This is a genomic window from Polaribacter sp. IC073 (assembly GCF_007997075.1).
Lineage (GTDB): Bacteria > Bacteroidota > Bacteroidia > Flavobacteriales > Flavobacteriaceae > Polaribacter.
In genome coordinates this window covers 1-115343 of the sequence record NZ_VORS01000003.1, presented here as the reverse complement: position 1 = coordinate 115343, position 115343 = coordinate 1, and the positions used below count along the sequence as shown (strand labels likewise).

General features: G+C 31.3%; 110 protein-coding genes, 6 tRNA genes and 1 pseudogene (1 of these 117 running past the window's edge). 56 read left to right on the top strand and 61 right to left on the bottom strand.

Features of this window, described 5'->3' with window-relative positions; translation table 11 throughout:
- From ES045_RS05750 to ES045_RS05715, 8 genes are all read right to left on the bottom strand, one after another.
- Nucleotides 1-127 carry the beginning of a WbqC family protein gene (locus ES045_RS05750; RefSeq protein WP_147113784.1) on the bottom strand. It extends 479 nt beyond the left edge of the window, so only the first 127 of its 606 coding nucleotides appear in the window; it begins with the start codon at nucleotides 125-127; its stop codon lies off the left edge, out of view.
- A gap of 2 nt (nucleotides 128-129) precedes the next feature.
- A complete protein-coding gene (gene lepB, locus ES045_RS05745; protein ID WP_147113782.1) occupies nucleotides 130-1833 on the bottom strand; it encodes a signal peptidase I in 1704 nt (567 codons plus the stop codon).
- Nucleotides 1834-1966: 133 nt separating this feature from the next.
- A complete protein-coding gene (gene dapB / locus ES045_RS05740; RefSeq protein ID WP_147113779.1) occupies nucleotides 1967-2668 on the bottom strand; it encodes a 4-hydroxy-tetrahydrodipicolinate reductase in 702 nt (233 codons plus the stop codon).
- Between the two features lies 1 nt (nucleotide 2669).
- Entirely contained in the window at nucleotides 2670-3251 is a 582-nt protein-coding gene (locus tag ES045_RS05735; RefSeq protein ID WP_147113776.1) for a DUF5683 domain-containing protein, read from the bottom strand.
- Nucleotides 3252-4136 (bottom strand): ParB/RepB/Spo0J family partition protein, encoded by an 885-nt coding sequence (locus tag ES045_RS05730; protein WP_147113774.1) that lies wholly within the window; start codon nucleotides 4134-4136, stop codon nucleotides 3252-3254.
- 1 nt (nucleotide 4137) lies between these two features.
- A complete protein-coding gene (locus ES045_RS05725) occupies nucleotides 4138-4902 on the bottom strand; it encodes a ParA family protein (protein WP_147113771.1) in 765 nt (254 codons plus the stop codon).
- Nucleotides 4903-5095: 193 nt separating this feature from the next.
- Nucleotides 5096-6556, bottom strand: coding sequence for an aminoacyl-histidine dipeptidase (locus tag ES045_RS05720; protein ID WP_147113767.1), 1461 nt, complete (start codon nucleotides 6554-6556; stop codon nucleotides 5096-5098).
- Between the two features lie 105 nt (nucleotides 6557-6661).
- Entirely contained in the window at nucleotides 6662-7294 is a 633-nt protein-coding gene (locus ES045_RS05715; protein WP_147113764.1) for an NAD(P)H-dependent oxidoreductase, read from the bottom strand.
- A gap of 112 nt (nucleotides 7295-7406) precedes the next feature.
- Between ES045_RS05715 and ES045_RS05710 the strand changes: the two genes are divergently transcribed.
- Nucleotides 7407-8678, top strand: coding sequence for a DUF2851 family protein (locus tag ES045_RS05710; protein ID WP_147113761.1), 1272 nt, complete (start codon nucleotides 7407-7409; stop codon nucleotides 8676-8678).
- A gap of 305 nt (nucleotides 8679-8983) precedes the next feature.
- Here ES045_RS05710 and ES045_RS05705 read toward each other — a convergent pair whose 3' ends face one another.
- The 8 genes and pseudogenes from ES045_RS05705 to ES045_RS05680 all read right to left on the bottom strand — a co-directional run bounded on the left by ES045_RS05705 (nucleotide 8984) and on the right by ES045_RS05680 (nucleotide 17391).
- Nucleotides 8984-11422 (bottom strand): zinc-dependent metalloprotease, encoded by a 2439-nt coding sequence (locus tag ES045_RS05705; RefSeq protein WP_147113758.1) that lies wholly within the window; start codon nucleotides 11420-11422, stop codon nucleotides 8984-8986.
- Nucleotides 11423-11553: 131 nt separating this feature from the next.
- A complete protein-coding gene (locus ES045_RS05700) occupies nucleotides 11554-14007 on the bottom strand; it encodes a thiamine pyrophosphate-dependent enzyme (RefSeq protein WP_147113755.1) in 2454 nt (817 codons plus the stop codon).
- Between the two features lie 325 nt (nucleotides 14008-14332).
- Nucleotides 14333-15013, bottom strand: coding sequence for a helix-turn-helix transcriptional regulator (locus tag ES045_RS05695; RefSeq protein WP_147113752.1), 681 nt, complete (start codon nucleotides 15011-15013; stop codon nucleotides 14333-14335).
- Nucleotides 15014-15094: 81 nt separating this feature from the next.
- Nucleotides 15095-15358: pseudogene (locus ES045_RS16835) on the bottom strand (hypothetical protein); the annotation flags it as partial.
- 432 nt (nucleotides 15359-15790) lie between these two features.
- On the bottom strand, nucleotides 15791-15979 hold the full coding sequence (locus ES045_RS05690) for a hypothetical protein (RefSeq protein ID WP_147113749.1): 189 nt from the start codon (nucleotides 15977-15979) through the stop codon (nucleotides 15791-15793).
- A gap of 343 nt (nucleotides 15980-16322) precedes the next feature.
- On the bottom strand, nucleotides 16323-16478 hold the full coding sequence (locus tag ES045_RS16345) for a hypothetical protein (protein ID WP_189663038.1): 156 nt from the start codon (nucleotides 16476-16478) through the stop codon (nucleotides 16323-16325).
- Complete coding sequence (locus ES045_RS05685; protein WP_147113746.1) at nucleotides 16475-17239, bottom strand: hypothetical protein; 765 nt, start codon at nucleotides 17237-17239, stop codon at nucleotides 16475-16477. The genes ES045_RS16345 and ES045_RS05685 overlap by 4 nt, the downstream gene beginning before the upstream one ends.
- Entirely contained in the window at nucleotides 17212-17391 is a 180-nt protein-coding gene (locus ES045_RS05680; protein ID WP_147113744.1) for a hypothetical protein, read from the bottom strand. Before ES045_RS05680 ends, ES045_RS05685 begins: the two co-directional genes overlap by 28 nt.
- A 4-nt stretch (nucleotides 17392-17395) precedes the next feature.
- Between ES045_RS05680 and ES045_RS05675 the strand changes: the two genes are divergently transcribed.
- A complete protein-coding gene (locus tag ES045_RS05675) occupies nucleotides 17396-17605 on the top strand; it encodes a hypothetical protein (protein WP_147113741.1) in 210 nt (69 codons plus the stop codon).
- 357 nt (nucleotides 17606-17962) lie between these two features.
- On the opposite strand, the gene ES045_RS16340 is transcribed toward ES045_RS05675, so the two are convergent.
- The 6 genes from ES045_RS16340 to uvrA all read right to left on the bottom strand — a co-directional run bounded on the left by ES045_RS16340 (nucleotide 17963) and on the right by uvrA (nucleotide 25409).
- A complete protein-coding gene (locus ES045_RS16340; RefSeq protein WP_189663037.1) occupies nucleotides 17963-18130 on the bottom strand; it encodes a hypothetical protein in 168 nt (55 codons plus the stop codon).
- Between the two features lie 254 nt (nucleotides 18131-18384).
- Nucleotides 18385-18525 (bottom strand): hypothetical protein, encoded by a 141-nt coding sequence (locus tag ES045_RS16335; protein WP_189663036.1) that lies wholly within the window; start codon nucleotides 18523-18525, stop codon nucleotides 18385-18387.
- 41 nt (nucleotides 18526-18566) lie between these two features.
- Nucleotides 18567-18878 carry a hypothetical protein gene (locus ES045_RS05670; protein WP_147113737.1) on the bottom strand — a complete coding sequence of 104 codons (312 nt, stop codon included), beginning with the start codon at nucleotides 18876-18878 and terminating at the stop codon, nucleotides 18567-18569.
- Nucleotides 18879-18997: 119 nt separating this feature from the next.
- Nucleotides 18998-21718, bottom strand: coding sequence for an aminopeptidase (locus tag ES045_RS05665; RefSeq protein ID WP_223267190.1), 2721 nt, complete (start codon nucleotides 21716-21718; stop codon nucleotides 18998-19000).
- A 107-nt stretch (nucleotides 21719-21825) separates the two neighbouring features.
- Entirely contained in the window at nucleotides 21826-22533 is a 708-nt protein-coding gene (locus ES045_RS05660; RefSeq protein WP_147113731.1) for a TIGR00730 family Rossman fold protein, read from the bottom strand.
- 53 nt (nucleotides 22534-22586) lie between these two features.
- Complete coding sequence (gene uvrA, locus ES045_RS05655; RefSeq protein WP_147113729.1) at nucleotides 22587-25409, bottom strand: excinuclease ABC subunit UvrA; 2823 nt, start codon at nucleotides 25407-25409, stop codon at nucleotides 22587-22589.
- A gap of 170 nt (nucleotides 25410-25579) precedes the next feature.
- Between uvrA and ES045_RS05650 the strand changes: the two genes are divergently transcribed.
- The 25 genes from ES045_RS05650 (at nucleotide 25580) to ES045_RS05530 (ending at nucleotide 48689) form a co-directional block, all read left to right on the top strand.
- Entirely contained in the window at nucleotides 25580-25801 is a 222-nt protein-coding gene (locus ES045_RS05650) for a PspC domain-containing protein (protein ID WP_147113726.1), read from the top strand.
- 3 nt (nucleotides 25802-25804) lie between these two features.
- Complete coding sequence (locus tag ES045_RS05645; RefSeq protein WP_147113723.1) at nucleotides 25805-26800, top strand: potassium channel family protein; 996 nt, start codon at nucleotides 25805-25807, stop codon at nucleotides 26798-26800.
- Nucleotide 26801: 1 nt separating this feature from the next.
- On the top strand, nucleotides 26802-27701 hold the full coding sequence (locus tag ES045_RS05640) for an SDR family oxidoreductase (protein ID WP_147113720.1): 900 nt from the start codon (nucleotides 26802-26804) through the stop codon (nucleotides 27699-27701).
- A gap of 118 nt (nucleotides 27702-27819) precedes the next feature.
- Nucleotides 27820-29430: an alanine/glycine:cation symporter family protein gene (locus ES045_RS05635; RefSeq protein WP_147113717.1), complete on the top strand. Its 1611-nt coding sequence runs from the start codon at nucleotides 27820-27822 to the stop codon at nucleotides 29428-29430.
- 143 nt (nucleotides 29431-29573) lie between these two features.
- Complete coding sequence (locus tag ES045_RS05630; RefSeq protein ID WP_147113714.1) at nucleotides 29574-31169, top strand: alanine/glycine:cation symporter family protein; 1596 nt, start codon at nucleotides 29574-29576, stop codon at nucleotides 31167-31169.
- A 9-nt stretch (nucleotides 31170-31178) separates the two neighbouring features.
- Nucleotides 31179-32072 carry a helix-hairpin-helix domain-containing protein gene (locus ES045_RS05625; RefSeq protein WP_147113711.1) on the top strand — a complete coding sequence of 298 codons (894 nt, stop codon included), beginning with the start codon at nucleotides 31179-31181 and terminating at the stop codon, nucleotides 32070-32072.
- Nucleotides 32073-32093: 21 nt separating this feature from the next.
- Nucleotides 32094-33260 carry an acyl-CoA dehydrogenase family protein gene (locus ES045_RS05620; RefSeq protein WP_147113709.1) on the top strand — a complete coding sequence of 389 codons (1167 nt, stop codon included), beginning with the start codon at nucleotides 32094-32096 and terminating at the stop codon, nucleotides 33258-33260.
- A 310-nt stretch (nucleotides 33261-33570) separates the two neighbouring features.
- On the top strand, nucleotides 33571-33768 hold the full coding sequence (rpsU, locus tag ES045_RS05615) for a 30S ribosomal protein S21 (protein WP_036822200.1): 198 nt from the start codon (nucleotides 33571-33573) through the stop codon (nucleotides 33766-33768).
- Between the two features lie 99 nt (nucleotides 33769-33867).
- Entirely contained in the window at nucleotides 33868-34779 is a 912-nt protein-coding gene (locus ES045_RS05610; RefSeq protein WP_147113707.1) for a tyrosine-type recombinase/integrase, read from the top strand.
- Nucleotides 34776-35084 (top strand): ribosome hibernation-promoting factor, HPF/YfiA family, encoded by a 309-nt coding sequence (hpf, locus tag ES045_RS05605; protein WP_147113703.1) that lies wholly within the window; start codon nucleotides 34776-34778, stop codon nucleotides 35082-35084. The genes ES045_RS05610 and hpf overlap by 4 nt, the downstream gene beginning before the upstream one ends.
- Nucleotides 35085-35190: 106 nt before the next feature.
- Nucleotides 35191-35264 (top strand) — tRNA-Thr (locus ES045_RS05600).
- Between the two features lie 55 nt (nucleotides 35265-35319).
- Nucleotides 35320-35401, top strand: a tRNA-Tyr gene (locus ES045_RS05595).
- Nucleotides 35402-35417: 16 nt separating this feature from the next.
- Nucleotides 35418-35490, top strand: a tRNA-Gly gene (locus ES045_RS05590).
- A gap of 15 nt (nucleotides 35491-35505) precedes the next feature.
- Nucleotides 35506-35578, top strand: a tRNA-Thr gene (locus ES045_RS05585).
- 59 nt (nucleotides 35579-35637) lie between these two features.
- Nucleotides 35638-36825 (top strand): elongation factor Tu, encoded by a 1188-nt coding sequence (tuf, locus tag ES045_RS05580; protein ID WP_147113698.1) that lies wholly within the window; start codon nucleotides 35638-35640, stop codon nucleotides 36823-36825.
- Between the two features lie 79 nt (nucleotides 36826-36904).
- A tRNA-Trp gene (locus ES045_RS05575) sits at nucleotides 36905-36976 on the top strand.
- Between the two features lie 18 nt (nucleotides 36977-36994).
- The gene (gene secE, locus ES045_RS05570) at nucleotides 36995-37192 is read left to right on the top strand and encodes a preprotein translocase subunit SecE (RefSeq protein WP_147113693.1); all 198 of its coding nucleotides are present in this window, start codon (nucleotides 36995-36997) and stop codon (nucleotides 37190-37192) included.
- A gap of 2 nt (nucleotides 37193-37194) precedes the next feature.
- Nucleotides 37195-37746, top strand: a complete 552-nt coding sequence (gene nusG / locus ES045_RS05565) for a transcription termination/antitermination protein NusG (RefSeq protein WP_147113688.1) — start codon at nucleotides 37195-37197, stop codon at nucleotides 37744-37746.
- 78 nt (nucleotides 37747-37824) lie between these two features.
- Nucleotides 37825-38262 carry a 50S ribosomal protein L11 gene (rplK, locus tag ES045_RS05560; protein WP_147113682.1) on the top strand — a complete coding sequence of 146 codons (438 nt, stop codon included), beginning with the start codon at nucleotides 37825-37827 and terminating at the stop codon, nucleotides 38260-38262.
- A 20-nt stretch (nucleotides 38263-38282) separates the two neighbouring features.
- The gene (rplA, locus tag ES045_RS05555; protein WP_147113679.1) at nucleotides 38283-38972 is read left to right on the top strand and encodes a 50S ribosomal protein L1; all 690 of its coding nucleotides are present in this window, start codon (nucleotides 38283-38285) and stop codon (nucleotides 38970-38972) included.
- A gap of 19 nt (nucleotides 38973-38991) precedes the next feature.
- Nucleotides 38992-39510, top strand: a complete 519-nt coding sequence (gene rplJ, locus ES045_RS05550) for a 50S ribosomal protein L10 (RefSeq protein WP_147113673.1) — start codon at nucleotides 38992-38994, stop codon at nucleotides 39508-39510.
- A gap of 49 nt (nucleotides 39511-39559) precedes the next feature.
- Nucleotides 39560-39934 carry a 50S ribosomal protein L7/L12 gene (gene rplL, locus ES045_RS05545; protein WP_147113667.1) on the top strand — a complete coding sequence of 125 codons (375 nt, stop codon included), beginning with the start codon at nucleotides 39560-39562 and terminating at the stop codon, nucleotides 39932-39934.
- 143 nt (nucleotides 39935-40077) lie between these two features.
- Nucleotides 40078-43887 carry a DNA-directed RNA polymerase subunit beta gene (rpoB, locus tag ES045_RS05540; protein ID WP_147113664.1) on the top strand — a complete coding sequence of 1270 codons (3810 nt, stop codon included), beginning with the start codon at nucleotides 40078-40080 and terminating at the stop codon, nucleotides 43885-43887.
- A gap of 79 nt (nucleotides 43888-43966) precedes the next feature.
- Nucleotides 43967-48241, top strand: a complete 4275-nt coding sequence (gene rpoC, locus ES045_RS05535) for a DNA-directed RNA polymerase subunit beta' (protein ID WP_147113661.1) — start codon at nucleotides 43967-43969, stop codon at nucleotides 48239-48241.
- A 136-nt stretch (nucleotides 48242-48377) separates the two neighbouring features.
- Complete coding sequence (locus ES045_RS05530; protein WP_147113658.1) at nucleotides 48378-48689, top strand: DUF3467 domain-containing protein; 312 nt, start codon at nucleotides 48378-48380, stop codon at nucleotides 48687-48689.
- Between the two features lie 34 nt (nucleotides 48690-48723).
- On the opposite strand, the gene aroC is transcribed toward ES045_RS05530, so the two are convergent.
- Nucleotides 48724-49788 carry a chorismate synthase gene (aroC, locus tag ES045_RS05525; protein ID WP_147113655.1) on the bottom strand — a complete coding sequence of 355 codons (1065 nt, stop codon included), beginning with the start codon at nucleotides 49786-49788 and terminating at the stop codon, nucleotides 48724-48726.
- A gap of 242 nt (nucleotides 49789-50030) precedes the next feature.
- On the opposite strand from aroC, the gene ES045_RS05520 reads away from it, so the two are divergent.
- From ES045_RS05520 to ES045_RS05490, 7 genes are all read left to right on the top strand, one after another.
- Nucleotides 50031-50115 (top strand) — tRNA-Ser (locus ES045_RS05520).
- A gap of 226 nt (nucleotides 50116-50341) precedes the next feature.
- Nucleotides 50342-50749: a hypothetical protein gene (locus ES045_RS05515; RefSeq protein ID WP_147113652.1), complete on the top strand. Its 408-nt coding sequence runs from the start codon at nucleotides 50342-50344 to the stop codon at nucleotides 50747-50749.
- A 1-nt stretch (nucleotide 50750) separates the two neighbouring features.
- Nucleotides 50751-51410 (top strand): hypothetical protein, encoded by a 660-nt coding sequence (locus tag ES045_RS05510; RefSeq protein WP_147113649.1) that lies wholly within the window; start codon nucleotides 50751-50753, stop codon nucleotides 51408-51410.
- A gap of 103 nt (nucleotides 51411-51513) precedes the next feature.
- Nucleotides 51514-51858, top strand: coding sequence for a hypothetical protein (locus ES045_RS05505; RefSeq protein ID WP_147113646.1), 345 nt, complete (start codon nucleotides 51514-51516; stop codon nucleotides 51856-51858).
- A gap of 4 nt (nucleotides 51859-51862) precedes the next feature.
- Nucleotides 51863-52264 carry a hypothetical protein gene (locus ES045_RS05500; RefSeq protein ID WP_147113642.1) on the top strand — a complete coding sequence of 134 codons (402 nt, stop codon included), beginning with the start codon at nucleotides 51863-51865 and terminating at the stop codon, nucleotides 52262-52264.
- Between the two features lie 3 nt (nucleotides 52265-52267).
- The gene (locus ES045_RS05495; protein ID WP_147113639.1) at nucleotides 52268-52699 is read left to right on the top strand and encodes a hypothetical protein; all 432 of its coding nucleotides are present in this window, start codon (nucleotides 52268-52270) and stop codon (nucleotides 52697-52699) included.
- A gap of 278 nt (nucleotides 52700-52977) precedes the next feature.
- Nucleotides 52978-53499 (top strand): hypothetical protein, encoded by a 522-nt coding sequence (locus tag ES045_RS05490; RefSeq protein WP_147113636.1) that lies wholly within the window; start codon nucleotides 52978-52980, stop codon nucleotides 53497-53499.
- Between the two features lie 800 nt (nucleotides 53500-54299).
- On the opposite strand, the gene ES045_RS05485 is transcribed toward ES045_RS05490, so the two are convergent.
- Both ES045_RS05485 and ES045_RS05480 read right to left on the bottom strand, forming a co-directional pair.
- On the bottom strand, nucleotides 54300-54905 hold the full coding sequence (locus tag ES045_RS05485) for a M15 family metallopeptidase (RefSeq protein ID WP_147113633.1): 606 nt from the start codon (nucleotides 54903-54905) through the stop codon (nucleotides 54300-54302).
- Between the two features lie 1252 nt (nucleotides 54906-56157).
- A complete protein-coding gene (locus ES045_RS05480) occupies nucleotides 56158-56961 on the bottom strand; it encodes a hypothetical protein (protein ID WP_147113630.1) in 804 nt (267 codons plus the stop codon).
- Between the two features lie 1338 nt (nucleotides 56962-58299).
- Here ES045_RS05480 and ES045_RS05475 point away from each other — a divergent pair.
- The 11 genes from ES045_RS05475 (at nucleotide 58300) to ES045_RS05425 (ending at nucleotide 68814) form a co-directional block, all read left to right on the top strand.
- Entirely contained in the window at nucleotides 58300-58824 is a 525-nt protein-coding gene (locus tag ES045_RS05475; protein WP_147113627.1) for an antirestriction protein ArdA, read from the top strand.
- Between the two features lie 44 nt (nucleotides 58825-58868).
- Nucleotides 58869-59471 (top strand): recombinase family protein, encoded by a 603-nt coding sequence (locus tag ES045_RS05470; RefSeq protein ID WP_147113625.1) that lies wholly within the window; start codon nucleotides 58869-58871, stop codon nucleotides 59469-59471.
- Between the two features lie 140 nt (nucleotides 59472-59611).
- Nucleotides 59612-61237 (top strand): type I restriction-modification system subunit M, encoded by a 1626-nt coding sequence (locus ES045_RS05465; RefSeq protein WP_147113622.1) that lies wholly within the window; start codon nucleotides 59612-59614, stop codon nucleotides 61235-61237.
- Between the two features lies 1 nt (nucleotide 61238).
- Nucleotides 61239-62480 (top strand): restriction endonuclease subunit S, encoded by a 1242-nt coding sequence (locus ES045_RS05460; RefSeq protein WP_147113619.1) that lies wholly within the window; start codon nucleotides 61239-61241, stop codon nucleotides 62478-62480.
- Between the two features lie 10 nt (nucleotides 62481-62490).
- Complete coding sequence (locus ES045_RS05455) at nucleotides 62491-63159, top strand: DUF3800 domain-containing protein (RefSeq protein WP_147113616.1); 669 nt, start codon at nucleotides 62491-62493, stop codon at nucleotides 63157-63159.
- A gap of 4 nt (nucleotides 63160-63163) precedes the next feature.
- A complete protein-coding gene (locus tag ES045_RS05450; protein ID WP_147113613.1) occupies nucleotides 63164-63670 on the top strand; it encodes a hypothetical protein in 507 nt (168 codons plus the stop codon).
- A gap of 173 nt (nucleotides 63671-63843) precedes the next feature.
- Nucleotides 63844-66696: a type I restriction endonuclease subunit R gene (locus tag ES045_RS05445; RefSeq protein WP_147113610.1), complete on the top strand. Its 2853-nt coding sequence runs from the start codon at nucleotides 63844-63846 to the stop codon at nucleotides 66694-66696.
- 16 nt (nucleotides 66697-66712) lie between these two features.
- Nucleotides 66713-67237 (top strand): hypothetical protein, encoded by a 525-nt coding sequence (locus ES045_RS05440; protein ID WP_147113607.1) that lies wholly within the window; start codon nucleotides 66713-66715, stop codon nucleotides 67235-67237.
- 358 nt (nucleotides 67238-67595) lie between these two features.
- On the top strand, nucleotides 67596-67847 hold the full coding sequence (locus tag ES045_RS05435; protein WP_147113604.1) for a hypothetical protein: 252 nt from the start codon (nucleotides 67596-67598) through the stop codon (nucleotides 67845-67847).
- Nucleotide 67848: 1 nt separating this feature from the next.
- Entirely contained in the window at nucleotides 67849-68241 is a 393-nt protein-coding gene (locus tag ES045_RS05430) for a hypothetical protein (protein WP_147113602.1), read from the top strand.
- Nucleotides 68242-68397: 156 nt separating this feature from the next.
- Nucleotides 68398-68814: a hypothetical protein gene (locus ES045_RS05425; RefSeq protein WP_147113599.1), complete on the top strand. Its 417-nt coding sequence runs from the start codon at nucleotides 68398-68400 to the stop codon at nucleotides 68812-68814.
- A gap of 44 nt (nucleotides 68815-68858) precedes the next feature.
- Here ES045_RS05425 and ES045_RS05420 read toward each other — a convergent pair whose 3' ends face one another.
- The 7 genes from ES045_RS05420 to ES045_RS05390 all read right to left on the bottom strand — a co-directional run bounded on the left by ES045_RS05420 (nucleotide 68859) and on the right by ES045_RS05390 (nucleotide 76935).
- Nucleotides 68859-70397: a hypothetical protein gene (locus ES045_RS05420; protein ID WP_147113596.1), complete on the bottom strand. Its 1539-nt coding sequence runs from the start codon at nucleotides 70395-70397 to the stop codon at nucleotides 68859-68861.
- A gap of 133 nt (nucleotides 70398-70530) precedes the next feature.
- Nucleotides 70531-70815, bottom strand: a complete 285-nt coding sequence (locus ES045_RS05415; RefSeq protein WP_147113593.1) for a helix-turn-helix domain-containing protein — start codon at nucleotides 70813-70815, stop codon at nucleotides 70531-70533.
- 143 nt (nucleotides 70816-70958) lie between these two features.
- Nucleotides 70959-71852 carry a hypothetical protein gene (locus tag ES045_RS05410; RefSeq protein WP_147113591.1) on the bottom strand — a complete coding sequence of 298 codons (894 nt, stop codon included), beginning with the start codon at nucleotides 71850-71852 and terminating at the stop codon, nucleotides 70959-70961.
- Nucleotides 71853-71881: 29 nt separating this feature from the next.
- Nucleotides 71882-73144, bottom strand: a complete 1263-nt coding sequence (locus ES045_RS05405) for a tyrosine-type recombinase/integrase (protein ID WP_147113589.1) — start codon at nucleotides 73142-73144, stop codon at nucleotides 71882-71884.
- A 980-nt stretch (nucleotides 73145-74124) separates the two neighbouring features.
- Nucleotides 74125-74976, bottom strand: a complete 852-nt coding sequence (locus ES045_RS05400) for a universal stress protein (RefSeq protein ID WP_147113586.1) — start codon at nucleotides 74974-74976, stop codon at nucleotides 74125-74127.
- Between the two features lie 253 nt (nucleotides 74977-75229).
- Entirely contained in the window at nucleotides 75230-76072 is an 843-nt protein-coding gene (locus tag ES045_RS05395) for a universal stress protein (protein ID WP_147113583.1), read from the bottom strand.
- Between the two features lie 17 nt (nucleotides 76073-76089).
- Nucleotides 76090-76935: a universal stress protein gene (locus tag ES045_RS05390; RefSeq protein WP_147113581.1), complete on the bottom strand. Its 846-nt coding sequence runs from the start codon at nucleotides 76933-76935 to the stop codon at nucleotides 76090-76092.
- A 271-nt stretch (nucleotides 76936-77206) separates the two neighbouring features.
- On the opposite strand from ES045_RS05390, the gene ES045_RS05385 reads away from it, so the two are divergent.
- From ES045_RS05385 to ES045_RS05375, 3 genes are all read left to right on the top strand, one after another.
- Complete coding sequence (locus ES045_RS05385; RefSeq protein WP_147113578.1) at nucleotides 77207-77656, top strand: pyridoxamine 5'-phosphate oxidase family protein; 450 nt, start codon at nucleotides 77207-77209, stop codon at nucleotides 77654-77656.
- Nucleotides 77657-77852: 196 nt separating this feature from the next.
- Nucleotides 77853-78455 carry a WG repeat-containing protein gene (locus tag ES045_RS05380; RefSeq protein ID WP_147113575.1) on the top strand — a complete coding sequence of 201 codons (603 nt, stop codon included), beginning with the start codon at nucleotides 77853-77855 and terminating at the stop codon, nucleotides 78453-78455.
- 9 nt (nucleotides 78456-78464) lie between these two features.
- Nucleotides 78465-79220, top strand: a complete 756-nt coding sequence (locus ES045_RS05375; protein WP_147113572.1) for a patatin-like phospholipase family protein — start codon at nucleotides 78465-78467, stop codon at nucleotides 79218-79220.
- A 530-nt stretch (nucleotides 79221-79750) separates the two neighbouring features.
- Here ES045_RS05375 and ES045_RS05370 read toward each other — a convergent pair.
- From ES045_RS05370 to ES045_RS05360, 3 genes are read right to left on the bottom strand one after another with little or no spacing between them, the layout of a single operon-like run.
- Nucleotides 79751-80749 (bottom strand): MlaD family protein, encoded by a 999-nt coding sequence (locus tag ES045_RS05370; protein WP_147113569.1) that lies wholly within the window; start codon nucleotides 80747-80749, stop codon nucleotides 79751-79753.
- A gap of 5 nt (nucleotides 80750-80754) precedes the next feature.
- Nucleotides 80755-81510: an ABC transporter ATP-binding protein gene (locus ES045_RS05365; RefSeq protein ID WP_147113566.1), complete on the bottom strand. Its 756-nt coding sequence runs from the start codon at nucleotides 81508-81510 to the stop codon at nucleotides 80755-80757.
- Nucleotides 81507-82289, bottom strand: coding sequence for an MlaE family ABC transporter permease (locus ES045_RS05360; RefSeq protein ID WP_147113563.1), 783 nt, complete (start codon nucleotides 82287-82289; stop codon nucleotides 81507-81509). Before ES045_RS05360 ends, ES045_RS05365 begins: the two co-directional genes overlap by 4 nt.
- Nucleotides 82290-82492: 203 nt before the next feature.
- Here ES045_RS05360 and ES045_RS05355 point away from each other — a divergent pair, with 203 nt between their 5' ends.
- From ES045_RS05355 to ES045_RS05345, 3 genes are all read left to right on the top strand, one after another.
- Nucleotides 82493-83209: a VIT family protein gene (locus tag ES045_RS05355; RefSeq protein ID WP_147113560.1), complete on the top strand. Its 717-nt coding sequence runs from the start codon at nucleotides 82493-82495 to the stop codon at nucleotides 83207-83209.
- Nucleotides 83210-83220: 11 nt separating this feature from the next.
- The gene (locus ES045_RS05350; protein ID WP_147113557.1) at nucleotides 83221-84549 is read left to right on the top strand and encodes a dicarboxylate/amino acid:cation symporter; all 1329 of its coding nucleotides are present in this window, start codon (nucleotides 83221-83223) and stop codon (nucleotides 84547-84549) included.
- Nucleotides 84550-84614: 65 nt separating this feature from the next.
- A complete protein-coding gene (locus tag ES045_RS05345; RefSeq protein WP_147113554.1) occupies nucleotides 84615-85001 on the top strand; it encodes a hypothetical protein in 387 nt (128 codons plus the stop codon).
- Between the two features lie 168 nt (nucleotides 85002-85169).
- On the opposite strand, the gene trhA is transcribed toward ES045_RS05345, so the two are convergent.
- The 24 genes from trhA to ES045_RS05225 form a co-directional block, all read right to left on the bottom strand.
- Entirely contained in the window at nucleotides 85170-85823 is a 654-nt protein-coding gene (trhA, locus tag ES045_RS05340) for a PAQR family membrane homeostasis protein TrhA (RefSeq protein ID WP_147113551.1), read from the bottom strand.
- A 137-nt stretch (nucleotides 85824-85960) separates the two neighbouring features.
- Nucleotides 85961-88474 carry a cation-translocating P-type ATPase gene (locus ES045_RS05335; protein ID WP_147113549.1) on the bottom strand — a complete coding sequence of 838 codons (2514 nt, stop codon included), beginning with the start codon at nucleotides 88472-88474 and terminating at the stop codon, nucleotides 85961-85963.
- Between the two features lie 8 nt (nucleotides 88475-88482).
- Nucleotides 88483-89346, bottom strand: a complete 864-nt coding sequence (locus tag ES045_RS05330) for an NAD(P)H-hydrate dehydratase (protein ID WP_147113546.1) — start codon at nucleotides 89344-89346, stop codon at nucleotides 88483-88485.
- A 141-nt stretch (nucleotides 89347-89487) separates the two neighbouring features.
- Nucleotides 89488-90174 carry an ABC transporter ATP-binding protein gene (locus ES045_RS05325; RefSeq protein WP_147113543.1) on the bottom strand — a complete coding sequence of 229 codons (687 nt, stop codon included), beginning with the start codon at nucleotides 90172-90174 and terminating at the stop codon, nucleotides 89488-89490.
- 2 nt (nucleotides 90175-90176) lie between these two features.
- Nucleotides 90177-91436, bottom strand: coding sequence for an ABC transporter permease (locus tag ES045_RS05320; protein WP_147113540.1), 1260 nt, complete (start codon nucleotides 91434-91436; stop codon nucleotides 90177-90179).
- Complete coding sequence (locus ES045_RS05315) at nucleotides 91436-92509, bottom strand: efflux RND transporter periplasmic adaptor subunit (RefSeq protein WP_147113537.1); 1074 nt, start codon at nucleotides 92507-92509, stop codon at nucleotides 91436-91438. The genes ES045_RS05320 and ES045_RS05315 overlap by 1 nt, the downstream gene beginning before the upstream one ends.
- Before the next feature lie 59 nt (nucleotides 92510-92568).
- Nucleotides 92569-92949, bottom strand: a complete 381-nt coding sequence (locus ES045_RS05310; RefSeq protein ID WP_147113534.1) for a hypothetical protein — start codon at nucleotides 92947-92949, stop codon at nucleotides 92569-92571.
- 376 nt (nucleotides 92950-93325) lie between these two features.
- A complete protein-coding gene (locus ES045_RS05305) occupies nucleotides 93326-94279 on the bottom strand; it encodes an ROK family protein (RefSeq protein ID WP_147113532.1) in 954 nt (317 codons plus the stop codon).
- Between the two features lie 372 nt (nucleotides 94280-94651).
- Nucleotides 94652-95542: a F0F1 ATP synthase subunit gamma gene (locus tag ES045_RS05300; RefSeq protein WP_147113529.1), complete on the bottom strand. Its 891-nt coding sequence runs from the start codon at nucleotides 95540-95542 to the stop codon at nucleotides 94652-94654.
- An 11-nt stretch (nucleotides 95543-95553) separates the two neighbouring features.
- A complete protein-coding gene (locus ES045_RS05295; protein WP_147113526.1) occupies nucleotides 95554-97092 on the bottom strand; it encodes an alternate F1F0 ATPase, F1 subunit alpha in 1539 nt (512 codons plus the stop codon).
- Nucleotides 97079-97876 (bottom strand): F0F1 ATP synthase subunit B, encoded by a 798-nt coding sequence (locus ES045_RS05290; RefSeq protein WP_147113523.1) that lies wholly within the window; start codon nucleotides 97874-97876, stop codon nucleotides 97079-97081. The genes ES045_RS05295 and ES045_RS05290 overlap by 14 nt, the downstream gene beginning before the upstream one ends.
- A 6-nt stretch (nucleotides 97877-97882) precedes the next feature.
- Entirely contained in the window at nucleotides 97883-98152 is a 270-nt protein-coding gene (locus tag ES045_RS05285; RefSeq protein ID WP_147113521.1) for a F0F1 ATP synthase subunit C, read from the bottom strand.
- 11 nt (nucleotides 98153-98163) lie between these two features.
- Nucleotides 98164-98865 carry a F0F1 ATP synthase subunit A gene (locus tag ES045_RS05280; protein WP_147113518.1) on the bottom strand — a complete coding sequence of 234 codons (702 nt, stop codon included), beginning with the start codon at nucleotides 98863-98865 and terminating at the stop codon, nucleotides 98164-98166.
- Entirely contained in the window at nucleotides 98855-99169 is a 315-nt protein-coding gene (locus ES045_RS05275) for an ATP synthase subunit I (protein WP_147113515.1), read from the bottom strand. The genes ES045_RS05280 and ES045_RS05275 overlap by 11 nt, the downstream gene beginning before the upstream one ends.
- Nucleotides 99162-99482 (bottom strand): AtpZ/AtpI family protein, encoded by a 321-nt coding sequence (locus ES045_RS05270; RefSeq protein ID WP_147113512.1) that lies wholly within the window; start codon nucleotides 99480-99482, stop codon nucleotides 99162-99164. The genes ES045_RS05275 and ES045_RS05270 overlap by 8 nt, the downstream gene beginning before the upstream one ends.
- A 4-nt stretch (nucleotides 99483-99486) precedes the next feature.
- A complete protein-coding gene (locus ES045_RS05265; protein ID WP_147113509.1) occupies nucleotides 99487-99876 on the bottom strand; it encodes a F0F1 ATP synthase subunit epsilon in 390 nt (129 codons plus the stop codon).
- A 13-nt stretch (nucleotides 99877-99889) separates the two neighbouring features.
- Nucleotides 99890-101335 carry a F0F1 ATP synthase subunit beta gene (gene atpD / locus ES045_RS05260; RefSeq protein WP_223267189.1) on the bottom strand — a complete coding sequence of 482 codons (1446 nt, stop codon included), beginning with the start codon at nucleotides 101333-101335 and terminating at the stop codon, nucleotides 99890-99892.
- Between the two features lie 448 nt (nucleotides 101336-101783).
- A complete protein-coding gene (locus ES045_RS05255; protein WP_147113503.1) occupies nucleotides 101784-102098 on the bottom strand; it encodes an HPF/RaiA family ribosome-associated protein in 315 nt (104 codons plus the stop codon).
- Between the two features lie 91 nt (nucleotides 102099-102189).
- A complete protein-coding gene (locus ES045_RS05250) occupies nucleotides 102190-102396 on the bottom strand; it encodes a hypothetical protein (RefSeq protein ID WP_147113500.1) in 207 nt (68 codons plus the stop codon).
- Nucleotides 102393-102860 carry an OsmC family protein gene (locus tag ES045_RS05245; RefSeq protein WP_147113497.1) on the bottom strand — a complete coding sequence of 156 codons (468 nt, stop codon included), beginning with the start codon at nucleotides 102858-102860 and terminating at the stop codon, nucleotides 102393-102395. Before ES045_RS05245 ends, ES045_RS05250 begins: the two co-directional genes overlap by 4 nt.
- Before the next feature lie 113 nt (nucleotides 102861-102973).
- Nucleotides 102974-103189 carry an SHOCT domain-containing protein gene (locus ES045_RS05240; protein WP_317131299.1) on the bottom strand — a complete coding sequence of 72 codons (216 nt, stop codon included), beginning with the start codon at nucleotides 103187-103189 and terminating at the stop codon, nucleotides 102974-102976.
- 39 nt (nucleotides 103190-103228) lie between these two features.
- Nucleotides 103229-103432 (bottom strand): DUF2892 domain-containing protein, encoded by a 204-nt coding sequence (locus tag ES045_RS05235; protein WP_147113494.1) that lies wholly within the window; start codon nucleotides 103430-103432, stop codon nucleotides 103229-103231.
- Nucleotides 103433-103453: 21 nt separating this feature from the next.
- Nucleotides 103454-104170: a peroxiredoxin gene (locus ES045_RS05230; protein ID WP_147113492.1), complete on the bottom strand. Its 717-nt coding sequence runs from the start codon at nucleotides 104168-104170 to the stop codon at nucleotides 103454-103456.
- 71 nt (nucleotides 104171-104241) lie between these two features.
- Complete coding sequence (locus tag ES045_RS05225) at nucleotides 104242-105345, bottom strand: zinc-dependent alcohol dehydrogenase family protein (RefSeq protein WP_223267188.1); 1104 nt, start codon at nucleotides 105343-105345, stop codon at nucleotides 104242-104244.
- A 183-nt stretch (nucleotides 105346-105528) separates the two neighbouring features.
- On the opposite strand from ES045_RS05225, the gene ES045_RS05220 reads away from it, so the two are divergent.
- From ES045_RS05220 to ES045_RS05205, 4 genes are all read left to right on the top strand, one after another.
- Nucleotides 105529-107169 (top strand): PAS domain-containing sensor histidine kinase, encoded by a 1641-nt coding sequence (locus ES045_RS05220; protein ID WP_147113489.1) that lies wholly within the window; start codon nucleotides 105529-105531, stop codon nucleotides 107167-107169.
- Between the two features lie 4 nt (nucleotides 107170-107173).
- The gene (locus tag ES045_RS05215; protein ID WP_147113486.1) at nucleotides 107174-108244 is read left to right on the top strand and encodes a response regulator; all 1071 of its coding nucleotides are present in this window, start codon (nucleotides 107174-107176) and stop codon (nucleotides 108242-108244) included.
- 87 nt (nucleotides 108245-108331) lie between these two features.
- Complete coding sequence (locus ES045_RS05210; RefSeq protein WP_147113483.1) at nucleotides 108332-108808, top strand: hypothetical protein; 477 nt, start codon at nucleotides 108332-108334, stop codon at nucleotides 108806-108808.
- A 79-nt stretch (nucleotides 108809-108887) separates the two neighbouring features.
- Nucleotides 108888-110648 (top strand): APC family permease, encoded by a 1761-nt coding sequence (locus ES045_RS05205; protein ID WP_147113480.1) that lies wholly within the window; start codon nucleotides 108888-108890, stop codon nucleotides 110646-110648.
- Nucleotides 110649-110981: 333 nt separating this feature from the next.
- Here the strand turns inward: ES045_RS05205 and hflC are convergent, their stop codons facing one another.
- Nucleotides 110982-111917: a protease modulator HflC gene (gene hflC / locus ES045_RS05200; RefSeq protein WP_147113477.1), complete on the bottom strand. Its 936-nt coding sequence runs from the start codon at nucleotides 111915-111917 to the stop codon at nucleotides 110982-110984.
- A complete protein-coding gene (hflK, locus tag ES045_RS05195; protein WP_147113472.1) occupies nucleotides 111907-112893 on the bottom strand; it encodes an FtsH protease activity modulator HflK in 987 nt (328 codons plus the stop codon). The genes hflC and hflK overlap by 11 nt, the downstream gene beginning before the upstream one ends.
- A 397-nt stretch (nucleotides 112894-113290) precedes the next feature.
- Here hflK and ES045_RS05190 point away from each other — a divergent pair, with 397 nt between their 5' ends.
- Nucleotides 113291-114061, top strand: a complete 771-nt coding sequence (locus tag ES045_RS05190; RefSeq protein ID WP_147113469.1) for an RNA polymerase sigma factor — start codon at nucleotides 113291-113293, stop codon at nucleotides 114059-114061.
- The last annotated feature ends 1282 nt before the right edge of the window (nucleotides 114062-115343 follow it).

Here is a 115343-nt window from a genome sequence, read left to right as displayed (position 1 = left end):
TATAACATCTATTTCTAAAGCTCTGTTTCTGAAAATTATCATCCATTTCAAAACGCACTTCTTCAGAATTTATAATTTCTGAATACTGTGAAATAGGAGAAAAATAAGTAGGTATAAATAACGCCATTGTTATTTTTTAGTAGCCTTTTTCTTTCCTTTAAAAACGCTATAACCAATATATAATGCAATTAAACCAAACACTAAATATCTATAAGATACAGGTGCTCCGTCGCCACCAACTGTGCTAAAGATTCTGTTCCAACGAATCGATTTCAATTTCTCGCCAAAACTTGCAGCATTTGCATCCCAACTCCACCAAATGAGTACAGGTTTTCCTAAAACATGATCAAAAGGAACATATCCCCAATAACGCGCATCTAAAGAATTATGCCTGTTATCTCCCATCAACCAATAATAATCTTGCTTAAAAGTATAAGAATCTGCTTTTTCTCCGTTGATAAAAATAGCATCCCCAACAATGGCCAAATCATTATTTTCATAATTTTTAATAATTTGCTTGTAGTAAGGTAAAGTTGCTGCATCTAACTTTACAGTTGCTCCTGCTTTAGGAATATAAATTGGGCCAAAATTATCTTGACTCCATTGATTGCTTTCAATATGCGGAAAAATTGAATTGTCTGCACCAAAATTTAATTTCTTTACAGAAACGGTTTGAGGCTGTTTTTTTAAGAGAATCGCTTCATCTTCTGTTAAATTAATATTTATTTTATTGGAAACAGATTCCATTTTTAAACGTCTAGCAAACTCAGGATTTATACCTCCAGCAACTTCTGTATATAAAGAATCTGAACTAATTTTAGATAAGTTTCCATTTTGTTTTATTGCTTCTTGTACTTTAGAATTATTCCAATATTCAGATAAAATTCTATAGACACCGGTTCTTTCTTTTTTGATTAAAAATTCAGGAAAAGTATTGCTATCTATGGTCGATTTTGCTTCATAGGTATAATAAAACTGAATTTTAGCTCTGTCTGGAAGTTCGTTTTTCTTTCCGTTTATGTAAACGTAACCATCTCTCAATTCTAAAGAATCTCCAGCAATACCTACAGAACGTTTTACATAATTCGTTTTTTTATCTACGGGTTTATATGTGAATTTACCAGAAGTATCTCCCCACATAGTTGCTAGGGTGTCTGCTGGCCAATTAAAACAAACAATGTCATTGTTTTTTATATTTTGTAAACCAGGTAATCTTGTATACGGTAATTGAGGTTTTTTTAAGTAAGAAGGCGATTTTGTAAGCGGAATAGAATCGTGCACCATAGGTAACGCAATTACTGTAGAGGGTACTCTAGCACCATAATGAAACTTACTTACAAACAAATAATCTCCTACTAATAAAGATTTCTCTAAAGACGAAGTTGGTATTGTAAACGGTTGCATAAAATAGGTGTGCACCAAAGTTGCAGCAATAATAGCAAAAGTGATAGAACTTACCCATTCGCCAAATTCAGAACGAGGTTTTAAACTTCTTTCTGCATTGTATTCTGCATCGGTTGTATAGTTAATGTAAAAAATATACAAACCTAAAGTAAGAATTACTAAAAGTGAATCTAATTTTTTGTAAAAGCCAAAAGTTCTAATAGTTTCAATCCAAATTACCGGAAACATTAATAAGTTTACAACCGGAATGAATAATAAAATTACCCACCATTTTGGTCTATTTATAATCTGCATTAAGATAATACCATTATAAATAGGAATTGCAGCTTCCCATGCTTTTCTACCTGCTTTTACATATAATTTCCAAGTTCCTAAAAAATGTAGTACTTGAATTACTAGAAAAAAGATAAACCATTCAGTAAAATTCATAATTTTTATTTTGATGTCTGGTCGAGTGCAGTCGAGACCTTGTATTTTGTAATTGAGACTAAAACTCTCGATTGCACTCGAGAAGATAAATTATAACTTAGTTTGTAGTCTTTTTATTAATTTGTTACCGTTTTTAACTGATGTTTAACACATCTTTCATATTGAAAACGCCTGTTTTACCAAGAATCCATTCGGCTGCAACAACAGCGCCTAAAGCAAATCCTTTTCTACTATGAGCAGTGTGTTTAATTTCTATTGAATCAACTTCAGAATCATACCAAACCGTATGCGTTCCTGGTACTTCAGGAATTCTTTTAGCAACAATTGGTATATTTCCTTCGGATGCATCTTCCCCTAATTCCCAGTTTTTTTTAGAAGAATTTTTTATAATTCCATTTGCTAAAGTAATTGCTGTACCACTTGGTGCATCTAGTTTTTTAGTATGATGAATTTCTTCCATAGAAATGTTGTAATCTTCTAAGGTGTTCATCATTTTAGCCAGTTGCTTGTTCAATTCAAAAAAGATATTTACACCCAAACTAAAATTAGAAGCATAAATAAAAGCCCCTTTTTCTTTTTCACAAAGTGCAATAGCATCTTGGTGTTTGTCTAACCATCCAGTAGTACCAGAAATTACAGGAACCTTATTCTTAATACAGTTAGAAATATTTTTATATGCGGATGTTGGCACACTAAAATCGATAGCAACATCTGCTAAAGTAATGTCAATAATAGTATCAACATCTTTTTTTATGACAATTTCATGACCTCTAGAAATTGCAATTTTCTCAATTTCTTTCCCCATTCTTCCGTAACCTAATAATGCAATTTTCATTTTAAAAAGTATATTTTAGTGTAAAACCAACTTTGGGAGCGTCAAAAATTAGTGGATCTTGAACAAAAGTAGGTCTGAGAGACAGATTATCATCTGTATTAAACTGTAATAAATGTGCATTTACACTTGCTTCTACAATTTGCAAAACGTACAAAATTACACCCCACATGATAGACAAATCTCTGTTTTCTCTTAATTGTTCTTGTGCTCTTTCTAGGGTTTCTAAAGAGACAGAAACAACGCCCAAGTCATCTGTAAACTCATCCTGAAAACCTGTTTTTCTTAATTTATAAGCTGTTCTGTAACGTTTGTATTCGCTATTATTTGTTAAATAGAAATACGTTGGTGCCGCTAATGCGCCCCAAACAATTGGCGCTTTCCAATATTTTCCATTATAAATTTGTCCCATTCCAGGGAAAATTGCAGAATAAAAGGCAGCTTTAGAAGGTGCTAATGGTTTGTAAATACCTTCTTGCACAAATAATTTTTCTTTCTTTTTTACTTTTATAGAATCTTTCTGACTAAAAAGGTTCAAAGAGAAAAATAAGATCGAAAACAGGAATATGATTTTTTTTGAAATCACTTATTTTAATAAATTTTTTATGCGGTTAAAATCTTCTTCAGAATGAAAAGGAATTGAAATTTTCCCTTTTCCATTTGTACTTACAGAAACGTCTACTTTGTGACCAAAGTATGCACTCATATCTTTTAAACTGTTTTTAACAAACGGCGGTACTGTTTTTTTCTTTGGTTTGGCAATGGTACCTGTTTTTAAGCTCTTTACTAAATCTTCCGTTTGTCTTACAGACAATTTATCACGCAATATTTTTTCATAAATAGCCAATTGATCTTCTGTATTATCTACATTAATCATTGCACGACCATGTCCCATAGAAATAAAACCATCTCTCATTCCTGTTTGTAAAATAGGATCTAATTTTAACAAACGTAAATAATTGGTTACTGTAGATCTTTTTTTACCAACTCTTGTACTTAATTCTTCTTGTGTTAATTTAATTTCATCAATTAAACGTTGGTAAGAAAGTGCAACTTCTATGGGGTCTAAATTTTTACGCTGAATGTTTTCTACCAAGGCCATTTCTAGCATTTCTTGGTCATTCGCTAATCTAATATATGCGGGTATGGTTTCTTTTCCTATTAATTTTGAAGCTCTAAATCTACGTTCTCCAGAAACTAATTGGAATTTATTTCCTTCTAACTTACGAACTGTAATTGGTTGAATTACACCTAGTTCTTTAATAGAACTAGCGAGTTCTCTTAAGGCTTCTTCGTCAAAATATGTTCTTGGTTGAAATGGGTTTTCTTCAATTACGCCTAATTCTAGGTCTATAATGTTACCTACTAATTTATCTGCATTTTTATCGGTTGCAGAATTAATATTGGGAGCATCTTGTAATAAAGCAGATAATCCTCTACCTAAAGCTTGTTTTTTTGTTGCTTTTGCCATTTTACGAATTCTTTTTTAATAATTCTTGGGCTAAATTTAAGTAATTTACGGCACCTTTACTAGTTGCATCGTACGCAATAATGCTTTCACCATAACTTGGTGCTTCTCCTAAACGTGTATTTCTTCTAATAATGGTATCAAAAACCATCGAAGAGAAATGTTTTCTAACTTCATCTACCACTTGATTAGAAAGACGTAAACGAGAATCGAACATTGTTAATAAAAGGCCTTCGATATCTAAATCTGCATTGTGAATCTTTTGAATACTTTTTATCGTATTTAATAATTTTCCTAAACCTTCTAATGCAAAATATTCACATTGAATAGGAATAATTACAGAATCTGCAGCAACTAAAGAATTTAAAGTGATTAAACCTAAAGAGGGCGCACAATCTATTATAATATAGTCATACTCTTCTTTAATTTCTTTCAATGCTTTTTTAAGCATGTATTCTCTGTCTTCTTTATCTACCAATTCTATTTCAATAGCGACTAGATCGATATGTGCAGGAATAATATCAACATTGGGCGAAGCTGTTTTTATAATTGCATCTTTTGCAGAAAGAGAATGTTCTAAAACGTGGTAGGTTCCACCTTCTACAGCATCAACATCTATTCCTAAGCCAGAAGAGGCATTTGCCTGTGGGTCTGCATCTATTAACAATACTTTCTTTTCTAAAACACCTAAAGAGGCTGCTAGATTTATGCTTGTAGTCGTTTTACCAACGCCACCTTTTTGATTTGCTATTGCAATGATTTTGCCCATGAAAATTTGTTGATTTTTCTAAATGTAAAATTACATTTTTTTATGATTTTTAGAAGCTAAAGATGTTAACAAAAGAATAAAGTTTTAAAAAGCTAACTGTTAGTTTTTTAGGTGATTTATTTGTTTGGTTTTTCACAAAATACGGCATAAAAAAACCGAAGAAAATCTTCGGTTTTAAGCTTTTATAAATTGATTATTTTTTTGGAATATTCTTTAGAATTTCTATTAAAAATTTCCAGAATTTCTGTGTAGATATAATTCCTGCACGTTCGTCTGGTGAATGTGCTCCTCTAATAGTTGGGCCAAATGAAACCATGTCCATTTCTGTGTAATTTTGTCCTAGAATACCACACTCTAAACCTGCATGACAAGCAGCAACTTGCGCTTTCTCACCATGTAAGTTTTCATATAAGTTAGCAACTACATCTAAAATTTCTGAATTTACATTTGGTTGCCAACCAGGATACTCACCAGACAACTCAACGTCAAAACCAGACAATTCGAAAGCTGCTTTTAATGAATTTGCTAAATCTATTTTATTTGTTTCAGAAGAAGAACGCGTTAAACAACCAATTTTAATTGCGCCATCTTTAACAATGATTCTGGCAATATTATTAGAGGTTTCTACTAAGTCTTCAATATCCGGACTCATTCTATACACACCATTTAATGCAGCGTAAACAGATTTTACAAGACCTTCTTGTACGCCTAATTCCATCACTTTTTCTGGAAGTGAAGTTTCGGTAAGCACAATATTTAAATTACTTTCTAATGTAGATAATTCTTCTTTTATTGTATTGATAAGTAGATTTGTCTCAAACAAAAAAGCTTCTTTAGAAACGGCATCTATAGAGACTAAAGCAACACTTTCTCTTGGAATTGCGTTACGCAAGCTACCACCATTAATTTCAGAAACTCTTAAACCAAAATTTGTAAATCCATCAAATAACAAACGATTCATTATTTTATTGGCATTTCCTAAACCTTTTATAATGTCCATTCCAGAATGTCCACCATTTAAACCTTGTACAGAGATAGAATATCCCAGAGAGTTTTCAGAAACAGGTTCTTCTTTGTAGTTTCTTCTTGCTGTTACATCAACACCACCAGCACAACCCATGCCAATTTCATCATCTTCTTCTGTATCTAAATTAAGAAGAATTTCGCCTTTTAAAACGCCAGCTTCTAAACCCATTGCACCCGTCATACCTGTTTCTTCATCAATAGTAAACAACGCTTCTAAACTTGGGTGCTCAATTTCTGTAGAAGCTAAAACAGCCATAATTGCCGCAACTCCTAAACCATTATCCGCACCTAGAGTAGTGCCATCTGCAGTTACCCAATCTCCATCAATTAACATTTTAATCCCTTCTGTATCAAAGTCGAAATCTGTGTCTGCGTTTTTCTGATGAACCATGTCTAAATGACTTTGCAGAACTACTGTTTTTCTGTCTTCTAAGCCTTTTGTAGCTTGCTTTTTGATAATAACATTACCAACGTTGTCTACAAAAGTTTCTAAATTTAGGTTTTTACCAAAGTTGACCATAAACTCAATAACCCGTTCTTCTTTTTTTGAAGGACGAGGAACTGCATTTAAATCTGCAAACATATTCCAAACTTCTTTCGGTGCTAAATTTCTTATTGCTGAACTCATTTTCTGATTTTTTTATAGCAGTAAACTGCTGTTTTTAATTAGAATCCAAACAAGGCTTTTAAACCATGTTTAGGTTACGGTTTTTATTACAAATAGGTGGTAAAGTTACTGTATTTCGATAATAGTATCTGTTAGATTTTCCCTAACTTTTGGTAAATCTTTCATATAATCATCTGCGGCTCTAAAACCTACTGGCATTACTAATACCGATTTTAAATTGTGCTTTTTCAAATCTAAAATTTCATCATATTTTTCTGAGGTGAAACCTTTCATAGGGCAAGAATCTATTTCTTGTGAAGCACAAACCGTAAGTAAATTACCAAGTGCGATATATGCTTGGTTTTCATTCGAAATTAATAATTCTTCTTGTGTTTTTTGTGCTATTTCCGCAGTTAAAAATTTTTTAAACGGAGTCATTATTTCGTCTGGTGTATTTCTAATCCTCTTCACTAAGTTGAAATAATTTTCTACTTCTTTAATACTGTAATAGTCTTTAACACAGATAACTAATAGGTGAGAAGCTTGCAGTACTTGGGGTTGGCGACCAGAAAAGGCAACCAATTTTTCTTGAATTTCTTTGTTTTTAACAATAACTAATTTTAGAGGTTGCAAGCCATAATAAGTTGCCGTTAAATTAAAAGCTTCTTTTAGAATTTGAATTTGTGCTTCTGAAAGTTCTTTATTTGTATCGAATTTTTTAACAGCATAGCGCCATTTTAAACTATCTATAATATTCATTTATGCTTTTTTAAAGTGCAAAAATAAGGGAATATTATTATTTTATGGTGTGTTGTTAATTATATAAACTGATAGAAGTATCAATTTTTTTGTATTTTTAAGAGAAAAAAGTATGAATGAGGATTTTCTACAATACGTATGGAAATATAAAATGTTTTCTAAAATTGATTTTAAAACGACTAATAATGAGCGTTTAACTATTATAAAACCGGGTTTGCATAATAAAAATGCGGGTCCAGATTTTTTAAATGCGCACTTAAAAATAGAAAATCAAACTTGGATAGGGAATGTAGAAATTCATTTAAAAGCATCTGATTGGTATGTACATCATCACGAAATTGATGTGAATTATGATGCCGTAATTTTACATGTTGTTTGGGAAAATGATGCAGACATTTTTATGAAAAACAACAAACCAATCCCCACGTTCGTTTTAAAAGACTTAATTAATGAAGGTGTTTTAAATAATTATAGAAAATTATTTTTCACACCTACAAGTTGGATTCCTTGCGACACTGCTATTGCTACAATAGATAGCTTTACGTTAGCGAATTGGAAAGAACGGTTATTTTTTGAACGATTAGAAAGAAAATCCGAAGAAATAAACGGATTGCTACAACAAGAAAACAATAATTTTGAAGCTGTTTTATTTCAATTATTAGCGAAGAATTTCGGATTAAAAATAAATGGAGACGTTTTTTTAAGATTGGCACAATCGGTCCCTTTTTCTATTCTTCAAAAAATGAGTTTCAATGAAAATCAGTTTGCTGCATTACTATTCGGACAAGCAGGTTTCTTAAGCGGTGACGTTCAAGACGAATATTACCAACAATTAAAAATAGAATATACTTATTTAAAACATAAATATAAGTTGAATTCGCTACCAAATTCGCAGTTTTCATTTTTTAGAATGCGACCTAATAATTTTCCTACAATTAGAATTGCGCAATTGGTTTCTTTGTTTCAAAAGCATCAAAATTTATTTTCTAAATTGATTGAAATAAATAATTTAAAAGAATTTTATGAGCTGTTTTCTATTGAAATGAATCTGTTTTGGAAAACACATTATAATTTTGAATCACTATCAAAAACAGCACCCAAAAAACTTAGCAATTCGTTTGTAGATTTATTGATCATCAATACTATAATTCCGTTGCAGTTTTTATATCAAAAAAGTAGGGGAGAAGTTGATGAAGAATCATTCTTAGAAATTCTAAAAGAGATGAAGCCAGAAAAAAATAATATCATTTCTAAGTTTTCTGAAATTAAAATTAAAGCAAAAAGTGCTTTCGATTCGCAAGCTTTGTTAGAGCTTAAAAACAACTATTGCGCACCAAAACGTTGTTTAGAATGCGCAATAGGGGTTCAGCTTTTAAAAAGATAAATGACAAATAAAAAAGGGTTTTAAAATATTTTAGTCCTTAACTAATTATAACTTGTCTATTAATTTTGAAATATTAAGGATAAAATAAAACCGTCTGTTTCTAATGAAGATAACACTTGTTAGTTTGAGCTTCTCGAAGACTCTTTATTTAAACTTCGACAAACTCAGTTAGACATTGGTATTTTAATGTGATATTCTTCTAGATTCTTATCAACTGTAATAACATGAAATGTATAATTTCTAAATCACCTAAAAAGTGCATTTCAAAATAAAAACAAAGATTATTATTATTATTATTATTATTATTATTTCGGATCTAAAATAGCATCAATCATTACAATTGCATCTTTATAATGGTACTTTGTAATTTTATTTACAGCTCTTTTACTTGCTGAATTCAACTGGTATTTTAGCGTTGTTAATTCTCCACGAACAATAGAAGAAATATCTGTATTTTTTACAGAAGCATCGTTCATTAAGCTATTTAGGTTGCTAATAAATGATTTTTGCAGGTTTCTTCTGTAAATAGCTACGTTTTTAGTACTGCTTGTTTCAGAGAAAATACCGCTTCTTAAATCACTTATCATGTCAACTGCAGCATAATTGTTTTCTTGAATTACTTCTGCGTCCATCATTCTTTTAAGTGTTTTCGAGTTTAACAATGTTCTTAAAAATCTATTTTGATAACGAGACATTGTTTCTATATAGCCAGCTTCATCAATTTTATTTAAAATGTTTTGATCTAGCAACCAATCTTGTGTTTCAAAAACATTTTTCTGTAGCCAGTTTAATGATTCTTTTTGTTTCGATTTTGTAACCGGAACATAAATGTTGCCTGATTGAGATGGTTTTTTATTGAACTCATAAACACCACCAATATTACCTGCAACATGACCTACATAACGGTTCCAAACGCTTAATAATTCACCATATAATTCACTTAAATCTTCATAATCATTGGTTTGATTAGAAGTCCAATTTGGTAAATTTTTAGCGACAATTTTTAAATTTTTAATGCCGTAGCTACTCGCTTTTACTTGGTCATTTCCAATTCCTTCAGTTTGTGCAGAAGGATCAAAGCGTTCACCACCAAATCTATAAATAGGGTTGTCTGCTTTCTCTTCAATCCACTTATCCAACGTTTTTACTTCGGCTTCTGGTGTGTCTATATTCGGAATTTTACGATATCCCCAATTGATTGAATAATGATCGTAAGGCCCTAATTGTCTAATAAAACGAATGTTTTTATCTCCAGGTTGTGCTACATAATTATACCTCGCATAATCCATAATGGTTGCTGCAATTCCGTTTTTCTGTGTAAAATCTCCAGAACGCAAAGAATCTGTTGGATAGGCAAAACTTGCTGCCATATTATGAGGCAAACCTAAAGCGTGTCCAACTTCGTGTGCAATGACCATGCGCATCATGTCACCAATTTCTTCATCAGAGGTCTTTAAAGTTCTTGCAGAAGGGTTTGCTGCGCCAGTTTCTAGTAAATACCTGTTTCTATATGAACGTAAATGATTGTGATACCAAATAATATCGCTTTCTAAAATCTCACCAGATCTAGGGTCTGAAACACTAGGTCCAACGGCATTTCTTGTGGTGCTTGCTACATATCTAATTGAAGAATACCGAACATCTTCCATACTAAATTCTGGATCTTCTTCTTTTGTAGGTGGCATTTTAGCCATAATTGCATTTTTAAAACCAGCCGTTTCAAAAACTTTTTGCCAATCATCCACACCTTGTTTGATGTATTTTCTTAATTTTATAGGCGTTGCAGGGTCTAAATAATAAACAATTGGTTTTTTTGGTTCTACCAATTCACCACGATTATAGGCGGCTTCATCTTTTGGTTCTAGCCTCCAGCGTTTAATATACCTCTTGCTGTCTGCTTTTAAAGCTTCTGAATTGTAATCTACATTTCCTAAAGAAAAATAACCAACACGTTTGTCGTAAACTCTAGACATCATTGGTTTTTCTGGTAATAAAATCATAGATTGATTGATGCGCATTGTAATGGTATTTGTGCTTAAATTGCTTGGTGGTTCATCTGCATCAAACGTAAAATCTTGCACAACTTCGATGTTTTTTGGATAGCTTTTTATACTGCGGATAAAACTTCTGTCGGTATCTAATTTTCTTACTTTGTATGTTTTTCTAAAATAAGCAGGCAAACCAGTAATTGCTTTTACGTCTGTAGAAAAGAATTTAGTAACATCAACCAAAATGGCTGTAGCGTCTTCGTTTTCTGATTTTACATCGAATGCATAAATAATAGGTTCTAAGTTATTTGCTTTTACAGACTTGTAGATTGGTAAAGAATCGTTTGCAATTGCATTGTAAGATTTTACTTTTAAAAATATTTTGTTTTTATACTGTTCCCAAACAATAACTTGTGTGTTAATTTTAGAGCCGGCATTTACATAACCACCACCTAAATCTGCTGGAATTTCCTTAATTCTGGTTACTAATAACATTTCCTTACCTAAGAACGATTTCGGAATTTCATACAGAAACGTGTCTTTGTTTTCATGTACTTTAAATAATCCTTCTGCCGTTTTGGTGTCTTTTTTTACAAAATCTGTGTATACTGGAGTTTTAGCTTTTGTTTCAGGCTCTTTTGTAGCGTTTTTTTCGGTCTTCTTATTTTTTCTTTTTTTAATTCTTCCGCTCTGACTGTTAGCGTCTAAAGGAAAAAGGAAAACAATTAATAATGAAAATAATAATAGTTTTTTCATGAGTTGGTTTGTTGATAGTTTCAGCTACTAAATTATCAAAAACCATTGGAGAGAGTTCTTATAGTTATGTTAAAAAAAAAAGCTCAAAAATCCAATGTTTTTGAGCTTTCGGTATTTATTTAAAATAAGTTTTAGTATAAACTTTTAAATTTATTTGGATTTGATTCATGCATAATATCATATATTTTCTCGAAAATATCTTCTGCAGATGGTTTAGAAAAATAATCGCCATCTGTACCATAAGCAGTTCTGTGTGCTTTTGCAGTAAGTGTTGCTGGTTTGCTATCTAAAAATTGATACCCATTTTGTTTTTCTAAAATTTCTTGTAAAAGATATGCAGAAGCTCCTCCAGGTACATCTTCATCAATAACTAATAATTTATTTGTTTTTGCTAAACTTTTTACACAATCGCTGTTTAAGTCAAAAGGCAATAAACTTTGTGCATCAATAATTTCTATATCAATACCAACTTGTAGTAATTCTTTCGCAGTTTCTTCAACAATTCTTAAAGTAGAACCATAAGAAATAATGGTAATATCTGTACCTTCTTTAACCGTTTCTACAAAACCAATTGGTGTTTTAAATTCGGCTAAATTTGTTGGCAATTCTTCTTTTAAACGATACCCGTTTAAGCATTCGATAACTAAAGCTGGTTCATCACCATCTAATAAAGTATTGTAAAAACCTGCAGCTTTGGTCATGTTTCTTGGTACTAAAACGTGCATTCCACGAACATTGTTAATAATTCCTCCCATGGGAGAACCTGCATGCCAAATGCCTTCTAATCTGTGCCCACGAGTTCTAATAATTAAAGGAGCTTTTTGTTTCCCAAAACTTCTGTAATGAAGTGTTGCTAAATCATCACTCATAATTTGAAGTGCGTACAGTAGGTAATCTAAATATTGAATTTCTGCAATTGGTCTTAAGCCACGCATTGCCAAACCAATTCCTTGTCCGATAATGGTAGCTTCTCTAATTCCTGTATCCGAAACTCTAATATCTCCATATTTTTCTTGAAGACCTTCTAAACCTTGATTTACATCTCCAATTAAACCTGCGTCTTCTCCAAAAATAACTACTTCTGGATGCTTTTTTAAGATGGCATCAAAATTATCTCTCATAATAACCCTTGCATCTACCAAGTTTTGCTTTTCAGTATATACAGGTTTTTTCTCTATGATATTTAATGCACTAAAATTGCTTTCACTTAATAAAAAAGACGAATATTTATTCGCAGAATCTTTTATCGTTGCCTTTATGAAGTTTTGTAGTGCTGTTTTTTCTGCAAATTCTTCTTCTTTTAAGTGACGAAGTGATTTTCTGGCAGCAATTAAAATATCTTTTCTAATCGGTTCATTTATTTTATCTAAATCGTTTTTATATTTAGTAATGAATGCACCATTGTTACTTTTTTTAGCAACGCTCTCTAATAGTTTGCTAGCAACTACTGCTTCTTCAAATAATTCGTTGTTATAAGCGTTCCAAGCATTTCTTTTTGCAGTGGTAACTAATTTTTTAGCTTCTTTTTCTAAAATGATTATTTCTTCTTCAGAATCTACAAAGCGCAAAGTTTTGCCAGATTCAGTTTCTAGTTCGAAGTCTAAAATCCATTTTCGCATTTTTGTAATACAATCGGTATCTTTTTCCCACTGAAGTCTGTCTTTGTCTTTATATCTTTCATGAGAGCCAGAAGTAGAGTGTCCTTGAGGTTGTGTTAATTCTTTTACGTGAATTAAAACAGGAACATGTTCTTCTCTAGCTATTTTAGAAGCTTTGTTATAAGTGTCTACTAACTGTACATAATCCCAACCATTTACTACAAAAATCTCATAACCATTGGTGTCGTCTTCTCTTTGAAAACCTTTTAAAATTTCAGAAATACTTTCTTTTGTAGTTTGATGTTTTGCGTGAACTGAAATTCCGTACTCATCATCCCAAACACTCATTACCATTGGTACTTGTAAAACACCTGCCGCATTTATGGTTTCAAAAAATAACCCTTCACTAGTACTTGCGTTTCCTATGGTTCCCCAAGCAACTTCATTCCCTTTTTTAGAAAAATTAGTTTTATGTTGTACGCTTTTTTCGTTTCTATAAATTTTAGAAGCTTGTGCTAAACCTAATAAACGTGGCATTTGACCTGCGGTAGGAGAAATATCTGCACTAGAATTGTATTGTTCAGTAAGGTTTTTCCAGCTACCGTCTTCGTTTAAACTATGGGTTGCAAAATGACCGCCCATTTGTCTACCAGCAGACATTGGTTCTATTTCTATGTTTGTATGTGCGTATAAACCAGCAAAAAACTGTTGAGCTGTAAGTTCACCAATAGCCATCATAAAGGTTTGATCTCTGTAATATCCAGACCTAAAATCGCCTTTTTTAAAGGCTTTTGCCAATGCTAATTGTGGCACTTCTTTACCATCACCAAAAATACCAAATTTGGCTTTTCCTGTTAAAACTTCTCTTCTACCAAGTAAACTACATTCTCTACTAATTTTAGCAATTTTATAGTCATTTAAAACTTCTTCTTTAAAATCTATAAATGAAAGTTCTTTTTTATCTTGAATAAGCGTTTTTTGTGACATTTTCTCTGGATTTAAGCTTTTGCAAAGGTAGTTTTTTTAGTTGATATTTAAAAATATTTTATTTCATTGTTAATATCATAATTTTATATTGAATAGTGTTGTTTTTATTAAGGATAATGTAAAATAGTTAATTATTAAAAATCATTATGCATTTTTGATGAATTAACTAGTTCAAATAAGGGCTTTATTTGAGCAAAAAAGAAATGCTTTAAGTATAGGTTTTTTAGATTTTGTAACCAATTTTGGTGGATTTTAATTACTACAAAACTGTACGAATAGGAATTTATTTTAAATGTAATCGTTTTTTATTAGTGTGGTGAATTTATTATTTATCTGTTCTAAAGTTTTGAACAAACTTTCCTAAATCATCTTGACTTTGAAGGTTTAATTTTTTTCGAATACGATGTTTCGTTACTCTTATTGTATTTGTTAATACACCTAAAAGTAAGCCCATTTCATTGTTAGTTAATATGAATTTTTCTAAACACAAACAACGAATTTCTGCCTGACTTAAATTTGGGTTTGAGGCTTTAATATAAGAAATAAAATGAGGGTGAATAGCTTTAAATAAGCTTTGAAATTGAGTCCAGCCATCTTTCGTTAAAATGTTTTTTGATTTAAGTTTCGAAAGTAAAATGGAGGTGTTTTTAGAAATTTTTTGTTTTTGAAGCTCTATGATTAAATTATTGTCTTGACGAACTCTTGTAGCCATGTTTTTTAATTGACTTTTCGTATCAATTAAAGCTTTTTTTGTGTTTGCTAATGCTAGTTCTCTAATCTGTTGTTTATTTAAGAGGTATTTATTGCGAAACCAAAAAGAAAGTAAACTTATCACTAATAATATTCCAACCAATAATATTACAAAATTACGTTTGGTAAGTTTCTGTTGACTTAATGTATTCAATTTTTCAACGACCAAGTCTCTTTCTTTTGTTTCAACTTTTTGATTGGCTCTCAACAATTTTAAGCTACTGTCTTTTTTATTATAGGCATTAATTGCTATCATCGTAGAATGTAAATAAGCGGCACTAAGTTTTGCTTGTTTTTTGGCTGCATACCATTTGCTCATTACAGGAAATAATTTTACAAGACGATCTGTTTGTTTAGAATGCTGTATATACAATATAGCTTCTTCTATTTTCTGTTTTGATACTGTAAGTTTGTTTTGCTTTAAAAAAATATCTGCCAGTGGAATAGTAGCTCCTAATGTTAGTTTTGGTTCATTGATTGCTATTGCATTTCTTATATTTTCTTGTAACAGAGGAATTGCTTTTTTATAATTTCCTTCTAAATAGTAATTGTACCCTAAATTTCCTAAAGCAATCCCTTTCCATGTAGTGTTTTTATATATGGAATTATCTTCAATTACTTTTAAGAAATAAGTTTTTGCAAGTTTTAACTCATCTAGTTTTTGGGAACATAAGCCATAGTATTTTGAGCTTCCAGCACAGCTATGTAGTTAATTTTTTGTTTTATTTACTTCACTGGATCTTTTATAATATGTAACCGCTTTTTTTTAATTTTCAAAATAATAATAACATCGGTCAATAAAATTTAAATGATTAGACATATCAGGAAAATTTTCAGCTTCCATTTTGTCTAAAACCTTTGCAGACTGCAGCAACCATTCAAAGGCTAATTCATGATTTTTAAGTTCTCAGTAATGCGTAGCAATAACTTTTACTGTACGCACTTCTATATGAAGAAAATTCTCTTTTTTTACCTTATTAGCGATGTCAATTAGACGCTGTATTATTACAGGTTTTTTACGACCATATAGGAATCAAAATGAATATTCTCTTAACAATTCTGCCTCTAAAGCAAGTTGATTAGCATTGTAATCCAACCCCCATTGCTCCATTTCTTGGGTATAGGTTTTAATAGATAAAGAATCTTTTTTTGCATTGTTAATCGTATTTCGATACAAAACATCAATAGCTGCTACCTTATCTTTATAAGGTTTATGAAGCATTTGTTTGTATTGGGCAAAATAAGTGGCACAATTCAACAATAAAAAAAATAAAAGGAGGAATTTAAATTTCATTATTTCTAGAATAAAATCGAAGATACCTAAAAAAAAGATTAAAATTTAAGGTTGTGAACTGTCTAAAATGAGAGTCATTGAAGGTTTGGTTAATAATTATTTGTTTGTTATATTTTTATGTCTATTTTTTTGTGTTGAAAAAAAAATAATATTTTTTGGAAAGAACATGCTTTTAAAGTAGTCTAGATTTTTTACTTCATTAATTATTTCAGAAACAAAAAAAGCATCCTAAATATTAGGATGCTTTTTAAAATTATCTTTTTTGTGTTGCTTAAGAATTTAATGCAGTACAAACTTCTTGTGGTATTTCAAAATCTTCAGCTACAAACGTGCTGTTGTTAAAAGTCCATTTGTTAATGAAACTTACCCCTTTGTAAAGTGTTTTGAAAGTACATTCTTTATTTAATTCAAAACCTTTTAATGTCATCTTACCTTTTTAATAGTTCTTTCATAACTAAAAATACCATTTTCTCGTGCTACGTAGAAAGGAAAACCATCTGGTACAAAAGTTTTACCGTTACAATTTACAGCTGCATCTACCTTGATGTTTTTTAGTGTACCAATTTTAAAATAATCGGTACCATCTTGGTTTAGATTTATATAAAATTCACAATCGGCAAAAGTTGCAATGCTCGATAAGTTTGTACGGTAGGTTATTCCTTGAGATTTAATATAGAGTTGGGTTTCTTTAGAAATATCACTCCACCATGAACTATGCGTAGTTTCAACGTTCACATCTTTTCTAGATGCAAGAAGTTTTTTGATACTTGAAATATTGTCTCCATTGAAAAAAGTTGTTGTTATATATTTTTCTCCGGCTACTATATTAATAATTTCAATACATTCTTTTGATCCTTCTAAAAAATATGTATTGTAGAGAGCTATAAACTTAGGTGATTGTATAGATACTACTCTACCATTTACAATTTTGATTTCAAACAAAGTAAAAAATTGATCATCCGAATTAAAATTAAATCCACCTTCGTGCTTTGTACGCATTATCACTTCGAAGGTTGCAGAATAGTTGGCTGCTACATTATTGGCTGTAATGTTATACGAATAATAAGTACAATCGGTATCTTTAAAACCTACTGCGCTATAATTAGACAAGTGGGTGGTTTCAAAACTGATTTTAAAGGTATCATTAGTATTTCCTGCTATTAAGTTCCTACACGGTGGTATGTCCATTCAATAGTTTCTTCTTCCTTGGTATAAACAACAAACGTTTCTCCTAGTTGTAATTTATTACCTGTTTCTGGGTTTATAGACTCTGTAGATATTTCTAGGGCAACATCAATGGCGTTGTTAAACTTTTTTACAGCTGTGCCATTTACATTCATTTTAATGTGGGTATTTCCTGTTAAAAAAGTAGCCTCTTTATCTGTAATTTCTATAGCATTACTATCTTTAAAACTTAAAGAACGAGTATACGGTTATACTTTTCTTAAAGCATCTGTATTGGTAACTTCTACTTTTACATTGCCACCTGTTAGCACATTGTCTGTAGCGTCTTTAAATTATGTACCTTTTTATTGTAATTACACTGGTGTTTAAAGAGCTGCTTGTGTTGGTTTTTACAGTGGTTGCTGAGGTGGTGTCCTTGTTTGTTAAGCCCGCTGTTTTGTTGGTTTTATTTTGACCTTTATATATTCTACTTTTACTTACTAAAGGCAGTTTAATGTAAGATGTTGTGTCTTTTAAAGTTCTAGGAAAAGTTCTAGTTTTATAATCACCACCACTAATAGTAACATTAAAATTCAATTCTTTTACACCTGTACTTTTATTTGGGTTTGCATTTAATTGAATAAAACCATCGTTTTCTTTAATGGTATTTTTACCTGCTTCGTTTACTAATTTGTCTGCATCTGCACCTGTAAATTCTAAAGTAAAGGCAGTATTAACAATGTCTTGTTAATTGCCAAAAAGGTCTGTTAATTCTATGACAGCTGTTTGCTCAAAAATGGCGTCAGTAATACTTACGTTAAAGTTGTCTATTTTTTCTGTAAATTTATTACAACCTACCAAAAAAGCAAGTGATATTGCAATGGTAAAAGCCATATATTTTATTGTATTTTCCATTGTTTTTTATTAAAAATGATAAGTTACTCTAAATTGTATGCTAGGTATAAAAGTTAAAGGTTTAAAAGCGGCTTGTAAATCTTCTTGTTTAACTTGCGTAGGTGCTAGTAATTTATCTGCTTCTAAACTTACTTCTGGTGATCTTGCAAAATAAGTACCTTTATTTATTCCAATACCAAATCTGTTTTTTGGAATTGCGCTACCAAAACCGAAGGCTATAAAAGGAGCTGCACTAGACCATTTAGAGTTTATAATTATTTACCAACATCTTGTTTGGTGATAATAACATTTCCATGCTTTACGCCTTCTTTGTAGGTAATCAATCCATCAATTTGTACATTGTTTAAAAAACCAAGTCCAAAAGCTAGTTTAAATGAAGAGTTTTTAAAGGGCACATATTCTGCACCTACATCTAAAATAGTACTACTAGCACCGCCTAGAAATCTACATCATCATTGTCAAGAAATTCAGAAACATCTACTTCTTTCTCTTTTAAGTAGATACTGCTATATGCTATGATAGCAGTAAATTTCGGACTCAATTTTCTGGCATACCCAAAACCGAAACCAGAAGTTCCGAAAGAGAGGTTTAGTCCGTTTTTTCTAAGTTTTGCAGTTGCATTTAGGTCTTTGTTAGAAGAACCTAAAGAAGTACTGTCTTTTTCTTTTAAAGTGTTTGGTAATTGCTGAGCAAAACTTTGCATGCCGTAGCAAAATACAATTAATGCGAGTAATAGGTTGATTTTCATGTAGTTTTTAATTTGATTATCGTTTTAGTTATAAGCTGCAAATAAACTAAATAATGAAAAAAAAACTACTATAAAAAGCGTTACAAAGGTGATAAAGTGGAGAAAAAAGTGTTAAATTACTAAAAGAAGCCTCTTCTGAAAAAGTTGTAAATAGAACCAAGATCTCCTGTAAAGGTAAATCTAATTTTTTGAGGATATGCCTCTTGTGAAACTTCCCAACCATTATTTGAGTATAAAGGAAGGTATACTTCAAAGATATTATGAATAAAATTGAGTCGAATTCCGTTTTCGTAACCAAAGAAAAGGTATTCGTCCTTATTCTTCAAAAAAGCAACATCATTATAGAACTCTACCCAGCGCCACAAACCAATGCTAGCATTTAAAGACAGCATATATTGGTTGGCAAACCTTGTTGGCAAAACAGATTTAAAACCACCTTCTGTAATAATGTATTGCTGGCTATAAATACCAGAGTCTTCTGAGCGGCCATAATAATTCAACTCAAATAAATAATCATTTGCTCTGTCTAAACCAAAGCTAAAATAATCTCCTTTAGAGTTGTTGTGAATAAATGCGCCAGCAAAAACTCTAAAATCTAATTGTGTGTCTGTAGATGTTAGCTTTCTATATCTAAAATCTGCAGAAACTTTAGAGAAGTTTTTAGCAAACTCTGTATTAAAGGTATACCGAGTTTCTTCTATAATATCTGGGTTAATATAATTGTAACTCAAACTAAGAACACTGTAATTATCTTGCGGAGTTTTTATTTTTAAAGGTGAAATTTCTTTATCGATATGTACAATTTTAGCTCTAAAAAACTCTGTAGTTGCGTGTCTTAAAGATTTTCTTTTAAACTGAACATCTACATAAGGTATTAGCGAGCTATAAGACAGTTCTGGTGCATATTGTAAGGTGTTGCCAAAAACACCGTAAGAAATTTTATAGATACTAGTGTCTTCAAAGAACTGATTGTATAATATAGAAATAGAACCGTTCATCATATTGCTCTTGGTTGCATAGCCAGGAGAAAATTTAAATTCTAAGTTTCTTTTTATTAAAGGCTTATTGTGAAGCTTTACACCTAAAATTAAACCATCATAAAAATTATAACCAATACTAGGTTGATAAAATAACTGATTATATTCTGGTGCATTTACGTCTTTAATTAAAGTAAGCTTAAAAGGTTTGTTAAAAACTTTTTTATCTGTATTGTAATAATTATCTAATGTGTTGTATTCTGGGTAGATGTTTTCATAATTTAAAACCAACTGGTCAAACTTTCCTTTTGGTACACTAGTGGTTAAGGTGTCACTAATACCTGTAAACCATTTTTTGTATTCGATTTTATTATTTTTTATTCCGTAGAAAGCAATGGGCGTAGTAATGTTTCGTTTGTTCTTAATGGTAATTTTTAAACTGTCTTTTGTTTCTTTCACTTTATCAATCGAATAATCTATTTTCTTATTTGTGTTGATAAAATCACTAAAAAACCAACGAACATCTTTCTTTGAATTTTGTGTTAAAACATCTTTAAAATTAGAGCTTTTTGTAATTAAAAGTTTGTTTTTTTGATAAAATTCTTTAATACTCTTGTTAAAGACGTCTTCACCTAAATAGCCTTTTAAGTAATTAAAACCTAAACCTGCTTTATATTTACTAACAATTTTTCGATTAAAGTTAGAAAGAGAGTCTGCAGGAGTGCTTAAAGATTGATCTAAATATTTTCTTGCTGTAAATTGATATACAAACGGATATTTTTCATTGAATTTTAACTTAGAAATATTAAATTTTTTTAGAAACCAACTGTCCGAAGCTTTTCCTAAAAGTTTAATTTCAGGATAATATTTGTTTATATATTCTACCATTAAGTAGTTTTGTAAACCATCTATTAACCAGTAATCTTCTCTTTCGTTTACTAATAATGTCTGTTTTAAGTATTTTTTAGAAAGTGCTTTAAATAAAGTTAGGTCGTATTTAAAAACATCAGAAAAAGGTCTAATAAAACTTGGTAGCTGATTTAAACCGTATACCGGATTTTTTTTACGCATTACTTCGTCGATAAGAACCTTATCTGTTGGTAAATCACCTAAATACTCTGTTAGAAATTGTAGTTCTCTATTTAAAATATCTTTTGTTAGTTTGGCGTCTAGTTCTTTATTTAAAATATCTGTTTGTATTTCATGTGCATCTGTACTAAACTTATGAAACATGTTTTTCTTTTGAATATTTAAAATTACATCTTTCTGATTTTTACCATATAGCTTATAGGAATTGGAAGTTTTATTACTCTTTTGCGTTTGTTTTAAACTACTAATTAAGGTAAGTTCTTTAGGTATTTTTAGATCAATATTAAAAGTGGTGTAGTTTTCAAATAAATCATCTAAGTTTAAATTACTCATTAATTGCCAACCATCTTTATAGATTGCAGGTGTAATGTACCAATACCTTAAACGATAGCCGTTTTCATAGTGGCCATACCCTGTAAATTTAGCATTAGGTAATTTTATATAATATGTAATATTTATAGTGGTGCTTTCTTTTGGTTTTAAAGGTTCTTCTAAAAAAAGTTGAATAATATCTTGCCTATTTTCTAGCTCTTTGTAGATGATACTGTTGTAGTTTATAGCGATGTTTTTAATATCTGAGAAACCAATACCATCTTCATTGGCAAAGTATAAATCTTTTCTAAAATCTTCTATAAACCTTTTAGAAAGGGGCGTTTTTCGGTCTTTAAAACTATTAGCCCAGTTATGAAGAAAAATATGATTTAAAGTTTCACTAGAATTGTTGTAGTACACAATTTCTTGCTGAATCATTAATTTATCTTCATTAGAATTCAAAGTAGCTTTTATGTTTATTGCATTTTGTTGCGCAAAACTAAAGCTACTTAATAATAAGAATACGATAAATATGTAAAAACAATTTTTCAATGAAAGTAAATAAAACTTTAGAAGTTAGGTTTTAATTGGTGTTTAGCATAAAAGTTATTCAAATGTTCAATAGCTTCATCTGCGGTATCTACAAGTCTAAATAATTTTAAATCTTTCTCACTAATATTACCTTCTTCTATTAGCGTGTTTTTTATCCAATCTAATAGACCTCCCCAAAATTTGGTGCCAACTAAAACAATTGGAAAACGACCAATTTTATTTGTCTGAATTAAAGTAATTGCTTCAAAAAGTTCATCCATCGTTCCAAAACCACCAGGCATAACAATAAAACCTTGTGAGTATTTTACAAACATTACTTTTCTAACAAAAAAATAATCGAAGTCTAAACTTTTTCCTTGATCAATCCACGGGTTGTCATGTTGTTCGAAAGGTAATTCTATATTTAAACCTACAGAAGTTCCTTTTCCTCTATGCGCTCCTTTATTACCAGCTTCCATAATTCCTGGTCCACCACCAGTAATTACACCGTAACCGTTTTGAGTTAATTTAAAAGCAACTTCTTCTGCTAATTTATAATAAGGGTGGTCTGGTTTAGTTCTTGCAGAACCAAAAATAGAGACACAAGGGCCTATTTTACTTAATTTTTCATACCCGTCTACAAACTCTGCCATTATTTTAAAAATAGCCCAAGAATCGTTTGTTTTTATCTCGTTCCAAGTTTTTGTTTGTAATTTTTCTTTTATTTTTCTATCGTCATTCGTCATAATTGGTGTTTTTAATTTTTAGAATACTTTATCTTCAATAAAGAAAAAGCCTGCTAAAATAACAATTTTTTCAAAAACTTAGCTGTGTAACTTGTTTTATGTTTTGCAACTTCTTTTGGAGTTCCTGTAACTAATATTTTTCCACCTTTCTTTCCGCCTTCCATACCAACATCAATTACATAATCTGCCAACTTTACAACATCTAAATTGTGCTCTATAATTAGGACTGTATTTCCTTTGTCTGCTAATTTATTTAAAACGTTCATTAAAACACGTATATCTTCAAAATGTAAACCTGTTGTAGGTTCATCTAAAATATAAAAAGTATTTCCTGTATCTCTTTTAGACAATTCAGCAGCTAACTTAATTCTTTGTGCCTCACCACCAGAAAGTGTGGTAGATTGTTGCCCTAATGTAATGTAGCCTAAACCTACATCTTTAATGGTTTTTAATTTTCGATGGATTTTTGGAATCTTCACAAAGAAATCAGTGGCATCTTCAATGGTCATATTCAAAACATCGGAAATCGATTTTCCTTTATAGCGAATCTCTAAAGTTTCTCTGTTGAAACGTTTTCCTTGGCAGGTTTCACATTCTACTTGCACATCTGGTAAAAAGTTCATTTCAATCACCCGAACACCACCACCTTGGCAGGTTTCACAACGGCCGCCTTTTACATTAAAAGAAAAACGTCCTGGTTTGTAACCACGAATTGCCGCTTCTGCAGTTTTTGCAAACAGGCTTCTAATTTCATCAAATGTTTTGGTATACGTTGCAGGATTAGAACGAGGTGTTCTACCAATAGGCGATTGATCGATATCAATTACTTTATCTACATGTTCTAAGCCTTCAATTTTTTTATAAGGCATTGGTTTTTTAACACCTCTATAAATATGTGCGTTTAAGATAGGATATAAAGTTTCATTAATTAAAGTAGATTTTCCACTTCCAGAAACTCCTGTAACGCAAATCATTTTTCCTAAAGGAAATTCTACGGTAACATTTTTTAAATTATTTCCGCTAGCACCAAAAAGTTTAATGGTTTTTCCATTTCCTTCACGTCTTTTTTCTGGGATTTCAATTTTTTTCCTGCCAGTAATGTAATCTGCAGTTAATGTATTTTGTTTTTTAAGTTCTGCAAAAGTTCCTGCAGAAACAATTTCTCCACCATGTTTTCCTGCTCCAGGTCCAATATCAAAAACAAAATCTGCTTTCTCAATCATATCTTGGTCATGTTCAACCACTAAAACAGAATTACCAATATCTCTTAATTTTACTAAAGAATCTATTAGTTTTTCGTTGTCTCTTTGGTGTAAGCCAATACTTGGTTCATCTAAAATATACAAAACACCTACTAACTGAGAACCAATTTGTGTTGCCAGACGAATTCTTTGTGCCTCGCCACCAGAAAGCGATTTAGAAGTTCTGTCTAACGTTAAGTAATCTAAGCCAACATCTACTAAAAATTGTATTCTAGTGCGTATTTCTTTTAATATTTCTGAAGCAATGATTAGCTGTTTTTTTGATAAATCTTTCTCAACGTTTTTAAACCATTTCGCTAATTCAGTCACATCCATTTGTACCAAATCGCTGATGCTTTTATCTGTGATTTTAAAATGAAGTGCTTCTTTCTTTAATCTTTTTCCGTGACAAGATGAGCAGGTAACTTCATCCATAAAACCTTTTGCCCAACGTTTTATAGTTGTGCTTTCTGCATTGTTATATTGGCTATTTATAAAAGCAACAATTCCTTCGAAGTCTATTTTGTAATTTCTAGTAACACCAACAGTTTTAGATTCAATTTCAAAAGATTCGTTTCCGCCATGTAAAATAATTTCTAAAGCTTCTTTTGGTATGTCTTTTATGGCATCTGTTAATTTGAATTTATAACGTTCTGCAATGTTGTGTATTTGTTTAAAAATCCAACTACTTTTTTCTTCTCCTAAAGGAACAATTCCTCCTTTTTTTATTGAAAGACTATCATCTGGAATAACCTTTTTTAGATTAATTTCATTGGTAATTCCTAATCCATTACAAGAATCACATGCTCCTTTTGGTGAGTTAAAAGAAAACGTATTTGGTTCTGGATTTGGATACGCAATACCGGTTGTTGGGCACATTAATTCTCTACTAAAATATCTAGGATGATTGTCATCAATAGCAATCACCATTAAAATATTATTACCAGAATATAAGGCTGTCTTTATGGTTTCCTCTAAACGTTTTTCTACTGTTTTATTTACAGCCAATCGATCAATTACAACTTCAATATCGTGATTTTTGTAACGATCTAGTTTCATGCCTTTTTCAATCTCTTGAATTTTGCCATCCACACGAACTCTTAAGAAACCTTGTTTAGATATTTGTTCAAAAAGCTCTCTATAATGTCCTTTTCTAGATTTAATTAAAGGAGCTAAAACAGCTATTTTCTTACCTTCAAAATCTTTTAGAATTAAATTTTTAATTTGTTCATCAGAATAACTCACCATTTTTTGATCGGTGTTGTAAGAATACGCATCTGCAGCTCTTGCAAAAAGCAATCTTAAAAAATCGTAAATTTCGGTGATGGTTCCAACGGTAGAACGCGGACTCTTATTAGTGGTTTTTTGTTCGATAGAAATTACTGGCGAAAGGCCATCAATTTTATCTACATCGGGTCTTTCTAATCCTCCTAAAAATTGTCTTGCGTAAGCAGAAAACGTCTCAATATAACGTCTTTGTCCTTCTGCGTAAATGGTGTCAAAAGCCAAAGAAGACTTTCCGCTTCCGCTTAAACCCGTTATTACAACTAGCTTTTCGCGAGGAATTTTAACATCAATATTTTTTAAATTATGAGCTCTTGCTCCGTAAACTTCTATATATTCCTGGTCTTTCAAATGTGCCTATTTTTATCAAAAAAAGCAAAGTTAATCAATACTATTTTAATGTAAGTAGGTTTCTTAGAACCTTTAACATTAGTTACAGCGACGCTTTCTTTTAAAACGAAGTTTAATTTCTGATTAAAAAACAGCATAAAATAGTATCTTGCGGTATATTTTAACTAAGAATGATAGACAGTATTCGCCATTTTTTTGAAAGAAACGGATTTGGAGTTTTTTCTAGATTTGCAGACAGGTTGGGAATGAGGGCGGTAAATGTGCGGCTATTCTTCATATATGTAACGTTTTTTACGGTTGGTTTGTCTTTCGGACTCTACTTAACTATGGCTTTTTTATTAAAATTAAAAGATATGATTTACACAAAAAGAAGTTCTGTTTTTGATTTATAATATATGATTATAAAATCGAAAATAGATAAAATAGCCTTGTTGGTAATTTCAATTATTGCTATTGGTATTATTGGCTACATGTGGCTTTCTAACTACAACTTTGTAGATGCGTTGTACATGACGGTTATTACGGTAACCACTGTTGGTTTTGGCGAACTTCAACCATTTTCTCCAGAAGAAAAAGTATTTACAATCTTTCTAATTTTAACAAGTATAACTATTTTTGGATATGCAATTTCGTCATTTTCAGAATATTTAGTAAGTGGCAAATTATTTGAATATTTTAAACACAGAAAAGTGGAAAAACAAATAGGACGTTTAAAAGGACATACCATTGTTTGTGGGTATGGTAGAAATGGGAAACAGGCAATTTTTAAACTTGGTAATTATAATAAGAAGTTTGTTGTAGTTGAAAAGAAGACTGAGATGACAACGGTTTTAGATACACAAGGGATCTTAAATATACAAGGAGACGCTACGTTAGACGAAACTTTACAAAAAGCAGGAATTGAAAAAGCGGCATTTTTAATTACAGCTTTACCTTCTGATGCAGACAATCTTTTTGTGGTTTTAACGGCAAGTCAATTAAATAAAGATTGTGTTATAATAAGTAGAGCCGCGAATGAGTCTTCTTACAAGAAATTAAAATTTGCCGGTGCAAGCAATGTAATTATGCCAGATAAATTGGGCGGAGATCACATGGCGTCTTTGGTTACAACGCCAGATGTTATCGAGTTTGTAGATCGGCTAACAATAGAAGGAGATACTACTGCTAACCTAGAGGAAGTAGCTGTAAATGATTTGCCTAAAAAATATATTAATAAAACTATTTTAGATCTAGATTTAAGAAAACGAACGGGTTGTACGGTTATTGGGTTTAGAAATCCCAATAAAGAGTATATTATTAATCCTGAAGCAGAAATAAAGCTGGTAGCAGATTCTCAATTAATTATTTTAGGAAGACCAGAACAAATTATAAAATTAAGAGAAGTATTTTAGTATGAACAAGATAATTATTACAGGAAGTAACGGTTTGTTAGGGCAGGCTTTGGTGAATTTATTACTTAAAGAAAAAGAAAAGTACCAAGTTTTTGGTTTCTCTAGAGGAATCAATAGAAGCGGAAGAGAAGATTTTGAATATATTTCTATTGATATTACTGATGAAGCTTTACTGAAAGAAGAAGTTTTAAAGATCAAACCAGACTTTATTGTGAATACAGCTGCAATGACAAATGTTGATGCTTGTGAGAACAATAAACAAGAATGTGATACTTTAAATGTAGGGGTTGTAAAAACATTAACCACAATTTCCGAAGAAATTAATGCACATATAATTCACCTTTCAACAGATTTTATTTTTGATGGTAAAAAAGGCCATTATAAAGAGACCGATACACCAAACCCTATAAGTTATTATGGTTTGTCTAAATTAAAATCTGAAGAAGTTTTAACCAATTCTAAAATTGATTTTACAATTCTAAGAACAATTTTGGTTTTTGGAAAAGTTTTTGACATGAGTAGAAGTAATATTGTTTTCTGGGTAAAGCTAATGTTAGAACAAAAGAAAGAGATTACGGTTGTAGATGACCAATTTAGAATGCCTACCTACGTTGAAGATTTGGCGCTTTCTTGCAAAATTTCTATGGATAAAAAAGCAACAGGAATTTTTAATATTTCCTCAAATAAATTATTAAGTGTCTACGAGATTGCACAACAAATTGCAGAAGTTTTTCAGCTAGATAAAAGTTATATAAAACCAACTTCTACAGCAACTTTAAATCAGACAGCACCAAGGCCTGCAAAAACAGGTTTCGATCTATCAAAAACAAATAAAATATTAGAATTTTACCCAAAATCGTTTAAAGAAGATTTACTAAAATTCAAAGAAACGTTACCATAAAGTTACTTTTAAGTCATATTTAAGGCTAAAATCGGTTATTTAACGCTAAAAACTTGCCGAAAGAGCATTTTTGCATCATCTTGTGTCTCACTAAATAAGAACTAACCCAAAATTTATTATGTATAAAAAATTTATTACAGTGCTTTTGTTAGCATTCCCATTGCTATCTTTTGCACAAGAATTAACAATAGATGAAGAAATAGAAGAGAAATTTAAACCTTTTGCCGATGCCGTAAGCTCAGTTGTTTTTTATCCAATTTCAATTGCTGGTATAGATGTGCCAATTGTAGTTATCCTCCTTTTATCGGGGGCTTTCTTTTTTACATTATATTTTAAATTTTCTAATATAACTTTATTAGGTGTCGCAATTAGGGCTACTAGTGGTAAATACGATGCTATCGATCATCATTCAGTTGATGAAGCAGCAGGAGATCCTACACCAGGAGGCGATGTTTTCGAAAGCGTTCAAGCGGAGGGAGTTGTAGGAGAAGTTACACATTTTCAGGCTTTAACAGCAGCTTTATCTGCAACCGTAGGACTAGGAAACATTGCAGGGGTTGCGGTTGCAATTGCAATTGGAGGCCCAGGAGCTACCGTATGGATGGTTTTAGCTGGGTTTTTAGGAATGTCTACAAAACTAGTAGAAGCTACCTTAGGTGTTAAGTATAGAGAAGTTGGTGAAGACGGTAAAATATACGGAGGCCCAATGTATTACCTTAAAAAAGGTTTAAAAGAAAAGAATTTAGCAGGATTAGGAAAAGTTTTAGCTGGGTTGTATGCAGTATTTGTCATTGGAGGTTCTTTTGGAGGTGGAAACATGTTTCAAGCAAACCAAGCCGCTGCACAATTTAAACAACTGTTTGATATTGAATCTGGGTTTGTATTCGGAATTGTAATGGCAGTATTAGTTGGTGTTGTAATTATTGGTGGAATTAAAAGAATAGGACAAGTAACAGAAAAAATAGTGCCATTTATGGCAATAATGTTTGTGGGTGCTTCTTTAGTTATACTTGCAATGAATTTCTCAATAATTCCTGAAGCTATGGGGCAAATTTGGGACGGTGCTTTTAATGAAACTTCAATAGTGGGAGGTTTAATTGGGGTGATGATTGTTGGTTTTCAAAGAGCTGCTTTTTCAAATGAGGCAGGTGTTGGTTCAGCATCTATTGCACATGCAGCTGTTAAAACGAGGTTTCCGGCAAGTGAAGGAATTGTAGCTTCTATTGGCCCGTTTGTAGATACTGTAATTATTTGTTCAATGACCGCTTTGGTAATTGTAGTAACCAATTTAAAGAGTAATTTATTTACTTATGGTAATTTAGATTCAAAAAGTAATGTATTGTTAAATGCAACAAACCAACCTATAAACGGTGTTGATTTAACGTCGGTTGCTTTTGATTCTGCCATTCCTAATTTTTCTGTTCTACTAACAGTTGCAGTCATTTTATTTGCTTTTTCATCGATGCTTTCTTGGTCTTATTATGGTATACAAGGTTGGACGTATTTATTCGGAAAAGGTAAAATAGCAGATATTACGTATAAAATATTATTTTTACTTTTTGTTATAATTGGTGCATCTTCTACTTTAGGATCTGTAATTGAGTTTTCAGATGCTATGATATTTGCAATGGTGTTTCCTAATATTATAGGTTTACTGCTATTAGCACCAAAGGTAAAAGTGGAGTTGGCGCGTTATCTAAAAGCAATTGACCATAAGAGGAAAAAGTAGCTTTCAATAAAATAAATTCTTAAAAACCTGTTTCTAGCCTATTAAATGGCAAAGAAATAGGTTTTTTTTTGACGTAATTTGTAATTTTTAATTTTTTTTTATGATATTGCGGGGTACTAATTTAAAACTAATCAAAATATATTATGAATAAAAAACTTCTTTCGTTGTTATTTTTAGCAGCTCCCTTTTTCACGTTTGCACAAGAAAAAGGTTTAGATCAACAAATTGATGAAGCATTTGGGAATGCTACAGGCTGGTTTGTCGATATCATTTTTTATCAGATTCCTTTCTCCGATTCGGTTAGTATTTATTGGGTTTTATTCCCACTTATTCTAGGAGCAACTTATTTTACATTTTATTTTAACTTCATTAATTTTAGAGGTTTTTTTACTTCAATAAATATTGTGAGAGGTAAATATGATGAGATAGAAGGTAACGGAAAAAAAGGTTTAGAGGTTTCACATAATGTATCTACTACAGATAAAGGAGATAACCCAGATACTATAAGAGTAGAAGGGCATCAAGGAGAAGTGACACATTTTCAAGCTTTAACAGCAGCTTTATCTGCAACAGTAGGTTTAGGAAATATTGCAGGAGTTGCAATTGCGGTTTCAATTGGTGGTGCAGGTGCTACTTTCTGGATGATTGTTGCTGGCTTCTTAGGAATGGCATCAAAATTTGTAGAATGTACACTAGGTGTAAAGTATAGAGATATTGAGGCAGACGGTACTGTTTACGGTGGGCCCATGTATTATCTTACAAAAGGATTGAAAAATAAAACACTAGGAAAAATTTTAGCAGTTTTATTTGCAATCTTTGTTATTGGTGGTTCTTTTGGAGGTGGAAACATGTTTCAGGTAAACCAAGCGTTTCAATTAGTAGAAAATATTACTACGCCTATTGGTGGCGTTTCAATTTTACATGGTAAAGGATGGTTGTTTGGTTTAGTGATGGCTGTTTTAGTTGGTATTGTAATTATTGGAGGAATTAAAAAAATAGCAAAAGTAACCGATAAAATTGTTCCTTTTATGGTCGCAATTTATGTTGCAGCTTCATTGTTTGTGATTTTTTCAAATTACCACATGATTGGTGATGCATTTACTCAGATTTTTAATGGTGCATTTAGTCCAGAAGGAGTAGCCGGTGGAGCAGTAGGGGTTTTGGTACAAGGATTTAGAAGAGCTGCCTTTTCAAATGAAGCAGGTATTGGTTCTGCATCTATTGCGCATTCAGCAGTAAAAACAAAATACGCAGCAAGTGAAGGTATGGTTGCTTTGTTAGAGCCATTTATAGATACTGTTGTAGTTTGTACAATGACAGCTTTGGTGTTAATTATTACAGGTAATGTAACGGCAGAAAATTCATCATTAAATGATGCACAAGCAATATTATTAACTTCAGGAGCATTTGAATCAGCAATTTCTTGGTTTCCATACGTCTTAACTGTTGCCGTTGTTTTATTTGCATTTAGCTCTATGATTTCATGGTCTTACTACGGTTTTCAAGGTTGGGCTTATCTATTTGGTAGATCTAAAAAAATGGAATATGCGTACAAGGTACTTTTCTGTGTATTTGTAGTCATTGGTGCAGCAGCAAGTTTAGGTTCTGTTATTAGTTTCTCAGATGCCATGGTTTTTGCGATGATGGTTCCAAACATGATTGGACTTATATTATTAGCGCCAAAAGTAAAAGAAGAATTAAAAAAATACATGAATGCTATTAAGGCAGACAAAGCTTAAAAAACTCATATGAACTTATTTAAACCCCATTTCTGGTACAACAAAAGCCAAAGAAATGGGGTTTTTATTTTAACGATAGCTATTGTACTATTTCAAGTTGTTATTGTTTTTGTAGATTTTTCTTCGGAAGAAAAAACAGACTTAGCATCTCCAAGAGCCGCGGCATTTCATAAACAAATAGATAGTTTAAAGGTTCTAAGCATAGAAGACAGGAAACCCAAAATATATCCATTCAATCCTAATTATATTACAGATTACAAAGGCGAGCAACTCGGCATGTCTTTAACAGAGATAGAGAAGCTTTTAGAATTTAGAAAAACAGGTAAGTTTGTCAATTCAAAAAAAGAATTTCAAAATGTAACAAAGATTTCAGATACCCTCTTATATAAAATTGCTCCTTATTTTAAATTTCCAGACTGGGTTGTTAAAAGAAATAATAATTCGAAGTTGTCATTGCGAGGCACAAAGCAATCTATTTATAAAAAAGCAATAAAAAAACGTTCAACTACAGATATCAATAAAGCAACTGCAGAAGATTTAAAAACAATATCCGGAATAGGAGAGAAGCTTTCTGAAAGAATTATTAAGTATCGTTCTAAATTACAAGGATTTTCCATAGAAAATCAAGTACACGAAGTTTGGGGTTTAGAGAAAGAAATTGCAGACAAAGTGGTCGCTATTTTTAAGGTTGTTCAATTGCCAAATATTCAAAAAACGAACGTAAATACGGTCTCATTCAAAGAATTACTTAAAAATCCGTACATAGATTACGAATTATGTAAAATGATTTTTGAATACCGGGATGAAGTAGCAGAGCTACAAGATATATCAGAATTAAAAAAGATCAACGGTTTTCCTTTGAATTTGTATGATAGAATAGTCTTATATTTGGTCGCTGAATAAATAACTCAAATTCCGTACCAGATGAACAGTATGTATTTTACTGAAGAGCATGAAGCTTTTCGTGCTAGTTTCAAAGATTTTTTACAAAAAGAAGTAGTTCCTTATATTGATAAATGGGAAAAAACAGGAACCATAGAAAGATTCATTTGGGGTAAGTTTGGCGAAATGGGTTATTTCGGACTTTGCACACCAGAAGAATACGGAGGTTTAGATTTAGATTTATTTTACACAGTAATCTTTTTAGAAGAATTACAGAAAATAAATTCTGGCGGATTCGCAGCAGCAATGTGGGCGCATGAATTTCTTGCCATGACGCATTTAAATAAAGAAGGAACAGAATTTATCAAACAAAAATACCTAGTACCAAGTGTAGCAGGAGAAAAAATTGGCTGTCTATGTATTACAGAGCCTTTTGGCGGTAGTGATGTTGCAGGAATGCGTTCTACAGCAATTAAAGACGGCGATAAATACGTTTTAAATGGCTCTAAAACGTTTATCACAAACGGTGTGTATTCAGATTACTTAATTGTTGCAGCAAAAACAGATCCTTCAGACAAATATAAAGGCATTAGTATTTTTGTGGTAGACAGAGAAACTCCAGGAATCTCAGCAACTAAATTAGATAAATTAGGTTGGCGTGCTTCAGATACCGCAGAATTAGCTTTTGACAATGTAGAAATTCCGTTAGAAAATTTAATGGGAGAAGAAGGAAAAGGTTTTCCTTATATCATGCAACATTTCGCTTTAGAGCGCTTAATAATGGGAGTTAATGCACACGCAAGAGCAGAATTTGCAGTAGAGTATGCTATAGGCTATATGCAAGAAAGAGTTGCTTTTGGTAAATCTTTAGACAAGTTTCAAGCTTTAAGACATAAAATTGCAGAAATGGCTAGTAAAGTAGACATGTGTAGAGAATATAATTATTCAATTACCAAAAGACTAGACCAAGGTACATATGTAGTTAAAGAAGCAAGTATGTCTAAATTATTGTCTACCAAAATGGCAGATGAAGTTATTTATGACGCGCTTCAGTTATTAGGCGGTTATGGCTATATGGAAGACTATCCGATGGCACGTTTGTTAAGAGATAGTAGATTAGGACCAATTGGTGGCGGAACATCAGAAATTTTAAAAGAAATTATAGCAAAAATGGTCATTGATAATAAAGAGTACAAAGCAGCAACGTAGTTATGGGGTAGCGCAGCAAGGTAAAACGGTAGATAGATAATACAGACGTTAAGTTTTAAATACTAAACACTGAAATTCTTTTAGGGCGTTACCTAAAGGTCGCGCTTTCACTACTCGCTTTTCGTTTTTATCAAAACAAAAGAGCTCAAACAAACCGTTCAATCGCTAACGCAAAACCACGGCTAAAAAATAATTCAATTTATGCAATTGCCATCTCATAAATTGTAATTACATTTGCAGTCCAAAAAATAAACCAATAGTTTAAATACTATTTAAAATATAAAGAGACTATGAAGGGAGGTGCCAACTTATGTTAATTATACCCATTAAAGAAGGAGAGAATATCGATAGAGCTTTAAAGCGTTACAAGAGAAAATTCGATCGTACAAAAACGATGAAGAACTTGCGTGCTAGAAAGAACTTTACAAAACCTTCTGTAGCTAATAGAGCTCAGAGAATTAAAGCTTCTTACGTTCAAAGATTAAGAACACAAGAAGAAGTAGGTTAGAAATAACTTATTTTTAGAGTATAAATCTCGTAACACAATTTTGTGTTATGAGATTTTTTTTGCGTTTAATTTTAGTAACTTTGAGATAAATAATAAGCGTTGTTAAAAGAGAACACTTACATAACATCCTTTTTAGAATATCTTTTTTTAGAGAAAGGGTATTCTAAACACACTATCACAGCATATAAAACAGATTTAGTTGCTTTTAAAGACTTTTGTGAAGTCACTTATGATCAAGAAAGTTTAAGAACTATTAGTTACCCACAAGTAAGAAGTTGGGTAGTTAGCTTAGTGGATGCTGATATATCAAATAATAGTATCAATAGAAAAGTCAGTTCATTAAAATCGTTTTATAAATTTCTTCAAAAAACAGCACAAATAGAAATAAATCCTCTTACCAAACACAAAGCTCTCAAAGTAGCTAAGAAAGTGCAAGTCCCTTTTACTTCTAGAGAAATTAATACTGTAATACAAAACATAGACAAAGAAGAAGATTTCGATGCTATTAGAAATAAGTTAATAGTAGAACTTTTGTATTCAACTGGCATCCGAAGAACAGAATTAATAAATATAAAAGAAGCGGAGGTAAATATTTCAGAAAAGACCATTAAAGTTTTAGGAAAAAGAAACAAAGAACGTTTCGTGCCAATACTTACATCTGTTTTAGAAACTTTAAATAAGTATGTAGCATTAAAAGCAGCAAATAGATTTCATTCAGAGTTTCTTTTAATTACTTCAAAAGGAAATAAATTATATGAAACACTTGTTTACAGAATTATTAATTCTTACTTTAGTCAGGTCTCTTCAAAGGTAAAAAAGAGCCCTCATATTTTAAGGCATTCTTTTGCAACACACCTGTTAAATGAAGGCGCAGATTTAAATTCGGTTAAAGAATTGCTAGGGCATTCTTCTTTAGCCTCCACACAAGTCTATACACACAATAGTCTTGATGCAATAAAAAAAGTGTATAATAATGCTCACCCTAGAAGCAATAAAAAGAATAACCAATGAAAGTATTCACACAATCAGTAAATTTTAATGCAGATAATGAATTAATTGAATTTGTAGAAACTAAAGTTTCGGCATTAACAAAGTTCCATGATAAGATCGTAAACGCAGAAGTTTTCTTAAAAGTTCAAAATACAAGTGATAAAGAAAATAAAATTACAGAAATAAAAATAAATATCCCCGGTAGTGAGTTAATGGTTAAAAGAGAAACAAAAACCTTTGAAGAAGGTGTAAACGCTGCGGTTGATAATCTGAAAAGGCAATTAAAGAGGTCAAAAGAGAAGCAAAGAGATGCTCAGATTTCTTAAGTTGAAAAAAAAAACAAAAAAAAATTAATAAAAAGTTTTAGAATACGAAAAAACTTTATACATTTGCAATCCGTTAGAAATAGCGGGTTGTTTTTTAGCATTAAAAGCCGATGTAGCTCAGCTGGCTAGAGCAGCTGATTTGTAATCAGCAGGTCGTGGGTTCGAGTCCCTCCATCGGCTCAAAAAACAATAAATTACGAAAGTAATTTGAAGTTCATTAAAATAGTAAATTAAAGGGGAGATACTCAAGCGGCCAACGAGGACGGACTGTAACTCCGTTGACTACGTCTTCGCAGGTTCGAATCCTGCTCTCCCCACAATTTACATAGTATTGCGAAAGTAGCTCAGTTGGTAGAGCGTCAGCCTTCCAAGCTGAATGTCGCCGGTTCGAACCCGGTCTTTCGCTCAAAGATATCAACAAGCCGGTGTAGCTCAGTTGGTAGAGCGCATCCTTGGTAGGGATGAGGTCGTGGGTTCAACTCCCATCGCTGGCTCATTTTTATGTATTATTACACATTAAATATATTTAAACTAAGAATTAAAATTAATAATTATGGCAAAAGGAACTTTTGACCGTTCGAAACCACACTTAAATATTGGTACTATCGGACACGTAGATCACGGTAAAACAACTTTAACTGCGGCTATTACTAAAGTATTAGCTGATGCAGGATTCTCTGAAGCTAGATCTTTTGATCAGATTGATAATGCTCCAGAAGAAAAAGAAAGAGGTATTACAATTAATACTTCTCACGTAGAATACCAAACAGCAAATCGTCACTATGCGCACGTAGATTGTCCAGGTCACGCGGATTACGTAAAGAACATGGTAACAGGTGCTGCTCAAATGGACGGTGCTATATTAGTGGTTGCTGCAACAGATGGTCCTATGCCTCAAACAAGAGAGCATATTTTATTAGGTCGTCAGGTAGGTATTCCTCGTATGGTTGTTTTCTTGAATAAAGTTGACATGGTAGATGATGAGGAGTTACTTGAGTTAGTAGATATGGAAGTTAGAGAATTATTATCTTTCTATGATTATGATGGAGATAATGGTCCTGTTGTTTCAGGTTCTGCTTTAGGTGCTTTAAATGGTGAGCAAAAATGGGTTGATACTGTGTTAGAATTAATGGCACAAGTTGATGTTTGGATTGAAGAGCCTTTAAGAGAAGTTGATAAAGATTTCTTAATGCCAGTGGAAGATGTATTTTCTATTACTGGACGTGGTACTGTAGCTACTGGTCGTATTGAAACAGGAATCGCTAATACTGGTGATGTTGTTGATATTATTGGTATGGGAGCTGAAAAAATGACTTCTACTGTTACTGGTATTGAAATGTTCCGTCAAATCTTAGATAGAGGTGAGGCAGGAGATAATGCAGGTATCTTATTAAGAGGTATAGCAAAAGAAGATATTAAGAGAGGTATGGTAATCTGTAAGCCAGGTTCTGTAACACCACACGCTAAATTTAAAGCAGAAGTTTATGTTTTAAAGAAAGAAGAAGGTGGTCGTCATACACCATTCCATAACAACTACCGTCCACAGTTCTATGTTAGAACTACAGATGTAACAGGTACAATTAACTTACCTGATGGTGTTGAAATGGTAATGCCAGGAGATAACTTAACAATTACTGTAGACCTAATTCAACCAATTGCATTAAATATTGGTTTACGTTTCGCAATCCGTGAGGGTGGTAGAACAGTTGGAGCTGGTCAGGTAACTGAATTATTAGATTAATATTAATTATTAGTTTATTAATAAATAAATTCAAAGGGTGTTCCGTTTTTAACGGAACGCCTTTATCAATGAATAAGAAACGGGCGTAGTTCAGCGGTAGAGCACTGGTCTCCAAAACCAGCTGTCGGGAGTTCGAATCTCTCCGCCCGTGCAAAAACATACAAGTAGAATGAAGTTTATACAATATATTAAAGATTCTTTTGATGAACTGAGCAATCACATGACTTGGATATCCAAAGAAGATGCTCAAAAAACAACAGTAACTGTAGCTGTATTTACTATTTTGTTTGCACTAGCAGTAGCTGGTATCGACTATGTTTTTCAAACAGGTTTAGATAATTTTTTTACAATGTTTAAAACCAATTAATAATGGCAGCTGATTCAGTAATGAAATGGTATGTTGTAAGAGCCATTGGTGGACAAGAAAATAAAGTGAAAGCTTATATAGAAACTGAAATATCACGTGTTGGTTTATCAGATTATGTAAGTCAAGTTATTGTACCTACAGAAAAAGTGATCCAGATTAGAGACGGGAAAAAAGTAAACAGAGAAAGAGTTTATTTTCCAGGTTATATCATGGTAGAAGCGAATCTTTCAGGAGAAGTACCTCACGTAATTAAAGGAATTACGGGAGTTATTGGTTTTTTAGGTGAAGTGAAAGGTGGTGAGCCTGTTCCTATGCGTAAGTCTGAAGTAAATAGAATGCTAGGTAAGGTTGATGAACTTTCTGTTCAAGATGAAAACATAGCAATCCCTTTTAACATAGGAGAAACTGTAAAAGTTGTAGACGGTCCTTTTAATGGATTTGACGGTACAATAGAAAAAGTAAACGAAGAAAAGCGCAAACTTGAAGTGATGGTAAAAATATTCGGAAGAAAAACACCATTAGAATTAAGTTATATGCAAGTAGAAAAGATATAATTGTTACACAAATATATATAATTGATAACGATTTGTTTTTAGCTTCCAAATTAAAACAAATCAGTAAACATTTTTAAAATGGCAAAAGAAGTTAGTAAAGTAGTTAAGTTACAAGTTAAGGGAGGCGCAGCGAATCCATCGCCGCCGGTTGGACCTGCTTTAGGAGCTGCTGGTGTTAACATTATGGAGTTCTGTAAACAGTTTAATGCAAGAACGCAAGACAAACAAGGTAAAGTTTTACCTGTTGTTATTACTGTTTATAAAGATAAATCATTTGATTTTCTTGTAAAGACTCCTCCTGCAGCAGTTCAGTTACTAGAAGCGGCCAAAATTAAAAAGGGTTCAGGAGAACCAAACAGAAAGAAAGTAGCATCAGTTACTTGGGATCAAATTAAAACGATTGCAGAAGACAAAATGGTAGATTTAAATGCCTTTAAGATTTCTTCAGCAATGCATATGATTGCAGGTACAGCACGTTCTATGGGATTAACAGTAAAAGGTGATGCACCAGCATAAACTTTATAAAAAGTAGTAAAATGGCAAAATTAACAAAAAAGCAAAAAGAAGCTTACGCAAAGGTAGATAGCTCTAAATCTTATGATTTAGCAGCAGCTTCAGCGCTAGTCAAAGACATTACTAATGTAAAGTTTGATGCATCAGTAGATTTAGCAATACGTTTAGGGGTAGATCCTCGTAAAGCTAATCAAATGGTTCGTGGAGTTGTAACACTACCTCACGGAACAGGAAAAGATGTAAAAGTATTAGCATTAGTAACTCCAGATAAAGAAGCAGAAGCTACAGCAGCGGGTGCAGATTATGTTGGGTTAGATGAATACCTTCAGAAGATTAAAGGAGGATGGACAGATGTAGATGTAATTATTACAATGCCAAGTGTAATGGGTAAATTAGGTCCTTTAGGAAGAATTTTAGGTCCTAGAGGTTTAATGCCAAACCCAAAAACTGGTACGGTAACAATGGATGTTGCAAAAGCTGTACAGGATGTAAAAGCTGGTAAAATTGACTTTAAGGTTGATAAAACTGGTATCGTACATGCTGCAATTGGTAAAGTATCTTTCGATGCTCAAAAAATTGAAGAAAATGCAAACGAGTTAATACAAACAATTATTAAATTGAAACCAACAACTGCAAAAGGAACGTACGTAAAAAGCGTTTTTATGTCTAGTACCATGAGTCCTAGTATTCAGGTTGAGGTGAAAGCTGTTTAATACGTTAAAACTTATAATCATGACTAGAGAAGAGAAATCACAAGTAATACAAGATTTAACAGCAGTATTAGCAGACACAAATACGTTATATTTAGCAGATATATCTGGATTAAACGCACAAACTACTACGAACTTACGTAGAGCTTGTTTCAAAGCGAATGTACAGTTATCAGTTGTTAAGAATACATTACTTGCAAAAGCAATGGAGGCTTCAGACAAAGATTTTGGAGACTTACCAACAGTATTAAAAGGAAATACTTCAATGATGACTTCTGAGGCTGCAAATGCGCCTGCGAAGTTAATCAAAGATTTTAGAAAGAAGTCTCAGAATAAGCCTTTATTAAAAGGTGCATTTGCAGAAGAGTCTATTTATATTGGAGATGATCAATTAGATGCTTTAGTAGACATTAAATCTAGAGAAGAACTTATTGGTGAAATCATTGGATTATTACAGTCTCCTGCTAAGAATGTAATTTCAGCATTACAATCAGGTGGACAAATACTTTCAGGTATTGTTAAGACATTATCTGAAAAATAATTACGCGCACAAATAAACTATAATAAACAACATTTTAAAAACAATTACAATGGCAGAATTAAAAGATTTCGCAGAGCAGTTAGTTAACTTAACAGTAAAAGAAGTTAATGAATTAGCTACTATCTTAAAAGATGAGTATGGTATTGAGCCAGCAGCAGCAGCAGTTACAGTTGCAGGACCAGCAGCAGGAGGAGAAGATGAAGCAGAAGAGCAAACTGAATTTGACGTGATTTTAACGGCAGCAGGAGGTTCTAAACTTGCAGTTGTAAAATTAGTTAAAGAATTAACTGGTTTAGGATTGAAAGAAGCAAAAGGTATCGTTGATAGCGCACCAGCAGCAGTAAAAGAAGCAGTATCTAAGGATGAAGCGGAAGCGCTTAAAGCATCTTTAGAAGCAGCTGGAGCTGAGGTAGAGCTTAAATAAGCTATTACTCCCGACGTTCACGCGTAACGGGAAAACAAATTTAGGTTTAGGTACTAGAAACGTTCGTTTTTAGGCCTAAACCATTTTGTGTATATATTCGTTTTTTATTTTATTTCAGATTTTAATCAAAAAAATACTCTCTTTTGGCAACGAAAAATACTACTGAAAGAATCAACTTCGCTACTTCTCAAATGATAAAAGAGTATCCAGACTTTTTGGATATTCAGGTAAAATCTTTTCAAGATTTTTTCCAACTTCAAACTAAGGCAGAAGAAAGAGGTGAAGAAGGTTTGTACAAAACCTTCATGGATAACTTTCCAATTACTGATACAAGAAATCAATTCGTATTAGAATTTTTAGATTACTTTGTAGATCCACCAAGATATTCTATTCAAGAATGTATTGAAAGAGGTCTTACACATAGTGTGCCTTTAAAAGCACGTCTAAAATTATATTGTACAGATCCAGAACACGAAGATTTCGAAACTATTGTTCAAGATGTATATCTTGGTACAATTCCTTATATGACAAACTCTGGTACCTTTGTAATTAATGGGGCAGAGCGTGTGGTGGTTTCTCAATTACACAGGTCTCCTGGTGTATTCTTTGGGCAATCTTTCCATGCAAACGGTACAAAATTATATTCAGCAAGAGTAATTCCTTTCAAAGGTTCTTGGATAGAATTTGCTACCGACATCAATCAAGTAATGTATGCTTATATTGATAGAAAGAAAAAATTACCAGTAACAACATTATTCAGAGCTATAGGTTTTGAAAGAGATAAAGATATTTTAGAGATTTTTGACCTTGCAGAAGAAGTGAAAGTTTCTAAAGCTGGATTGAAAAAGGTATTAGGTCGCAAATTAGCAGCTAGAGTTTTAAAAACTTGGCATGAAGATTTTGTGGATGAAGATACTGGTGAAGTTGTATCTATCGAAAGAAATGAAATTATTTTCGATCGTGATACAATTTTAGATAAAGAACATATTGATGAAATAATTGATGCAGGTGCTAAAACCGTTTTACTTCACAAAGAAGATAACGATATGGCAGATTATGCAATTATACATAATACTTTACAAAAAGATCCTACAAATTCGGAAAAAGAAGCTGTAGAACATATTTATAGACAACTACGTAATGCAGAACCGCCAGATGAGGAGACTGCAAGAGGTATTATAGATAAATTATTCTTTTCGGAACAACGTTATAATTTAGGAGAAGTTGGTCGTTTTAGAATGAATACCAAACTTCAGTTAAATGAACCAATAGACCAGAAAGTATTAACAAAATTAGATATTATAACCATTATTAAATATTTAATTGAGTTAATCAATTCTAAAGCAGAGGTTGATGATATTGATCACTTGTCTAACAGACGTGTAAGAACGGTTGGAGAACAATTAGCAGGTCAGTTTGGTGTTGGTTTAGCACGTATGGCTAGAACAATTCGTGAGCGTATGAATGTTCGTGATAACGAAGTGTTTACACCCATCGATTTAATTAATGCAAAAACATTGTCATCTGTAATTAATTCATTCTTTGGAACAAATCAATTATCTCAATTTATGGATCAAACAAATCCATTAGCAGAGATTACCCACAAGCGTAGATTATCTGCACTTGGACCGGGTGGTTTGTCAAGAGAAAGAGCTGGTTTTGAGGTGCGTGATGTTCACTATACTCACTACGGACGTCTATGTCCTATTGAAACTCCAGAGGGACCAAATATTGGGTTAATTTCTTCACTTGCTGTTTTTGCAAAAGTGAATAATTTAGGGTTTATTGAAACTCCTTATAGAAAAGTAGAAAACGGTATTGTATCAACAGAAGAGCCTATTTATTTAAGTGCTGAAGAGGAAGAAGGTATGAAAACTGCCCAATCTAACTTAAAACTAAATGAGGATGGTTCTATTATCTTAGATAGAGTTATTGCTAGAGAAGAGGGAGATTTTCCGGTGGTTACACCAGATGAAATTAATTTGATGGACGTTGCTCCAAATCAAATTGCATCTATCTCTGCATCTTTAATTCCTTTCTTAGAACATGATGATGCCAATCGTGCATTAATGGGATCGAACATGATGCGTCAAGCTGTGCCATTATTAAGACCAGAATCTCCAATTGTAGGTACAGGTTTAGAGCGTAGAGTTGCAAAAGATTCTCGTATCTTAATCAATGCAGAAGGCCCTGGTGAAGTTATTTATGTAGATGCTCGTAAAATTACGATTAAGTATGACAGAACAGATGAGGAGAAACTTGTAAGTTTTGAATCTGATGAAATTTCTTACAACTTAATTAAATTTAGAAAAACCAATCAAGGAACAAATATCAACTTAAAACCGATTGTAGAAAAAGGAGATAGAGTTGAAGAAGGACAAGTTCTTTGTGAAGGGTATGCAACACAAAAAGGAGAATTAGCCTTAGGAAGAAATATGAAAGTAGCCTTTATGCCTTGGAAAGGGTATAACTTTGAGGATGCAATTGTAATTTCAGAGAAAGTTGTTCGTGAAGATATATTTACATCTATTCACATCGATGAGTATTCTTTAGACGTAAGAGATACAAAACTAGGAACTGAAGAGTTAACGAATGATATTCCTAATGTTTCTGAAGAAGCTACTAAAGATTTAGATGAAAATGGAATGATTAGAATTGGAGCAGAAGTTAATCCTGGTGATATTTTAATTGGTAAAATTACACCTAAGGGAGAATCTGATCCAACACCCGAAGAAAAATTATTGCGTGCTATTTTTGGGGATAAAGCGGGAGATGTAAAAGACGCATCTTTAAAAGCTTCACCATCATTAAGAGGTGTAGTAATTGATAAAAAGTTATTTAGAAGAGCTGTTAAAGATAAGAACAAGAGATTAAGAGATAAAGAAGCAGTTGCAACTTTAGAATCTTCTTTTGTTTCTAAATTCGAAGGGTTAAAGGATGAATTAATTGAAAAATTATTCACTTTAATCAGTGGGAAAACATCTCAAGGGGTTTTTAATGATTTAGGAGAAGAAGTTTTACCAAAAGGTAAAAAATATACGCTTAAAATGTTAAATTCTGTTGATGATTATGTGCACTTAACAGGTTCTTGGACTACGGATAAAGAACTGAATGATTTAGTAGGTGAATTAGTTCACAACTACAAGATTAAAGTAAATGATTTACAGGGTTCTTTACGTCGTCAAAAATTTACGATCTCTGTAGGTGATGAATTGCCAGCAGGAATTTTAAAACTTGCAAAAGTCTACATTGCTAAAAAACGTAAATTAAAAGTAGGAGATAAAATGGCGGGTCGTCATGGTAACAAAGGTATTGTTGCTCGTATAGTAAGAGCAGAAGATATGCCTTTCTTAGAAGACGGAACTCCAGTTGACATCGTGTTAAATCCATTAGGGGTACCATCTCGTATGAATATTGGTCAGATTTATGAAACTGTTCTTGGTTGGGCAGGTCAAAAATTAAACACTAAATATGCAACACCAATTTTTGATGGAGCATCTTTAGATCAGATCAATGTAATTACAGATAAAGCAGGTGTACCAAGATTTGGACATACTTACTTATATGATGGTGGAACAGGAAAACGTTTCGATCAACCGGCAACTGTTGGTATCATTTATATGATTAAGTTAGGGCACATGATTGAAGATAAAATGCATGCGCGTTCTATTGGACCATATTCATTAATTACGCAACAACCATTAGGAGGTAAAGCTCAGTTTGGGGGTCAACGTTTTGGAGAGATGGAAGTTTGGGCATTAGAAGCATACGGTGCATCTAGTATCTTAAGAGAAATCTTAACTGTAAAATCAGATGATGTTATGGGTAGAGCTAAAACATACGAAAGTATTGTGAAAGGTGAAGCTATGCCAGAACCAGGTTTACCAGAATCATTTAATGTTTTAATGCATGAACTTAAAGGTTTAGGTTTAGACGTTAGATTAGAAGAATAAATTTTTTCAGTAACCAATTTCCAATAATAATTCTGTTATTGGAAATTGAATACTGCCAACTGAATACTTATTAAACGACATGGCAAGAAAACAAGAGAAATACACTGTAAAAAAGTTTAACAAAATCTCAATTGGTTTATCATCACCAGAAGCTATTTTAGAAATCTCTAAAGGTGAAGTTTTAAAACCAGAAACTATAAATTACCGTACACACAAACCAGAAAGAGATGGTTTATTTTGTGAGCGTATTTTTGGTCCTGTAAAGGATTATGAATGTGCTTGTGGAAAGTACAAAAGAATACGTTACAAAGGAATTGTTTGTGACAGATGTGGTGTAGAAGTTACAGAAAAGAAAGTGCGTAGAGACAGAGTAGGGCATATCAACTTGGTAGTTCCTGTTGCTCACATTTGGTACTTTAGATCATTACCTAACAAAATGGGATACCTTTTAGGTTTGCCATCTAAAAAGTTAGACATGATTATTTACTACGAGAGATACGTAGTAATTCAACCAGGTATTGCTAAGAATGTTGAAGGAGAACCATTGCAAAAAATGGATTTCTTAACAGAGGAAGAATACTTAGATATTGTTGATGAATTACCACAAGAAAATCAATATTTAGATGACGAAGACCCAAATAAGTTTATCGCTAAAATGGGAGCTGAGTGTTTAATTGATTTATTGGCTAGAATAGATTTAGAACAATTATCATTTGATTTAAGACACAAAGCAAATACTGAAACTTCTAAACAACGTAAGACTGAAGCGTTAAAACGTTTAAATGTTGTTGAAGCATTTAGAGATTCTCAAAAGAATAGAGAGAACAATCCAGAATGGATGATCTTGAAAGCAGTTCCGGTGATTCCACCAGAATTGAGACCATTAGTGCCATTAGATGGAGGTCGTTTTGCTACTTCAGATTTAAACGACTTGTACAGAAGAGTTATTATTAGAAACAATCGTCTAAAAAGATTGGTAGAGATAAAAGCTCCTGAAGTTATTTTACGTAATGAGAAACGTATGTTGCAAGAATCTGTAGATTCTTTATTAGACAATACACGTAAATCATCTGCAGTAAAAACTGAATCTAACAGACCTTTAAAGTCTTTATCAGATTCATTAAAAGGTAAACAAGGACGTTTCCGTCAGAATTTACTAGGAAAACGTGTTGATTATTCTGCACGTTCTGTAATTGTTGTTGGACCAGAATTAAGACTTTCAGAATGTGGTATCCCTAAAGATATGGCAGCTGAATTGTACAAGCCTTTTGTAATTAGAAAATTAATTGAAAGAGGTATTGTTAAGACTGTAAAATCTGCAAAGAAGATAATAGATAGAAAAGAACCAGTTGTTTGGGATATTTTAGAAAATGTAATCAAAGGACATCCAGTTTTATTAAACAGGGCTCCAACTTTACACAGACTTGGTATACAAGCTTTTCAACCAAAATTAATTGAAGGTAAAGCAATACAGTTACATCCACTTGCATGTTCTGCCTTTAATGCCGATTTTGATGGAGATCAAATGGCGGTTCACTTACCATTAGGGCCAGAAGCTATTTTAGAAGCGCAATTATTAATGTTAGCTTCTCATAATATCTTAAACCCTGCAAATGGTGCGCCAGTTACTGTACCTTCTCAGGATATGGTACTTGGTTTATATTATATGACTAAAGAAAGAATCTCTACTCCAGAAGTTAAAATTAAAGGAGAAGGATTAACTTTCTATTCACCAGAAGAAGTAACGATTGCTTTTAACGAAGAAATGGTAGACTTAAATGCTGGAATTAAAGTAAGAACCTACGATGTTGACGAGAACGGAGAGCAGGTTCGAAAAATTATAAAAACTACTGTTGGTAGAGTTTTATTTAACGAAGTTGTTCCTGCGAAAGCTGGTTATATCAATGAGGTATTAACTAAGAAAAATTTACGTGGTATTATTGGTGGTATTTTAAAAGCTACAGATATTCCTACAACAGGAGATTTCTTAGATCAGATAAAAAATATGGGTTATAAATTTGCCTTCCAAGGTGGTTTATCTTTCTCATTAGGGGATATTATTATTCCTAAAGAAAAACAATCTATGATTGATGCCGCTAATAAAGAGGTAGATATTATTGTAGGAAACTATAACATGGGTATGTTAACGCAAAAAGAGCGTTACAATCAGGTAATTGATATTTGGGGTAGAACCAATAACGATTTAACTGAGTTATCTATGAAACGTTTACGTGAAGATCAACAAGGTTTCAACTCAGTATACATGATGCTTGATTCTGGTGCAAGGGGTTCTAAAGAACAAATTCGTCAGTTAACAGGGATGCGTGGATTAATGGCAAAACCTAAAAAATCTACAGCAGGTGGTGGAGAAATTATTGAGAATCCGATTTTATCTAACTTTAAGGAAGGTTTATCAATTCTAGAATACTTTATCTCTACGCACGGTGCGCGTAAAGGATTAGCAGATACCGCTTTAAAAACGGCAGATGCAGGTTACCTAACACGTAGATTGGTAGATGTTTCTCAAGATGTTATTGTTAATGAAGAAGATTGTGGTACACTAAGAGGTTTGGAAGTTGCTCCTTTAAAGAAAAATGATGAGATTGTAGAATCTTTATCAGATAGAATTGAAGGTCGTATTTCTTTAAACGATGTATATCATCCATTAACAGAAGAACTAATTTTAGAAGCTAATGAACCGATTACTTACAAGTTAGCGCAAGCTGTTGAAAAGTCTGGTATCGATAGCGTAGAAGTTAGGTCTCCATTATCATGTGAGTCTACAAAAGGTATTTGTGCAAAATGTTATGGGCAGAGTTTATCTACTCTTAACAAAGTACAAATTGGTGAAGCAGTTGGTGTAATTGCAGCACAGTCTATTGGAGAACCAGGTACACAGTTAACATTACGTACATTCCACGTTGGTGGGGTTGCAGGTAATATCTCTCAAGAGAACAAGTTAACAGCTAAGTTTGATGGTAATGTAACTATTGATGATTTAAGAACTGTAACAGGTAAAGATAATGATGGTAAAGAAATTGACATCATTATTTCTAGAACTGCAGAGATTAAAATTAAAGATAAGAAAACAGGCATCACGCAGAGTACAAATATTCTTCCTTATGGTTCTATCATTTTTGATAAAGATAGAAAAACAATCAAAAAAGGAGATTCAATTGTACAATGGGATCCATTTAACGGTGTAATCGTTTCTGAATTTGAAGGAAAAGTGAAGTTTGACAATCTACAACAAGGTATTAATTACTCTGTTGAAGTTGATGAGCAAACTGGTTTTCAAGAGAAAGTAATGATCGATTCTAAGAATAAGAAAATTATTGCTTCTTTAATTATTGAAGACAAAGATGGTAATGCTCTACGTTCTTATAGTTTACCAGTAGGTGCGCACTTAATGATTGATGATGGTCAGATGGTAGATTCTGGACATACGTTAGTTAAAATACCAAGAAAATCTGGTAAAGCAGGCGATATTACTGGAGGTTTACCACGTGTAACAGAATTATTTGAAGCACGTAACCCTTCTAATCCTTCTGTAGTTTCAGAGATTGATGGTGTGGTTTCTTTCGGGAAAATCAAACGTGGTAATAGAGAAATTATCGTTGAATCTAAAACTGGAGATACTAGTAAGTATTTAGTAAAGCTTTCTAATCAGATCTTAGTTCAAGAAAATGACTTTATTAAAGCAGGTATGCCATTATCAGACGGAGCTACAACTCCTTCAGATATCCTAAGAATTAAAGGGCCTTCTGCAGTGCAAGAATACTTAGTAAATGAAATACAAGAAGTATATCGTTTACAGGGTGTGAAAATTAATGACAAGCATTTCGAAGTTGTTGTGCGTCAAATGATGCGTAAAGTTAAAATTATTGATTCTGGAGATACTTTATTCTTAGAGAACCAATTGATTCATAAGATTGACTTTATCAAAGACAATGATGCAATTTACGGAATGAAAGTTGTTGAAGAGGCAGGAGATTCTGAGAACTTAAAACCAGGTCAAATTATTTCTGCACGTCAATTAAGAGATGAAAATTCTTTATTAAGAAGAAATGATCTGAACTTAGTGGAAGCAAGAGATGCTAAACCGGCAACGGCAGAGCAAGTTTTACAAGGTATTACTAGAGCATCACTTCAAACAAAATCGTTTATTTCTGCAGCTTCTTTCCAAGAGACTACAAAAGTATTAAACGAGGCTGCTGTAAGTGGTAAAATAGATACGTTAGAAGGCTTAAAAGAAAATGTAATTGTTGGTAAAAGAATACCAGCAGGAACAGGTATGAGAGCTTATGACAATATTCTAGTTGGTCCTAAAGACGAAATAGAAAAGAGTTTCTAATAACGTTTCATCGTTACTAGTTTAAATTTAAAAAGTTGAATTGTTTACTGTAATTTATTTACACTATTCAATTCAACTTTTTTATTTTTTGTACCTTTCAAATCTGAATCAATCATACAATTTAATTACATAGATTATGGAAGAAAATCAAAACAAAGACGGACAATTAAACATAGAGTTAGATCAGGAAATAGCAGAAGGAACCTATTCTAACTTAGCTATTATTAACCACTCTGTATCAGAATTTATTGTTGATTTTATAAATATAATGCCAGGTGTACCAAAGGCAAAAGTAAAATCTAGAATTATATTAACACCGCAACATGCTAAGAGATTAACAAAAGCATTAGCAGATAATGTTCGAAAATTTGAGGAAGCTAACGGAGAGATTAAAGACTATGATCAACCCCCAGTTCCTATGAATTTTGGACCAACAGGACAAGCATAAAAAAAGCGAAACTTAAATGTTTCGCTTTTTTTTATTAAATTTTTCTAGTTCTATTTAGTAACCAAAAATCTGCTAAAACTAAAGCAGTCATTGCTTCTACAATTGGTACAGCTCTGGGTACAACACAAGGGTCGTGTCTACCTTTTCCTGTAATCTCTGTTAATTCATTTTTAGAGTTAATAGTTTGTTGCGTTGTCATAATGGTTGCAACGGGCTTAAAAGCGACTCTAAAGTAGATGTCCATACCATTACTAATTCCTCCTTGTATTCCTCCAGACAAATTAGATTGCGTAGAACCATCTTCATTAAAAATATCATTGTGCTCAGAACCTTTCATTTTAGCACCACAAAACCCGCTACCAAACTCAAAACCTTTTACAGCATTAATAGAAAGCATTGCTTTCCCTAATTCTGCATGTAATTTATTAAAAATAGGTTCCCCTAAACCTACAGGTACATTTTGAGCAACACAGGTAATTGTACCACCAATAGTATCACCAGATTTTCTAATTTCTTGTATTTTATTAATCATTTTCTCTGCTGAAGCATCATCAGGACAGCGAATAATATTACTTTCAGTTTTAGAAAAATCTAAATCCTGATAAGGTTTGTCTATAAAAATTTCTCCAACAGAAGATGTAAAAGCATTTATGTTTATAGAAGATATTAGCTGTTTGGCTAAAGCTCCTGCAACTACCCAATTAGCAGTTTCACGAGCAGAACTTCTTCCGCCACCTCTAAAATCTCTAAAACCATATTTTTGGTCATACGTGAAATCTGCATGAGAAGGTCTGTATATATTGGTATTATGATTGTAATCTTTAGATTTCTGATTGGTGTTTTTAATGACAAAACCAATAGAAGTTCCTGTTGTTTTTCCTTCAAAAATACCTGAAAGAAATTCTACGGTATCTGGTTCCTTACGTTGTGTAACAATTTTTGATTGTCCAGGTTTACGCCTGTTTAACTCATTTTGAATTGCTTCAAAATCAATTTCTAAACCAGCAGGAAAACCATCTATAACACCACCAATAGCAGTTCCATGAGATTCACCATAGGTTGTAACTCTTAATAAATTTCCAAAGGAATTAAATGACATCGTTTTTTATATTATAATAAGTTACAAATATACTAAAGTCAGTAAAAGGAAATTCTACTTTTGGCATTTATAATGATTTCTATAAAATTTTTAATGGTAATAAGCATTGATTACTAATAAGATAGGGTCAATAATTTATTATATTCAAAAAAGATAAAAAATAAGTGTCTTTTTATTTTTTAGAATTGAAAAAGCTTTCTATATTTGCAGCCGCATTCAGGGCATACCTGATGAGACACACTGGAGAAATGGCAGAGCGGTCGAATGCGGTAGTCTTGAAAACTATTGACTGTAACAGGTCCGGGGGTTCGAATCCCTCTTTCTCCGCTTACTGGAACCGTAATTACTTATTAATTAAGTAGTTACGGTTTTTTTTTGTTTAAATATGTACGATTTATGTATTGCTGGAATTATTTATCTATACTAATAATCAATTTAAAGAGTTCTTATAAATATTTACTACTTAGTGAAGAATCGCAGTTTATCTTTTTGCTTAAAGATTGTTAAAAGATTACTTTTTTTTTCTATTTTTGTAAAATAAAACTTCTATGCTATGAAGAGAATAATAATATTGATTTGTTTTGCTATTTTTTATGGATGCTCGTCAAATGACGATTCAATATCTCAAAATCTAAACTTGATAAAACCACCAGATTGGATTCAAGGTACTTGGCTAGCAGCTGATACTAGTATAAGTTTAGGTTTTAAATTCTCTAATGATGATTTTTGTTCGGTAATATTAACAGGGCAAAGTTGCTTTAAAGAACAATTAAATCAATTATTTAACGCTGGTTTAACAACAAATGTAAAAGAAGAAACTATAAATACCAGCTACTCTATAGAAATTACTTTGGGTAATCAAATTGTATCTTATGAATTTGAGAAAGTTTCCGAAACTGAAATAGAATGGATAAATGATCCTTTGGGAGATTTAGTGGAAACGATTTATTTAAAACAATAAAATGGAAAATAAAGATTTAGAAAGTGGTATTGTTAATCTTATTTTAAGTCTAAATCTACCTATGATCAAGTTTGTCGAAGAAGAATACTTCAAGTTGTCACCTGCTGGGCAGTATCAAACTTGTGTTCTAACCGCAGCGACCGTAATAGATGATTTAAAAAATAGAAATAAGATTAATTCAAGAAATATAAGTTCTATCCATAAAATACTAGAAAATCAATTTTTAAAAATATTTGATATATCAAGAGATCACTATATTCAAACTGATTATTTTTTACCCCAATATAAATCTCCTTTATTGAATGCATATAATAAACAAGGTAACGAAGTATTAATTAATGTAAAGAAAGAGGTTGTTAAGAAAGATTTATTTAAACTATTGTTAGTTGAAATATATGAAGATTTAAAATATTATAAAGAAAGTTTAAAAAATTATAAATACGGTAAAAGTAAAGTTTATAATCCAAGACTGCTTTTTATTAATATCTTTTTTAATCCTTTTATGTTATTACCACCCCATGATAGAGAAAAGCTTGACATTCATAAGTTAATTGAGAAAGAAGTTTCCAACTCACGTTCACCGCTTTCTTTTCGATCTGCAACTTTTCTTGGTGAGTTTGAGAGCTATCTTATATCTGTGATAAAACAATCAGGTAAATAATTATAATCTATGTTTAAAAATTTATACTTAAAAACGGTTTTGGATCACCAGGGAATACTGCAAAAATATTAATTGAGCATTTAACAGAAGAAATCAATTAGTAATGGCAGATAAGCCAAATGAAGTCTATATAGATATTTTAGTTGATAGAATGTTTATTGCTCAAAGAACTGGTCAAAGCTATTATGGTAGACTTTATGATTTAGACAAGGTTGAAGTATTTTTAGAAAATGATATCTGCACATTTACATTTTTAGTTTTGTTTAGTGAGTCTGAAAAATTTAGAGAAGGTGTTAGACCAAATCAATATGGCGATTCTCATTTTGACATTGTTATAGAGGTTATCTATGAAGTGTGTAAAAAAAGAAGTGCACTTTGCTATTTAAGTCAAAGTGAATTTAAACTCAAAGCAAATAAAATATGTCGTTTACACATTTATAATTTTTAAAGAAATGAATAATCTAAAGGATAAATACCTACATTTTAAAAATATAATTCAAGAGCTTGAAAAGTATGAAAGTAAAAATTTCTTTGGTAAATTATTTTCATCCGATAAACCAAATGAGAATGAAATTGTTTTAGAGATAAACAATTTTATAACAAATACTTTATTAAAAGAAATTGCAATGTTTCAAAGCATCGAAAATTTTAAAGTTTCTCTTAAATGGTTTCTTGAGGTTAAAGATTTTATAGAATACGAAAATGTTTTTAAATTATTACAAGCTTACCAAGATTTATCTTTCCTAAATGATAAAATGTTATTAAATATAGAAAATTATAGGTTAGTTTTCCAAAACGCAATGCGTGAAAGAGAAAAGTTAGAGAATATATTTGAGAAACATAACATAATTTGATGCATGGGATATTGGAATAGAATGATTGGCAGAGAGCCTGTTGATAGTCAATTAGTTGGGGTTTACACAAAGAGGAAGGAGTCTAATCTAAAGTTTTACAAAAACAGAGATTTAACTAAAAACGAAATAAATCTATACTCTTCTAAAAGAGAGATAAAATCGAAAATTATAGCACACAAATATGCCACTGGTTCGTACAAGATTCAAATAAGTTCAGAGGTAGAATATTGTTCTTCTTTTTTTGGTTCTTTCGCAATTTTTCATCCTAGAAGTTATTTGTTAGATGTAGTTGCGCCATTGGAGGATATTGGAGGTTTGGTTAAATTTCAACTATCGGATTTAAAAATAAATAAATTTGGTATAGTTTTATTAGCTAATTCAAACATTGCTATTTTATCTCTTTCAAAAAATGATTCTGTTGAATACTATAGATAGTATTTAAGATAATATCATTTAAAAAAGGTTCATCAAAACCTATAAAAGTCTTAATTAATACCTTTGGTAATTTTAAAATAAAAAAATACAGCTCTTATGAATGCCTTATTTGATATTTGTGTAGACATTTTAAAATTTATTGGAAACGTGACAGCTTTTAGGATACAAAGGATCTAATATTTGGATATTTGTTATTAACAATCTACTTTTTCTGTTTATATAAAAATATAAGGCTATTTCTAAAAAAAAATAAAGATTCCATCAATAGATAAATAAATATGAATATTCAATTTTGGATTGATAATGCAGATTCTTTAATTCATCAAATATTTATGATTTTAATGGGGTTTTTAGCATACATAGCTTCCTTTTTAGGCACTACGTATAATGTGGTAAATATTTTTGTTTATTATTTAATTGTTCCAGCTTCCTGGATTTATTTAATCAGTAAGAAAACAACTGTTTGGTTAAATGTTTTATCTATAATTGGTTCTATTGCCTTTTTTATAATTCCAGATTTAAGAAAAAACTGCGATTATTTATTTCAAAAAAGTGTTGATTTTCTAAATTGGCTTGCTATAATTTTTAGCTCTAATTATATAAATATGTCCATTTATATCTGTGTGTTAGGTATTAGTATTGTGTATCTAATTTTAATACCGCTGACGCTTCCTTTAAAGACAGCAAAAAGAGTTGGCGTTATTATAGCTATTTTTTTTTCTTTATATCTGCTATTCATCTACCCAAACTTTAAAGAGATGTTTATTTTGATATTTCAAAAAAAGGATATAAAGTATTGATGAAATTTAGAAATAAAATTATTTACAATCTAAATCATATAAGATTAATTGATTTAGTGTGAATTAAGTACTCGCTGTAATCTCTTTAGTTTAAATCTGAAAAAGATAGCCGTAAGTGGTAAAACGATAAGTAAAACAGGAAATAACAAACAGAATAAAAAGAAATTAACTTCATAGTAAGACGTGTTTGTGAGGTTAGCTAGATTTATCGTAAAATCGGTACAATAGCCGTAAACAAATAAACCGAATTCTATTATCTTATTAAATATATCCATATTATTCTTTTTTTAAGCGTTTTATTTCAAGCCAATAATCAATAATTTTAACAAGGGAGTACCACATTATTATAGGAAATAGAATGACTAAAAAAATAATATTTGCAGCTCCATAATTCCCTGTAGCATGTAAAAGTCCAATTACGCCGAAATAGGCTATATCTGTTTTTTCGAAGTAATTTTTTAAATACTTTACGTGATTTTTTTTACAATAATTTGTATCGTTATGTTCTACCCAAGTGCATTTGTCAGGTTTATGTAGGTTAGAGTTCATAAAGGTTCTTCCGAATACTTGATACGGTTTATCTTTAATGTTAGGTCGTACGGATTCATTTATCAGTATGATGACTAAATATGGGGCTAGTAGTAAATATAGATTTCTTTTAAATCGCATATTATGTTGGATTTAAACTTGTATTAAGTAGTAAAGTCAATAAATAGTTCACATATAGTATGTTAATGAGGTCTTTTATAAGTAAGCCAAAAAAAACAATTAATCTATTCCAATATTCGAAAAAGGTTTATTCATTTTTCCCATACTTTCCATTTAGGGATACCTTTTGAGAATTCATTATCACATAATTGATTATATATAAGCCATTTTTTTTTACTGAAGTTAATTGGTGTGTCGATATGTATTGGATCTTCTTTGTTAAAGTCTCCACCCCATCTTAATTTTTTATTCTTCCGAATCTTATTTAAAAATTTTTTAACATTAATAGGCAATTTATTTCGGTTATTTCTTTTTAAGTCATTTGAAAAGTATTTTCTATTTTCATCTTCGATATTAAAATCAATAGCAAAACCTGCAAGATGATTAGAGAACTTAGCAGGCTTTACAATAGCCCTGCTAATATTCTGACCATTGAATCTAAAACTTTGGTTAATAGTAAGAATTAAATTATTATTCTTTGCGTAATTATCAATTTCTATCAAACGAGGAATAACGCTTTTATGAACTAATATTTGTCTACCTCTAAATGCTATTATATTTTTACCATTATATTCTCTTAATGTTTCAAATTGCTCTGTTTTTAGATGAGTCCAAAATTGAAAATTATGATAACAATAAGATATTATGCTATAAAATATAATAATAAATATTGTTAAAATTATCAATATTCGTTTCATCTAGTTTTTTTGATTGTTAAGTATCTCATTTGCAAATGCTTTTACTTCATAGTGTGGATCTTTTATTTCTAAATCTCTAATGGTACAATTCACTTTACTATTTGTTTCAGAATTTTGATAAATAGCTTCTTCGTTATTTTTACGGATAACCCGCAGGTTCCGCAGCAATCTGAACCACCGTTTGACATAATTCATTTTGTTATTAGGTTAATAGTTTTTTATTTCAATTGTTGATTGAAATATTTTCCTTTCTATTTTCAATAAGTGATAGTTTTTATTCATTCTCATGTTATTAAGTCTCATTAATATGATTGTCAAAGGGTTGTGTCTAGGTAAGAGTGTTGAGTACCTTTTAAATATTTAAAATAATTACTTCTACAATTCGATTATATAACTTTAGATTCAATTTTTTATTATTTCAAAAAATTGATATTTAGCATTTTATTTTATCTTCAAACTTATAGACTACCTTTTAATACTCTTTAGGGGTATCCGTAATACGTCGTTTTAATTTGAAAATTTTTAATATTGTAACTCTAAGAAAGATAAAATTTTCTAATTTATAAGAGGCTTTTTGCAATTTTCACTTTAAATACCACGTTTTATAGCTTGAATAGAAGCGCATAGTTTTATTAATATTTTTTAACGAAGATTATTCCAGTACCTATGACTAAATATTATATTTTTATGTTGTTTTTTAAATGAAACAAGAATTATTAATTTAGAATATATTTTATATTAAAAGTTTGATTTACTAATTTTTATATTCATAAAAGTTCTCGAATAAAAATAGATCATAAAAAAATCATCGAAGACTTATCAAAGAAAGTAGCTGAAGTTTTTAGTAAAACTGAAAAACTAGCAATAGTATCTTCTTTAGAAATATTAATTGGTTTTAGTGGTAGTAATTTTAAAATAGCGAATCAAAATGAATTTATTCAACAAGTCCTGTTAAAATTCCGTGTTACAAATACAGAGTGGACTATTTATGTTAACAGTTTGAATATCGATTCTTTAAAATAGGGTATGAGCTTTTTGAGCAAAGTAGCAAGAGAACGATATGTAACTTTTGTTTATGAAATGATTAGTCGAGGAGCGTTTCCTTATCTTTATGAAGTCTAGTTGATAGATTATTTATATGAAAAAATAACAGGAATTTCAGATGTAAAGTTTCGTAATTCGATGAATAAAAATATGTTGAATTTTATATTAATATTATTTTTCTTGCTCCACGTTGTTTTAAAAATTAAATTTATAAACCATTTTCAGGGAATTGTTTTACTGTGTTACCATAAGTTTTTGTAAATTCTTCTTTCATTAGTAGTGTTTTAATCCATAACAAAATATCATACCAGTTTTCCATTTTATAAATTATTTTATATTCGTCTTTTTTAAATTCAGCCAATAGTTGACCCCCTGGATACACGTATATTTCAGCATTGGAGCTACTATTTTTTATTTCATAATTAATATTTACTAATTCAAAACCAAAATCAAAAGATCTATTATCATAAACAAAATTTATATAAAATAATCTAGGGTTTTGAAGAGAGAAGCCATAATAATTTCCGAAACGAAACAAGCTGTTTTTTGGCAGTAGATATTCATGGATTAATTCACAGTGCAGAAATAAAATATTTTTTTGAAATTCAGTTTCAACTCGTTTATCAGTATTTAATTTATTAAGACTTAAATTAACATATCTCAAAGTTTCTTCTCTACTGTGAGAGTAAATTTTTAATTCATTTTTGGATATTTCAAGTAAATACTCACCAGTACCTTTAAAGTCTGTAAGTCTATAGCTTACAAAATTGTTTTTATTTTTTGGTAACTCCATGCCTTCGAGAATCGTGGATTTTTCTAAAGTTTTTAGTTCTATTCTGAAGGCATTTTGGCTTGCTTTATGGTGTATGACTTGTATTTGAGCAATTATGGAAACATCATTTAAAGTTAAAACATCTAATTCACTAGTCAGATTAGTTGTTAATAAATTATATTGTCCTAGTAAATTAGTCTCTAAAGACTCTTGTCCTAATAATTTTTTAAATAACCCCATATTTTATTAAATTAATTTTTGCTTTATTAAAGTTATATAAAATTAATAGTTTATTTGTTTAAGTATTAATTTTTTATTTAAAATAAAAATTTTTCTGTTTAGAAATCGTGAAAAACAGTTTAATTCTAGTTACAAATTTTGCTCACACCGTTCAATTAAATCGATTGCGCTTGTAAATGTCTCTTCGTCATATATTCTGTTTTAGAATAGTAAATCGTAATTTCATCTTTGCGATGTATCGCAATTTTGTAAATAATAGGAAAAATATTTATTATTTCTGAAATTTGATTTAAAGTATCCTAGAGCATTTTCTTTTTTTTCAAAATTATAACTAAATATTCAATAATACTTGTGGGTTGCCTTAGTATTGTGCTTTATTTTTATAAAAGTTCGATTTGTTCCGCTTGTCACAATTATTCTAATCTAAATTAGTATTTGGAAAGTTGTGATTAAGCATAAAAGTGCTGTTTTTAGTTAAAATAAATTATTCCGTTAACAATTGTGTCTAGGCACAACTTTGTGAAGTAAATTGCTATATTTTTAAGGTTTAAATCACATTATTAAATTAATTACTTACCAATCTACATATAACGCGGATTTAGCGAAGCTATACTGTTATTGAGTTTTAACCTCTTAGTTAGTACACTATCGACTTTATATGTGATTTTTTTGTAGGTAGTCCAATTTTGTTTGAAACATGTTTTTTTTATTAGAAACTAACGATAAGCCCTTATTTGCCCCAATCAATGTTCTTAATTAAAATATGCTTAATTAAAATTTTTGTGATGAATTAATTTTAATATTTAATATTCTTTGAAAAAAAATGTAACTAATTGAAATTCAGTAAATAATGAGTTATTTAAATCTCAATAAACTTAAGACTTAATATCTCGTGTATACCTTTTTTGTAGATTAAAACTAATTTTCAAAATTATGTGACTTACTGCACCTAGAGGGATCATAGCTCTTCCTTGGTCATGCGATAAGATCTTTTGATCTACCCCCGTCATATTTTTAGAAGATTTTCAAAATAGGAATTGAAATTGAGAATTAAAACTGATTTCTATTTTTAGGTTTAACGATAAACAATTTAGTTGTTTTAAAAAACAAGTGTAATAAACTACTGTACTATGTTTAGATTATAGTCTAACAGCTCCACAATAAAAAAGACATATTTAATCAGCTGTAAGGGGTAGAAATATGTCAATCATAAGTGCCTTAAAATTAGTACATTAATTAGAGTTTTTGTATTTTTATATTAAATAAAAAAGCCTTGAAGTACTACGAATACGACAAGGCAAATCAAAAAATGTTTAACGCAAATTAAAATTTATTGACATGACAAATGTACAAATTTATGTTGGTACTTATGCAAAGTACAACAGCGGTAGTATTTATGGGGCTTGGCTCAAATTAGAAGATTATTCAGATTATGAAGAACTTCAAAATGCAATGCGAAATCTTCACAAAGATGAAGAGGATCTAGAATTTATGTTTCAAGAATATGAATGCTCTGAAGCTATTGAAAGTCTAGGTTTAATTAGTGAATGCCATATTTCAAAAAACATTTATGAAGTGATGGGAGCAATAGAAAACTTTGACTATAACGAGGAAGTAATAGAAGCTTATATCTGCTCTTTAGGAAGTAGTGAAAACGATATTCAAGAAATTTTAGAGAAAGTAAGCGAATCTTATTTTGGTGAGTATTCAAGTGATGTTGAATTTATACAAGAACTTTTAGAAGAAACAGGCGATTTAAGCGCAGATTTACCTCCTTATATCCATATTGATTGGGAAAGAACAGCGTATGATATTATGATGGATTATTCAGTTCATAATAACCATTATTTTAGGTTAATGTAATCGTATAACGAAGCCCTCTATATGGGGGCTTTTAAACTTTAAAAATGAAAGCAAGATATATAAGGGTTAGTACAAGTAATCAAAATACAGAAAGGCAATTAGTTAAAAAGCATCCAAATGAAGCTTTGTTTATAGATGTTATTAGCGGTACAATTCCATTTAAAGAAAGACCTAAAGGAAAGGAACTTTTTGATGAAATTGAAAAGGGATTGGTCAATTATATTTCAGTTCATAGTATTGATAGGTTGGGTAGAAATTTATTTGATATCCTGTCAACACTAGAAATTCTTTATGAAAAGAAAGTAAATCTAAAAGTAGATAATTTAGGGATTGAAAGTTTGGTAAATGAGAAGCCGAATCATGCTTTTAAACTCATTATTTCTGTGATGGCGAATATTGCTGAAATGGAAAGAGAATCTTTATTAGAGAGGCAAAGAGAAGGTATAGCAATTGCTAAGGCTAAAGGTGTTTATAAGGGCAGGGTTAAGGGTTCAGTTGAAAGTGATAAAGATGTATTAGAAAGATATAAAAATGTAATTAAACACCTTAAAAATGGGCAATCTTTAAGAAATACAGCTACACTTTGTGAGGTCTCATTAGGCACAGTTCAAAAAGTGAAAACAATTTTTTTTAAAAAAAACTTATAAGAATTGTAAGCGTTAGTTAGTTGTCAATTTTTTATGATTAGATTTTTTTATTTAAATTAAAAACTAAACAGTCAAATAATGCCCTTATATAATAATAAAATTATATTTTTAAACTCCAAATAAAAAAGAACCATCAATCAATGTCAGAAGACCATAAAAAACAATTAGAACAACAACTCTGGAATATTGCCAACACTTTACGTGGTAAAATGAATGCAGATGAGTTTCGAGATTATATATTAGGCTTTATTTTCTATAAATACTTAGCTGAAAAAATGGAAATATATGCCAACAAAATCCTGAAAGAAGGTGGCGATACATTTTTATTCTCTGAAATAGACGAAAACACAGCAACAGGACAAGAATACATAGAAGCAATAAAAGAAGAATCTTTAGAGAAATTAGGCTACTTCTTAAAGCCATCAGAGTTATTCTCAGCAGTTTCTAAACGTGGTAATCACAATGAAGATTCAACAGAAAGTGATCGTGTAGCAGAAGACACTACAGAAACCTATAACACTAAGGATAATTTCATATTAGAGGATTTACAAAAAATCTTAAACAATATCCAAAATAGTACAATGGGTACTGATAGTGAAGAAGATTTTGAAGACCTCTTTGAGGATATGGATTTAAACTCTACTAAGTTGGGGAAGAGTCCAGAAGCTCGTAATGAGATTATTGCTAAAGTACTCGCACACTTAGATAAAATAGATTTCAAATTAGAAAATACAGAGTTAGATGTATTGGGTGATGCTTATGAATACCTAATAGGAAAATTTGCAAGTGGTGCAGGTAAAAAAGCAGGCGAATTCTATACACCACAAGAGGTAAGTACAGTATTGGCGAAGTTGGTAACTACAGGTAAAAAGAAACTGAAATCTGTATATGACCCAACGTGTGGTAGTGGTTCTTTACTATTGCGTGTTGCTAAAGAAGTAGAGGAAGTAAACAACTTTTACGGACAAGAATTAAACCGTACGACTTACAATTTAGCACGTATGAATATGATATTGCACGGTGTGCATTATCGTACCTTTGATATTAAACAAGAAGATACTTTAGAGCATCCACAACACTTAGAACACCGTTTTGAAGCTATTGTAGCCAACCCACCATTTTCTGCTAATTGGAGCGCTAACCAACTCTTTATGAGTGATGATCGATTTAGTCAATATGGTAAGTTAGCACCAGGTAGTAAAGCAGATTTTGCCTTTGTACAACATATGGTGCATCATTTAGCTGAAAACGGACAAATGGCTGTAGTGTTACCACACGGTGCTTTGTTTAGAGGAAGTGCTGAAGGACATATTAGAAAATATTTAATTGAAGAAAAGAATTTTTTAGATGCGGTAATAGGTTTACCTGCCAATATATTTTATGGTACAAGCATACCAACCTGCATTTTAGTTTTTAAAAAATGTAGAGAAAACCCAAACGATATTTTATTTATTGATGCAAGCGCAGATTTTGAGAAAGTGAAAACTCAAAATATGTTAAGTGATGCTAATGTGGCTAAAATTGTTAGCACTTACAGAGAACGTAAAACCGAAGACAAATACTCTTATGTTGCACCTTTAAGTGAAGTTGCAGAAAACGATTATAATTTAAATATACCTCGATATGTAGATACTTTTGAAGAAGAAGAACAAATCGATATTGAAAATGTAGCTACTCAAATCGAAGACTTAGCCGCTGATTTAAAAGAAAATGAAAAACTAATTGCTTCTTTTTGTAAAGAGTTGAATATTAAAACACCGTTTTAAGATGCAGGAAGAAAAAGTGTTAGTGCCGCAATTACGATTTTCAGAGTTTGATCGAGAATGGAGTAATTATAAACTCGGAGATGTTTGTCAAAAAATTCAAGATGGAAATTATGGAGGTAGTTACCCTAAATCAAATGAATTTGTAGATGTAGGAATACCATTTTTAACTTCTAAAGCATTGGGAGGTAACGGTGTGCTAAAAGAGAATAAAGTTGATTTTATATCATTAGAAAAACACAAAGAATTAAAAAAAGCACATTTAAAATTGAATGATGTTCTTTTTACCAATCGAGGTTCAAATGTTGGTTCAATTGGTTTTGTTGATAAAAGAATTTCTAATGGTAATATTGGACCACAACTAACTTTATTAAGAAGTAATAGGGATAGAATTGAACCTTTATTTCTTTATCAAATAATGACCTCTTTTTCGATTATCAAACAGGTTAGGTCGCAAGATAGTGGTAGTGCAATGAATTTTTTTGGTATTACTGCAACTTCTAAATTTAAAGTCGTAATTCCTCAACAAGAAGAACAGCGAAAAATAGCCAATTTCCTAACAACCATAGACAACCAAATACAAACCTTAGAAAAAAAGAAAAGCCTTTTAGAACAATACAAAAAAGGCGTAATGCAGCAACTATTTAAACAAGAGCTAAGGTTTAAAGATGAAGATGGGAATGATTTTGCTGATTGGGAAGTGAAAAAATTAGGAGAGTATTTAATTCAATTTAATGAAAAATCAGAGTATAGTGATCAATACCCCGTGTTAACTTCTTCACGTAAAGGAATAATGTTTCAGACAGAGTATTTCTCAGGAAATCAAGTAGCTAGTAAAGATAATACTGGCTATAATGTTGTGCCAAGAAATTATTTTACTTATCGTCATATGAGTGATGACTTAATATTTAAATTCAATAAAAATACTATTTGTGATAAAGGAATTGTAAGTACACTATATCCTGTGTTTTCAACAAAAAATATTGATAATAAATTTTTAGAATATAAATTAAATGAAGGTTTTGAGATCAAAAGATATGCTTTGTTACAAAAGCAGGGTGGTTCTAGGACTTATTTATACTTTAAAAAATTAGCTAATATGAATTTGAATATGCCTTGTGTAAAAGAACAAATCAAAATAGCAAATTTCTTATTAGCGATAGATAAAAACATAGATTTAGTAAGTACAAAAATAGAACAAACAAAAACCTATAAAAAAGGCTTGTTGCAACAAATGTTTGTTTAAAAATATAAGTATGAGTAAAACATTTAATATATACTGTGATGAAAGTTGCCATATAGAAAACGACCATAAAAAGTTTATGTTTTTAGGTTCGGTAAGTAGTGCTTACAATCAAGTAAAACTGCATACCGAAAACATTAATGACCTAAAAAAGAAACATAATTTTTATGCAGAAATTAAATGGTCTAAGGTTTCAAAATCTAAACTACGTTTTTATTTAGATTTAGTAGATTATTTTTTTGCTACCGATTTGCAATTTAGAACTGTTGGGGTAGAAAAAGCTAAGATTAATAACGATTCTTTTAATCAAGATTACGACGATTTTTATTATAAAATGTATTACTATTTATTAAACCATAATTTAAGTAGTTTATACAATTACAACGTGTATCTAGATATTAAAGATACTTTAAGTGCTTATAAAGTAAACAAGTTAAAAGATATTTTAAATACCAAATTTGGTGTGTTTAGAAATGTGCAAAACATACGCTCACACGAAAGTATAATAATGCAAATGGCAGATTTTTTAATGGGTGCAATTTCTTATTTACATAATGATGAGCATCAAAAAAACAAAGCAAAAGTTCAAATCATAAAAAAGATTCAGCAACATTGTAACGAAGATTTGAGTAAAACCAATTACTCAAAAAAGATGAACCTGTTTTTTATTGAATTAAGATAAGTGTATGCCATTTAATCAGCTAAAAAAATATAACGATTTATTAGATATTACAGGTATGTCGCCACACAACAGAAATACTTCTTTAAGAGGTGTTTTTGATAGAGACATTACTAACAATGCTAATTTTAAGTTTAGAGCAAAACAAATTACACCTACACCTTTAGATGGTTTAATAACAATGGATACATTGTTTAGACATTTAACAACGGTGACTATAGATGAAAAAACGAAAGCAAGAGAGTATGATGTACATCGTTCTCAAAGATTACATTGGGTAAAATATCATATAGACGAGAAAAAGAATGATAATGTACTGGTATATTCTATTAAAGAGCCAAAAGGAAACAGAACCTATATCTATGATAAAAACGAAAAATATGTTATTGTTTTAGAGCCTTTAAGAAATAAAGATGAATATTATTTACTGTCTGCTTACTATGTAAGGGGTAAAGACGAAAAGCGTAGTAAGTTTGAAAAAAAGTATAAAAGAAGATTGACAGAACTATTATAAAAGCAAAAAACGCAGAGCTTCTATGGCTTGCGTTTCTCGATTTCCTTTTCTCAAATGAGAAATGAACTCGGTACAAATATACAAAATGTTTTCAAATATGAATGCTTTTCAACAATTAAGTTACACTTATACGCATTTTTAATACAAGATTGATGCCAAATTAACAAAAATAAATGAGTACACAACCAGAACAAGTATTAGAAAATCAGTTAATAGAACAGTTATCAAATCAAGGCTATACTAAGGTTAGTATTCCAGATGAAGCTTCTTTATTAGCTAATTTAAAAGCACAGTTAGAAAAGCATAACAATATTATGTTTACTGCTAAAGAGTTTGAGCGTGTATTAAATATTCTTAGTAAAGGTTCTGTATTTGAAAAGGCAAAAACATTAAGAGAAAAACAACACATTGTTAGAGATAATGGAGATAATTTATATTTCGAGTTTTTAAATACCGAGCATTGGTGTCAAAATCAATATCAAGTTACCAATCAAGTTACTATTGAGGGTAGTTATAAAAATCGTTACGATGTTACGCTATTAGTAAATGGCTTACCATTAGTACAAATAGAATTAAAGCGTAGAGGTTTAGAAATGAAAGAAGCCTTTAATCAAATAAACCGTTATCAAAGACATTCATTTGGTGCGAAGTCCGCTTTGTTTCAATACGTACAAATATTTGTAATAAGTAACGGTGTAAATACCAAATACTATGCAAATAACAGACATCAATCTTTTAAACAAACATTCTATTGGACGAATAACGAAAACAAGCGTTTAACGAATATTTTAAATGGGTTTACAAGTGAGTTTTTAGACCCTTGTCATATCTCTAAAATGATATGTAAATATATTGTTTTAAATGAAACACATAAAATATTAATGGTGCTGAGACCGTATCAATACTTTGCAGTAGAAAGTATTATAGATAAGGTTAAAAACAGTACACAGAACGGTTATATATGGCACACTACAGGTTCAGGTAAAACGCTTACTTCATTTAAGGCAAGTCAAATTATTATGAAAATGCCACAAGTTAAAAAGGTGGTGTTTGTTGTAGATAGAAAAGATTTAGATTACCAAACCACCAAAGAATTTAATAGTTTCTCTAAAGGCAGTATAGATGGTACAGATAATACCAAAGCATTAGTAAAACAGTTTAGTGACGATACAAAAATCATTGTTACTACCATTCAAAAACTAAATACAGCAATTAGTAAAAAGAACTATTTAGCGAAAATGGAAAAAATGAAAGAGGAACGTATCGTTTTTATTTTCGATGAATGTCATAGGAGTCAATTTGGCGATACACACAACCGTATAAAAGCGTTCTTCAATAACTTTCAAATGTTTGGTTTTACAGGTACACCAATATTTGCAGACAACGCAGTTAAAAACGAATTAGGTAAACGTACTACGAAAGAATTATTTGGTGAGTGCTTGCATAAATACGTGATTACAGATGCAATTAAAGATGAGAATGTATTAAAATTTGCAGTAGAATATGTTGGTAAATACAAACAAAAAGAATCTGCAACAGAAATAGATATTGAAGTAGAAGATATTGACCGTAAAGAGTTGATGGAATCACCAAAACGTTTGGATAAAATAGCAGATTATATTATAGCAAATCATAATCGTAAAACACACAACAAAGAATTTACAGGAATGTTTTGTGTTGGTAGTACAGATATGTTGGTCAATTATTATGATATTTTGCATCGTAAAAAACTAGAAGGTAAACACAATTTAAAAATAGCAACCATATTTAGTTATGTAGCGAACGAAGAAGATGCAGATGCAAACGGATATATTCCAGAAGAAGTAGCAATAGCGGCAGAACCGAATGCTGCGTATACTATAAACCCACATAAAAGGGATAAATTAGAAAGTTATATAGGGCATTATAATGCAATGTTTGGTTCTAATTTTACAACAAAAGATAGCCAATCATTTTACAATTATTACAACGATATATCAAAGAAAGTAAAAGAACGTAAAATAGATATTTTGTTAGTGGTAAATATGTTTTTAACAGGTTTTGATAGCCCATCATTAAACACTTTATACGTAGATAAGAATTTAAAATATCACGGATTAATACAAGCGTATTCTCGTACAAATAGAATTATAAACGAACAGAAATCACAAGGTAATATTGTGGTGTTTCGTAATCTTAAAGAAGTAACAGATCAAGCAATAACGCTCTTTAGCAACAAAGAAGCTATAGATGTTATTATAATGAAACCTTACGAAGATTATACACAGAAATTCAATGAAGGGTATATAGAGTTACTTAAAGTTACACCAACTGTAAATAGCGTTAATGATTTAGTAAGTGAAGAAGATGAATTAGCCTTTATTAAGGCATTTAGAGAGTTAATGCGTTTAAAAAACACAATGACAACCTTTGCCAATTTTGATTGGGAAGATTTGGCAATGGAAGAGCAGTTATTTAATGATTTTAGAAGTAAATATCTTGATTTATGGCAAAAAACAAAAGACGATACTGCTAAAGAAAAAGTATCAATATTAGATGATGTAGATTTTGAGTTAGAATTAATTCATAGTGATGAAATAAACGTTACTTATATTTTAAAACTCTTAGCATCCTTAAAAGATGTTAAGAAAGAAGAGCAAGAAACTAAGAAAAAAGAAGTAGTAGATTTATTAACTGGAGAAGCTAATTTAAGAAGTAAGCGAGCGTTAATAGAAAAGTTTATAGAAGATAACCTTCCTGAAATAGAAGACACAGAAACAATACCGCAAGAGTTTGAGAAGTTCTGGTCAGAAGAACAACAAAAAGCATTTGAAGTATTTGTAAAAGAAGAAAATCTATCATCAGAAAAAACACAAAAACTCATAGAGCATTATCTCTTTGCAGAAAGAGAGCCATTACGTGATGAATTATTAGATTTAATAGAAGGTACAAAACCAAACGTTTTAAAACGTAAATCAATTGGAGATAGAATCTTAAATAAAGTAGTAAACTTTGTAGAGACTTTTATTAATGGAATGGATGGGTAAAAATAATTATTAATAAATGTCAGAAAAGAACACACCACCAAAAAAGAGAATAGAATATCGCGGTAAAAATGTTCGTGTTTCCAGAACAGGAGGTGTTTCTGGAACAAAAACAATTTCAAAAGATGGGTATGGCGCTACTATAAATACCAATCACGGTGTCAGACTTCATAAAAGGCTATTTAAAGGAGCTAGAATGGGGTTTCAGCGTGGTAACTTTCAATTTATAGGAAGGTACAATAGTGGCCCTTTTAATTTCAATATTTCAAAAGGCGGTGTTAGTACTTCTATAAAAAATAAAAGAGGTTCTTATAATATAATGAAACCAAATTATTCAAGTTTCAAATTAGGTGGTATTCAAGTAAGAGGTAAAAACGCAGCTACACTTCAATTAATATTTTTAGCGTTTAGCCTTATTATAAATCTTTTTAAATTTTTATGGTATATTTCGACCACTTTATTGTGGTTTGTATTCTTATCACTAAAATGGATTGTAGATTTTTTCATAGGATTTTACAAAGGATATAAAGGGAATGTTCGTTAGGCTATTTAAATTCCCCACAACCCAAAACCCCTTTCAGAGGCCATAAATAAATAATGGTTATTAACCGATATGGAATTAATAGCCTTGCTATCAAAAGTAGATAGGCAACTGGGACGGTTATATGTTGTGTTGCAAAAAAAATCAAAAAAAAATAGGTGAAATGAAAATAGATTTATAAGTTTATAACAGAAAGCTCAAAAAGCATTTAAAAGGAGTTTGTGCTTATTAGACTTTTCTGTAAAAAATTAATTTTTAGAACTCCCTTACAATAAATTAATCGAACAATAAAATGACCTATTTTTACACAAAAAGTAAGTTTGCTAATCAACTTTTTTACAAAAGGTTACAATTAGCTAATTTGGAACATAAGAGTGGCGTTTTTCATTTTTCAATCATTCCTTTCTTTAACTATTCTGGAAAATATCATATACATTCTGTAGCTGAAAAAGATAAAAACAGAACACTTTACCTAACTATGAAGTCTCAAAATTTAGAAGTAGATTTTGACAATTTGAATCCATTTAATCAATTCTATGTTTCACTATCTCACGATGGTAAAAAGTCAATGATTTTTAATAACGAGGCAGAAGGTATAATTTTAAAATCTTAATATGTTTTTAGTATTTATAGTAATTGGTATTGCAGTAGTTTGGTTTGTACTTGGTAAAAAAGAAGAAGTTGCTAAAGTTAATGTTCAAGGTGGTTTAGATTTGAAATATAAGGAACTTATAGACCATTTTTTAATAATACCAAATATTGAAATAGAGAAAAAAAATAGTTATTCTATGACTTTGGTTGTAAAAGGTGTTAATGTACAAACAAGATTTACGATTGGTCACGGATTTGAGGATGTATCAGTTTTTTGGAATCACCAGAGTATTATGTTTGGAAAACATTCATTAAACTGGAATTTCCCTGAATATTTACCTCAATCCCAAATGATTGACAAAATTGAAAAAGAATTAGAAATATATCAACGGAATTTAATTGGGAATGGCTTTTAAATTATTAAATAGGAATAAAAACAAAGGGTAACAACGTACAAAATTAATTGCTTTGGTTCTAGCTTATTTAGAAAAGTCCTCGCGGACTTTGTATTTAGTTATTATTTGTTAACTTTAGTGCTTAACCACCGCAAAAAATCTTGTACAAACACGTTGTTGGCAAACATAAAAAACATTTATAATTTTAAGAAATATGAAACAGTCAGAAGAATTGAAGAACAAAAACGAATTGAACAACAAGAGAACTACCTTGACCCACGAGGAGAATATGAAAATAATAACTTATCCGAGGCATTACGAAGCAGTACTAACAACAGTCGCTCTTCGAGGGGGGTCAATAGAAGAAGCTTACGAGAAACTAAAAATATTCGAATTTATGAGCTAAATGTTATAGCTGAGTATACCTTAGATTCAAAAATAGAACAGGGTATAAAAAAGGCATTCCCAAAATTTCAAGGTAATCAAAAAATACATGAAATCACAGAGGGTGATATTTACAGAAAAATGAAAATTACGATTTGCCAGCACAGTATATTCTTAATCAAGAACCAACTTGCTACATTAAATGCATAGTTATAGTCAATTCCTCACAAAATAAAACTCAAATTTTTCATACTTCATAATCCTCTGTTTTTTATTTTATTCTTTTTTTGCCAATCTTCAGATTTAATTTCTGATTCAATTCCAAATATTTCAAAAAGGCGTCTCTTTAAAAAATCTTTTACGATTTCTTCATATTCTTTAGGAACAGTGATGCTATCGTGTATAGTTGCCATAAACATAGTAGGATACGAAACTGATAATTCTTTAGTAATCGTATCTAGTATAATTCCTGCTTCCAATTGTTGAAGGAATTTTGCAAACAATTTTTTAGAGGCGTCAATTACTAATTTCTGCCTCTTGTTTCTTTTTCCTTTTCCACGTATTGGCACCTTTAATTCTTTACAGTATTTAAAGTCATGTATAAAATTATTTACAGCGGTTGGATATATCCGTTTAATCTCTTTTAATGGCTTTTTAGCGCTCTCAATAGAAGAATACATATATTCTAATGTTAGTATTTTACAATAGGTTCTTATGTCTTTAAATGGAGTTTCTACGGCATAACCTTTAGCCTGATTATAGACCATATCTTCATAGGTGTCTTTATTGGTTTTTGACTCAATGGTTTTGATGAAATTGGGACTTAAATTTCCCGCAATATGGTTATATATGTCTTCCTTGCAAATCAAGTTTATGTAAGCCTTAAAGTTAATGATAGTCTTAGAATTTAAGATTATAGAATTCATTACAGTAGTAAGCTTATCTTTTACATCCTTACATTTTAATTTCTCTTTTAGTAATTCTAATTTATCTTTAGATTTTATTAGTAGATTAAATACGCCTGCCAACATAAAAGGTTGGGAAGATTTAATATCTAATGAGACTAACTTTTGACTTTTGTGAGATAAGAATTTGCGCAATTCTGACGGTAAATTTGTAAGGTTACTGTGCAGCCGATTGTCTTTAGTGCTTCTTACATAGTACCAGTTTTTAAATCGAATTCTATTTACAGCATGAGCATAAGATTCTTTTTGGGAATCTTTTAATTTTTTATTACTGTTAATCCATTTGAATGCAGCTTCCCAGTCAATTTGTATATTATTGGAATTGAGCCATTTTGTTAAATGTCTGGTGCTTCTGTCTGCTGATTTTTTTCTACGTTCATTTTCTGCTAATTTCTCAATATTTTTATTAAGGTGCTTCTCATAATCAAAATCAATAAACTCGTATACCATAAATTTCTTTTTTTGAATGTCTTTATATCCACTTTTATCATAGAAAGATATTTTATAGCCAATAGATTTATTGTTCTCTTTGTTGTAAGGGATTGTCTTTATAAAGCCTTCTCTTTTTAGAAAGTCCTTGTATTTTTTCAGGTCTTTTTCTAAATAGATATTTAGGTATGCAGAATGCAATCTAACATAACCGTGCACCAGTTTATCTTTTTTAAGAAGTTGTCGATAGCGAATGTGGTCAATTAGAAATGCGGCTTTATCCATTTTTAATTTGTTTTCATCATCTCCACCTAGATGTAAATTGTGCTCTTCGATTGTTTGCTCTAAACGGTCAAATAATTCTTGTTCTATTGTTATAAATGTGTTCTTATATTTCATTTTGTTCTTTTAAAAAATTGCAAAACATTCCCACATGATGTGAAAACACCATTTTGCCTTTGCTGTTAATATTGATTAGTTTTAGCCTAAATAAATTTAAACTGTTTGTCTTGAAGGTTTCAGGTAGACTGAATTACGTCACTATTTTCAATGGGACTAAAGAGTTTAGTATTTCTTTTTTCTTGTAATACCTGCGGTTGCCTATTCCATAACCTTTTAATTTGCCTTTTTTAGTCCATAACCAAAGTGTAGAACTGTCAATCTGCAAAAATTTACAAACTTCAGTCCTAGTCATTAATTCTTCGTGATCTGGAATTGGTGATACTTTTTTTAAATCTCCTAAAAGATTTTTAAATCTGTTGAAAAGTTGCTCCGAAAATTCATCGGGCGTTGTTTGAAGAAATTGAATTGCTTCCATAATTGCATTTGTTTTTAAATTCAATGCAAAAATAGTTCGATATGAGAGGGTCTGACTACCCAGAGTTGGGATATTAGTGGGCTATTGTTGAGTTATTATGGGGAATATATTTTAAACCTCATTTTAGGCTTAATAAATCGTGGTTATTTGTCAGCTTTTCCTATTGTAAAGTCTCGTGTGTTATTATAAAATGGGACTTTATTGTTTAACTCGTTTTTTTGTCGAGAATCAATTTTACTGGGGGTTATATCAAATTCTATAAGAAAGTTAATAAAATATTTCCCCGTGCATAGGATAAGTTTATCAGCTTTCATTCTATAATAAATAAAACTGTAATTAGCTTGGTCTTTTTTTTCATCTTTGTAAGCTTCATGTAATTTTTGAAAAAGAAGATATGCTTTATTATTAGAGAAAATTTTTGGATATGGATTTTCTTGAGATGGTTGATTATAGTTTTGAGATTTAAATTTATTTATAATATCTGGATATATTAATTCGTATTCTTCAATTAAATATTCAATAACTCCTATATAAATTGGGATATAAGACTTTATGACAAATTTTTGAATTTCGTTTATTTCCGCTTGAGAATCTAAAAATACCAATTGATCAATGACTTCTTTTAAGCCCTTCAAGGAAGAGTTTAAATAAAATTTTGATTTGCTGTCAGATTCAGAATTTATAATTAATTGATTTACTTTTTTAAGAAATGAAAATTGACCATTTGGTATTAAATTATCTATTAAATCACTCTCTAAAATTTCAAACCAAAATTTATCTTGAAATTCCGAATAATTTAGTTCAGTAATATATTGTTCATCCTGAATGTGGTAATTTTGAAAATACTCTTCTTTTGTAATGAAAATTTTTTCCCATACACCAAGCCCTTCCCATTCATATTTATAAAAAACTCTCTTAATTTTGTAATCTTCGTCATAGGGTGAAGCTCCATGAGCCATAATAATCTCATCAATCTCATAAATTGTACTAACTTTAAAATTTTTAGTTTCTGGTAATTCCCAAATATTGTGAAACATATATTGTATAGTATTTAATCCTTTTGTGGTTAAAAGAAGTTAGTCATTTCCATGGCTTTATCTTTATTACTTTTGCCGATGTAATTTAAAAACATTGTTTCTGTGCTATGTCCAGTTATGTATATCAAATAATTTGTAGGTATCTCTCCATAATAGTTTGATGCAAACGATCTTCTTCCTATATGAGACGTTACGAGTTCCCATTTTTCAAAAGTACCTGATTGCTTTCTAGTTATCTTGCTACCTTTTTCTATTGGTAATAGTTTACTACCGCTTACAATTTCTTTTATTGTTGCTAATCTACAAACTTCTTTAATGTGTTTGTTATATTTTTGATCAGATAAAGAATACGGGAACTCACCATTCCTTTTGTCAAGTATTTCAATTACTTTTTTATGAAGTGGCACGGTCATCATTTTATTTGTTTTTTTCTGGGTAAATTCGATTAGAGGTTTCAGTATACCATCATTTTTGTTTTTTTCATATCGAATCATTTCTTTTGTAAAACGCATAAAATCTGAAACTCTTTGGCCAGTATAACAGCTTATAATTAACCAATCTTTTGCATTATCTAAACTTTCAGTATAATCAGTTTCTTCTATTTTTTTTAAATCTTCGAAGGTTAAATATATACTTTCAACTTTTATATTTTTAGTTTTAATACTGTCTAATTGGTAGCTGGTTTCTAATCCATTTGATTGCGCATGTTTGCAGAATGTTTTTATAAATCTTATTGCTCTGGCAATTGTATTTGGAGCATATTTATCTTGTAAACAAAAATCTTCAAAATCTTTTTTGAAGCTATTATTTACATCAGAGATTAAAACGGTAGTTTTTTTATTTATTTGGTATTTAGTTATTAGTTTTTTGATTCCGTTAAACTTTGTAATTGTGGCTTTAGTGATATTGTGTTTCTTGTAATCTATATATACATCTATATATTTTAAAAGCTCATTTGTTAAAGCTTCTGCTTTTTGTGGCGGGTTATAGTAGTAATTCATTTCTACTTCTAGCCATTTTTTATCTATTAAGTCAGGGTTGAAATTGTTGAAACTATTTAAAATATGATTTTCTATTTTATTTAGCTCATATTTTATTTCTGTCTGTAAGTTGATAATATTTATATCTTTTGGTCTTTTCATCCTGTGATATTTACTCCAATACTCTTTTGATATTTCAAGCTTTGTGTTTGTTCCAAAAACAAAATCAGTACTATTATTTCGGAATAATAAACGCAAATGTATATTCGATTTATTTTTCACGGAGCGATACAAAAAATTGATGGTAGCCATAAGTTATGATGTTGTCGTACAAATATAATTATATTGTACGATAATTGTACGGCTAAATCCAATCTAATCCAAATTAAACGAAGTTAGATCAAATTTATTTTTATTCAAAAAGCCTGTTAAGTGTTGGTTTTGTTGTGTGTTTTGTTGTTTTACTAGGTTTTTGAAAGGTGTTGGCTTGGATGGTTTGCAGTCCCTCTTTCTCCGCCAAAAGCCTTGCATTTTATGTGAGGCTTTTTTTTATACATCACATTCTGTGATAGAAAAACCTCTTAACTTACTATAAACACTGACTTTACTCGATAATTAAATGGGGTTAAGTGTTTTTTGATAATTTATAACAACACGTCAAAATCCACTTAAAAATGCATAGCATAGGTACCCTATTGTTCCGGGTATATATAGGGTAACGGAAATGTCACCAATTCACTCGTGGTTTGCTAATTATTAAGTATTGATCCGTTATTTATTTTGTTGTAGTTGGTATTCTGCGTTTTAATACGAACTAATAATTGACACCTAAAAATAATTTATTTTCTTTCATTTTTTATATCAAGCGTATTAAGGCAGAGAAAAACTAAAAAGCGAATGTTTATTTAAGAATTATTGTGAACGTCAGGTTTGTAGAGTATAGTTTTTAAAAAAGATAGCTGTGAATAAATGGGTAACTGTTGCGTTCACTAGAAAATATCTTGGAGTAAGATTGTATGTAATCGGAGAAACTTCACACTCCAGATATTTTTCAATCTGAATAAAATAAAATTTTACGGAATCACATATATTTTGTAAATGAAATTGAAGAACGATATAGAAACAGTGTGCGCTTATAAATGAGACAATACTTTTCATAAAAACTAAAGAGATAAAAAAAAAGTGAATTGTATGAATACTTACAAGTAAGAAGAAAATATTAAATAAATTCGACTCATTTTTTATCCATCCTTTAGCAAAACTAAGATTCTAAATACTTTCACATAGATTTTCTAGTTTCTTAAATCGTGTAAAGCCAATATAGGTACATTGGCATTATCACCTAATTCTTTTACCATTGGGTGAGAAAAAACACTTCCGAAAAAATGGTGTTCCTTGTTAATAAAAGCAATCATCTCACTATCTCTACTTTGCGCAAAACAGCGCACCCCTTTTTGTATATTTAAGTTGAATAACTCGTGATGTGTAGAGTTAATGGAATCTAAAATTTGATCGAGTAAAGCTTTGTTCTCTTCTTGCTTTTTACTAAAGGCTCTATCTTTCTTAATATATAAAACTCGAATAGTTGCATTGGTTAATTGCGCAATTTCGATTAAAGTAGCCAATTCAATTTCTTTGTAGTGCGTTTTAAAATTTGTAGGATACACAATTTCATTTGGGGCTTTACAAATAAAACTCCCAGGAATAATAAGAACCGGACAATTTCTAATTTTCTCCATCGTATTCACAGCATTGCTTCCCATAATTAAGTTCTTGTCATCCGTTTCGCCTCGAGTTCCCATAATTATCAACTTAATGTCTTCTTTTTGTACCTTCTTTTTAAGGACATCAATAAAAGAACCAAATTCATTTAGAAAGTTAAATGTATGATTACTATTATCTGTAGTAGCCAATACATTTGTTTTTAACTTCTCCATATTTGTTTCAGCGCGTTCTTTTACCTCATTTATTTTTTTGTTTGTAGGCTCAAGACTCAACAGGTTGTTTTTATCATATCCTGGAAGGTAGTAGGAGTGTAGTATAAAGAATTCGCAAGGTTCTTCCTTATAAAGTGCTATTGCATAATTTATGGCATTGTGTGCATTTTTCGAAAAATCGGTTGGTAATAAGATCTTTTTTTTCATTATATATGTTATTATAAGTTAGTTCAATAAAAGTAGATAAAAGAGCCCTTTTAATTTATGATAATTGTCATTAGACATCGGGTAAAATTAAGAATAGAGTTCTAATCTAGTCTTTTGTAACCACATTCTTATGCAGTAAATTAGGTGTGATATTATAATTTATTAGTAAAAATTTGATATGTATAATTGCTCTTTACAAACAGATTATAGAATATATTTTTATATTGAATTTAGAGGGCTATTAATTACGTGTTTATTCTTCGGAAGGTATTACCAAGAATGGAATGTTCGTATGATATACCATTTGATTAACAACAGGTTTAAAAAGTAAATTCTCAATGAAATTATGATTGCTATAGATCATTATCAAGAAGTTAACTTTGTGTTTTGTTTTAAAAGTTTCTATCGCTTCAACAATATCTTGACCTTCTCCTGTATGAAATAAGTGTGTATTACCTTCGAAGAAAATATCTAAAAAAGCTTCTGTTTGTTCTTGTTTTTCTTTTAAAGGAATATTCTGATAAATGTTTAAAATATGTAAAATAGATGTGTGCTCTTTACAAAGTTCTTTTATTAAAGAAAGGTAGAGGTTAGATTTACTAATTTTATAATCTGTAGGAAACAAAATATCTTTAGGTTTTTCATATTTAAACCCAGAAGGAACTGCAATTATAGGACATTCTAATTTTTTTATGGCATGCATTGTATTGGTGCCAATAAATATTTCTTTAGCACCAGTAGCTCCTTTAGTTCCCATGATTACTAAATCGATATCATGGTTTTTTATAACCTCTGTCATTTCAGATGTTAAGAGGTTTAATGACGCTATAGTAACAAACGTGTGTTTTGTATTCTTAAAATCAGTCTTCAAACGATTTTCAATCTTTTGAAGTTTTTGTGCTGCTATTTCTTTTTCTGCATCTTGTACTGCATAGGTAGAATAATTATCCATCATGCTACCTGTGCTAATGTTTACAGGAGTATATGTATGAAGAATATAAAACTTGCAGTCGACATCTTTATATAATTGAACAGCATAGGAGATGGCATTGTCTGCGTTTTCTGAAAAATCGGTGGGTAATAAGATACTTTTCATATAAGTGTTTTTTAAGGTTAGCGATGTAAGTTTTGTAGTACTAGAAAAGGGACTTTTATCTGTAAGGCTACCTCTTCAATAGTAGAATTGTAAAGAATATTTTCAAAATAAGAATGCCGTTGGTTTACCATAACAAGCATGTCCATTTTATGATTGTCAACGGTTTTATTGATACTTTCTATTAAATCCTTTCCAGAAATTTGTAAAAAAGCACACTTATTGTCAGTAAAACAGCTATCTAAGAATAATTTGTGATCTAGTTGTCTGTGAGATAATTTTTTAAAACCAGATACATATAAAAAATTAACAGAGGCTGCAAAACTAACTGCAAAAGCACTAACCAATTTAAGTTCACGCTTCTTATAAGGCATCATATAATCTGACGGGAAGAGTATTTTCTTAGGAAAATCTTTTTGATAATTTATAGGTACATATAAAACAGGGCATTTTAAGTGTTTTATTATTTGTAAAGTATTTCTACCAAATGCGATGCTTCTGTCATTTGTTTTTCCCATGGCACCCATAATTACCAAATCGATGTTCTCTTTTGCTATAATTCTATTGGTTTCATCTATCAAACTTCCAAATCTAGAAACAGCTGTATACCTATGTTTTAGATTAGCGGAAAGCTTAAATAGCTCGTCTATTTCTTGCTTTAATGTACTATCCACATTTTTTTTGTACTCTTTTTTAAATTTTTCAAAATCAGTGCTATTCAATTCATTCGTTTTCGAGTATACTTCATCTGCAAAAGCATTCAATACAATAAATTCACATGCACTATCTTTTAACAAGCGCATTGCATATTTAATAGCATTTATAGATGTTTCAGAAAAATCTATTGGAATCAGTATTTTAATCATTTGAGAATGCCTTTTAAATAAGAGTACTTCAAAACTAACAATCAATTATCAATTATGAAATGATATAGATCAGTAACCCTACTTAATTATCTAAAATTAGTTAGCTTTTTAAATGATAAAATCAAGGTAACTGACATTCATCATTTTATAAACTAAAATAGAGGTTTAATTTCACCCTAAAAACCATTATATATTCCAGAGAATTATGAGAATAGTTCTACAGGAAAAAGACTATTGGATGTTATACTTTTAAAACCAAATAATAAAAACTATGATAAAAGCTTTAAGTACTGCAGAAAAGAAAAACATACTGAATACTAATTATATAGGAGATTTAGGTTATATATTTAAAAATGAACCCATTATTACGCCTATTACCTATTACTATAATGAACAACAAAACAGCATTACATGCCACTTGAGTAATAGCCAAGAAATAAATGCTTTGCGAAAAAAGAAAAAGGTTTCTTTATGTGTATCTAACATAAACTCTATTAGTGACTGGAAATCGGTTTTAGTGCAAGGAACTTATCATGAGCACTCTGGTAGTGGCGCTAAATCTATGCTGCATCAATTTTCATTAGGGGTGAAAAATATTCTCAAAAATTCGGAACAAAGATATTTAGATTTTATCAATCAGTTTTCTAATAAGATTGATGAAAATGACATACCTGTAATATTTACTATTGAAATAGAAGATATTACGGGTAAAAGGAAATAGTTCTTATCATTAAAAAATAGATGGATAGCTATAAAGAAGAATACAAAGTAATTTTTAAGCTACATTAAATAAAAAAAGTGGGCAGCTACAAATTTACTTGTTCTTATTCACTCAAACATTTCAATTGGACTGACAATTGTCATTTGGAAAAAGGAAATGTAACTTTACTTTAGTAGAAATATTAAAATTAAAACTTATGAACGATTTAAAATTAATAGTATTCTTTCTATTAAGCATTGCATATACTTCAAGAGCGCAACAACATACAAATCTTGAGAGCATAGGTAATTTTAATGAAGGTCTTATGGCTATAAGTAATGGAGATTCTTGGGGGTTTATAGATAAAAGTGGAAGCATAGTTATCGACTTTAGAAAAGATATTGTTGCTACTTATAAAGAGCCGCCAGTATTTAAGAATGGTTTGTGTCTTATCAAAGAAGAACGAGAAGACGTTGTTTATTATGGTTATATGAATACCAAAGGTAAAACAATTATAAACCCAGAATATATTGTTGCAAAAGCGTTTGAAAATGGTTTTGCAAGGGTAATTAATTATTATAAAACAAATACAGGGACTAATGTTTTTGATCAAAATGTGGTGTATTACAGCTATAATGAATTGATTATTAATACAGAAAATACATCGGTGTTATACATTGGTGCCCCGCATAAATTATTGCTAAATAAATTAAAAGCACAACAGAATATACCCGTTATAAACTCTAAATTTATTAATGATCATCTTATTTCCGTGAAAGAGGATGACAATACCTACAGCATTTATAACTTAAATAAATAATAGTTTACAATGTATACAGGATTGGTTTTATCTGGTGGAGGTGCACGTGGCATTGCACATATAGGTGCACTAAAAGCATTAGAAGAGCACAAGATAGATATTACCCATATTGCAGGAACAAGTGCAGGTGCTATCGTAGGATCTTTATTTGCTGCTGGCCATTCTTGGCGTAGTATCTTAAATTTTTTTAAGGAGATTCCTATATTTGATTACAATCGTTATGCTTATAACAAACCTGGTTTTATAGATACCAATAAGTTTTATAAAGATCTATTACCTTTCTTTATTGAAGATAATTTTAGAAGTCTAAAAAAGCAACTCTATATTCCTGCCACAAATCTTATTGAAGGATCTGAAATAGTATTTAATAGTGGCGAACTCATAAAACCAATATTAGCATCTGCTGCATTTCCAGGGTTATTTACTCCCGTAACTATTAACAATATTGTTTATGTAGATGGTGGCGTTTTAAATAATTTTCCTGTTGAGCACATTAAGAATAAATGTGATACAACAATAGGTGTTTATGTAAACTCTTTACAGAATATTACCAAAGAAGAATTAAAACATTCTTATCAAGTAGCTAATAGGGCTTATAGTATTAGTTTTGAAAGTCAATGCAAGCACAAGTTTAAAGAAGTAGACATTTTAATAAATCCAAAAGAGCTCGAGAAATTTGGTATGTTCAATCTAAAAAATATAGATACTATTTTTGAAATTGGCTATGAAGCAGCGCTAAAATCATTAGAAGATTATAATAATTGATGAATACCCAGTCAATTTTTTAAGAATCCTTCAGTTTTATTTATAGAATATCAGAACAATCCCGTTATTTTTTGTTGCGAATTCATAGATTTTTTAAAATCCTTTGGATGTTTGCATTGATGAAATAAAATGATAGGAGTCCTAGAACAGCACATAAGCAAACTGCCATTAATGTTGTTTGTAATTACTATTAAAAAAAAAGAGGTCGATACATCAGGCTTAAAAGTCTAACACTTAATATGATTTTTAGAAAACTAAAACGGATAACGCGTGCTATTAGTTCTAGTAAAATTTGTTTTTCAGAATTTTTTGTAGTGAGAACATTTCAATTAAAACAAAATACATCATTATTTACGCTTATTATTTTTTTCACCAGATGCTTTAGTGTACCATTCTAACATTTTACAGACGTTACGTTCATTAAATTATTTTATAAATGCCAATTAAGAAATTAAATGTCAGTTAGGGCTTGTAGAAAACTACTTTACTTTTCTAAATGAGAATTCCTTTTCAAGCTTTTTTGTAAATATTCAATTCTTATTTTTCTCTAGTGCTTTTTTCTTTCTTTTTTCTATTCTAGCTTGTTTTTTAAAATAACCTCTAAAAAAGAAATTATGTTTCAATGCTTCCATATTTTCATTCAATTTTTTAGAAGCTTCTTTAATTTCCACCATTGTTGAATCTATTATTTTTGGTAGCATTTCATCTTTTGTGAGGTAGTTAAAAGTGTTTTCGGTAGTAGATATTTTAGAAATCATTTCATTAAGCGTTTTTGTTGCTTCAGAAATTTTAACACTCGAATTCTCTAATTGTAAAAACACATTCTTGGCTTGGTTTCCAACAATGGTATCTGTTAATAAAACACCTACAGCACTTTCTTTCATATCTATTTTTGAAAACTTAGAGTTCAAAGAACCTATAAGTCTATTGGCACCATTTGTAGTTTGTTTTAGATTTATTAACGTAGCACGAATGTCTTTAGTTAGTAACGAGTCTGTAATTAAAGCACCTAATGCGCCTTCTCCTTTTAAAATTTTATTGGTAATTTTTAATAAACCAGCCGTTAACAAAGCTGCGTTTTCATTGGTTACATTAAGTGTAGTTAACATATCATCTGTACCAATTTTACTATAGGATGTAATGGTGTCTGTAGAAATAACTGGTTGTAAATTCTCTTTACCAGGAATAATATTAATGACCATACTTCCCACCAACCCGTCTGATCCTATACTTGCAATTGCATCTTTTTTAATGAATGCACCTGTTTTTTCTTCAACCATCATTTGTACAATAATTTCTTTATTGTTTATCATTTCAATACTACTAACTGTACCTACATTTATACCAGAATAGCGAACATTATTACCCAATTGTAATCCGTTTACATTTTGAAATACAGCATACAGTTGTAGGTTTTTACTAAAAATATGCTGTCTATTACCAATAAAATAAAGTGCGGTTAGTAGAATACCAGTGCCAAGGACTACAAATAAACCAACGCGAATTTTATGAGAAGCTAATTTTTTCATCGTATTTAATTTTTAAAAAAGGCTTTAACTTTTAGGTCTTTAGATTTAGAAAGTTCTTCAAAAGTTCCTTCTACATAATTAATTCCATCTACCAATAAAATCATTCGGTTGCTAATTACTCTGGCGCAATCTACATCATGCGTAATAATTAAAGAGGATGTTTTATAGGTGTTTTGAATCGTTCGCATTAACTCGATAATTTCTTTTGCTGTAATTGGATCCAGGCCTGTGGTAGGTTCATCATATAAAATAATTTTAGGTTTTAAAATTAAAGCTCTAGCCAAGGCCACTCGCCGTTTCATTCCGCCAGAAAGTTCAGAGGGCATTAAATCGATTGCTTTTCCCAAGCCAACATTTTCTAATGCTTCTTTTACCAATGCTTCGGTTGTTTGGGTAGCATCAACTTTATCTCGATTTCTGCGCAACGGAAATTCTAAATTTTCTCGCACCGTCATAGAATCATACAAGGCACTTCCTTGAAATAAAAATCCGATTTCTGTTCTTAATACATCTAGTTCTTTGCGTCCTAACTTTAAAATATCTAAACCTTTAATAGTGATACTTCCGCTATCTGCCTCTAGCAATCCTACCAAACATTTTATCATAACAGATTTACCAGACCCAGATTTACCCATTATTACCAAGTTTTCTCCTTTATATAGTTTTAAATTAAAACCATTAAGTACATGGTTGTCTCCAAAGCTTTTGTAGAGGTTTTTAATTTCTAAAACGGGGTGTATGTTCTCTTTTGTTTCTTTCATATTTCAAAAAAAATATCTGTAATAAATACGGCAATAAAATCAATCACAAAAAGTAACATTGATGTATAGACAACAGCATCATTAGACGCCTTTCCAACTCCTACTGTACCCTTAGAGCAATTATAACCTTTATAGCAACCTATCAAACCAATAACAAAACCAAAGAAAAAAGACTTTATAGTTGCTGGTAGCAAATCACTAAATTGTAGGGCATCAAACACTTTATTAAAGTACAATAGGTAGGAGACTTCTCCTTTTAAATTTTCTATAATTGCAGACCCAAATAAGGCAATTGCATCTCCCATAAGAATCAGCAACGGAAGCATTAATGTAGTTGCCAAAATACGTGTAACTACTAAATATTTAAAAGGGTTTGTACCAGAAACTTCCATTGCATCTATTTGCTCTGTTACTTTCATCGACCCCAATTCTGCACCAATGCCAGAACCAATTCTTCCTGCACATATGAGCGCAAAAATAACGGGTCCAATTTCTCTTACTATTGATAAACTTACCATAGATGGCATCCAAGAGGTTGCACCTAACTCTGCAAGTGTAGGTCTAGATTGCAGTGTAAAAACCAAGCCTAAAATAAAACCCGTAACACCAACCAACACTAAAGACCGGTTACCCATTTGGTAACATTGTCTTAAAAACTCTTTCCGTTCAAACGGAGACGTAAAGACTTCTCTAAAAAAACGAATGGCGAAATATGTTATATCTCCCACCTCATCTAAAAAGAGTTTAGCTTTTGTTGTGATCGTATTTTTTTTACTCAATCTGTACACATTATTAGGAGTTAAAAATAAAGCAACTTATAGTAACAATATATGACCTTGGTCATGTTATACGAACTGATATTTATCATAGTACTATTTATAGTTAAATGGTATTTTTATACTCATGTTTTATAGGATGAAAAGCAATTTTAAATTCAATCTCACACATATTCTTCCTTTAAAAAAAAACAATAAATAATAGGATGAACAAGAACTCAGATACATTGGACGATTATTTAGACAGCCATTACATACACCGCAGTAATTGGTTAAGGGCTGCGGTTCTTGGTGCAAATGATGGCATTTTATCAACGGCAAGTATTGCAATTGGTGTTGCAGCTGCTAGCAATATAAGAGACCCTATTGTTTTAGCCACTTTAGCAGGATTGGTAGCTGGAGCGTTATCTATGGCTGCAGGAGAATACGTATCTGTAAGTTCTCAAACAGATGTTGAAAATGCAGATATTGAAAGAGAGAAAATTGAATTAGCAGAAATGCCAGAAATTGAATTACAACGGTTGGCAGAAATTTATGAAAAGAGAGGCCTTAAAAAAGAAACAGCCCTAATTGTTGCCAAAGAGTTTACAGAGCACGATGCTCTGGCTGCTCATGTAAGAGATGAGTTAGGAATAAATGAAATAAGTCAAGCCAAACCAATACAAGCAGCTTTAGCTTCTGGAGCAGCATTTACTATTGGTGGATTGCTTCCTTTTTTTGTGGTAATTTTTTTCCCACTAAAAAGCATGGAATATTATTTGTACGGTTTTGCAATTTTATTTCTAATTATTTTAGGTGGTTTGTCTGCAAAAACAGGCGGTTCGAGTATTACAAAAGCTGTTTTGAGAATTACTTTTTGGGGAACGGTTGCAATGGGATTAACGGCTTTGGTTGGGTACCTGTTTAATGTGAATGTTGGCTAGGGAATTAAACTATGATAGAATTTAGATCTCTTAACAAATTATCGTTTCATTTAGATCGCCTTATCAAAGGGCGCTTATGGCTTAAAGTAATTATCGGACTCCTTTTAGGGGCAGCGATAGGGATAATACTGAATCCATCTGCAGGGTTTCTTTCTGAAACTTCTAGTTTGCGAATTGCTGATTGGCTTGACTTGCCAGGAAAAATTTTTATGAGGCTCGTTCAAATGATTATGATTCCGTTGATATTTACATCTATTATTACAGGAATTGTAGGGAACACGTCTGAAAATCTGAAAACCTTCGGACTTCGATTGCTACTCTATTTTATTTTCACAACCACCATTGCCATCACAATTGGTTTGGTAGTAACACTTATTCTAAAACCCGGTCAATATATTTTTGAGTTAGGCGGATTTCCAAATAGTGGTAAAAGTCAAATAATACCAGATGAACAAACAGATCTTATTGCGAACATTCCAAATGCAATATCAAACCTTATTCCAAATAATCCAATGGAATCTATTTTAACAGGAGAAATGTTAGGTGTAGTAATTTTTACCATTATCATTGGCGTCGCAATTACCCAACTTCGTTCTGAAACAGCGAAGCCTATTATTCGTTTCTCTGAGGCAATTCAGAAAATATGTATGATTGTAGTATCGTGGGCGATGATGCTGGTGCCGTATGCAGTTTTTGGTTTGATGGCAGCTTTATTATCTAGAACAAGTATAGAAATATTTCTTGGTTTGGGGTATTATATGTTTGTTGTTATGCTGGGCCTAATTCTTCTATTAGCATTCTATTTAATACTCATTTTAATAATCACCAATAAAAATCCATTTAAATTCTTAAAAGCGATAAGAGAACCTCAACTATTGGCATTTTCTACTGCTAGTTCTGCAGCTGTGATGCCACTTTCTATGAAAACAGCTGATGAGAAATTAGGGGTTTCTTCTAATATTAGTGATTTCATTATTCCTGTTGGTGCCACCATAAATATGGATGGAACCGCACTATTTCAATGCATTACAACCATATTTATGGCACAAGCTTATGGTGTGGAATTATCTATAATGAGTTTGCTTCTAATTACTTTTACCGTTGTGGCTGCCTCTATAGGAACACCAGCAATTCCTGGAGGAGGCGTTATTATTCTTGCATCGGTATTACAGAGTGCTGGCATTCCTATAGATGGTTTAATTATTATAATAGGAATAGATCGTATTTTAGGAATGTTTAGAACTGCTGTTAATGTGACTGGAGATTTAACAGCCTGTATCATATTTGATAAATTTTATGGAACCAAATTAAATACTGAGGTAATTATTAACGACAGTTAAATTACTAGTAATCTATAAGAGTAATAAGACCTTTTTAAATTAATAAACGTAAAACATCATAAATCATGGACAATTCAATTTTTTTAGCAAAGTTTTGGGGATGGTATCTTCTTATTTTCTTTTTTATATTAACCTTTAATCCGAGACGAAGTAAGCAAATTATAAAAGATTTGCACGATGAAAAATTTCTAATAATGGCATCCTTTATTTCTATTATTATGGGATTGCTGAATATTTTATTTCATAATATTTGGGAATTTAACTACAAACTTCTTATTACACTCATTGGGTGGACATCTCTATTTATAGGCCTATCTTTATTTGTAATACCAAAGAATGCGGTTGCTGCGCTACAAATTATAAATATTAAGTTGGTGCAAGTTATATATGCCTTACTGTTTTTTACAGGGTTATTTTTACTTAATATTGCTTACAGAATTATACTCATATAATTTTTCTAATCATTCCTTATTTGTAAACTGTCATTTAAATTAACATGCTGATTTAAGAGAGTTAAAAATCTTTATAAAAAGCGTAGATTCTGGTTAAAAAAATAAAAGTTTTAAGTTATTATTGAATTTGAACTTCATCTTCTAAAAAAAATCGAATTCATTTTAGGATCAATTAGATGCCACTGCCAATAAAATAGCTACGTAATGGCAAACAGCAGCTGCAAGTACAAAAAAATGCCATACCGCATGGTTGTAAGGGTATTTTTTCCATAAGTAAAAAATAACACCTATAAGATAAAGTCCGCACCCAATTAGAAGCATCGTAAGGATATTAATAGGAATACTTTCAAAAAAAGTACGTCCGCCAACAACCATAATACATCCCATTGCTATGTAAATTAATGTAGAAATAACCTTCCATTTTCCTGTAAAAAAAATATTATAAATAATTCCCAATGCCGTAAGTCCCCACAAAACCGATAGCAGTGTAATACCAAAAGAATTATCCATATACATCAATAAAAACGGCGTATAGGTTCCCGCTATTAAGAAATAAATACTAATATGGTCTAGGATTTCTAGTGTGCGTTTTGCCTGAATATGCTGAATTCCGTGGTAAAGTGTAGAAAAAGTAAAAAGCTGTAAAAAGCAAAACCCATATATGGCCGCACCAATAATACCAGAAGTATTATCACTTTTAATAGCAAATGCTATTAGAATGGGAATAGAAACAATACCAAAAATAATTCCGAAACCATGTACGATACTATTTACAAGTTCTTTATTAATTTGTGAATTTAAATTTGAATTCTGATTTTGCATGAGCGTGAGTTGTTGTAATTATTCTAAATATTTTTTGCAAAATTACTCAAATCAATTTAGACTATTACTCCTATTGGCTATATAATTTATAGTACCATTCTTAAAGACTGGCAATGCAAAACTATTATCAAAAGGAATTAGATTGTGTTGTTGACTTTATTTTTTAACCTTATCTTTATTTTTACTAATTCGTACCAAATTACTGATATAAAACCGATTCCAATACTAATAAGTAACTGTAAAAAAGTAAGTTTCTCAAACTCAAAAAAGTTTGCTAATGGTGGTACAAATATTAATAATCCCGAAATAATGAAGGTAATGGCAATAATGAGGAAAACCAACTTATTTTTGTATCTTAAAGTAGTGAAAATTGAATAGTAAAAAGAACGATTCACAAGCGTTAAAAATATATTAGCTGTTATTAAAACAGTAAATACGATTGTTCTAGTAAGCGTTTCATCAAAAGATTGGTAAACCGAATATTGGTAGGCAAATAAAGTTCCTACAGTTATGGCTACCCCTTGAATTATGCTTGTTGTTAACTCTTTCTTGTTGAAAAAAGTAGTTGTAAAAGGTCGTGGCTTTTGAGACATCGAGTTTTTCTCCATGGGTTCATTTTCAAAAATGATAGAACAGGTTGGTCCCATTATCAATTCTAAAAAAATGATGTGTATTGGGGAAAAGATATTTGGATAAACCCAACCCAATGCCAATGGTATAAAAACGGTCAGGATAATAGGTATGTGGATAGATATAATATATTGAATTGCTTTTTTTAGATTGGTATAAATTCTTCTACCCATAGCAACAGCATCCACCATTTTAGACAGATCATCTTCTAATAAAATTAATGAAGCTGCTTGTTTTGCTATTTCTGTTCCTTTCTTTCCCATGGCAATACCAATGTGTGCTGCTTTTAAAGCGGGTCCATCATTTACACCATCTCCTATCATTGCTACAATTTGATCTTGAGACTTTAAGGTATTTATGATTCTTAATTTAGCTTCAGGATACATCCTCGTAAAAACGTTCGTATTCATCACTTTTTCCTGCAATTCAAAATCCGACAATTGCATGAGTTCATCTCCACTCATACTATGTTCAAATCCTTTAAATGCAATTTGTTTGGCAATGGCAGTGGTTGTTTCTGCATTGTCACCCGTTATTATTTTTACTCTAATTCCTGCTTGATAAAAATGATTTAAAACGGTTTCTATATTCTTTTTTGGAGGGTCATAAAAAGCGACAATTCCTTTAAATTTAAATTGAAATTCTTGTTGTGTTTTAGGGAAATCACTGCCTGTAAAACTACTTTCACCAACTCCTAACACTCTGTATCCTTTACTAGTTATGGTTTGTATGGCTTTTTCAATTTGCTGTATTTCTTCTTTTGATACACTAGAAACAGCCATCAATGCTTCGGGCGCACCTTTGGCTGCTATTATTCTTATGCCAGAATTATTTTCAAAAATATGTGTCATCATGGGGGGCTTTCCTTTCAACGGATATTCGTGAATTAATTTAAAATTTGGTCGCTCATCCTCTGTATATAAATCACCATAAGCCTTATGCAAAGCGACTTCCATTGGGTCGAATGGAATAGGCTCGCTTGCCCACATGGCTGTTTTTATTAAGTTTTTTTCATCGTCATTCGCTTCATCTGGATTAACAATTTTTTGCGTTTTCAACGAAAATACTTTAGCCAAACTCATTTGGTTTTCGGTAATTGTTCCTGTTTTATCAATGCAAATAACTGTGGCAGAACCCAATGTTTCTACTGTTTTCATTTGTTTAACTACAATTCCCATTTTCATTAAACGCCAAGCACCAATCGCCATAAATGTGGTAAATGCCATCGGAATTTCTTCTGGTAAAATACTCATTGCCAACGTAAGCGCCTTTAGCAAACTATCTAAAAAATTGTAGGAATGAAAATAATTGATAGCCCAAACCACTATAAAAACTATGGCACCAACAATTACCATCTTTTTTACAAAATTGTTTATTTGTAACTCTAATGGTGTTTTCTCTTCCTTAATGCTTTCAAGGCTTATGCCAATTTTCCCTAACTTGGTTTCGTTGCCGATATTTGTAATGGTTGCAATGGCTAAACCGCTAGCAACGGTAGTCCCTTTAAAGATAAAATTATCTTCCATCGATTGGTCTTTAAAAACAGAGAACGATTCGCCAGTAAGTATAGATTCATTTACAGAGAAGTCGTTGGAGTGAATAATAATTCCATCGGCTGTAATAGAAGTGCCTTCTTCTACAATTAAACTATCGCCAACTACTAAGTCTTCACTTTTTATTGCTATCGTTTTACCGTTCCTAATTACTTTGCAGTTGGGTTGTGTTAGGTTTTTTAGTTTTTGCAAAGCATTACGGCTTCTAGAATCTTGAAATAAAGAAAGAGTCGAAACGATAAGTATTGCGGACAAAAGAAAAATACCATCGCCTATTTCTCCACTTACAAAGTAAATTAGAGCCGCAACCAATAATAAAATAATCATCGGCTCTTTTGCCAAATTTTTTATGGCATCTAAAACAGTATTTTCTTGCTTGTAATTTAATATGTTCTTTCCAAATTTTTTCCTTGCAAGAAGTACCTGTTCATCCGTTAAACCATTTATGCCAAAGTTGTTGGATGTCATCTATATTTTTATTTACGTTGTGTTATTGCTAGAAATGCTTTACCAATAGCTTTAATTAAATCGGAGGCAAGCAAAGAAAATTCTCCAGTCTCTTTTACCGCAATATCTCCAGCTAAACCGTGTATATAAACTCCTGCAATGCAGGTTTCTTCAGATGTATAGCCCTGAGCTAAAAAGGCGGTTAGCATCCCCGTAAGTGCATCTCCACTGCCACCTTTTGCCATACCTGCATTTCCGGTAGAGTTAACGTAAGTATTACCATTAGGACAAGAAATAATGGTTTCATGTCCTTTTAAAATTACGTACACATTATGTTTTTCAGAAAAATCAATTTGCATTTTTTTTCTTTCATTTTCATTAGCTGATGCACCCACCAAGCGTTCAAATTCTTTGGCATGTGGTGTAAAAATACTTTCTTCAGGAATCCATTTTAACCACTCTTTATTTTTTGAAAGAATATTAATTGCATCAGCATCTAAAACCATCGGTTTATTAAAACTACGGATAATTTGTTTTAAAGCATTTGCAGTTGCTCTACTGGTACCGATGCCGCAACCAATGCCTACAACATTAAAATGATGAAGCGGAGTAGCAGCAGTAATCATTGTTTCCTCTTTATCGCAAACAACCATTGCTTCAGGTATAGAGGTTTGTAAAATTGTATATCCACATTTGGGAATATAAACGGTAAGCAAACCGACACCTGTACGTAAGCAGGCTGTAGATGTTAAAGTTGCTGCTCCCATTTTACCATAACTTCCAACAAATAGAATTGCATTTCCAAAATCTCCTTTGTTTGAAAATGGGTTTCTTTTTTCTAGAATTCTAAAAATTATATCATTAGAAATTTTCTCGTAATTATACTGCTCCATGTTAAAATTTATCTAAAATTGATGACTTTAATGTATGTTTTTTTTAATAGTAAACCTTGCTAATATTTAAAATCCTAATAGCAATGGACGTAAAAATATATAACATAAGTTTTATATGTTTCATTGATTTACTTCATTTTATCATAAACCAGTGCTAATTATTTTACCATCTTCCATAGTAATCGTTCTGTGCGTGTTCCTTGCAAAGTCAAGGTCGTGTGTAACAATTAACAAAGACTGGTTGTAAACTTCTGCTAGCTCCTTAAAAATATTAAAGACAACATCTCCGCTCTTTTTGTCTAGATTCCCTGTAGGTTCATCTCCCATAATAATCAGAGGATCATTAATCAATGCCCTGGCAATAGCTACTCGTTGTTTTTGACCACCACTTAACTGGTTGGGATACTTTAATGCTTCAGATTCTATACCTAGTATTTTTAATTTCTGATAAGCATTATGTTCTATTTCTTTCTCCGACAGCTTTCCATACTTAAGTGCGGGCAACATTACATTTTGCAAGTTGTTAAATTCACTGAGCAAATAGTGAAATTGAAATACGAAGCCTATTTTTTCATTTCGCACTTTGGCTAGTTCCTCGTCTTTTTTATTTGTCATGTTAATGCCATCTAAAAAAAGCTTTCCTTCATAACTGGTATCCATCGTAGATAAAATATAGAGCAAAGTAGATTTGCCGCAACCAGACCTTCCCATAACAGAAACAAATTCACCTGCATTGATAGAAAAACTAACATCTGTTAACACCTTTACGGTAATAGGGTTATAAAAAGATTTATTAATACCAATGGCTTCTATAACTTTTTTTTTCATATTTATTTTCCTCTTATTATATCTACAGGATCTATTTTACTTGCTTTTTTAGAAGGAAAATACCCTGCGAAATAAGTAGTGATGATGGAAAATACAGCCCCAATCAAATAGAATTTTGGATTGTAATTTATGGGGTATGTTTTTATGGCTGGCAAGGAAGCGGTATTGAATGGAATTTCACCAATCAGTGCAGAAAGTCCTAATCCAAACAGCAATCCCAACGCTCCACCAACAAGACCAATAGTTAAGGCGATGGTGATGAATATAGAGTTAACATCTTTACCAGAAAAGCCAGTAGCTTTGAGAATTGCAATAGAGTCCATTTTTTCATAAATCATCATATTGAGAATATTGTAAATCCCGAATCCAGCAACAATAAGTAAGGTTATACCCACCGCATAAGAAATTAGTGTACGTACAGAACTACCAGTTTCAAATTGCGCATTGGCTGTTTGAATATCAATCGCCTCTACTTCAAACAATGTGTTGTATCTTTTTGCAAGGGCTGGTGCCAGAGTCATATCAAATAATTTAATCTGAATATCGGTAACATAACTTTTAGGCTTACCTAGTATCTTTTGAGTAGTAGCGAGTGTTGCATAACTTTGAATTTTGTCTACCTCATCTACTCCTGATTGAAAAAAACCAACTACTTTCAAAGGAAATCGAATTCCATCGCTTGTCGTTATTTGAATGTTGTCACCAATCTGAACGAGCATTTTATTAGCAGCACCAATGCCTAAAATGATGCTATTAGGTGTGTTTTTCAAATCAATAGTTTTACCTTTCACTACATAATCCTGAAACGTAAAAAGCTTATTTTCTGCATCTACATCAATACCGTTGATGACACCCGTTAAATTAATTGTGCCTACATTATAAAAAATGGGCACGGTGGTTTTTGGTGCAACACCACGAACATTCGAATCCTTTTTTAGGGTTTTGATGATGGCAACACTATTTCGTATTTCCGGTAGCTCAATTTTAGGTTTAATATGTTTTACAAAATGATAAGCCTTTGGGTATGCTGTTGATCTGGCAATGGGTTGCACCTTCGAGGGTAATATTTCATTATAGAGTCTTACATGCGGTGTATGGTTCAATATCAAATTATCGAGCAAATCGTTTAACCCTGTCATAAAACTCAGCAAAGCGATAAACATCATAATACTGAAGGTAACCCCAAAGGCAGCAACCGCAGTTTGCTTTAGCCTAGCGGTTAGCAAAGCCACTGAAATTCGAGTAATGAGCTTAATTTTCATTACTCTGGAAGAATAAGTTCTTCATTTTCATCTATACCTGAAATAATCTCTACCATTTGGTAATCTTTTAAACCCGTTTTTACAATAAATATCTTCCCAGACTTATTTACAACTATAGAGTCATTCAGTAAGTAATTCCTTGGTATAAGTAGTGCTTCTATTTTTGTTTTAATGACCACATTGGCTTCAAAAGAAATGTTGGGATATAGTAAATTTGGTGGTCGTAAAAATTCCGCTTCAATGGTAAAGGTTTTACTTTTCAAATTCATAATAGGATTTATTTTTGACACCACAGCATTAAACACAGAATCGCGATAGCTATTCAATACAACCAATATTGGCATGCCTACTTGAATATCTACAATATCATATTCATCTATTTGCATTTCAAGGAGATATTTTTTATCATCTCCAATTATAGCAATTGGTATTTGAGGTGTTACAATTTCGCCCTTAGAGATATTCATTTGATACACCTTACCTTTTATTTTACTTCTCACAAGATAATCACTTGTGTTTTTATCACTGATTAGTAGCTTGTTTTTGGCTTGTTTAGAGAGATAACCCAATTGCCTTTCTACCTCTGCCAACTTTTCTTTTGTAGACTCATAAGTATTTTTTGATTTTTTAACAGCAAGTTCTTTTTGCTCTAGTAATACTTTAGATCCAATCTTTTGCGCCCATAGTCTTTTTTGTCTTTCTAACATAATTGCATCATTTTCCATTTGACTTTTTGCCAAATCGACAAACGACTTCGCTTCTTCTAATTTCCCACGATTCACATTATAGGCATTAAAATTAGCCGATAATTTAGCGTTGTCTAACATCAAACGTTGTGCATCATTAATAATAGATACAATAGGAGAACCAATCTCTACGGTTACTCCTTCGTCTGCAAATACCTCATCAACAAGGCCACTTACGGTTGCAAAAACCTGGTATTGTTTTTTACTTACAATAAGCCCTGAAGCATACACAGACTCCGTGATAGATTGTTTTACAGGGCTTATCGTGTCCTGTTTCGTTTGACAGGCACTGCATATAATTAATGCAAAGAGAAAAAGAAATTTCATAGGTTTTAACTGTTCTAATCAATTAAATGAAATATTTGAACTACTTAAGGTAATCTGGCTTATTGCCCTTCAAAATAATTTTTAACAAAAGCCTCTTGTTGATTATCTGTCATCTTATCTGCTATTTCAATTTCAATTTTTATATCCTTAAAATGTAAATCGGTTTTCAAGTAATTATGTAGTTCTGTTTTTGCATTTGTTGGCCCAAATAAAAGTACCTTATCATAATTTAAAATGGCTTCTGCAATTTCTTTGTAATAAGCTTCTTGCATTTGTTGTCTTTTATTATGCATTAATTTTTCACTCCTATTCAATGCTTCCTCTTTTGTAGTAGAAGTAAATTCTGATGCTATCGATTTACTATGCTTCTTGGAATTTAAATCAATCAAATTTGCAATTGAATGATCCATCCAAATACCTAAGTTTTTTTGTTTTTTCATTTATCTTTTTATTTGTTTGCTATTAAATTTTATTTTACTGGGATACGTATTCTTATTTTAACGTGTTATATAGCTAATGAGCGACACTTCTATTTTAGAGTTATCAGTTAAAACTAGCGTATAAGAATAAGAAATACAATGACTTTTATCAGCTGCTATAAAAAAAAAGAATAGTGTTGTAAATAGTCAAAATTTATTAGCTGATAAGTTTTAAAAAACAATCTAAGCTATTATAAATAGCAAGGCTATATGAGATGTGAAATTTCTTTTTATTTAATGAAATAGTAGAAAAGGAGAAATGTATAAGGTGTTTTTAGATTGAAAATCATCATAATATATCATCGAAAATAAAAGTTTTAAGGTTAATTACTCTTAATTATTGTTCTTCCCAAATTAAAGCGGCAGCACCGCAAATGGCAGCCGTTTTTCCTTCCATACCAGATGTTAGTATTTTTACCTTTCCTTTGTAAACTTCCAACAAGTACTCTTCAAAATACTTTTTAGAGGGTTCTATAATCCATTTACCACTATTCACAAGACCGCCCAATAAAAAGAAAGCTTCAGGTTGTGAAAAAGCTGTAAAATTAGCCATTGCCAATCCAAGAATATTCGCGGTATAATCAAAAGCTTTTAGCGCAATAGGATCGCCTTCTTCTGCAGCTTTGGTAATATCTTCTCCGTGTAAATCGCTGTAAGCAATATCTCTAAATCGACTAGGATCCATATATTTTGATAGCATATAAAGTACCGTCCGTTTTAAGCCTGTTGCAGAAACATAGGCTTCAAGTCCGCCACGAACACCCAGTCCTGTCAACCTCCCATCACCTAAAGTCATACCTACATGACCAAGTTCACCCGCAAAACCATCATAACCTTTAATTAATTTTCCGTTGGCAACAATGCCTGCCCCTAAACCAGTACCTAAAGTAAGTACAATAAAGTTGGTCATGCCTTTTGCGTTACCAAATAACATTTCTCCCAATGCTGCGGCACTAGCATCATTCATTACGCGCATGGGAACGTTTAGACGGAGTTTCATCTTTTCTAAAAGAGGTACCGAACCTTTCCATTTAAGATTAGCGGCATTTTCAATAGTACCGGTTCTACTAGACGCATTGGGTGCACCAATTCCGCAACCGATAATATTTACAGGAAATTCAAATCTAGCTTTCAGCTCATCAATACTTTCTTTTATTTTATCCAAAAACTCATCAAATTTCTCAAACTCTTGTGTTCTGAAAAATAGTTTTTCATGACATTTACCCTTTTGGTCCACGAATCCTATTTTTGTCTTGGTACCACCAATATCTATTCCTACTACTAAATCCATGCTTCTATAATTTTAAAGTATTCTTTTTAAGTTTCAATATTAAGATAGTAACTTTAATTGACAAATGATGTTTGTCATATTTGTTAAAAATATTTCTTTTAGAATTACGATTTTGCCTGTCACAGAAATAGTTTACGAGCATAAATTCAAAAAAAAACATGACAACGGAAATCAATAAACAAAGCCTTGAATATTTTTTTTAGATTCTAAAAAAGAAAAGCGAATTCAAATTTATTACCAATCATTTTAAAATTCATATGGTATAAGTATTGGAATACTCTTTAGGATTTACATAAATAACGGCCAAACGATATCCCATAAAATAAAATTAATAAGAAATTAATTGCAAAAAATTAACCCTAAAATAAAACGCTATTTTACTTTTTTCAATGCTTCAAAGCCAGACACAACATCAAACAATTCCTCATCGATGGAACTTTGGCGCAAGCGATGGTATTTTTTGTTAAGGTCATCAAGCAAATCAGCAATATTTTTTTCAGCTCGTTGCATAGCTTCTAAACGACTAGCATTTTCACTGGCTAAAGATTCTACGCAGGCTTTAAAAAGCGATGTAAAAAGATAATTATTAATTAAAGCAACCAAAGTAGGCTTTATACTTCCAGCTATTTGAGGAGGTAATTTTGTAGGCCAAGGAATTTTTTGCAAATTGTTTTTCCATGTAGAGTCTAAAGGTAAAAATCGTTGCATTACAGGTGTAAATCCAGCGATGGGTTTTGGTTGATTATGAAAAATATAAAAAGTACCTGTTTTCTGATTCTTTTGACTTTCTCTACTTTGATTTAATATTTCGGTTACCAAAGGTGTTACATTGTTGATGTCATTTGGCACCGTATATAATTTTGAAGTTGTAAATCCGTCATCAGACAAAAGTAATTGAACACGTTCACCAACCACCCACAGCTCTTTTTTTCCTGGAATATCACGAAGTGAGGCTGTAACAAAACTTGCCATTTCATCATTAAACTGCCCCACAAGTCCTTGGTCTGAACCAAAAATAATAGCACAAACGCTTTCTTCTAATTTTTTTCCTGAAACTGTCGCGTCCTTAATGCTTACTACTTTTTCTGCTTCAAAATAGCCGATAATACCCAAAGCAATCGTTTGATAATAGTCTTCTAATGAACTTACGGCGGTCTCGTATTGTGTAATATTTGATCCTGCCATCGCTTTCATAGCACTCACAACAGATTTTAAATCTTTTGCGCCTTCTTTTTTGTTCCGTAAACTCTCTAAAGTATCCATTACTTTTTGATTTAATTGTGATTAGAATTCGGTTTTTCTTGAAATGGCGCAAGTATTTCCTCTGCGAATTTTAAAATCATTTTACTGTCTTCATCACTTAATTTTTCATTCGAAATAATGCGTTTTTGTATTTCACTTGGAATCGTTTTACTGTTTTTGAGTAAGCTATTTTCTGCCATCTTAATTTTTTCGATCGGAATCGAATCTAAAAGTCCTTCTTTTAAAGAAAGAAGTACCAAAATTTGTTCTGATGCAGTTAATTGCTGAAGCTCTTCTTGTTTTAAACATTCACGGATGCGTTTGCCATGTTCAATTGTTTTTCCTGTGTTTTCATCAAGTCGTGTCCCAAAACGGGCAAAAGTTTCTAGTTCTTCAAATTGTGCGAACTCTAGTTTCAATCTAGCAATAGAACGATAAGCTGCTAACTGAGCTTTACCGCCCACACGGGATACTGATTTACCAACATCTACCGCAGGTAAAACACCCAATTCAAAAAGTTTTGGCGACAAATAAATTTGCCCATCGGTAATTGAAATTAGATTTGTGGGAATATAGGATGATATATTTTGCGCTTCAGTTTCAATAATAGGCAAAGCAGTAATAGAACCTCCTTTTAGTTTGTCATTTAAATGCGTTGCCCTTTCTAACAATCTAGAATGAATGTAAAAAATATCTCCAGGAAACGCCTCACGCCCAGGAGGTCTTCTCAATAACAAAGATAATTCGCGGTAGGCTCGTGCGTGATGTGTAAGATCATCGTAAACGATTAATACATCTTTGCCTTTTTCCATGAAATACTCTGCGATGCTGGTTGCCGCATAAGGAGCAATGTATTTAATCCCAGGAGAATCATTTCCTTCGGCTGCTAAAACAACGGTATACTCCATGGCGCCTTTTTCTTGTAGGTTGGCAATTACTTTTGCTACCGCCGATGCTCGTTGTCCAATAGCACAATAAATACAGATTACGTTTTTATCGTGTTGATTTAAAATTGTATCAATTGCAATAGCCGTTTTACCAGTTTGGCGATCTCCTAAAATCAATTCACGCTGACCACGACCAATAGGAATCAATGCATCAATCACTTTTATTCCCGTTTGCAATGGAACAGATACCGCGCTCCGATTCATAATAGCATGTGCTGGACGCTCAATTGGCAAACGTTTTTCATAATGAACGCTGCCTTTATTATCCAAAGACTGTCCTAAAGGATTAATTACCCGTCCTATCAAACCATTTCCTACAGGAATATCCATGACTCTGCCAGTGCGTTCCACTTCATCTCCTGCTTTTAGTAACGAATTTTTACCCAAGAGAATAACGCCAACTTCATCTTCATCTAGGTTGTATGCGATTCCAAAAAGGCCGTTCTGAAATTGCAGCAATTCTTCAAAACCAACATTAGGAAGACCAGAAACGGTGGCAATACCTGTTGAAACGCTTATTACCAAACCAATTTCACGAGGTTGCATAGAAAAATTAAAGTTTTCTACTGCATGCGCTATTTTGCTAAATGAACTGGTTTCTAAATGATTTTCAAGTACTGGCATGTGTTGTTTTTTCTGTTTGTGGTAAATCTTTTTCTTTTATTTCTGTGGATATTTTTTTCTGCAATGCGTTGAGGTATTCTGAGAAACTCCACGCCATTTTATAACCATCCGTTGAAAGTTCAATGCCACTTATTAATTCGGGTACTGTTTTAAATTGCAACACTATTTTAGAGTTTAACAATTCGTTGATGGCATCTGTTATTTCCTTTTTTTGTTTTGCAATTAGATTAAAAGCACTTTTTACTAAAATGGCATTTTCATTCGTCTTAAAAGCATCTAAAAACTCTTGCTTCTCCTTAGTACTCAAAACTTTTAAGTGTTTGATAAATGTAACTGTAGTTTGTTTTTCTATACTTACAGAAGCGATGTCTTTCAATGCTTTTCGAGTAATGATAAAAACCTGTTCTTGTGTGTTTTGAGTAAATTCTTTTTTATCTTGTGCTTGTTGTTTCTTAAATGCTTTTACCATATTAGAACCAATGGCTTTAGCAGCTGCTCTTGCAGCTGTTATCAATTGGCGTTTCTCTATATTAGCATCGGCTAAGGCTTTATCAAGCAATGCAGATTTTTTGCTTTCAAAATCTGCGTTTTTATTTTTGAAAGTATCCTGCTCTTTCTCGGCAGCCGCTTTTTGGGCATCTGCCTCCCTCAATTCATCATTTATTTTTTTCTCACGTTCATTAACCGCATTAAGTATCGGTTTATAAAGGAATTTTTTAAGTAACCACACAAGAATAAGAAAATTAAGCACTTGTGCTATTACAGTGAACCAGTCGATTTTCATGATTAATTAATTAGCTAACACGTGATTCCAAAACGGATTGGCAAAAATAAGGATCATAGCAACTACAAAACAGTAGATTGCTGTAGATTCTATCATAGCCAACCCAACAAATAGTGTTCGGGTAATGGTTGGTGCGGCATCGGGTTGTTGTGCTATTGAATTTAGAGCAGATGACACTGCCTTACCTTCTCCTATGGCAGGCATCATACAGCCAATAGCTGTTGTAAGACCTGCTGTAATAATTGATGTAATTGCTATTGCTGTTATACTATCCATTTTTTTATAATTTATGATGTTATAATTTCTTTAGTTTTATTTTTTTCTTTTCCACTTCTAACTGCCGCAGCAATATAAACGGTGGCAAGAATGCTAAAAATATACGCTTGTACAGTACCTGTTAGTAAACCTAGTAAATTCATAACAACAGGGAAAATAAACGGTGAGATGCTTAATAATATTGCGATAATCATTCCACCACTCATAACGTTGCCAAACAAACGAACGGCTAATGCCAAAGTGCGTGAAACCTCGCCTATTAAATTAAACGGAAGCATAATCCAAGTGGGTTGTAAAAAAGATTTAAGGTATCCTAAAACTCCATGCTTACCAATCCCATAAAACGGCACCGCTAAAAACACGCACAATGCTAATGCCGCAGTTGTAGAAAGTGACGCTGTTGGAGGTGTATATCCCGGAAAAATGATACCAATATTAGAAACTCCAATAAATAAAAACAACGTACCAATAAAACCAATATATTCTTCAGGTTTATTTAAACCCACTTCTTTTATTTGCTGATTAATACCTGTTACAATCATTTCTAAAAAACATTGCCAACGAGAAATTTTAATATTAGTTTTTAGTTTTCTGGTAATTAATTTAGCAGAAACAATAAGCAACAACATAATGCCCCAAGTAGTAACAAGGGTTAGATTTATGGTTATAAAACCATATTCCCAAAAAATGGTTTGATCAGGACTAAGCTCCATGGATTTCTTTTTTAGTTAAACTTAACTGTTTTGTAGGTATTGATTTGGTAACATAAAGTACTATAAACCTAGCAGTAATAAAACCAAGAAGACATCCTAAAAAGCGTTGCCAATCATTGTCTCCTATCAGATAAAACCCAAGAACCGTTATACTTATTCGTAAGAAAAAACTACTGATAATTAAAAGTGCTGGTCTTTTTGCGGTTACCGATTTCTTTACAGTAAACCAGAGTCCGCCAAAGAATAGAATTCCTAATAGGATGCCTGCTAAAAAAATTAATGTCATTATTGCTATATTATTCATCTTTATTATCTTTATGTATTTCTTTATCCTCTTTAAGTACCCAATACCAAGCAATAATACCTCCTGTTATAATACCTACTAATAGCAAAGTTAACGTCCAAGAAAATGATTGCGGATAAGATGTATCTAACCAAACACCTAAAGCGGCTCCTGCTAATGAAGGCATTGCAACCGACCAACCGACCATTCCCATCAATCCTAAACCAAACCAAACTGAATTTTTATTTCGCAGTGCTTTTAACTTACGATGTTCTTTTTTAGAGATCTCGTTGCTAAAAAAATCATCTTTTTTATCAGGTTTAGTAGGTTTCATTTTTTTAATGATTACGGAATTTATCAAAGCTGTAAACAAAGCCTCTTTCTAATTTTGCGATTACAGTTTTAACTTCTCGTTCCATTTTATCTTGATTGCTAAAATCTGTTTTTATAAGTTCGTTCAATTTTCCTAAATCTGCGCCACCAAAAGCATTGCGTACCGATACCAATACTTCTGTTCCTGCTTTTACGAGTACTCCTTCATCAACAGCAACATATATTTCCTTTTCGTTTTTAATTTTATAAGTTAGAATACCAGGAACTAATGCGGCAACACAATCTAATCGTTGCGGCAACAGACCAAAAGAACCTGCGCTGGTTTCTATAACTACGCTACTAACTTCTTTTATATTGGCAAATATTTTATACGGAAGCAATATTTTTAGATTCATTTTTTTAGATTTTCTATTGCGTTACTACAGACTCTTTTAAAGCTAATTTTTTACTATTTTCACCTATTTTATTGTTCTTTTCTGGTTTCTTAAGTTCGTCAATAGCACCAATCATATAAAAAGCACTTTCTGGATAGTCCTTAAATTCATCTGCCAAAATACGTTCGCACCCCTCTAAAGCATCATTTAAACATACCTGCTTGCCTTCAATACCACTAAATTGTTCTGTTGCGAAAAAAGGTTGTGTTAGAAAGCGTTCTAGTTTTCTAGCACGATTTACCACATTTCGGTCTTTTACAGACAATTGCTCCATACCCAACATAGAAATAATATCTTTTAATTCTTCATATTGCGCAAGGGTTTCTCGAATTTGCTGTGATAATCTGTAATGCCTTTCTCCAATAATTTCTGGAGTGGTCATTTTTGAATTGGATTGCAACAAATCGATAGCAGGATATAAACCTTCACTGGCTTTTTTTCTTGAAAGTGCAATAGATGCCGAAAGATGTGAGAATGTATGCACAGCAGCCGGATCTGTTAAATCATCTGCAGGCACATAAACGGCTTGTATAGAGGTAATAGCACCTGTATTTGTGTAGGCGATACGCTCTTGTAGTTCTGCCAATTCTGTTCCCATTGTTGGCTGATACCCTAATCGAGAAGGCATTTGCCCCATTAAACCAGAGACTTCCATACCTGCTTGTATGAATCTAAAAATATTATCAATCAATAACAATACATCTCTATGTTCTTCATCCCGAAAATATTCTGCCATTGTAAGTGCTGCATGTCCTACTCTAAAACGTGCTCCAGGTGGTTCATTCATTTGTCCAAATAAAAGCACCATATCCTTTAAAAGATTTTCGTCCTTCATGGTGTTATATAGTTCGTTTCCTTCGCGGCAACGTTCTCCAATACCACAAAACATACTTACACCGTCATCAGTGCCCACCATATTGTGAATAATTTCGGTAAGCAAAACTGTTTTACCCACTCCTGCACCGCCAAACAAACCAGCTTTACCACCGCGCTCTAAAGGCATTAGAACATCTATAGCTTTTATACCTGTTATAAAAATTTCAGACTTGGTTGCCCGTTTTGACAACGGTGGCGGTAGTTGATGTATAGATTTCCACGTTACATCTGTTGGCGCTCCTTTGTGATCGATTGGGTTTCCGAATACATCAAACATACGGCCTAAAATACTTTTACCAACGGGTACTAAAAGTTCTTTACCTGTTGATGTTACTGCCATTCCACGTGCCAAACCTTGCGTAGGAGTTAATGCAATACCACGAACATGATTAGTGTCAAGCTGATTAAAAATCTCAATTTTAATTTTCTTGTTTTTTCCTGTAAGTAACAAGGTATTTATCGCGGGTAAATCTTCCTGAAACCAGACATCTACAACGCTACCGCGGATGCTTGTTACTTTACCTATATTTGATTCGTTTTTCACTTTGCTATTAATTGGCTTGATGATTACTAAAATTTTAGAGGTTAAATGTTATTTTTTATATAAGGTTTAAGTTGATTTAACAAAAACTCTTAGTAGGGTAACAAATAATTATCTCTAATACATCTATGTTAAAATTAATCTTTGAAAAGTAAAGGTAGGGTAGGGGGTTAGGGTAAATAATGATATTCATCAGGTTAAGCTTTAAAGAAAATAAAATATGTCGAATAACTTTTATTTCTTTGTTTTAACTTGTGAAATAAGGTTACATAAACTTTGAGAGACCTATGTTTTTTGGTGTTTTCATTTTTAATTTATAAAATAAGAAAAAAAAACCTATATTTTAGATTCCTGCCTTCTAATAAATGGCAGTTTCACTAGAAACCCTAACTTTTCTGCAGGCAAGATTGAGGCAGAGCCTCTGAGAATTGGTTTTTGATTAAATAGTTTTCTAATGACTTTGTAGGCGTCCTAAAATTGTTTCTAAAGAAGAGGTAAGTTTATCAATGGCTCCTGAGATTGCTAACTCTAGGGTGTCTGCCTTACATGAAACGGCTAAAGGTTGTCTGCCTTCAATTCTTGCTTCCAGCAAACATCGCATATTATGAAGCCCTTCTTTTTTCCCGTTTTCATCGGATAGATATACTTCTACTCTTGTAATATGAGACTCATTATTTTTTAGTCCTTCTGCTATTAGGTTTGTAAAATAACTCTCACCTTTTTCATTTCCGCTTATCGTTTTGTCTGTATTAAATTGAATTTTCATAATTGTATTTTGTTTATAAATTACTTTTAAAGTATTCTGATGATTTAAATTTTACAACATAACATTTAAAGAATAAAGAATTACCTGTTCTTTATTCCTGTTTATGTGTGTGAGCATAATTATTTAGAATTTCTTCTAAAGAATCATAATAATCTTGAAGGTTCTTTATATTTACGTCATTTCCTTCAAGATTGTTTACTGGTATTTCTGTGATGTACTTAGACAACTCTGGGTATTCGCTATGAATTTTAGCAGTAATACTTGTAATCTTTTTTTCTAGTTCTATTATGGTTTTCATTTTTTTTCAATTAAAATAGGTTTTACTTCAATAGTTGTTTCCATAATTACTTTTGAGACAATGGAATTAGATATTAAACAAGCATCTTTTGCTTTTTTTAAAACCCGAATTGCTTTATCTCTAAAATCTTTATTATTAATTACAACGGTAGGTTCAAGTAATATTTCGGTGATCATTAATTTATAATCAACCTTTTCCATTTTTCCTTTTGCCTTACAACTAAAGCTTTCAAAGCTAAGTGTAGAGTTTTCGGCAATGGCTAAAAAAGTGGTCATTAAACAACCACTAACAGCCGCTACAAATAAATGTTCTGGAGACCAAATACCTTCCATTCCTTTTGGAAATTCTGGTGGTGTTGCAACTTCAATACAAACATCATTTTTCTTATTTAATTCTGGAGAACACATAATGCCTTTACGGCTGTTTTTCCAATTTATGTTTACATTATAATAGTGAGTTTCCATTTTTTGTTTATTTAAAGGTTTTTTTATTTTGAAGTATTAAAAATATTTAAAATTTTAGGTAAATTCAAGCCAAAAATTTTCAATACTATTGCTAGATTTTAAATTTTAATAAATTAGCTTTCAATCATTTTTTTCTTTTCTAAGAACTCTTCTTTATTTATTTCTCCTGCTGCAAAACGCTTCTTTAAGATGTCTAATGGTGTATCTCTTTTTGTTCTTTGACCAGGTATGTTATAAGGTGTTGCAAAAACCCAAAACAAGACAATTACCCAAAGAAACCACCATATTAAGTGCATTCCCCAAAAATTATAATATTCATAATTCATCATAACTTAATTTTTAAATGTTAGTCTAATACTATTTTTTATTCATAATTTTTTCTTTGTTCTTATTCTAAAAAGAGCATAGATTGGACAAAAACTAAATAAACTTGTAACAAGAAAAACACCTGTTAGCGTTAATAATACCATTGCAAAAGTACCTGATATAATATCTGTAAATACTAAAACAGGAGGAATGGTAGCCAATATTATTCTCGTAATTCTATCTGGTAGCCCCATATTTTTTTTCATAATGATTTTATTTTATTTGGTTTATTTTTTTAAAATAGCTCTTAGAACTTCATCTTTATCTAATTTTTTAGTACAGAAAAACCAGTCTTTACAGTCCAATTCATTCTTGGAAGTCATTCTTTCTTCTGCAACACCACAAGATCCAGCAGGTGAAACAATTACATCATCACCAGGATTCCAATCTGCTGGTGTGGCTACATTAAAGGCATCTGCTGTTTGCATTGCAATTAATGCTCTATAAATTTCATCAAAATTTCTACCTAAACTTAGAGGATAGTATATAAGAGCTCTAACGATTCCGTTTGGGTCAATAAAAAACACCGCTCTTACTGCTTGCGTTTTGCTTTCGTTGGGTTGTACCATTCCGTATTTTTCGGCAACTTCCATTGAAATATCTTCAATTAAAGGAAACTTGACTTCAACATTTTTCATTCCATTAAATTCAATCTTTTCCTTAATGGTTCGCAACCAAGCAATATGGCTGTATAAACCATCAATAGATAGACCAACTAATTGACAATTGGCTTTATTAAACTTACTTTCTAGATGTGCAAACGTTATAAATTCTGAAGTACAAACAGGTGTAAAATCTGCTGGATGGCTAAAAAGGATAACCCATTTTCCTGCATAGTCTTCTGGGAAATTAATATTTCCTTGTGTTGTAACCGCTTTAAATTTAGGAGCTTTATCTCCTATTCTGGGTATGCTATTGATTCCTTGTTCTTGATTTTCTTCCATTATTATTTTGTTTATTATTTATTTTTGTAAATATTTTTTTCAAAGGAATTGTTTCCTTTTTTTAATTACTATTAATTAGTTAGTATTATTTTTAACGCCTTTTCTTTGGCTGCATTGCCAAACACCTCATAAGCTTTAATTATTTCATTCAATTTAAAACGGTGCGTGATTAACTTTTCTGGCTGTATTTTTCCAGAGGCAACTGTTTTTAGTAACATTGGTGTGGTGTTGGTGTTTACCAGTCCCATAGTAATAGTGATGTTTTTAATCCATAATTTTTGAATTTCTAGGTCTACGCTATGCCCAAATACACCTATGTTAGCAATATGACCACCAGGGCGAATAATATTCTGACAAATACCAAACGTAGCAGCAGCACCAACAGCTTCTATAGCCACATCAACACCATCTTTTGTTGCTAACATTATTTTTTTTACAGCATCTTCTGAGCCTGAATTAATGGTATGTGTAGCTCCTAATTTTTTAGCCAGTTCTAATCTGTTTTCATCTAGGTCTATCATATAAATTTTAGCTGGAGAATAGAACTGTGCGGTAAGTAAAGCAGACATTCCAATAGGTCCTGCTCCTACAATAGCAATGGTGTCACCTGGTTTTACACAACCATTAATTACGCCAATTTCATGACCTGTAGGAAGAATATCACTTAACATAACTAAGGCCTCCTCATCTACTCCTTCGGGAACTGCATACAGACTATTATCTGCATGCGGAATTCGAACATATTCTGCTTGTGTACCATTTATAAGGTGCCCTAATATCCAGCCACCATCTTCACAATGAGAGTACAATTGTTTCTTACAATATTCACAGCTACCGTCTGATGTAATACAAGATATAATTACTTTGTCTCCTTTTTTAAAGCTATTTACAGAGGTACCAACTTCTTCAATTACACCAATACCTTCGTGCCCTAAAGTGGTTCCAGGTTTACAGCTAGGTGTTTTGCCGTGCAGAATACCGAGGTCTGTACCACAAATAGTGGTCTTTACTATTTTAACAAGCGCATCTGTTGGTTTTTCAATAACCGGTTTCGATACTTCTTTCCATTCTATTTTACCAGGACCATTATATACAAGACCTTTCATTGTTGTTTTGTTTTTAGTAGAAGTACTATTTGATGGACTATTTTGCGAGGAAATTGGTGTGTTTAACATTTTTTCTAGAGTTTAATAAATATTGTTAATAAAACCAAATCTACAGCTACAAGCGATCAACTGAAATGACTTAGATCAGTGTTTGTAGATTATTGAAAATGAAATCAGTAAAGCATGACCTAGATCATTTTAAATGATGTAGATTGTAAGTAGATTCAAAATTTTTAGAACTAAAAAATAACTGTGAGCAACCAATTACAAGATATAGACCTTTTTAAGAGCATCTTTCAATCTTCTGTGGAAGGTATTTTGGTGGTAGATGTAGAAGGGATCATTATTAAAGCAAACCCAGCTAGCGAAAAACTCTTTGATTATAATAAAGGCGAGCTCATCAATCAAAAAGTAGAAAACCTTATTCCGAATAAATTCAAAAAAAATCATCAAAACCATAGAGAAGGATACATTGCCAAACCCAAGGCAAGACGAATGGGGCAAGATTTAGATTTATGGGGGTTAAAAAAAAATGGATCTCAATTTCAATTAGAAATAAGTTTAAGTCCTACCATTATAAAAGGCGAACAATTTGTGATCGCTTTTATTATAGATACTTCAAAACAGAAAAAAACAGAAAAAAAACTAAAAATTAGCCAATCTAAGCTAAAATCATATTCCGAAGAATTAGAAGAAAAAGTGACTCGAAGAACGAACGAACTAACTACTACGGTTGAAAAATTGGTTGCTTCTAATTTAAATCTCGAAGATCAAATACAAGAAACCAAAGAAGCAGAAAAAAGTGCTGCAGCTAGTAAATCTTTATCTTCTGCAATTGCCAAAAATTTTCCTAATGGGTTTATTATTGTTTTTAAACCTAATTTAGAAATTCTACTTATAGAAGGAGAAGCGATTATAAATTTAGGCTTAGAGAATATAATTGTTGAGAACACCAATGTAGATGACATCGCTATTTTTTCTGAAGAACAAAAAACAAAACTCAAAGAAGATATTTCAAAAACGATTGCTGGAGAACATCTTCGTTTTGAAATTACGTATAGAAATAAATATTACTCTGTAGATACGACGCCGCTATTAGATGATACTACTGTTATTTCTAGTGCCTTGTTTGTATATAGTAATATTACAGAACACAAGAAAATAGAAAGAGACGCTAAAGATGCATTAAAAAAAGAGCAAGAATTGAACGAGCTAAAATCTAGATTTGTCTCTATGGCATCACATGAATTTAGAACGCCATTAAGTGCCATACAAACTTCCGCGATTCTTATTGGTAGACAAAATGAAGTTGGTAAAGAGCAAAAGCGTGAGAAATATGTAACTCAAATAAAAAACAATGTAAAACATTTAGTAGTTATTTTAAATGATTTCTTGTCTCTAAGTAAGTTAGAAGAAGGAAAAGTGATAGCAAATAAAGAGGTGTTTGATTTTGTTACGCTTTCTAAGACACTAATAGATGAGGTATCTATGACAAAAAAGATAGGGAAAAACATCATTTTCTCTTCACCAGAGCTTCCTGTTTTATTAAACCTCGATTCAAAATTAGTCCGACATATTTTAATAAATTTAGTATCGAATGCCATTAAATATTCGCCAAAAAATACAGATATCAATATTAATATTACAGAAAGTGGTGACCATATTTTTCTCGAAATTAAAGACCAAGGTATCGGCATCCCAGAAGAAGAACAAGACAAACTCTTTGACCGTTTTTTTAGAGCAAAGAATGCACACAATATAGAAGGAACAGGTCTAGGTCTAAATATTGTAAAACAATACGTAGCTCTTATGAATGGCTCCATTAATTTTAAGAGCAAAATAAACATAGGCACTACTTTTTTAGTGAAGTTGCCAAAACCTATTAAATTGTAAAACAATGAGAAAAATACTTCTAATTGAAGACAACCAAGATGTTAGAGAAAATACCGCAGAAATATTAGAATTGGCTAATTATAACGTTTACACAGCAGAAAATGGAAAAAAAGGTGTTGCGATGGCAAAACTTACAAAACCAGATATTATTATCTGTGATATTATGATGCCAGAATTAAACGGTTATGATGTATTACTTCAACTAAACAAAGACAAAACAACTGCCAGTACTCCCTTTATTTTCTTAACCGCTAAAACAGAAAAAATAGATGTTAGAAAAGGAATGAACTTAGGTGCAGATGATTACCTTACAAAACCTTTTGAAGAATATGAATTGTTAAATGCTGTTGCAGCTAGACTTAAAAAACATACTATTCTTAAAAAGGAATTTTCTAATGATATTAAAGGCATCAATCAGTTTTTTAATGAAGTATCTATACATGAAGGAATAGGCAGTCTTTCTAAAGACAGAAGTGTTTTAGAATTTCATAAAAAAGACGTAATTTTTATGGAAGGTGATGCTGCACATACACTTTACTTTTTACAAAAAGGAGCTGTAAAAACATACAAAACTACAGAGTCTGGTAAATGTTTAGTTACGGGTATATTTGGCCCTGGGCAATTTATAGGTCAGCTTTCTTTACTCACAAATAAAGGTACCTATATAGATACTGCAACCGTTTTAGAAGAAGCAGAAATTTTAGAGATTCCTAAAACCGATTTTACATCTTTACTTTTTGGTGACAAGCTTATTTCAAGTAAATTTATTAGGATGATTTCTAATGACCTCATTGATCTTCAAGAACAACTTGTAAACATGGCATTTGCCACAGTTAAACAACGGTTAGCAAAAGTGCTATTAAATTTATCTAAAAATGAAATATTAAATAACTCTAAAAATAAAGGAATTAATATCTCAAGAGAAGATTTAGCAAGCCTTACTGGCACAGCTACGGAAACTACTATTAGAATGTTAACAGATTTTAAAGAGGAACGATTAATAACTATTGGCGCTCATAGAGAAATTAGTATTGAAGATAAAAAAAAATTAGAGGATATTGCGCTGTTTGGATAAAACGAAAGCAATTGACCTGCGTCATTGAACAAGAGAAATGTTACCATTAATTTAGCGAAGCATAAAAACTAAATTAATATTTGTAGCATGTCTTTTAAAGAACATAAAACACCTAAAAAGCTATTCATCATAAAAAGCTATCAAAGTTTATCAAAAATAGAGATAGTATTAAGGCATATTGATCAAAAAAGTAATAATGCGCTTCAATTATCTATCTTAGGTAAACTTCCTACGAATACAAAAGAGCTTAAAAATTCTACAATCGTTATAAAAAAAGAATTAAGTGCTATTTTGGGTAAGGAGTTTCAGTTTGGGTATTTCCATAATCCTGAGATTGGTTCTTTATTTATTTCAGGTCATTTAACACCCACATTTCTTAATAAAGTTGATGAAAAGGAACTAGCTTCACTATCTACAGGTATTTCAGGAATATTAAGAGGCTTAGGAATAAAAAAAGACAACATAAATACTTATTTAACGGCATTAAAAAACAACCATTATTGTTTAATTATTCGAGGAGAAAGTAGTGTGTTAGATATTATAGCACCAATACTAATCGAATGATAAATAATACGAACCCATATTTTTGTTTACAAATAATGTAGCCATTCTAAAAACAGATGAAACTTAAGAAAGAAACCGCATGAAAAAAAACAAGAAACTTTCTGTTTTAGCTGCAACAGCTATAAGCGGAAATGATATTAGTTCATCTGTATTATATGTTTCTGCGCTAGCAATTGCTTTTGCTGGCCAATATGCTTGGGTTACACTACTTATTGTTTCTCTAGTACTTTTTCTGTTTAGAAAAATATATGGTGAAGTAGTTGGTGCGTTGCCTTTAAATGGGGGTGCCTACAATGCATTATTAAATACAACAAGCAAATCTATGGCGTCTTTTGCAGCCACACTAACAATATTATCTTATATGGCCACGGCTGTTATTTCTGCAAACGAAGCCATTCATTATTTACATCATTTAATTCCCGCAATTCCAATAATAGTTGCAACTATAATTCTGCTAAGCCTTTTCGGAGTTTTAACTATTGGCGGTGTTTCAGAATCTGCCAAGGTAGCTATTAGTATTTTTATTTTTCATTTAACATCTTTTGCAGTACTTAGTGTTTTTATTATTTACTTTATTTTAAATAGTGGTTTTGAAATATTTATAGAAAATTGGCATTTACCAACCACAGGCGGTAGTATCACTAATGCTATTTTTCTAGGGTTTGCAGCTTCTATGTTAGGTGTTTCTGGTTTCGAAAGTTCAGCTAATTTTGTAGAAGAACAACAAAAAGGAGTGTTTCCAAAAACATTAAAAAATATGTGGATTGTAGTGAGTATTATTAATCCGTTAGCAGCATTGTTTGCGCTTTCATTATTTGCAATACCGCTGTTACAAAGTGATGCTTATCAAAATACACTGTTAATTGAAATGGCATCTCATGTAGGTGGTAATTGGTTAGCTATAGTAATAGCTATTGATGCCTTTTTAGTGCTTAGCGGTGCTGTACTTACTAGTTTTATTGGGGTTTCTGGTTTATTAGAACGTATGGCTCTCGATCGTGTTTTACCACAATATTTTTTAAAGAAAAACAAAAAAGGAAGTTCGTATCGTATTATTATTGTTTTCTTACTCTTAACCATATCTGTATTATTAATAACCAAAGGAGATGTAAAAGTTTTAGCTGGCGTTTACACAATCTCTTTTTTATCTGTAATGGCACTCTTTGGAATAGGAAACATATTGTTAAAAGTGAAGAGAAATAGTTTGCCGCGCCCAGAAAAAGCGAGTTGGTTTGCTATAATAGTAGCTATTACCGCTGTTGTTTTTGCTTTGGTAGGAAATATTATCATGCAACCAGCAGCAGGTGTTCCTAGTAATTTAACAGTATTTCTTGAATATTTTATTCCGGCAATTATTTTTATTGTGGTAATGCTCAACAGAATAATATTATTGAAACTAGTATTAAAAATAATACACGCTGTTTTCGATCCTTTTAGAAAGTTTGTATTAAAGACAGATAAAAAATTGCTTTCTGTAATTGATACCATTAATTCTCAAGAGTTTGTTTATTTCACTAAAGATGATGATGTAGAAACATTAAATAAAGTTATGTTATATATTCAAAAGAATGAACATACTAAAAAATTAAAAATTGTAACCGCACTTAAAAATGGAAATGAGATTACAAAACAATTTAGAAATGATGTTAATGTGGTTGATAGAGAATATCCTTTAATTAAAATTGAATTTATAGAGCTTAATGAAAATTTTGGTCCAGAGTTAATTAATAAATTATCAAAAGATTGGAACATTCCAATTAACTTTATGTTTATTGGATCTCCTGGCAATCGTTTTCCTTATAAAATTGAAGAACTGGGAGGTGTAAGACTCATCATTTAATTAGAGTTTAAGCTTATTTCTAAAAGTAAATGTTGCTTTAATTTAGAAGCGATGGCTACTTATTTCTTATACTCTAAGAATAATTGAAGCTTAACTGTAAAAAACTGGAAGTCTTAAAACTTCCAGTTTCTATAGGTATGAATGTTCAATATCATACCAACTCAATCCCCCAATTGAAGAGCGATTTTTCTAGTTGTATTATTGTTTATCTATTCAATTAAAACTTCTTTTCTCAAGTATACTTTAAATATATTTAGATTCTAAATATATAAAATAACCTAAGTCAATAGGGTATATTTGATTTTTTTAAAAATGATTTTTTTTTAAAGAAAATTAATTCATCTTTTTCAGGTATTTATATAATTCGCTGTCTGTTGAAATAAAAATAGATGTTTTTTCATCGAAAGTTTTCTCAAAAGTTTCCATCGATTTTAAAAAGCCATAAAGCTTTCTCGATGCATTAGACTTATCATAAGCTTTTGCATAAATTGCTGCCGCAGTTGCGTCTGCCTTACCTTTAATCATTTCAGCATCTCTAAAAGCAAGAGATTGTATGTTTTTAAGTTCTCTTTCCTTCTCTCCATTTATACGTGAAGCTTCTCCTTGTCCTTCAGAACGAAATTTATCAGCAATTCGAAAACGTTCACTTTTCATTCGTTCAAAAACTTGATCTTGTACTTCTTGAACGTAGTTTATACGCTTAAATCTAAAATCGAGTATTTTAATTCCCAAGTCTGCTGTTTGTTTATTAGCCGATTTTAATATCATTTGTTGAATTTTATCACGACCAACATAAATCTTTGCTAAGGAATCTCCAATAATTTCAGTATCAGATGATTCAGGTATTCTATTACTTGTGCGTACCGTTTCTTCGATATCATTATTTGCAATAAAATTTCGTGTATCACCATCTAGAATATCATCTATACGAGATTGCGCTCCTCGTTCATTTGTTAACCTTTTAAAAAATTGAAGCGGATCTGTGATTTGCCATCTGGCATAAGTATCTACAAAAATAAATTTTTTATCCTTGGTAGGTACTTGATTCGGGGCACCATTCCATTCCATATAGCGTTTTTCAAAATAATTAGCATCTTGTATTAAAGGCAGTTTAAAGTACATACCAGGGGTAACAATTGCTTCTCCAACTGGCTTTCCAAACTGAGTGATAACTACTTGGTCTTTTTCTTCTACGATAAAAATACTGCTATTTAAACCTATAAGAATGATAACGGCGGATATTGTAATTAATATAGATTTAGTTTTCATTGTTTGCTGTTTTTTTGTTCATCTGCATTTGTAATAATGGTAACACGTTACTTCCTTCTTGGTCTGTGATAACTACGTTTCCTATTTTGGGTAGCACATTCGACATTGTTTCAAGGTAAATTCTTCTTTTTGTTACCCCAGGTGACTTAATAAATTCATTAAATAGTGCCGTGAATCTGGCGGCTTCACCATCGGCATTATTTACACGCTCAGCGGCATATCCTTTTGCTTGCTGAATTGTTTCTTCTGCTTGACCTCTTGCTTTAGGGATTACTTTATTATATTCAGATTTTGCTTGATTAATCAATGTTTCCTTTTCTTGCTGCGCTTCATTTACAGCATTAAAAGCTGCTTTTACCGGCTCTGGTGGGTTAACGTCTTGAAGCACTACTTGCTCTATTTTTAAACCCATAGAATATTCTCTACATATTTGTTGAATAAGTTTTTCTAACTCACTTGCTATTTCGGTACGACCAACAGTAAGTACTTCATTTACTGTTCGATCTCCCACAATTTGCCGCATCGCAGCCTCAGAAATAATACGCAATGTACTTTGAGGGTTTCTTACTTTAAAAAGGTTTTTATAAGCATCATCAACCCTATATTGTACAACCCATTGTACTTCTGCGAGATTAAGATCACCGGTAAGCATCAAAGATTCATCTTTTGTACTAGAAGATCTGCTATATTTACTGTTTGTTCCCGTATTACCGGTTCGAAAACCAAATTCTAGTTTTTGTTGTCTTTCTACCGGAACTCTGTACACATCCTCAGCGAAGGGTATTTTAAAATTCAATCCTGGTTCTACTTGTCTCACATATTTACCAAATCGAGTAATAACGCCTACTTCTTCAGTACTTATCTGAAAAATCGAAGACCATAAGATGAGCACTAAAAACAGTGATGTAACAATAAGCTGCCAGTATTTAAGTGCTTTTTTTAATTCTGGTGGTAGATTTAATTCTGATTTATTCATTTTTGTTTCTTTATTAAAATTTATGGGTGATAATTGGAATTCGTTAAACCAAAACGAGAAGTTTATATTTCCCGTTTCCTATGAAGATACTATTGTTTCTATGTCAATTTATATCGGTTAAAAACGCCGTAACTATAGCATTTTTATAGATTTTTAAAGAAGATTACTCTTTAAGAGGCTGCCCTTTATATTGTGTACAAACTAATTTTATTAACGATACCGCGAAGATACGTTTTGGCATTAACATAGGAGCTGATATAGATCAGTTAAATCCGTTTATTTTTTAAAATTAAAAGGATATAAAGCAGTCTTTTTTTATACACTGACCCATATCATTTTATGACAACCCATGTCGTTGCATCTTTACAGTCTCATTCAACACTAAAATAAGAAGTATATGAATAATTTGGCTACCCATTTAGAGATTCGAAAAGAACTCCGCATCTCTATAAATCAAAAACTACCCAACCTTATTAAGCTCAAGCAAGAAAATTTTGACGTTCCATTCTATGATGTACTCTTAGAAATAGTGCCTGATGTAAGAAAGTACATTATTAAAAGAATTCAAACAGCGATACAAAAAAGTAATTTCCCGAAAGATAAGTTTTCTCCAAATGATTTTATAGATCAACTATTTATTGAAACTTATGAGCATATAGAAAACTTCTCTAATGAAGATGAATTTTATATATGGCTTTACAAAAAGACAGACGAATTATTAGATGATGCTCTTGTTGAAGAAGAATTTGACGAGCTTTTCTTTAAAAATATTGATGATTATTCAAAACCCGAGTGGGATGAAATGCAAGAAAAATATAGTGTCGATGGTGGAGGAGATTTACTAATGATTGACGAATTAGACGATATCTCTTGCCATCATAATAATTATGTATTAAACCACGTATTTGTAGAAAATATAGAGAAAGCATTAATCGAAAAAATTGACAAAAATTTAAATAACGAAGAAATTCAAAGTCATATAGCATTGGTATTACATAATTTACCGTTGGCAATGCGTACCGTTTTTGAACTATATACAAATCAACATTTAGAGCTAAAAGAAATTGCAGAAATAAGAAACATTACACTAGAAGAAGTTACACAACTTTTAAAAGATACAAAAAAAGCATTGCAAGTAAGTTTCTTCAACAGATATAGCATAAATTAATGTTCCTGTTTGTAAATAGACAATATCCATTATTTTAAAATAGAAGGAGTTAACAATAAGATGTAAAGAATCATATCGATTTATTTTTATTAAACAGCTTTTAAAAAGAATTTTGAGATTAAAACTTTACGCACTGTCTTTAATCAACAATAGTAATACTGTTTTTATTGAAAAAATAAAACACCATGCCTCTAGAATAAGTAATTGAAAAAAGTAAAATCAATCTATCATCATTAAAATGTAAGCGAAAAAGCTACAATAAGAGTTTTGGTGTTTCCTTTTTTTTTAGTTTTTCTTTATTTAAAGACATCTGAAATTTATAAATAAATAGTAGTTTAATTAGTACTAGTAAAAAAAGGTCGGGCTTTACACTGTATCTTTCTTGTGCAGGACTTGTTTCAGTATATAGTTCATAAAGGCTTTAACGTTTGTTTTTGAGAGGATCAATTTGTAATTCACTTACAAGAAAGGATGCCGTTTCAATCCCTAACACAGTTTGTTTGCGTAAGACCGTCCTTATAAAACCTTTATATCAGATAAAAAGATAATCAAACTGGCAGTTACAATCCATTAAAACTAATATGTAAACCTTTATTTCCTTTTGTTAAAAAAGGAAATAGTAAACAGAACAAAGAAGTAAGATTAATAATTCATAAAAAAAAGAGAAACAGCCCCACGATAACCCCCATATTTTCAATGATTTAAGTTATATTAAAAAAACAATTTAAAAAAAGGCAAAAAAAACAGTTGAGATATTAAAAAGGTGTTGTAAGTTTGCACCCGCTAACAGGAATATTAGTTTGTTAGTTTCGTTCATTGAGAGAGTTGTTTTCAGTTATTTATTAGCTTCAATAGAAAGGTTTTAGGTGGTTTTATTTTTAGTTTAAGGATTAAATTTATTTATCATTTTTTATTAGGTTTGTGGTTATAAAAGCTTGTATGTTTGCAGTCCGAAATTTTGGGTAGTAAAGTTCAGTTTTTAGCGGATTAAAAAGAGATTAAAATAGTTTATTTTTTTCTTGTCAGGTTTAGAATAAGTTCTATATTTGCAGCCGCTAAGGGAAACAGCAAAAACGATCAGAGAGATTTTGGGAATGGCTATTAAAAGGTCAGTTAGTTCGATTCTAACATTTCTACAAATTAGGGTTCACATTGCTTGTTTAAATACAAGAGATTGAGATTCTAAAAGTTCATTGAAAATATTGAAATTGACAGCGTAAACAAAGAGTAGAATAACCACATTAGTTAAATAATGTAAATTCTTTTGAAACTTATTCATTAA

Excerpts from the sequence above, each read along its gene's own strand:
- ES045_RS05465 (WP_147113622.1), top strand. The coding sequence starts at position 59,612 with ATGTCAGAAGACCATAAAAAACAATTAGAACAACAACTCTGGAATATT.
- ES045_RS05320 (WP_147113540.1), bottom strand. The coding sequence starts at position 91,436 with ATGAAAATTAAGCTCATTACTCGAATTTCAGTGGCTTTGCTAACCGCT.
- ES045_RS05685 (WP_147113746.1), bottom strand. The coding sequence starts at position 17,239 with ATGGACATACCACCGTGTAGGAACTTAATAGCAGGAAATACTAATGAT.
- ES045_RS05205 (WP_147113480.1), top strand. The coding sequence starts at position 108,888 with ATGAAAAAAAACAAGAAACTTTCTGTTTTAGCTGCAACAGCTATAAGC.
- ES045_RS05270 (WP_147113512.1), bottom strand. The coding sequence starts at position 99,482 with ATGAAACCTACTAAACCTGATAAAAAAGATGATTTTTTTAGCAACGAG.
- ES045_RS05285 (WP_147113521.1), bottom strand. The coding sequence starts at position 98,152 with ATGGATAGTATAACAGCAATAGCAATTACATCAATTATTACAGCAGGT.
- ES045_RS05350 (WP_147113557.1), top strand. The coding sequence starts at position 83,221 with ATGATAGAATTTAGATCTCTTAACAAATTATCGTTTCATTTAGATCGC.
- ES045_RS05680 (WP_147113744.1), bottom strand. The coding sequence starts at position 17,391 with ATGAATGTAAATGGCACAGCTGTAAAAAAGTTTAACAACGCCATTGAT.
- ES045_RS05365 (WP_147113566.1), bottom strand. The coding sequence starts at position 81,510 with ATGAAAGAAACAAAAGAGAACATACACCCCGTTTTAGAAATTAAAAAC.
- ES045_RS05710 (WP_147113761.1), top strand. The coding sequence starts at position 7,407 with ATGAATGAGGATTTTCTACAATACGTATGGAAATATAAAATGTTTTCT.
- ES045_RS05280 (WP_147113518.1), bottom strand. The coding sequence starts at position 98,865 with ATGGAGCTTAGTCCTGATCAAACCATTTTTTGGGAATATGGTTTTATA.
- ES045_RS05325 (WP_147113543.1), bottom strand. The coding sequence starts at position 90,174 with ATGAAAAAAAAAGTTATAGAAGCCATTGGTATTAATAAATCTTTTTAT.
- ES045_RS05460 (WP_147113619.1), top strand. The coding sequence starts at position 61,239 with ATGCAGGAAGAAAAAGTGTTAGTGCCGCAATTACGATTTTCAGAGTTT.
- ES045_RS05375 (WP_147113572.1), top strand. The coding sequence starts at position 78,465 with ATGTATACAGGATTGGTTTTATCTGGTGGAGGTGCACGTGGCATTGCA.
- rplL (WP_147113667.1), top strand. The coding sequence starts at position 39,560 with ATGGCAGAATTAAAAGATTTCGCAGAGCAGTTAGTTAACTTAACAGTA.
- ES045_RS05410 (WP_147113591.1), bottom strand. The coding sequence starts at position 71,852 with ATGTTTCACAATATTTGGGAATTACCAGAAACTAAAAATTTTAAAGTT.
- ES045_RS05640 (WP_147113720.1), top strand. The coding sequence starts at position 26,802 with ATGAACAAGATAATTATTACAGGAAGTAACGGTTTGTTAGGGCAGGCT.
- ES045_RS05490 (WP_147113636.1), top strand. The coding sequence starts at position 52,978 with ATGAATATTCAATTTTGGATTGATAATGCAGATTCTTTAATTCATCAA.
- ES045_RS05440 (WP_147113607.1), top strand. The coding sequence starts at position 66,713 with ATGTCAGAAAAGAACACACCACCAAAAAAGAGAATAGAATATCGCGGT.
- lepB (WP_147113782.1), bottom strand. The coding sequence starts at position 1,833 with ATGAATTTTACTGAATGGTTTATCTTTTTTCTAGTAATTCAAGTACTA.
- ES045_RS05370 (WP_147113569.1), bottom strand. The coding sequence starts at position 80,749 with ATGAAAAAATTAGCTTCTCATAAAATTCGCGTTGGTTTATTTGTAGTC.
- ES045_RS05405 (WP_147113589.1), bottom strand. The coding sequence starts at position 73,144 with ATGGCTACCATCAATTTTTTGTATCGCTCCGTGAAAAATAAATCGAAT.
- ES045_RS05675 (WP_147113741.1), top strand. The coding sequence starts at position 17,396 with ATGTGGGTATTTCCTGTTAAAAAAGTAGCCTCTTTATCTGTAATTTCT.
- ES045_RS05305 (WP_147113532.1), bottom strand. The coding sequence starts at position 94,279 with ATGGATTTAGTAGTAGGAATAGATATTGGTGGTACCAAGACAAAAATA.
- ES045_RS05390 (WP_147113581.1), bottom strand. The coding sequence starts at position 76,935 with ATGATTAAAATACTGATTCCAATAGATTTTTCTGAAACATCTATAAAT.
- ES045_RS05230 (WP_147113492.1), bottom strand. The coding sequence starts at position 104,170 with ATGGAAGAAAATCAAGAACAAGGAATCAATAGCATACCCAGAATAGGA.
- nusG (WP_147113688.1), top strand. The coding sequence starts at position 37,195 with ATGGCAGCTGATTCAGTAATGAAATGGTATGTTGTAAGAGCCATTGGT.
- ES045_RS05495 (WP_147113639.1), top strand. The coding sequence starts at position 52,268 with ATGGGATATTGGAATAGAATGATTGGCAGAGAGCCTGTTGATAGTCAA.
- ES045_RS05480 (WP_147113630.1), bottom strand. The coding sequence starts at position 56,961 with ATGGGGTTATTTAAAAAATTATTAGGACAAGAGTCTTTAGAGACTAAT.
- ES045_RS05650 (WP_147113726.1), top strand. The coding sequence starts at position 25,580 with ATGATAGACAGTATTCGCCATTTTTTTGAAAGAAACGGATTTGGAGTT.
- ES045_RS05310 (WP_147113534.1), bottom strand. The coding sequence starts at position 92,949 with ATGAAAAAACAAAAAAACTTAGGTATTTGGATGGATCATTCAATTGCA.
- ES045_RS05530 (WP_147113658.1), top strand. The coding sequence starts at position 48,378 with ATGGAAGAAAATCAAAACAAAGACGGACAATTAAACATAGAGTTAGAT.
- ES045_RS05245 (WP_147113497.1), bottom strand. The coding sequence starts at position 102,860 with ATGGAAACTCACTATTATAATGTAAACATAAATTGGAAAAACAGCCGT.
- ES045_RS05255 (WP_147113503.1), bottom strand. The coding sequence starts at position 102,098 with ATGAAAATTCAATTTAATACAGACAAAACGATAAGCGGAAATGAAAAA.
- ES045_RS05515 (WP_147113652.1), top strand. The coding sequence starts at position 50,342 with ATGAAGAGAATAATAATATTGATTTGTTTTGCTATTTTTTATGGATGC.
- ES045_RS05455 (WP_147113616.1), top strand. The coding sequence starts at position 62,491 with ATGAGTAAAACATTTAATATATACTGTGATGAAAGTTGCCATATAGAA.
- ES045_RS05720 (WP_147113767.1), bottom strand. The coding sequence starts at position 6,556 with ATGAGTTCAGCAATAAGAAATTTAGCACCGAAAGAAGTTTGGAATATG.
- ES045_RS05330 (WP_147113546.1), bottom strand. The coding sequence starts at position 89,346 with ATGGAGCAGTATAATTACGAGAAAATTTCTAATGATATAATTTTTAGA.
- ES045_RS05630 (WP_147113714.1), top strand. The coding sequence starts at position 29,574 with ATGAATAAAAAACTTCTTTCGTTGTTATTTTTAGCAGCTCCCTTTTTC.
- trhA (WP_147113551.1), bottom strand. The coding sequence starts at position 85,823 with ATGCAAAATCAGAATTCAAATTTAAATTCACAAATTAATAAAGAACTT.
- ES045_RS05380 (WP_147113575.1), top strand. The coding sequence starts at position 77,853 with ATGAACGATTTAAAATTAATAGTATTCTTTCTATTAAGCATTGCATAT.
- ES045_RS05415 (WP_147113593.1), bottom strand. The coding sequence starts at position 70,815 with ATGGAAGCAATTCAATTTCTTCAAACAACGCCCGATGAATTTTCGGAG.
- ES045_RS05500 (WP_147113642.1), top strand. The coding sequence starts at position 51,863 with ATGAATAATCTAAAGGATAAATACCTACATTTTAAAAATATAATTCAA.
- tuf (WP_147113698.1), top strand. The coding sequence starts at position 35,638 with ATGGCAAAAGGAACTTTTGACCGTTCGAAACCACACTTAAATATTGGT.
- rpsU (WP_036822200.1), top strand. The coding sequence starts at position 33,571 with ATGTTAATTATACCCATTAAAGAAGGAGAGAATATCGATAGAGCTTTA.
- ES045_RS05430 (WP_147113602.1), top strand. The coding sequence starts at position 67,849 with ATGTTTTTAGTATTTATAGTAATTGGTATTGCAGTAGTTTGGTTTGTA.
- ES045_RS05620 (WP_147113709.1), top strand. The coding sequence starts at position 32,094 with ATGAACAGTATGTATTTTACTGAAGAGCATGAAGCTTTTCGTGCTAGT.
- dapB (WP_147113779.1), bottom strand. The coding sequence starts at position 2,668 with ATGAAAATTGCATTATTAGGTTACGGAAGAATGGGGAAAGAAATTGAG.
- ES045_RS05715 (WP_147113764.1), bottom strand. The coding sequence starts at position 7,294 with ATGAATATTATAGATAGTTTAAAATGGCGCTATGCTGTTAAAAAATTC.
- ES045_RS05505 (WP_147113646.1), top strand. The coding sequence starts at position 51,514 with ATGGCAGATAAGCCAAATGAAGTCTATATAGATATTTTAGTTGATAGA.
- ES045_RS05345 (WP_147113554.1), top strand. The coding sequence starts at position 84,615 with ATGGACAATTCAATTTTTTTAGCAAAGTTTTGGGGATGGTATCTTCTT.
- rpoC (WP_147113661.1), top strand. The coding sequence starts at position 43,967 with ATGGCAAGAAAACAAGAGAAATACACTGTAAAAAAGTTTAACAAAATC.
- secE (WP_147113693.1), top strand. The coding sequence starts at position 36,995 with ATGAAGTTTATACAATATATTAAAGATTCTTTTGATGAACTGAGCAAT.
- ES045_RS05400 (WP_147113586.1), bottom strand. The coding sequence starts at position 74,976 with ATGAAAAAAAAGATCTTATTACCAACCGATTTTTCGAAAAATGCACAC.
- ES045_RS05730 (WP_147113774.1), bottom strand. The coding sequence starts at position 4,136 with ATGGCAAAAGCAACAAAAAAACAAGCTTTAGGTAGAGGATTATCTGCT.
- ES045_RS05190 (WP_147113469.1), top strand. The coding sequence starts at position 113,291 with ATGAATAATTTGGCTACCCATTTAGAGATTCGAAAAGAACTCCGCATC.
- hpf (WP_147113703.1), top strand. The coding sequence starts at position 34,776 with ATGAAAGTATTCACACAATCAGTAAATTTTAATGCAGATAATGAATTA.
- ES045_RS05705 (WP_147113758.1), bottom strand. The coding sequence starts at position 11,422 with ATGAAAAAACTATTATTATTTTCATTATTAATTGTTTTCCTTTTTCCT.
- ES045_RS05635 (WP_147113717.1), top strand. The coding sequence starts at position 27,820 with ATGTATAAAAAATTTATTACAGTGCTTTTGTTAGCATTCCCATTGCTA.
- ES045_RS05645 (WP_147113723.1), top strand. The coding sequence starts at position 25,805 with ATGATTATAAAATCGAAAATAGATAAAATAGCCTTGTTGGTAATTTCA.
- ES045_RS05210 (WP_147113483.1), top strand. The coding sequence starts at position 108,332 with ATGTCTTTTAAAGAACATAAAACACCTAAAAAGCTATTCATCATAAAA.
- ES045_RS05395 (WP_147113583.1), bottom strand. The coding sequence starts at position 76,072 with ATGAAAAGTATCTTATTACCCACCGATTTTTCAGAAAACGCAGACAAT.
- ES045_RS05385 (WP_147113578.1), top strand. The coding sequence starts at position 77,207 with ATGATAAAAGCTTTAAGTACTGCAGAAAAGAAAAACATACTGAATACT.
- rplA (WP_147113679.1), top strand. The coding sequence starts at position 38,283 with ATGGCAAAATTAACAAAAAAGCAAAAAGAAGCTTACGCAAAGGTAGAT.
- ES045_RS05335 (WP_147113549.1), bottom strand. The coding sequence starts at position 88,474 with ATGACATCCAACAACTTTGGCATAAATGGTTTAACGGATGAACAGGTA.
- ES045_RS05215 (WP_147113486.1), top strand. The coding sequence starts at position 107,174 with ATGAGAAAAATACTTCTAATTGAAGACAACCAAGATGTTAGAGAAAAT.
- ES045_RS05695 (WP_147113752.1), bottom strand. The coding sequence starts at position 15,013 with ATGATAGCAATTAATGCCTATAATAAAAAAGACAGTAGCTTAAAATTG.
- ES045_RS05420 (WP_147113596.1), bottom strand. The coding sequence starts at position 70,397 with ATGAAATATAAGAACACATTTATAACAATAGAACAAGAATTATTTGAC.
- ES045_RS05625 (WP_147113711.1), top strand. The coding sequence starts at position 31,179 with ATGAACTTATTTAAACCCCATTTCTGGTACAACAAAAGCCAAAGAAAT.
- ES045_RS05225 (WP_223267188.1), bottom strand. The coding sequence starts at position 105,345 with ATGTTAAACACACCAATTTCCTCGCAAAATAGTCCATCAAATAGTACT.
- ES045_RS05445 (WP_147113610.1), top strand. The coding sequence starts at position 63,844 with ATGAGTACACAACCAGAACAAGTATTAGAAAATCAGTTAATAGAACAG.
- ES045_RS05300 (WP_147113529.1), bottom strand. The coding sequence starts at position 95,542 with ATGGATACTTTAGAGAGTTTACGGAACAAAAAAGAAGGCGCAAAAGAT.
- ES045_RS05235 (WP_147113494.1), bottom strand. The coding sequence starts at position 103,432 with ATGAAAAAAAATATGGGGCTACCAGATAGAATTACGAGAATAATATTG.
- ES045_RS05700 (WP_147113755.1), bottom strand. The coding sequence starts at position 14,007 with ATGTCACAAAAAACGCTTATTCAAGATAAAAAAGAACTTTCATTTATA.
- ES045_RS05355 (WP_147113560.1), top strand. The coding sequence starts at position 82,493 with ATGAACAAGAACTCAGATACATTGGACGATTATTTAGACAGCCATTAC.
- ES045_RS05275 (WP_147113515.1), bottom strand. The coding sequence starts at position 99,169 with ATGAATAATATAGCAATAATGACATTAATTTTTTTAGCAGGCATCCTA.
- ES045_RS05265 (WP_147113509.1), bottom strand. The coding sequence starts at position 99,876 with ATGAATCTAAAAATATTGCTTCCGTATAAAATATTTGCCAATATAAAA.
- ES045_RS05470 (WP_147113625.1), top strand. The coding sequence starts at position 58,869 with ATGAAAGCAAGATATATAAGGGTTAGTACAAGTAATCAAAATACAGAA.
- ES045_RS16340 (WP_189663037.1), bottom strand. The coding sequence starts at position 18,130 with ATGGAAAATACAATAAAATATATGGCTTTTACCATTGCAATATCACTT.
- ES045_RS05485 (WP_147113633.1), bottom strand. The coding sequence starts at position 54,905 with ATGAAACGAATATTGATAATTTTAACAATATTTATTATTATATTTTAT.
- ES045_RS05315 (WP_147113537.1), bottom strand. The coding sequence starts at position 92,509 with ATGAAATTTCTTTTTCTCTTTGCATTAATTATATGCAGTGCCTGTCAA.
- ES045_RS05475 (WP_147113627.1), top strand. The coding sequence starts at position 58,300 with ATGACAAATGTACAAATTTATGTTGGTACTTATGCAAAGTACAACAGC.
- aroC (WP_147113655.1), bottom strand. The coding sequence starts at position 49,788 with ATGTCATTTAATTCCTTTGGAAATTTATTAAGAGTTACAACCTATGGT.
- ES045_RS05660 (WP_147113731.1), bottom strand. The coding sequence starts at position 22,533 with ATGACGAATGACGATAGAAAAATAAAAGAAAAATTACAAACAAAAACT.
- ES045_RS05725 (WP_147113771.1), bottom strand. The coding sequence starts at position 4,902 with ATGGGCAAAATCATTGCAATAGCAAATCAAAAAGGTGGCGTTGGTAAA.
- rplK (WP_147113682.1), top strand. The coding sequence starts at position 37,825 with ATGGCAAAAGAAGTTAGTAAAGTAGTTAAGTTACAAGTTAAGGGAGGC.
- ES045_RS05250 (WP_147113500.1), bottom strand. The coding sequence starts at position 102,396 with ATGAAAACCATAATAGAACTAGAAAAAAAGATTACAAGTATTACTGCT.
- hflC (WP_147113477.1), bottom strand. The coding sequence starts at position 111,917 with ATGAAAACTAAATCTATATTAATTACAATATCCGCCGTTATCATTCTT.
- hflK (WP_147113472.1), bottom strand. The coding sequence starts at position 112,893 with ATGAATAAATCAGAATTAAATCTACCACCAGAATTAAAAAAAGCACTT.
- ES045_RS05450 (WP_147113613.1), top strand. The coding sequence starts at position 63,164 with ATGCCATTTAATCAGCTAAAAAAATATAACGATTTATTAGATATTACA.
- ES045_RS05510 (WP_147113649.1), top strand. The coding sequence starts at position 50,751 with ATGGAAAATAAAGATTTAGAAAGTGGTATTGTTAATCTTATTTTAAGT.
- ES045_RS05240 (WP_317131299.1), bottom strand. The coding sequence starts at position 103,189 with ATGATGAATTATGAATATTATAATTTTTGGGGAATGCACTTAATATGG.
- ES045_RS05670 (WP_147113737.1), bottom strand. The coding sequence starts at position 18,878 with ATGAAAATCAACCTATTACTCGCATTAATTGTATTTTGCTACGGCATG.
- ES045_RS05690 (WP_147113749.1), bottom strand. The coding sequence starts at position 15,979 with ATGCTTCATAAACCTTATAAAGATAAGGTAGCAGCTATTGATGTTTTG.
- ES045_RS05290 (WP_147113523.1), bottom strand. The coding sequence starts at position 97,876 with ATGAAAATCGACTGGTTCACTGTAATAGCACAAGTGCTTAATTTTCTT.
- ES045_RS16345 (WP_189663038.1), bottom strand. The coding sequence starts at position 16,478 with ATGACATTAAAAGGTTTTGAATTAAATAAAGAATGTACTTTCAAAACA.
- ES045_RS05295 (WP_147113526.1), bottom strand. The coding sequence starts at position 97,092 with ATGCCAGTACTTGAAAATCATTTAGAAACCAGTTCATTTAGCAAAATA.
- rplJ (WP_147113673.1), top strand. The coding sequence starts at position 38,992 with ATGACTAGAGAAGAGAAATCACAAGTAATACAAGATTTAACAGCAGTA.